The following is a 99,607-nucleotide window of genomic DNA, read 5'->3' on the forward strand; positions in this document are numbered from 1 at the left end:
GGTGACCTCACAAAAAGGAAACCTTCTTTACGATACCCCGAAGCGGCCCGGCCGGGAGCCAGCCACGTGCGAAGTACTACCAACTCCGAGCTGGTAGTACTTGCGGACGCCCTGACAGCCGAGGGTAAGGGGTTCGTCGTGGAGAACTGCGTGATCGCCTGATGCCTGAGGTGAGGCCTCAGGACCAACCTGGTGCCATGACCGAATGGACGCCTGAGGCGATCAAGGCAGAGATCGACTACCGCCACTCGAACGCACGGTGCAACTGGCAGCGCTCACACGGTCGCACGCCGTCGTGGATCAGCCGAGTGATCCACCGCACCTCTGGGAAACACAGCGGCACTGCCGCATGACGTGTGCGAGCATGCCACTTGTGGCGCGCCTGGGTTCTGGAATTCCGCTGGTCGCGCGCGACCGCGAGCTGACCCGGTTGCGCGCCGCTCTGGCACAGGCAGGTGAGGGCAAAGCAGGAGCGGTTCTCCTGGCCGGTGACGCCGGCGTGGGCAAGACCAGGCTGATGGACGAGCTGGCCGCCGGCGCCGACGACACGATCGTCCTCATGGGACGGTGTCTCGACGCCGGCGAGACCGGTCTGCCCTACCTGCCGTTCGCGGAAGCCCTCAGCACCCTCAAAGACGTCGCGAACCGGCCCGCGCTCGCGATGCTGCTGCCCCAGCTGGCACTTCCGGCCGAACGCGAGCCCGGTACCGAGGGCATGATCGCCCCCAGCCTCGTCCCGGGGCGCAGGCCCGAGCAGGACGTCGGTCAGCTCCAGCTGTTCGACGCCGTGCTGGGCCTGCTGACCGACCTCTCCGAGCGTCAGCGCGTGCTGTTCGTCGTGGAGGACCTGCACTGGGCGGACGCGTCCACGCGGTACCTGCTGTCGTTCCTGTTGTCCCGCTTGCGTTCCCAGCGGATCCTCATCGTCTGCACCTACCGCGCGGACGACCTGCACCGCAGCCATCCGTTGCGCCCCTTGCTGTCCGAGCTGGTCCGGCTGCCCGCCGTCGACCGCCTGGACCTCACGCCGTTCAACGCCGCGGATGCCCGCAGGTTCGTGGACGCCCTGAGCGACGATCTCCCGGAAGACGTCATCCAGCAGGTGGCTGAACGCTCCGAGGGCAACGCGTTCTTCGCGGAAGAACTCATCGCGGTCGCCACCTGCGACGACCGGACGCTCCCGTCGGCGCTCGCGGACGTGCTGCTGAGCCGGGTGGAACTCCTCAGCCCCGAAGCTCAGCACGTGGTCCGCGTGGCCTCTGTGTGGGGGCGCCGGGTGCGGCACTACCGGCTGCACGAGGTCACGGGCATGGCGGACCTCGCGTTCGACACGGCGTTGCGCGAGCTGGTCCAGCACCACCTGCTGGTCGTGAACGACGACGAGGTCTACTCGTTCCGCCACGCCCTCGTCCGGGAGGCCGTCTACGGCGACCTGCTGCCCGGCGAACGGGTGCGGCTGCACGCGGCCTACGCCCGGCACCTGGCCCAGCGGCTGGACGAGCGCGGTTCCCCGGCCGCGCTGGCCCACCACGCCTTCGAGAGCCACGACCTGCCGCAGGCGTTGAAGGCCTCGATCCAGGCTTCGAAGGAAGCCGAACGCGCCGGTGCGCCCGCGGAGTCGTTGCGGTACCTGGAAAAGGCCCTCAACCTGTGGAACGCCGTCGCCGAGAGCGACCGTCCGTCCGATGTGGATGAATCGGTGCTGTTGCGGCGAGCCTCCTGGGTGGCGGGCACGGCAGGGCAGCCCGAGCGCGCGGTCGCCTTCGCCCGCAGCGCCACCAAGGCGATCAGCTCCGCGCAGACGCCGGAGGAGGCCGCCGAGATCTGGCTGAGGCTGTCCTACGCGCTCGCGATCCTCGACGGCAACGAGGTGGAGCACTTCCAGGTCCTCGGCAAGGCGTTCGACCTCGTGGTCGACCGCGACCCGAGCCCTACCCGTGCCCGTGTGCTGGCCGGCAAGGCGTCGTCCCTGCGTCAGCAACGCGACGACGACGCCGCCCGGGAAACGGCCGAGCTGGCCATCGCGGACGGGCAGGCGGCCAACGCGCCGGGTGCGGTCGCGGATGCGCTCGGCACCCTCGCGATCCTCGACGACCACGCGGAACGGCACGACAAGGCCAAGGTCAGCTTCGAGCGCGCGATCAAGGCCTCGCGCGAGGTCGGCGCGTTCAACAGCGAGCTGAGGGCTTGGTACTACTACGGCCTGATGCACTACGACCAGGGCGAACTGGCCGAGGCCGCGCGGGTCTTCAACGAGGCGGGCGACCGGGCCAAGGAGACCGGCCTGACGTGGAGCGTGTTCGGGCTGGAGATCCGCATCCTGCAGGTGCTCGTGCACTACTACATCGGCGACTGGGACTACGCGGCGTGGGCGAGCGAACCGCCCGGCATGTCCGTGTCGTCGACCGTCCTGGCGCGGCTGGCGTCGGCGAGCACGCACCTCACGGTCTCGCGCGGCGACCTGGCCGAGTCCGAGCGGATGATCACGAAGCTGCGCAGCGACTGGCACCGCGACATCCAGATCGCCCTGATCAACGGCGGTACCGGCGCGGAGCTCGCGCTGTGGCGAGGCCGTCCGGAACTGGCGGTCGAACGCGTCACGGACGCGCTGGCGTGGGCGCACAAGCTCGGCGGGCCGTGGATGCTCGCGGGCATCAGGATCGGCGCGATCGGCATCGCGGCACACGCGGAGATCGCCGCGAAGGCACGCCGCAAGCGCGACGCCGAAGCTGAGAAGAACGCGGTCGAAGAAGGCCACAAGCTCGCCGAGCACGTTCGTTTGACCGCGGAGAACGGCAAGCCCCGGGCCGGCGTCCTCGGCCCGGAAGGACGTGCCTGGCTGGCCCGTGCGCTCGCCGAGGAGTCCCGGCTGGGCGGCTCGGGAGACCCCGCGCTCTGGCAACAGGCCGTCGACGAGTTCGCGTACGGGGTCGTGTTCGAGCAGGCGCTGTGCCGGTGGCGGCTGGCGGAGGCGTTGCTGGGCGCGGATCGCCGGGAAGAAGCCGCCGAACAGCTGCGGCAGGCCGACGAGGTGGCCACCAGGCTCAAGGCCATTCCTCTGCTGGAGGCGGTGGCGGCGTGCGCCAAGAGGGCTCGCATCACCCTGAGGGCCGACGAACCAGCACGGGAGCACGTCGACCTCTTCACCCCTCGCGAACGCGACGTGCTCGCGCTGGTCGCCGCCGGACGGACGAACCGCGAGGTCGGAGAGGAGTTGTACATCAGCGAGAAGACCGTTTCCGTGCACCTCTCCCGGATCATGGCCAAGCTGGGGGCGTCCCGGCGGGCGGAAGCGGTGGCCATCGCGTACGACCGGGGTCTGCTGGAATAGCGCCGGTTGTCATACCTCAGGCTGATGTGCAACGCGTCGCGGAGTTGATGTCCGCGCACTCAGGGAACTCATAGCTTCTTCCTCATCAAGGAACATCCCCTGTGAGGAAGGCACGAGACATGTCTGCACTGGTGTCCGAGGTCGGCACCCGGACCGCCGCGGCGGCCCACAACCTGGTGAAGGTCTACGGCAAGGGTGACACCGCGGTGCGGGCGCTCGACGGCATCAACGTCGCGTTCGAGGCCGGCCGGTTCACCGCGATCATGGGCCCGTCCGGCTCCGGCAAGTCCACGCTGATGCACTGCCTCGCGGGACTGGACACGGTGGACGGTGGCTCGATCCACATCGGACAGACCGAGATCACCAAGCTGAACGACAAGGACCTGACCAAGCTGCGCCGCGACCGCGTCGGCTTCGTGTTCCAGGCCTTCAACCTGCTGCCGACGCTGACCGCCCAGCAGAACATCCTGCTCGGGCTCGAGCTCGCCGGCCGCAAGCCCGACCAGCAGTGGTTCGACACGATCGTCAACGTGCTCGGCCTGCGCGACCGCCTGCACCACCGTCCGACCGAGCTGTCCGGTGGCCAGCAGCAGCGCGTGGCCTGTGCCCGTGCCCTGGTCGCCCGTCCCGAGGTCATCTTCGCCGACGAGCCGACCGGCAACCTGGACTCCCGCAGCGGTGCCGAGGTGCTCGACTTCCTGCGCATGTCGGTCCGCAAGCTGGGCCAGACCGTGATCATGGTGACGCACGACCCGGTGGCCGCGAGCTACGCGGACCGCGTGGTGCTGCTCGCCGACGGCCGGCTCGCGGGCGAGATCCACCAGCCCACCACCGAGTCCGTCGTCAACGCTCTCACGCATTTGGGGGCGTGAGTCAAAGATGCTGAAGACGATCCTTGCGGGCCTGCGCGCCCGCACGGCGAGGCTGGTGCTGTCCAGCATCGCCATCGCGCTCGGCGTCGCGTTCGTGACGGGCACCCTGGTGCTCGGCGACGCGGTCGGCGAGCAGACCAGGGACAACTTCGCCCGCAGTGCTCGCAACGTCGACGCCGCGGTGCACCTGGACGAGAACAACCGGCAGGAGAACGGCATCCCCGCCGACCTCCTGCAGAAGATCCGGTCCACGCAGGGTGTCGCGGGCGCCGACTCACGCGAGTTCGGCAGCGCGGCCCTGCTGGGCGGTGACGGCAAGGCGCGCAACGCTCTGGTGCAGCCGTTGCCGACCACGGAGAAGCTGCGCGACTTCAACCTCAAGGACGGCAAGTTCCCCGCCAAGGCCGACGAGGCCGCGATCGACGTCAAGACGGCGCAGGTCGCGAAGCTCAAGGTGGGAGACAAGCTCAAGCTGCTCGACAGGGACAACGCCGAGCACTCGTTCACGATCGTCGGCACCTACCAGCAGGGCGCGAGCAGCATCTCGATGTCCGGCAGCGATCACGTGATCGTCTCGCCGGAGGGTCTGCGCACGGTGATCCCCGACCAGCGGATCTACGAGATCGTCGCCGTCGCCGCTCCGGGCGTGTCCCAGCAGCAGCTGGTGGACAAGATCAAGACCGTCGTCGGTTCCGGCTACCAGGTGCAGACCGGTGAGCAGCTGACCCAGGAGACGCTGGCGCAGGTCGGTGACGCCGCGAGCGAGATCAAGACGTTTCTCCTCGCGTTCGCTGCCATCTCGCTCATCGTCGCCGGCATGGTCATCTACAACACCTTCACGATCCTCGTCGCCCAGCGCACCAAGGAGCTCGCGCTGCTGCGCTGCGTCGGCGCGGACCGCAGCCAGGTCTTCCGCAGTGTGCTCGCAGAAGCGCTTTTCATGGGTCTTGCGGCGTCCGTGCTGGGCATTCTCGGGGGCCTCGGTGTCTCGGCGGGCCTGCAGGCCTTCATCAGCACGGTGGGCGGCCCCGGCGGCGAGGACTCCCCGATCCGCCTGCCGATCTCGTGGGTGACCATCGCGGCCGGCTTCGGCGTCGGAGTGGTCGTGACCGTGCTGTCAGCCGTGCTGCCGGCCCGTCGCGCCACGAAGGTCGCCCCCGTGGCGGCTCTTCGCTCGCAGCCGGACAGCCACGACGACGTCGCCCGCACCGGCAAGGTCCGGATCATCGTCGCCACCCTGATCGCGCTGATCGGTGGCGCCGGTGTCTACTTCGGACTGCAGCAGGAGAAGGAAGAACCCGCGCTGTTCATCACCGGCGGCGCCACGATGGTGTTGCTGCTCGCGGTGCTGCTCGTCGGGCCTTTGTACGTGCCGCTGGTGAACCGCCTGTTCGGCACGGCGCTGCGGGGTGTCCCGGCCAAGCTGGCCTCGGCCAACGCCGGCCGCAACCCCAAGCGCACGGCCGCGACCACGGCGGCGCTGATGATCGGCGTGACCATCGTCGCGATGGTGACCGTCGTGGCCGGCAGTGGCCGCGAGACGATGAACCAGCAGGTCGACAAACGGTTCCCGGCCGACTACGAGGTCAGCTCGAACGTCTACAGCCAGCCGCTGACGGCGAAGTTCGCCGACGAGATCGCCAAGGTGCGCAACGTTGCCAAGGTCGCGCCTGAGCTCCGTTCGTACGGCGAGTCGCCCAAACTCCAGTACGCCGCCGTCGTCGGCTACCCGGCCGACGCGATCGGTTCCCTGGTGCGCCCCGAGGTCGCCAGCGGCACGCTGACCGGTCTCAAGGACAACGAGCTCGCCATGCGGGAGAAGGACGCCAAGGAAGCGGGCGTCGCGGTCGGCTCCGTCGTCCCGATCAGCGGCAAGGACTTCAAGGTCGTCGCCCTGATCAAGGACAACAGCTACGGCACCGGCATCGTCACGCTGAAGTCGGCGGAGTCGATCCTCAAGGAAGCCCCGAAGGGCTACGAGAAGCTGCTGGTCAAGCTCGCCCCCGGCACCGACATCGCGGTGGCGCGGGCAGACCTGGAGCGGGTCGTCGCGACCTCGCCGGTGGCGGTGCTGAACACCGCCGCCGAGACCAAGGCGGAGCTGAACGGTCAGATCGACCAGGTGCTGTTGTTCATCTGGGCCCTCGTCGGCCTGGCGCTGATCATCGCCCTGTTCGGCATCGCGAACACGCTGACGCTGTCGGTGCTGGAGCGGACCCGCGAGTCGGCGCTGCTGCGGGCCCTCGGCCTCACGCGGGGCCAGCTGCGGCAGATGCTGGTGGTCGAGTCGATCCTGATGGCGCTGATCGGCGCGGTCGTGGGTGTCGTGCTCGGAGCCGGGTTCGGGTGGCTGCTGGTCGAGGCGATCTCCAACTCGGAGTTCCAGATCAGCTTCTCCATCCCGTTCGGCCAGATCGGGATCATGCTCGGCCTGGCGGTGATCGCGGCGGTGATCGCGGCCGCGCTGCCTGCTCGCCGGGCGGCTCGCAACTCCGTGGTCGCGGGGATGGCCGAGGCGTAGGACACCCCGCCTGGCTCCGGCTGTCGGGGGCCTGGGTCAGGCGGGTTCGAGCGGGCGGAACAGGGGCCGCGCGCTCGGGGGATCGGTGGAGGTCCGGTGCTGTCGGGCACCGGGCCTCCACTGCACTTCCACATCCCGGAATTGTTGAAGGGAACGCGGGGGCCCCGCGTTCCCTTCTGGCGCACGCGGGGCCCCCCGCGTACCCGTTCAGGGAGGGTTCAACCGGAAGTTCGCGAAAAAACTTCCGGAGCGCGCGTCACTTTCGGCCAGCAACCCCCTCTACCTGGGGTGAGGGACGACCGGAGCGAGGGCCCGGTCGTCCCTCTTTCGTGTTTCCGATGAGTACGCGGGGACCTTTCGTACTCTTCTGGCGTACGCGGGGGCCCCGCGTACCACCCGAATGGACACGCTCGGCGTTCCGGTACAGGTTTTTGTTGCCTACCCCTACAAAGTTACGGAACGATGTCGACCGCTTGACACCCGCGCCTCTCCGGTTGAGTGTGAGAGCGCTCTCATCAAGGTTGAGCGCCGGTCACGGCGTCGTCGAGGAGGACGGATGAGCAGAAGGCTGGTCGGCAGCGTCGCTGCGACCCTCGTGATGGTTCTGGCCGCTGGATGCGGCGGGAGTTCCGGGGCTGACGGCAAGGTTGAGCTGTCGCTGGGCCTGTTCTCCGACTTCGGGTACGACAAACTGATCGAGGAGTACCAGGCCGCGCACCCGAACATCAAGATCGAGCAGCGCAAGGTCAAGATGGAGCAGCACAACACGCAGCTCGCGACGCAGCTCGCGGGTGGTCGTGGGGCGGCGGACATCGTGGCGCTGGAAGAAGGCGTGGTCTCCCAGTTCCGGGCGTCCAAGGACAAGTTCGTGAACCTCGCGGACTACGGCGCCAAGGACCTCAAGGACCAGTGGGCCGGCTGGAAGTGGAACCAGGGCACCGCGGACAACGGTGAGTTCGTGCTGGGGCTGGGCACGGACATGGGCAGCCTGGGCCTCTGCTACCGGCGCGACCTGTTCGAGGCGGCCGGGCTGCCGACGGACCGCGAGGCCGTCGCGAAGCTGTGGCCGACGTGGGCTGACTACGCCAAGACGGCCGACCAGTTCACGGCCAAGACGCCGAACGTGAAGTTCGTCGACACCGGCCGCAACGTCTACAAGGCCATCCTCGACCAGACCGAGGAGGGTTACTTCAAGAAGGACGACAGCTACTTCGCGGACAAGAACCCCGCGGTCAAGACGGCGTTCGACACGGCGGCGGCGCTCGGCACCAAGCAGCAGACCGGTGCCCTCGAACCGTTCAGCCAGGACTGGAACGTGGCGCTGAAGCAGGGTTCGTTCGCCACCACGACGTGCCCGGCCTGGGCGATGGCGCTCATCAAGGCGGGTGCCGGTGACGGTGCGGCCGGCAAGTGGGACGTCACGACGGCGCCCGGTGGCGGTGGCAACTGGGGTGGCTCGTTCCTCGCGATCCCGAAGCAGGGCAAGCACCCCAAGGAAGCCTACGAACTGGCCAAGTGGCTGACCTCCCCGGAGCAGCAGAAACGGATCTTCAAGGAGACCGGCAACCTGCCGAGCCAGCCGAAGGTCTACAAGGACTCCGAGGTGACGGCCACGGTCAACGAGTACTTCAACAAGGCGCCGGTCGGGCAGATCTTCGGCAACTCCGCCGAGTCGCTGAAGCCGACCTACCGCGGCACGAAGGACTCGAAGGTCACGCCCATCTTCAACAGCGCGCTGCAGCGGGTCGAGCAGGGCAAACAGCCCACCGCGGACGCATGGACGCAGGCGTTGAAGGAAGCGCAGGACGCCGTCAAGTGACGGCGGTCAGCACGAAGACCGAGGCGGCTCCGGCCGCCTCGGTTCCTTCTTCTGAAGAACCGAAGCGCTTCCGGTTCAGCAACTGGGACGCCAGGTACACGCCGTACCTGATCATCGCGCCGTTCTTCCTGGTGTTCGGGATCTTCGGGCTCTACCCGCTGGTGTACACGGCGTGGGTGTCGCTGCACGACTGGCAGCTGATCGACGGCAACCAGGGATTCGTCGGTCTCGCCAACTACGTCGAGCTCTTCGGCGACGCCAAGTTCTGGAACGCGCTGTTCAACACGCTCAGCCTGTTCGTGCTCTCGACCGTGCCGCAGCTGCTGGCCGCGCTGGGGCTCGCGGCGCTGCTCGATCGCGGGCTCAGGGGTAGCGCGTTCTGGCGCGCGGGTGTGCTGCTGCCCAACGTCATCTCGGTCGCCGCGGTGGCGCTGGTGTTCGCGCAGTTCTTCGGCCGCGACTTCGGCATCGTCAACTTCCTGCTCGGGTTCGTCGGCATCGACCCGATCGACTGGCGTGCCGAGACGTGGGCCTCGCACCTCGCGGTGTCCACAATGGTCATGTGGCGGTGGACGGGCTACAACTCGCTGTTGTACCTGGCGGCCATGCAGTCGGTGCCGAAGGACATGTACGAGTCGGCCACTTTGGACGGTGCGTCGCGCTGGCGGATGTTCTGGTCGATCACCGTGCCGTCGATCCGGCCGACGATCCTGTTCACCGTGGTGACGTCGACGATCGGCGGTCTGCAGCTGTTCGCCGAACCCGCGCTGTTCGATCCCGGGTTCGCCGCCAACAACTCCAGTGGCGGCTCCGACCGGCAGTTCCAGACGCTGGTGATGTACATGTACGAGAAGGGCTTCCGGTTGTTCGACGCCGGGTACGCGGCCACTGTCGCATGGATGCTGTTCGTGGTCGTCCTGCTCGTCGCCCTCGTCAACTTCACGCTGACGCGGCGCATCGCGGGCAAGGGGTGATCGGGAGATGAAGAACGCCAAGGCAGGCCCTCTGCTGTACGGGTTCCTCGTCGCCGTGCTCGCGGCGTCGGTGTTCCCGCTGTACTACTCGTTCATCGTGGCGTCGAAGGACAACTCGGTCCTCGGCGAGAAGGTGCCGCCGCTGGTGCCGGGCGGGAACCTGGTCGAGAACATCAGCCGCGTCTTCGACACCGTCGACTTCTGGCTCGCCATGCAGAACTCGTTCATCGTGGCGGCGACCGTGGCGATCTCGAACGTCGTGCTGGGCACGCTCGCCGGGTTCGCGTTCGCGCGGCTGCGGTTCAAGGGGCGGGACTCGCTGTTCATCGTCGTGCTCGGCACCGCGATGGTCCCGACGCAGCTCGGCGTGATCCCGCTGTACATGCTGATGTCCGACCTCGACTGGTACGGCACGCTGCAGGCCGTGATCGTGCCGGCGCTGATCGGGTCGTTCGCGGTGTTCTGGATGCGCCAGGCGTGCGAGGAGACGGTGCCGTACGAGCTGATCGAGGCGGCGCGCGTCGACGGCTGCTCGGTGCTGCGGACGTTCTGGCACGTCGGCTTCCCCGCGGTGCGGCCACAAGCCGCGGTGCTGGGCATGTTCACGTTCATGACGGCGTGGAACGACTTCTTCTGGCCGTTGATCGTGCTGGACCCCAACGACAGCCCGACGGTGCAGGTCGCGTTGTCGGCGCTGGCCAGCGGGTACTACACCGACTACTCGTTGATGCTCGCCGGTGCCTCGCTCGCGGTGCTGCCGGTGATCGCGATCTTCGTCCTGCTGTCGCGCCAGATCGTGGGCGGCATCATGCAGGGCGCGGTGAAGGGATGACGTTGCTAGGGGTGAGTGAATGACGACCGACTCGGACGTCGAGGTCGGGCGGGAGGTGCTGACCTTCCCGCCGGACTTCCTGTGGGGCGCGGCGACCGCGGCGTTCCAGATCGAGGGCGCGACCACAGTGGACGGTCGTGGCGCCTCGATCTGGGACACGTTCGCGGCGACGCCCGGCAAGGTGCTGGCCGGTGACACGGGTGACCCGGCCTGCGACCACTACCACCGGTACGAGTCCGATGTGGACTTGATGAAGTCGCTGGGCCTGGCTTCCTACCGGTTCTCCATCGCGTGGCCCCGGATCCAGCCCAGCGGCAGCGGGTTCGTGGAGACGCGCGGGCTCGCGTTCTACGACCGGCTGGTGGACTCGTTGCTGGAGAAGGACATCCAGCCGCTGGTCACGCTGTACCACTGGGACCTGCCGCAGGTCCTGGAGGACTTCGGCGGCTGGCGCAACCGCGACACCGCCTACCGCTTCGCCGACTACGCCGCCCTCGTGCACGACCGGCTGGGCGACCGGGTGCAGGCGTGGACGACGCTCAACGAGCCGTGGGTGTCGGCGTTCCTGGGCTACGGCAACGGAATCCACGCGCCGGGCATCACGGACGCGGTGGCGTCGCTCGAAGCGGCGCACCACCTGCTGCTGGCCCACGGGCTCGCCACCCAGGCGTTGCGCGCGCAGGCACCGGAGTCGCACCGGCTGTCGATCGTGCTCAACTTCAGCACCATCTGGGGCGACGACGCCGAGGCCGTGCGGAAGGTCGACGGGCTGCAGAACCGCATCCTGCTCGACCCGATCTGCGGCCGCGGGTACCCCTTGGACGTCCTTCAAGACACCACCTGGCTGGGTGACTGGACGAACGTGGTGCGCGACGGGGACATGGAGACCATCGCGACCCCGGTCGACTGGATCGGTGTCAACTACTACAACCCGACCAGGGTGGCGCCGGCCGATCCCGACTTCGTGCCCGCAGGGCCCCACGCGGGCCTGCGCGGAGTGGCGCTGCAGCCGCCGCAGGGCGAGCTGACCGGGTTCGGGTGGGAGCAGAACGCCGACGCGTTCACGGAACTGCTGGTCCGGCTCTCCCGCGACGCCGGCGGGGTGCCGCTGGTGGTCACGGAGAACGGGTCCGCGTTCCCGGACGTCGTGGACCCCGCTGGTCGCGTGTACGACGTCGAGCGGACGAAGTACCTGGTGGACCACGTGCGCGCGGTGCACCGGGCGATCTCCGAAGGCGCCGACATCCGCGGCTACCTGGCGTGGTCGCTGCTCGACAACTTCGAGTGGGCCGCCGGGTACTCGCAGCGGTTCGGGATCGTGCACGTCGACTTCGAGACGCAGCGGCGTACGGTCAAGGAAAGCGCGGTCACGCTCTCCCGGATCATCGGGCAGAACGGGCTTCCCGCGCACGGCTACGCGGTGTAGTTCGACTGCCGGCTGGGACAAGACGGGCCGAGGGGGCCTTAGGTGCTCTCACCTGCGGATACTGCTGTGCCGCAGGTGAGAGCGCTCTCTTGTTTCGAGGCTGGTCAGTGCCTGCGCAGGACCCTCGGGTCGGCGTGCAGGTTGTCCGCGAGCCTGATGGTGATGAACTCGTTGTTGTCCGGCTTGCCCGGAGTGCGGCCCGACGACGACGGGAAGTTGTTGTCGTTGAGGATCGCGATCGTGCGGTCGTCGAGGATCGTGACGTCCTCGATCGTGACGAACGGGAACCGGAACGGGTCCGCGTTGCCACCGACGTGCTTCGGGTTCGCGAGGTTCAGCAGGTCGGCGACGAGCGTCTTGTCGAGCTTGCCGTCCCTGTTCCGGTCGCGCTTGTCGGCGAGGAAGACCTTCTTGTGCTTGGCGGCGTCGCCCTGGCCGCCGTCCCGCTCGATGATCAGCAGGCGGTTGCTGTCGACCGCGATCGCGTCACCGATGGCGTAGGCGGGGTCGTCCAGCTGGTAGAGCCACTTCTTGCCAGTGAAGGAGTTGACCGCGATGTCGAACTCGTTGAGCCGCAGCGTGCCCGGCTCGTCACCGGCGACCGTGCCCTCCAGCAGCGCGTCGAGCGTCTTGCCGTCCGGCGACTGGGTGATGCCCTCGAAGCCCTTGCTGCTGGGCAGGTTCGGGTTGCCCTCCGGGTTCTCGGGAGCGCGCACCCCGGGCAGCGGGACCGGCGCGGCGAGGAGACGTCCGGCGCGGTCGAAGTGCAGCAGGTACGGGCCGAACTCGTCGCCCATCCAGTAGGTGCCGTCGGAGCCCCTGGTGACCGACTCGATGTCGATGTCCGCGCCGGTGATCACGCGATCCGGCCTGGTCAGCGGGAACGGGATGTGACCGGACGGATCGGTGAGCGTGATGCCGCCGACGACGTCGACCGCGCTGGTCTTGAAGTTCGGCGCGATGCGGTTGATGCGCAGCAGCCAGTCCGCGCTGTTGGCCTTGGTGCCGTAGCCGTTGTCGGAGATGACGTCGAACGTGCCGTCGCTGTTGCGGACCAGGCCGCTGAAGCCCTGGATCGGCTGGTCGGCGAACGGCGGCGTGACGCCGTTGATCGGGGCCGTGCCCAGCGCGGCGCCACTCGGCTCGCTGCCGGGCAGGTAGGTCTCTGCGGGCAGTGACGCGAAGTTCGTCAACGTTGCTCGGCGCGGTGCCCCGGAAGGTGCGGCGGTGGTGGGCGTGGCCAGCGCGGTGACGGTGAGCAGGGTGAGGCCTACAGCCAGTGTTCTCCTCATGCCGCGAACCCTATGTCGCTCGTTTTACCCGTGGTTCGTCTCGAGGCAACAAGCTCGGTGAACTCTTGACGCATGACGACGACCTGGCGCATGCGCTTCGAACTCAGCGACAGCCCCGGCGCGCTCGCCCGCGTCACCATCCGGCTGGCCGCGGCCGACTGCAACGTGCTCGCGCTGCACGTGATCCCCGTTCCCGGCGGAGTGCTGGACGAGATCGTCGTGACGGCGGGAGAAGGCGTGCTGCCCGCGGATCTGGTGGAGGCGGTGCGCAGCGAGGGCGGCAAGTGCGTCGGGATCACCGGAGCCGATCTCCGGGACCTGGTGGACGAACCGACCGCGGTGCTGCGAGCCGCCAGGATGGCACTGTCCGAGCCGGACAGGACCGCCGAGGCGCTGCGCCAGGTGCTGGGCGCCGATTCGGTGACCCACGGCGAGGCGAGCGAGGGTCAGGTTCAGCTGGGCGACCTGGTGGTGCGCCGCGGCTGGAGCCGGCTGACCCAGGTGGAGATCGCGCGAGCACAGGCGTTGCTCGACCTCCTGGACACGTCGGCACCCGCGATGCGAGGAATGCTCAGCGACGACGGGGTGGCACTGGTGCTGCGCCCCGGCACGGCCGAGGACGAGGACGCGGTCGCCGAGCTGCACACCCGCTGTTCCATGACGACGTTGTTCAACCGCTACCACTCAGGCATGCGCACGGTGCCCCGCCGCTGGCTGCACCGCCTGCTCAGCCCGCCGCGCGGCACCACGATCGTCGCCCAGTGCGCGGACCAGGTCGTGGCGCTCGGTCAGCTCATCCTCACCGGCACACCGGACTGCGCGGAGGTGTCGTTGCTGGTCGAGGACGCGTGGCAGCACCGAGGCGTCGGCACGGCGATGCTCGGCGCACTGGCCTCCGACGCCCGCGCCGCCGGGTACCGCGAGCTCGTCGCGTGGTGCCTGCCGTCGGAAAGCGCTCTCGTGCGGACGGCCGCTCGTGCCGGTCTACCAGCCACGACACGCCGGGAGGACGGCCTGCTCAGGGTCTCGATCGGGCCGCGCGGGCGTGCGGTTATGACCCCAATTGCGACGGCCATGGCTGAAAAAACACGATGAACAGCGCGGAAACCCTCCTCGGAGATCGCTTGCGGCTAAGCTGACCGGCGGCTCAAAGGTTTTCATCGAGGAGTGGTGGTGCACGTGTCCAACCACGCGCGTCCGACGTTGGAGGACGTGGCCGCGAGGGCTGGGGTCAGCCGCGCCACGGCGTCACGAGTGCTGAACGCGTCGCCGCGGGTCAGCCCCGAAGCGCTGGAGGCTGTCAACGCCGCCGTGCAGGCTCTGGGCTACCAGCCGAACCGCGCCGCTCGGGCGTTGGTCACGCGTCGCACGGGTGCGGTCGCGGTGGTGTTCTCCGAGCCGGAGCCCAAGATCTTCGACGACCCGCACTTCGCCCGGCTGATCCGGGCCGGGGCGCGTGCTCTCGCGGACGTCGACGTGCAGATGGTGCTGATGCTGGTGCACTCGCCTGACGATCAGGCGCGCGCGCATCGGTTCCTCGCTGGTGGGCACGTGGACGGGGCGCTGGTGTTCGCGCCGCACCGCAACGACGAGCTCGTCTCGATCGTGAAGAAGCTGCCGTTGCCGGTGGTGTACGCCGGAAAGCCCTGGGGGTCGTTGCGGGGGATGCACCTCGTGGACAACGACAACGAGGGTGGTGCCGTGCTGGCCACCGAGCACCTGAAGTCGCTCGGGCGCAAGAAGATCGTGCACGTTTCCGGGCCGTTGGACGAGTTGTCCGCCATTGACCGGTTGAACGGGTTCAAGGCTGCTCTGTCGCTGGACGACAAGGGGGCCGCGAAGCTCACCGAGGACGGCGGGTTCACGCGTGAGGGCGGGCGGAAGGCCATGTCCGCGTTGCTGGCGAAGATGCCGGCTTTGGACGCTGTGTTCGTGGCTTCCGACTTGATGGCCGCCGGGGCGTTGGAGACGCTGCACGAGGCTGGGCGGCGGGTGCCTGAGGATGTCGCCGTGGTCGGGTTTGACGACCACGTGGCCATTGCCGAGCACACGGCTCCGCCGTTGACTTCGGTGCGGCAGGATTCGGATGAGCAGGTCAAGCACATGGTTGAGCATCTGATGAAGCTGCTTCGGGATGAGACGGTCAAGACGAAGAAGCAGATGCTGCCCACTGTGCTGGTGCGGCGCGAGTCGGCCTGACGCTCGGGGCCCGTCCCGCCGGCTCTCACAACTCCGCTTGTCGATCACGATGAACGGCGCTTTCGTCCACCTGGGGTGGGCAAAAGCGCCGTTCATCGCATGAGCATCAAGATCAAGGCGGTGTTGGTCGTCTGCGCGCCCTGACTACCGCTACTGGCCGTTTTCGAAGTTCTTGCAGGTGGGTGGGGGCAGCGGGTTCAGGGGGCTGCACGGCCAACCCGAAGGCTGTTGGGGCGGGGTGGTGGTGGCCGCTGGGGGCGGCGGGGCCGGGTTCGTCACGGCTGGGGGTGGGGTGGTGGTCTTCTTCGGAGTGGCTTGGGTGCTCGGGGACGAGCTGTCGGTGCTCGACGACGGGGCGCTCGCGGAGGTTGAGGTCTCGGTCGAGCTGGATGACGGGTTCGGGGTCGAGGTGATCCAGCTGGAGGCCGGCGGTCTGTTCGGCGGGGCTTCTTCGGCCACGCCGTGGATCGCCATGCCCACTAGAACGCCTAGCAACGCGGACCCGAGCACGGCGGAGCCACCTGCGGCCCACAGTGCGCGCACAGCAGTCCCTCCCTTTTGGATGCTCACGGGGTGAAGTCGGACGATCACGCTCCTGGCACAGTACCGGCTGGGCCGGTTGCAGGAGAACGCTCGCCTGCTTGCCTTATCGGCTCCTTGATGGCCCCGGTTGAGTGATCGCTGTCACTGATCTGTGATCCGGGCGAGTACCAGACTGGCCCCGGAAAGGCCTGCCACCAGCACGGTTCCGGTCAGATGCCACGTTGGAGCGTCACCCGTGCAGGTGAACACCTCGGTGAAGCGTTCTGAGGAGCAGGTGACGAACGGGACCGAGCTGAGGGCAATGGAGGCCGCTGCCACGCCGCCCAGGAGGGCGGAGCCGAAGGTGCGCATCAAGGGGAAGGCGGCGTTCGCGGTGCCGACTGCGGCGATGGCGAAGAGGAGGGGGACGGGCTTGGGGAAGAGGCCCGTCAGCGCGCAGCCGACCATCAGGACACCGAGCACGGCCTGGCCGATCCTCGCCTGCGTCGCCACGGGGAGGACCCTAACAACTCCGTAAGCTCTTTTCGGCCCGGTTTGGGCCAGTATTTTCGGTATGCCGCAACGTCGAATTCTGGTTCCTGTCGCAGTCGTGCTGGTTGTTGCGCTCGGAGTCGGGTTGTACCTGTTCCAGCCGTGGCGGCTGCTGACGGTTCGCGAAACGCACGAAGCGCTGCTCGTGCCCACCTCGACGCCAACTCGGACCGCGACGCAGACGGCGGCGCAGGTGCCGGAATCGCCCAAGGAGGTTGCGGTAGGCGAGTGGCGCTCGCTTGAGCACGCGACCACCGGTAAGGCGAGCCTTATCAAGCGGGCGGGCAACGCGTACTCGGTGCAGTTCGCTGCGCTGGACACGAGTGATGGGCCTGACCTGCACGTTTATCTCTCGCCGCACGCGTCGGACTCGCCGGAGAAAACGTTTGGTGAGGGATTCACGAGCCTTGGCAAGTTGAAGGGAAATCGTGGCGACCAGGTGTATGAAATTCCCGCCGGGGTGGACGTGTCCGCCATTCGGAGTGTCGTGATCTGGTGTCAGCGCTTCTCGGCTGGGTTCGCGGTGGCACCGCTGGAACAAGTCTGAAACATCAACCGGGACTTGCTCTGTTCACACTATTGACTTTCCTGGTCTAGACCACATAGCGTTAACAACAGGACACAACATCGTCCCTTGCCGATGGGCGTGCGGAAGCCCCATTGGCGAGGAGTACGGCTCACTGGGTGGGCCCTCGCCGGCGGTGACGCGGCTCCAACTCTCCCCGGAGCCGCGTCACCGCCGGTGGCGTTTTACTGTTGTTCGTGCACACCCGGACCGTGGCGATCCACTACGTGCGCGCGGCACTGCGCGCATGCCCGTCGCCGGCCGAGGTCATGGCGGGAGCCGGGATTCCGCCGAGCCTGCTCGCGGACGACCGGGCACGGGTCACGCCCGCTCAGTACACGAAGCTGATCCAGACGTTGTGGGAAGTGCTCGACGACGAGTTCATGGGTTTCGGGCCGCGGCCGTCGAAGCGCGGCACGTTCGCGATGATGTGCCTGCTGGCGGTGCACTGCCCGGATCTCGAGTCGGCGCTGCGGCGGGGGCTCGCGTTCTACGCGCTGTTCGACGAGCCGCTCGACCTGTCGCTGAACGCGGGACGCTTCGAGCTGCACGTGCCCGGCGACCCGGACCACTTCCTCACGGAGTCGCTGCTGGTGCTGTGGCACCGCTTCTCGTCGTGGCTGATCGGGCGGCGCATTCCGCTGCAGGAAGCCGGGTTCGCCTACCCGGAGCCGGTGCACGCCGCCGAGTACCACCTGATCTTCGGGTGCCCGCTGACGTTCGACGCGCGGGCCACGGCCATCTCGTTCGACCCGAAGTTCCTGCGCATGCCGGTGGTGCAGGACGAGGCGGCGTTGCGGAGGTTCCTGCGCCACTCGCCGGCGGAGCTGTTGTCGCGCCGGGACCACGGGGCCGACACGGCGGGGCACGTGCGGCGGCTGCTCGGGCGCGGGATGGCCGGGCTGGAGGCCGTGGCGGCGCAGCTCGGGGTGTCGGCGCCGACGTTGCGACGGCGGCTGGCTGCCGAGGGGACGTCGTTCCGCGAGGTGCGCGAGCAGTTGCTGCGCGACCAGGCGGTGGCCTCGCTGGTGCGGGGCGGGGAGTCGGTGGAGGAGCTGGCGCTGCGCCTCGGGTTCTCCGAGGCGAGCGCCTTCCACCGGGCTTTCAAGCGGTGGACCGGGTCGTCGCCCGGTTCCTACCGCGCCTGACTCACCAGTCCCAGGCGTCGCCGACGTCCGACGCCTGGACGGAGCCGGTCTGGGGCAGGAGCGTGTCGATGGAGGCCGGGCCGGCCAGGGCCAGCATCGCGGCGGCAGCGGACACGATCGCGGTGAAAATCTTCTTCATGCACAGAGCTTGCGGCCGCCCTGAGGACGGCCGCAAGCACCCCAAAACCTCGCCAAAACCTCAGAGGTCGTCCCGCGGCGGCTGCGGAATGGCCGGAGGAACCGGGATCGGGTCGCTCAGCGCGAACGCCGGGATCGGCGAGGGCTGTCCGGCCGGAATCGGCGTTGGGCCGGCCGCCGGGATCGGGAACGGTACGGCCGCCGGGATCGGGAACGGCGTGAACGCCGGAATCGGCTGCGGCGTGAACGCCGGGATCGGGTGCGGGCTGACCGGCGGCACCGGCACCGGCTGGTCGGCCAGCGCCGCACCACCGAAGGCCAGCATCGCGATACCGGTGATCGCGATTGTTGCGAGTGTTTTCCTCACGAGGAGTCCCCCTCCATCGAAGTTGATCGACGAAAGGATCATGCGGCCGCCACTGGGACGGCCGCATGAGCATCCCCATGCTCAAAAACCTCAAAAACGTTCGCGCTCCCGCAGCGAGGCCGGCGGGCGGAACCGCTCCCCGTAGGTGTCCGCGAGGTAGTCCGCGCGCTCAACGAACGCCTGCACGCCGTAGGAGTTGATGAACTGCAGCGTGCCACCGCTCCACGGCGCGAACCCGAACCCGAAGATCGAGCCGATGTTCGCGTCGGCCACGGACGTCAGCACGCCCTCGTCCAGGCACCGCACGGTTTCCAGCGACTGCACGAACAGCAGCCGGTCCCGCACGTCCTGCTCGGACACGCCCGCGTCGGCCTTCACGTACCGAGTCGTGAGCTCGGGCCAGAGGAACTTCTTCGAGCCGTCCGACGGGTACTCGTAGAAGCCAGCACCGGTGGACTTTCCGCTGCGCCCCAAGCCGACCATCTCGCGGATCAGGTCGTAGGCCGAACTGTCCGACACCAGCGACGGGTCATCGGCGAGCGTCTGGTCGTGGATCTTCAGCTGCAACGACAGCGTCACCTCGTCCGACACCGCCAGCGGGCCGACCGCCATGCCGGCCTTCTTCGCGACGTTCTCGATCAACGCCGGCGCCACGCCCTCGGACAGCATCGTGATCGCCTCGATCACGTACGTCGCGAACGTCCGCGAGGTGTAGAAGCCGCGCGAGTCGTTGACCACGATGGGCGTCTTGCCGATCTGCCGCACGTAGTCCAGTGCCCGCTGCAAGGTCTCCGCGGACGTCTGCTCGCCGCGGATGATCTCGACCAGCCGCATCTTCGGCACCGGCGAGAAGAAGTGCAGGCCGATGAACCGTTCGGCGTCCGGTACCGCCGTGGCGAGACCGGTGATCGGCAGCGTCGAGGTGTTGGACGCGATCACCGCGTCCGGCAGCGCCTGTGCTTCCGCGGCACCGAGAACCTTGTTCTTCAGCTCGCGGTTCTCGAACACCGCCTCGATGATCAGGTCGCAGCCGGCCAGATCCTCGTCGGAGTCGGTCGCCTTGATGCCTTCCAGGCCCCCAGCGCCCTTCTGAGCCGCTTCGAGCGTCACGTCCTTCAGGACGACCTCGATACCGGCCTTCGCGGACACCTCGGCGATTCCAGCGCCCATCATGCCCGCGCCCAGCACGCCGAGCTTGGTCACCCGCTTGCCGGAGGACGACGCGCGGCCGTTGACCTCGTTGAGGTTGAACCAGAACGCGGTGATCATGTTCTTGGAAACCTGACCTGAAGCCAGTTCCACGAAGTAGCGGCCCTCGATCTTCAGCGCCGTGTCGAAGTCGACGTAGGCACCCTCGACCGCCGTCGCCATGATCTTCTCCGGCGCCGGGTACGCGCCGTGCGACTTCTTGCGCAGCACGGCAGGCGCCGCACCCAGCAGCCCATAACTGTTGGGGTCACCGAACTTCAGGTCCGGCACACCGGCACCTGGCACGTCCCACGGCTGCGTCGGTGCCGGGTTGGCGAGGATCCACGCGCGGGCCTCGGAGATCAGCTCCTCGCGCGTCTCCACGACCTGGTGCACGATTCCGGCCTGCAGCGCGCGTTCCGGACGGAGCTGCTTGCCCTCCATGAGCAACGGCAACGCCTTCTGCACGCCGAGCAGCCGCACCATGCGCGTCACGCCACCGCCACCGGGCAGCAGGCCCAGCGTGGCTTCTGGCAGGCCGACGCGGATGCTGTTGTCGTTCACCACGATCCGGCGGTGCGACGCCAGCGCGATCTCGAACCCGCCACCCAGCGCGGAACCGTTGATCGCGGCGACGACCGGCTTGCCGAGTTTCTCCAGGCGGCGCAGCTGGGACTTGAGCTCCTCAACACCTTCCAGCGCCTGCGAGGCGTTCTCCGGCGTGATCGCGATCAGCACGTTCAAGTCGCCGCCCGCGAAGAACGTCTTCTTGGCGGAGGTGATGATCACACCGGTGATCTCGTCGCCTTCGAGCTTGGTGACGGCATCGCCCATCAGGTTCCGGTACTCGTCGTTCATGACGTTGGCGGAACCGGACATGTCCATCGTCAGGGTGACGATGCCGTCGGAGTCCTTCTCGTAGTGGAACGGCATGTCAGACCCTCTCGATGATCGTCGCGATGCCCATGCCGCCACCCACGCACAACGTGGCCAGCCCGCGCCGCAGGTCCCGGCGCTCCAGCTCGTCCAGCAGCGTGCTCAGGATCATGCAGCCGGTCGCGCCGAGCGGGTGGCCCAGAGCGATCGCGCCGCCGTTGACGTTGACCTTGTCCTCGGAGATGCCCATGTCCCGCACGAACTTCAGCACCACGGACGAGAACGCCTCGTTGACCTCGAACAGGTCGATGTCCTCCACCGAGAGCCCGGCCTTGTCCAGCGCCTTGCGCGCGGAGGGCGCCGGTCCGGTCAGCATGATCGTCGGCTCGGTGCCCACCACGGCAACGGAAACGATCCGGGCACGCGGCGTCAGACCCAAAGCCCGTCCGGCCGAAGCAGACCCGATCAGCATCGCCGCGGCGCCGTCGACGATCTGCGACGAGTTGCCCGGCGTGTGCACGTGGTTGATGCGCTCGACGGTGGGGTAGCGGTCGATCGCCACCGTGTCGTAGCCGAGGTCGCCGTGGAACTGGAAGCTGGGCTTCAACCGGCCCAGGGACTCCACAGTGGACTCAGGCCGGATCGTCTCGTCCTCCTTGAGCACCACGGTGCCGTTCTGGTCGACGACCGGCACGACCGAGCGCTCGAAGAAGCCGTTCTTCTGCGCCTCGAAGGCGAGCGCGTGCGAGCGGGCCGCCCACGCGTCGACGTCCGTGCGCGAGAAGCCTTCCAGCGTCGCGATCAGGTCGGCCGACACGCCCTGCGGCACGAACGACAGGTCGAAGTTCGTGCCGGGGTCGATCGCCCACGCGCCGCCGTCGGACCCCATCGGCACGCGCGACATCGACTCGACGCCACCCGCGACCACCAGGTCCTCGAACCCGGACGCGACCTTCGCGGCCGCGAGGTTCACCGACTCCAGGCCGGACGCGCAGAAGCGGTTGAGCTGCACACCCGCCGGCCGCTGGTCCCAGCCCGCGGCCAGCACGGCGGTGCGGGCGATGTCCCCGCCCTGCTCGCCGAGCGGGGACACCACGCCGAACACGACGTCGTCCACCGCGGAGGTGTCGAGGGAGTTGCGTTCGGACAGCGCGCGCAGCACCCCGGCGGCCAGCGCGACGGGCTTGACGCTGTGCAGCGACCCGCGCTTCCCCTTGCCGCGCGGCGTGCGCACCGCGTCGAAGATCAAGGCTTCGCTCATGGCACCCACGCTAGGCCCGGCCTCTCAAGCTCGCCATGACCGTGCGGGGTGACCGATTAGCTCACCCGGAACTCCATGTGCTCCGGCTCGTCGGAGTCCACGAACCCGAGCCGCTTGTAGAGTCGCCGCGCAGGCAGGTTGTCGTCGTAGACCTGCAGCCGCACGAGCTTCCAGCCGTGTTCGGCCGCCCACGCCAGCACGGCCCTGACCAGCGCCTCCCCGATGCCGCGGCCGCGGTGGGAGGACCGCACCCACATCGAGTACAGGTACAGGCCGGTCGGCTTGCCGAACGCGCCGACGAGGCCGGCGGGGTCCGGATCGAGCGCGACGAGCCGCACGCCGTTCTCCAAGGTGCCGCGCCAGTCGGTCTCGGTGTACGCCTCCTCGCGGGCGAACGTCGACCCGAACCCGCCGGGGTCGCTGGCCAGCGCCTCCAGCCGGACCTCCCGCCAGAGCTCCCAGTCGTCCGGCGTGACCTGGTGGATCTGCATACGGAGCAGTCTGGACGACGAGGGTGGGAATTTCGCTCACTTTTTCGGGCGACGGCCTGGCGCGCCGGTCATGGCGTGGATCACGGCCGGGTGGTTTCGTGGAACGCATGGCAGAGCGTCGATCGCGGTGGATGGACAGCGACCTGGACCAGTTGCGCCAGCTCGCCCGCACGTTCATGGAGAAGGAGGTCGCGCCGCACCAGGAGCGCTTCGCCGAGCAGAAGCAGGTCGACCGCGACCTGTGGCGCCGCGCCGGGGAGGTCGGCCTGCTGTGCCTGAGCATTCCCGAGGAGTACGGGGGCGGCGGCGGCACGTTCGCGCACGAGGCCGTGTTGCTGGAGGAACAGGCACGCGCCGGTGACAGCGCCTGGGGCAACAGCGTGCACAGCGGGATCGTCGCTCACTACCTCAACTCCTACGGGTCGGAAGAGCAGAAGCGGCGCTGGCTGCCCAAGCTCGCGTCCGGCGAGTACGTCGGCGCGATCGCGATGACCGAACCCGGCGCGGGCTCGGACCTGCAGGGCATCCGCACGAAGGCCGTGCGGGACGGCGACGAGTACGTCATCAACGGCTCGAAGACGTTCATCACGAACGGCGTGCACGCCGACCTGGTGATCGTGGTGGCCAAGACCGACCCCGCCCAGGGCGCGCAGGGCATCTCGCTGATCGTCGTGGAGAACGACATCCGGCGCGGCCGCGTGCTCGACAAGGTCGGCATGAAGGGACAGGACACCGCGGAGCTGTTCTTCGACGACGTCCAGGTGCCCGCCGCGAACCTCCTGGGTGCCTCCGAGGGGCTCGGCTTCATCCAGCTCATGCAGCAGCTGCCGCAGGAACGCCTGATCATCGGCGTCTGCTGCATCGCCGGCATCGAGGCGGCCGTGGACGTGACGCTGAAGTACGTGAAGGAGCGCACGGCGTTCGGCAAGGAGCTGATGAAGTTCCAGAACACCCGGTTCAAGCTCGCCGAGTGCGCCACCGAGGCGGCTGTGACCAGGGCGTTCGTCGACGAGTGCATAGAGAAGCACCTGCGCGGCGAACTGGACGTGCCGACCGCGGCGATGGCGAAGTGGTGGGCCAGCGACCGGCTGGGCAGGGTCGTCGACGAGTGCGTGCAGCTGTTCGGCGGCTACGGCTACATGAACGAGTACCCGATCGCGCGTGCCTGGTCCGACGCCCGCGTCCAGCGGATCTTCGGCGGCACGAACGAGATCATGAAGGAAATCATCGCGAGGTCCCTGTGACGGGACCTCTGGCAGGACTTCGCGTCGTCGAGCTCGCCGGTCTCGCGCCCGCGCCGTTCGGCTGCATGGTGCTCGCGGACCTGGGCGCGGACGTCATCCAGGTGCACAAGCCGGGCAGTCATCCGACGGTCCCCGGCGACTTCCTGACCCGCAACCGGCGCTCCGTCGCGATCGACACCCGCAAGCCCGAGGGCGCTGAGCTGGTGCTGAAGCTCGTCGAACAGTCGGATGTGCTGGTGGAGGGCTTCCGGCCGGGCGTGACCGAGCGGCTGGGCATCGGTCCGGCGCAGTGCCTCGCCCGCAACCCGCGCCTTATATATGGGCGCATGACCGGCTGGGGCCAGGACGGGCCCCTGTCGGACCGGGCCGGGCACGACATCAACTACATTGCCGTCGCGGGTGCGCTGGAGCCGCTCGGACGGGCCGGCGGGCCGCCGTCGTTCCCGATCAACCTGCTCGGCGACTTCGGCGGGGGAGGGCTGCTGCTGGCCGTCGGCGTGCTCGCCGCGCTGTACGAACGGGAGCGCTCCGGACGTGGCCAGGTTGTGGATGCCGCGATGGTCGACGGGGCGGCGTTGCTGACGACGTTCCTGCACGGGATGCGCAGCGCCGGGATGTGGCAGGGCGGGCGCGGCGAGAACATGCTCGACGGCGGCATCCCGTTCTACGACGTCTACGAGGCCGCGGACGGGAGGTACGTGGCCATCGGCGCACTGGAGGAGAAGTTCTACGCCGACCTCGTGCGCGTGCTGGGCCTGGAGGACGCACCGACGCGCAACGACCCGGCGAACTGGCCTGAGCTGCGGGAACGCATCGCGGCGGCGGTGAAGACGCGGACGCGGGACGAGTGGGCTGACCTCGCGCGGGACACCGATGCGTGCCTGGCGCCGGTGCTGACTCCGGCCGAGGCGACCCGGCATCCGGTCAACGCGGCGAGGGCGACGTTCGTGGACGTCTCCGGGTCGCTGCACCCGGCGCCGGCTCCTCGGTTCGACCGGACTCCGACGTCGGTTCCGACCCCTCCGGTTTCGGCCGGGGTGAACACCGCGGAAGTGCTTGCCGACATGGGTGTGGCGGATGCCCAAATTATGGAACTGCGGCGGTCAGGAGTTATTGGATGAATGCTCGCGCGCGCATTAATAGAGACACGATGGGGTGACGGAGCGTGATGCCGACCGTTCGGCATCCGGGTGAGGCTCGGTTCAACAGTGTCTGGTCCAAGCTGTGGGATGCGAGGGAGCCCGTGTTCACCTCGTGCCCAGGACATCGGCGCTGTTGAGGACCCTCTTTAGCCGCCAATCGGGTGACATTCCCCGTCGCGCAGGCGTGCGTGGCTGGTGGATCCTGGGGACAGATCGGTGTGGTCGTTGTTCATCAGCCGGGTGAATGAGGGACCATGACGGGTGACACGGGCGGTCAGCCGCCTGACCTGTGAGCGACATGGACGGAGAGGTACCTGTGAACCTCAAGAAGGTGCTAGTGCTGGCGGGCGTCGCGCTGGTGCTGTTCCTCCTGATCACCCAGCCCGAGCAGTCCGCTGCCGCGGTCCAGCAGGTTCTGGGCTGGCTGCGTCAGGGCGCGGAGTCGATCATCACCTTCATCAGGAGCCTCTTCGGGACAGCGACCCCCACCCGGTAGTGACTCTCGGTGAGACACGACCGTTCGGGTTGAGCCGGATGGGTGGAATGCGGCCAATCACGCACTGGTAACGGGTGTTCTGGGGATTCAGGGTCTGGCGATTGTCAGACCTACCGAATACCTTCCGCTGCAATGGCCGATCCCCGACCGACGAGGAGGCACATATGGTCGAGGACTCCGGGGTCCACGAGCTGTTGCAGCAGTGGGCGGCTGAACGGTCTGATGACGCAGAGATGCAGGAGGTGAACCGGATCAAGAACGCGTGGCTCGCTGAGGCACCCCCCTCGGCGCCAGGCATCCCCGTGCAGCGGGGAGGCAGGGGCGGGTCGTCGCGTGGCTTGGTCAAGGTCGACTCGGCGGATCCGGCCTACGTGGCCGCGATGCGCAAGCGGGCGCCGGAGGCACCCGAGGCGTTGCTCGCTGCCGCAGCGAGCTACTGGCAGCTGGTTGGCGATGTCGCCGAGGCCGAGCAGTGGTGGGACGCGGGCATCAGCCCGTTGGACCAGCGCGCGCTCGACTACCGCGCGGCGGGCCTGACTCCTGCCGACCTCGGACGGCGCTTGGGTCCGATGACGGTTCTCCAGCACCTTCGCCGCGGTTCTGCCGCAGCCTGGTGCGTCGCACGTCTGCAGAGGCAGCGCCGGGACGGTGTGGCGTAAGTAGTGGAACGGGCTGTCGGAGGCGGCAGCCCTGTACCCACTCACAAGCGGGCTCGCGGAGTGCGCTCGCCAAAGCTTCTTCGTTCTGTGCTTTCTCCGGGGGCGGCCCCCGGACCCCCTGAAAGACCTGTTCCAAGTAGTGTGGAGGCCGTGCGCGGCCTCCTTACTCCCCAGCGAGTGTTGATCGGGTTTGCCTGTCTGGTGGCCCTGATCGCCTGTTGCGGGCTCGCGTACTGGCAGTGGCAGCGCTTCGAGTCCGCCAGCGGCACGTTCCAGAACCTCGGTTACGTGCTCCAGTGGCCGCTCTTCGGCCTCTTCCCGGCTTTCATGGTGTGGCGCTTCCGCCGCTTGGCGCGCCGGCATCGTGACGAGCCTCTCTCCGCACCGGAGCCGGTTGCACCCACCGCGAAGCCGGTGACTACCGTTGACGCCGTCAAACCCGCGCCTGTCGAGCACTTCGACGATCCGGAAGACGCGGAGCTCGCGGCCTACAACCGCATGCTCGCGGACCTCAACGCGCGGGACGGTCGTTGAGCGAAGGCGGGCAGATGAAGGGTGCGTTGACCCGGTTCCGGGTCATGGCTTACGTGGTCGGTGTCTTCCTGCTGCTGCTGTGCGTGGCCATGGTGCTCAAGTACGCCGCGGACATGGGCCAGTTCATGAAGATCGTCGGCCCGATCCACGGCTTCCTCTACGCCATCTACCTGGTGATTTCGGTCGACCTGGCGCTGAAGCTGCGCTGGTCGATCAAGGGCACCGCTCTCGTGCTGCTCGCCGGGACGATTCCGTTCCTGTCGTTCTGGGCCGAGCGCAAGGTGGTCGAGAAGACTGCGCTGGGCGTGCCGCTGTGACGTTTGGCCTGCTAGCGTCTGGGGCTACCAACTGAACACGGCCGTCGATGTCGCGCGGGAGAGCTCACTTGAGTGTGGGCGCCGAAGGAGCAACTCCTCCCCGGAATCTCTCAGGTACAGGTACCGCACGACGAAGGCAACTCTGAAAAGCAGGCGGTTTCGCCTCGCCCACGGTGCAAGTCGCGCTCTGCGCGGCGAAGCTCTCAGGCTCATGACAGAGGGGGAGGCTCGCTCTAGTGAGGAGTCTCCGATGGACCGTGTCATTCTTCTGTTGCCTCAGCCGGCCCCCTCCGGCTCTTCGGCGCACCCTGGAGGAGCGTTCTGATGTCCCGCCTCACGCCTCTGAACGCCGAGCACGAGCAGCTCGGCGCGATGTTCACCGACTTCGCGGGCTGGCGGATGCCGCTGCGCTACTCGTCCGAGCTGGCCGAGCACCACGCGGTGCGCACCAGCGCGGGCCTCTTCGACCTCACGCACATGGGTGAGATCGTGCTGACCGGACCGCAGGCGGGCGAGGCGCTCGACTACGCGCTGGTCGGCCACATCTCCGCGCTGGCGGTCGGCAAGGCTCGCTACACGATGATCACGCAGGCCGACGGCGGCGTGATCGATGACCTGATCGTGTACAGGTTGGGCGACGAGGAGTTCATGGTCGTCGCCAACGCCTCGAACGCTCAGGTCGTCGCGGATGGTCTCGTCGAGCGCGCCGCCGGGTTCGACACCGTCGTAACGGACTCCTCGACCGAGTACGCGCTGATCGCGATCCAGGGCCCGAAGTCGGTCGAGATCCTCTCCGGACTCACCGACACCGACCTGTCGACGGTGAAGTACTACGCGTCCTACCCGTCCACGGTGGCCGGTGTCGACGCGCTGCTGGCGCGCACCGGGTACACGGGCGAGGAGGGCTTCGAGCTGTTCCTCGCGCCCGCCGACGCTCCTGCCGTGTGGGCGGCGTTGCTCTCCGCGGGTGAGGCGCACGAGCTCAAGCCGTGCGGTCTCGGCTGCCGCGACACGTTGCGTCTCGAAGCCGGAATGCCCTTGTACGGCAACGAACTCACGACCTCTCTCACGCCGTACCACGCGAACCTCGGCCGGGTCGTGAAGCTCGACAAGCCGGGCGACTTCGTGGGCCGCGACGCCTTGACGAAGGTCTCGGAGTCCGGTGTGGACTCGGTCCTGGTCGGACTGAAGACCCCCGAGCGCCGCGCCCCGCGGCACGGCTACGCGGTGCTGAACGGCGAGGAGGTCGTCGGCGAGGTCACCTCGGGTGCCCTGTCGCCGACGCTCGGCTACTCGGTCGCGATGGCCTACGTGTCGAAGGCGAGTGCCGAGCCCGGCACCCAACTGCTGGTGGACGTCCGCGGCAAGAAGCAGCCGGTCGAGGTCGTCGCACTTCCGTTCTACAAGCGCGCCAAGTAGGGAGATCTTCCAGATGTCCGACCAGTTCAACGCCTCCCTCGCGGAGTACGACCCCGAGGTCGCCGAGGCCGTTGCCGCCGAGCTGGCGCGCCAGCAGGGCACCCTCGAGATGATCGCCTCGGAGAACTTCACGCCCGTCTCGGTGCTGCAGGCGCAGGGTTCGGTGCTGACGAACAAGTACGCCGAGGGCTACCCCGGCCGCCGCTACTACGGCGGCTGTGAGCACGTCGACGTCGTCGAGCGCCTGGCCATCGAGCGCATCAAGTCCTTGTTCGGCGCCGGTTTCGCCAACGTCCAGCCGCACTCGGGCGCCCAGGCCAACGCCGCCGCGATGTTCGCGCTGCTGCAGCCGGGCGACACGATCCTCGGGCTGGACCTCGCGCACGGCGGTCACCTGACGCACGGCATGCGCATCAACTTCTCCGGCAAGCTCTACAACGTCGTGCCGTACCACGTCGCCGACTCCGATGGCCGCGTCGACATGGCCGAGGTCGAGCGGCTGGCTCAGGAGCACCGGCCGAAGCTGATCGTCGCCGGCTGGTCCGCATACCCCCGCCAGCTGGACTTCGCCGAGTTCCGCCGGATCGCGGACTCGGTCGAGGCCTACCTGATGGTCGACATGGCGCACTTCGCCGGCCTCGTCGCCGCCGGTCTGCACCCGTCGCCGGTGCCGCACGCGCACGTCACGACGACCACGACGCACAAGACCCTGGGCGGGCCTCGCGGTGGCGTGATCCTGTCGAACGAGGCGGACATCGCCAAGAAGATCAACTCCGCGGTCTTCCCGGGCCAGCAGGGTGGTCCGCTGGAGCACGTGATCGCGGCCAAGGCCGTGGCGTTCAAGCACGCCGCCTCGCCGGAGTTCGCCGACCGCCAGCGCCGCACGCTGGAAGGCTCGAAGATCCTGGCCGAGCGGCTGTCCCAGCCGGACGTCGCGGCCGCGGGCGTGAAGGTGCTGACCGGCGGCACGGACGTTCACCTGGTCCTCGTCGACCTGGTGAACTCCGAGCTCGACGGCAAGCAGGCCGAGGACGTGCTGCACCAGATCGGCATCACGGTCAACCGCAACGCCGTCCCGAACGACCCGCGCCCGCCGATGGTCACCTCGGGCCTGCGCATCGGCACGCCGGCGCTCGCGACCCGCGGCTTCGGTGAGGTGGACTTCATCGAGGTCGCCGACGTGATCGCCGAGGCCCTGAAGCCGGGTGCCGCGATCGAAGAGCTGCGTGCTCGCGTCGAGGTGCTGGCCGCGAAGCACCCGCTGTACAGCACTCTCTGATCAGGGCACGAGTTCGACCGGGCGACCGGCCTGCACCGACCACACCTGGCCGGTGCGCCGGTCGCCCAGCACTGTCTCGGCGGCGATGGCGACCTCGTCCGGTGACGCGAGCGTCAGTCCCGCCGCCACCAGCTTTGACCGGTACGCCGCCACTGCCCGCGTGTCGACCAAGCCGGGGCACAGCGCGTTGATCCGATAACCCGGTGCGGTCTGCGAAATCGACCGCACCAACCCGATCTGCGCGTGTTTCGCCGTTGCGTAGTACACGTCGGGCGAGCCGGTCAGCCCGGCGATGCTCGCCATCACGAGCGCCGAGCCGCTCAGCACCCCGGAGCACGCGGCCATGCCGTAGACGACCGCGTCGAGGTTGATCCGCATGGCGTCGCGGTAGCCGGAAACGCTGAAGGAGCGCGGTCCGGCGGCACCGGCGTTGAACACCGCGATGTCGAGGCGCCCGAACCGTCCGACAGCAGCGGCCACGACCCGTTCGTTGTCCTCGTACGAGCGCACATCGGTCCGCACGAACAAGCTGCCGCGCTCCCCGTCCGGATCGACGTCGGCGACCACGACGTCGTCGCCCCTGCCGACCAGTCGCCTGACCAGCGCCGCGCCGATGCCGTGCGCGCCACCGGTGACCAGGGCGATCATGCCTGGCTGACGTGCACGCCGTTGATGCGCAGACCGGCCCGGCGCATGACCGTCCGCGAGTACACCCGTTGCACCACAACGAGAACTACGAGCAGAACCACCAGGAGCACGTCGTCGAGCACCGGCACCAGGTCGATCGGCAACGTCAGCGCCATGCCGACCCGGATCGCGGTGTCGGCCAGGAAGATCACGCCCCAGATGGCGGTGCAGCCGCGCAGCGCGTGCCGGATCGCAGGGTACCTCTCCCAGTTCTCCGTCCACACCTGCTTCTTGTCCTCGGCCAGCACGAGCATCGCCATCGAGTGGAGCAGCGGCCGCTTGAAGAACAGGCTCACCAGCATCACCACGCCGAACGCCGCCGTGCCCCATGCCGCGCGCACGAGCAGCACGCGTGGTTCCCCGGTCACGAACGACATCGCGAAGCCGAGCACCACCGCACCGAGCACGAACGCGTTGAGGCCGCTGACCTTCCGTTCGGTGATCACGGACCAGAGAGCTCGCGCCGCGGGCACCACGCCGCTCAACACCAGTGCCCAGAGCTGGGACAGGCCCGCGGCCCTCGCGCCGTAGTAGATGCCCGTGGGCACGAGCAGGTCGATCGCTAGTTTCCGGAACATTCGTCCCCCAGACGAACTGCGAGGCCGATCGCGGTGATCACCTCGGTGGTGTAGGTGTCCAGGTCCACGTCGGACCCGTCGCGCACGCGTTGCGCGGCCGCGTCGACGGCCGCGCGGATCAGCACGGCCATCGAGCGGGTGTCGAACTCTCGGAACTCCCCGGCTGTCTGGCCGGCTTCGAGCAGTTCGGCCAGGCCGGTGACGCTGAAGTCCTGGCTGGTCGTGCTCGTGTAGCCCTCCCCGGACGGCGTGCGCAGGTGCGGGCCGATCTCGGTGAGCGCGACGATCTCCTTCGGGTGCTCGCGCAGGAACATCAGGTTCGACGTGAGATACGCGCGCAGCTTGCCGTTCCAGGTGGCTTCCGCGACCATCGCGGGTCCCATGACCTGGGCCGCGGCCGTGAAGACGTCGATCACCACCTGCCGCAGCAGGTCGTTCTTGTCCGCGAAGTGGTACGAGATCATCCGCGGGCTGCTCAGCCCGGCTCGTTCGGTGATGCGGGCGAATGTCGCCTGGTCGTAGCCCAGTTCCGCGATGGTCTCGATCGCCGCGCGCACGATCTGCGTCCGCCGCGCCGCCGTTCTGCCGGTGTGCTCCACGCGGTTCCCCCAAAATTTATCTGGCTGGATAAAAACGCTACCAGACGAACGCAAGAGGGGCCCGCCTGAACCAGGCGAGCCCCTCTTTGCGGAGCGAGAGCGAAACGACGGGAACCCCGGCCCCTTCCCCAGGGCCGGGGTCTGTCCGTTCAGACTGCTGTGTGTCTCAGGTGGACCGTCCTAACGGGATGCTGTGGGGTTACGCAGCGGGAGCCGTGACACCAGGGGGCAGGCATTCCACGTTGCGCTTGCCGTCGGGCTGGATCACGAACCAGGTGCCGCCGACACCCTGACCCTTCCACTTACCGGGACCGGGGTCCTGCGAGTAGCGGTAGATCGGCCAGTTGCCGATCGCGACCTGCTTCTTGCCGTCCGCGCGGGTGATCAGCTTCACCAGGGCCGGGTCGATGCCCTCGAGCTGGGGAACCGTTTCCGACAGGAACGGCGGCCAGGTCACGGAGCACTGGTTGTTGCAGTTCGACTTCGTCTCCGGCTGCGGGGTGTCCTTGTCGAAGCGGTACATCGTGTTGCCGTCGCTGTCCTGGACGACCATGCCCATCTTGTCGACCACCTTGCCGACCAGCTTCAACGAGCTGACCGGAGCGGCGGCCGGCGGCTGCGCGGCGGGAGGCTGCGCTGCCGGGGTCGGGGTTTCCGGTGCTGCCTGCTGGGCAGGGGTTGCGGGTGCCTGAGCGGGCTCCTGGAGTACCGGGGTTTGACCCGAGTCGCCGTAGTCGCCGAGGATCCCCAGGTCGGTTTCCGTCTGTGCCACCGGCTTCGAGTTCGTGCCACTGCCGGTGGCACTCCAGACACCCAGACCCAGCACAACTGCCAGTCCCGCGGCGAGCCCGATGGCAATGCGGTTACGTCGGATCACACTCATGTCCTCCTTGTTCCGTCGTCGCTCTATCGAGGCCATACGGGCGTGGTTGCGTCTCGGTTCAGAAACGAACCGAACCTCTTCGTGTCCCGAACGTCTGGCGGAGCCAGGTTGAGCGGGAGGTGCAGGGTGGTCGTCGCTGGTCAGCTGGCAGGAATGGCCGAGCGGGTGCTGGGTTCGGCGTTGCCGATCGGAATTCGGGCGTGGGACGGGAGCGTGGCCGGGCCGCAGGACGGGACGGTGCTCGTGATCCGCAGCCGTGATGCGCTGCGGCGGCTCGTGTGGAGTCCGAACGAGCTCGGCCTCGCGCGTGCGTACGTGAGCGGGGAGCTCGACGTGGAGGGTGATCTCGCGGACGGGCTCGCGCAGGTCTGGGGGCTCGTGCGGCGCGGGGTCACGCGGCGGCCTCGGGTGGCGGAGGTCGTGAAACTTGCATTGCAACTGAAAGTGCTGGGTCCCAACCCGTCGGCGCCTCGCGAGGAGGCGCGGTTGCGCGGGGCTCTGCACACCAAGGCGCGCGACCGGGACGCCATTTCGCACCACTACGATCTGAGCAACGCGTTCTACCAGCTCGTGCTCGATCCGAGCATGGCTTACTCGTGCGGGTACTTCACGTCCGCCGAGGACTCATTGGCCCAGGCGCAGCACAACAAGCTGGATCTGGTGTGCCGCAAGCTCGACCTGCGGCCGGGGATGAGGTTGCTGGACGTCGGCTGCGGCTGGGGGTCGATGATCATCCACGCGGCCCGGGACTACGGCGTGCACGCCGTCGGCGTCACGATCTCCGCGCAGCAACGTGAGCACATCCTCGGACGCGTTGCCGCGGAAGGCTTGCAGGACCGGGTCGAGGTGCGGTTGCAGGACTACCGAGAGGTGCTCGACGAACCGTTCGACGCGATCTCCACCATCGAGATGGGCGAGCACGTCGGTGAGAGCAACTACCCGACGTACGCCGCGACGTTGTACCGGTTGCTGAAGCCCGAGGGACGGTTGCTGTTGCAGCAGATGTCGCGTGGCCACAACGCGCCCGGCGGTGGTGCGTTCATCGAGTCGTACGTGGCGCCGGACATGCACATGCGACCGGTCAGTGCCACGACAGGATTTCTCGAAGGTGCGGGGTTGGAGATCCGGGACGTGCACGCGTTGCGGGAGCACTACGTCTGGACCGTGCGGGCGTGGGCGCAGACACTGGAAGATCGGTGGGACGAGGTCGTCGCGCTGGTCGGCGAGGGGCAAGCGCGCGTGTGGCGGCTGTACCTCGCGGGTGGTGCGCTGACCTTCGAGGAAGGGCGGATGGGCGTGGACCAGATCCTGGCGGTGCGCAGGAGCGAACATGGGCGCAGCGGCATGCCGCGGGTGCGTCGTGAGCTGGTGGCGCGATGAGCTACCTGATCAGCTTCCTGGTCGTGTTCGTGCTGCTCAGCGGCCTTTTCCTGTACGCGGACGCACGCAAGCGCTACGACCTGATCGACTCGGCGTGGGGCCCGGGTTTCGCGGTGATCGCGGTGGTCACGCTGCTGTTCGCGGAGGGCGAACCAAGTCGGCAGTGGGTGGTCGCCGGGCTCACCGCGGTGTGGGGCGTACGCCTGGGAGTGCACATCTTCGTGCGCAACTCCGGCAAGGACGAAGACCCGCGATATCAGGACATCTTGAGGCGTGCCAAGGGAAATCCGCGCCTGCGGATGTACCGCGTCTACCTGATCCAGGCCGTGCTGATGTGGATCGTGTCGCTGCCGGTGCAGGCCGCGCAGCATCTTTCGGCCCCGTTCGGAGTGCTGGATTGGGTGGGCACTGGCGTGTGGATGGTCGGCTTCGCCTTCGAGGCCGTAGGCGACTGGCAGCTCTCCCGGTTCCGGGCGGACCCGGCGAACTCCGGCGCCGTGATGGATCGCGGACTTTGGCACTACACAAGGCATCCGAACTACTTCGGCGACGCTGTCGTGTGGTGGGGCCTGTACCTGTTCGCGCTGCACTCGTGGCTGTCCGCGCTCACGATCGTCGGCCCGGTGATCATGACGCTGCTGCTCGCCAAGGGCACGGGCAAACCGTTGCTGGAGAAGGACATCGTGTCGCGCCGCCCCGGCTACGCCGAGTACGTCCGGCGTACGAGCGGGTTCGTGCCGCTTCCGCCGCGCAAGGTGGCGAGGCGGTAGCGGGCGTCGGCAACCCCCGTCTGGTCTGCACCTGGGCCTGCCTGTGTGTTTTGCGATGCTGGTTGCGAGCTGAGCGTGCGGGGTGTCGGGTTGTGGTGCCGTGGATGCATCAGGCTTGTGGGCGCACCGCGCCAGGATCGTCGGTGCGTGGTGCGTGGTGCGTGGTGCGTGGTGCGTGGTGCGTGGTGCGTGGTGCGTGGTGCGTGGTGCGTGGTGCGTGGTGCGTGGTGCGTGGTGCGCGGAGTGGGCGTGGTGCGCGGCGCGGGGTGCAGTGTCGCCGGGTGGTTCGCAACCCCCGCCTGGTCTGTATCGCGCCAGCCCGCGTGCCTCGCCGCACCGGTCGTGAGCAGGGCCTCGGGTTAGTGTGGGCGGGTGGGCAACGACATCTCCTTCCCGCGCCAACAGGCGCGCACCCAGCGGTTCACCGTAGGCGCACCCAGGACCTTCGCGGTGTCGTCAGACGGGGCACGTGTCTTCTTCCTGCGCCCGGCCACGGCCACGAGCCGTGCGAACGGGCTGTGGGAGCTGGACGTGGCCACCGGCGTCGAACGGCTGCTGGCCGACCCGGCCCAGCTGCTGACCGACCCGGAGGACCTGCCTGCCGAGGAGAAGGCCCGCCGTGAGCGCACGCGGGAGTCCGGCGCGGGCATCGTCGGGTACGCGCTGTCGAAGGACGCGACGGTCGCGTCGTTCGCCCTGTCCGGCCGCCTGTTCGTGGCCGACCTGGTGAAAGGTGCCGTCCGCGAGCTGCCGACCCGGGGCGGGGTCATCGACCCGCGCGTCGACCCGACGGGCGCGCGTGTGGCCTATGTCACGCGCGGCACGCTCCGGGTCGTCGAACTGGAGTCGGGCGACGACTTCGCCGTGGCCGTGCCCGACGGCGAGGACGTCACGTTCGGCCTGGCCGAGTTCATCGCGGCCGAGGAGATGTCGCGCTACCGCGGCTACTGGTGGGAGCCGGACGGCACCCGCCTCATCGCCGCGCGCGTGAACAACGCCCCGGTCCAGCGCTGGTACATCGCCGACCCGGCGAACCCGGCCACGGCCGCCACCGAGATCGCCTACCCGGCCGCCGGCACCGCTAACGCGAACGTGTCGCTGCACGTGGTGTCGCTGGACGGCACGTTCGTCCCGGTGCTGCTCGAGTTCGACTACCTCAACGACGTGCACTGGTCGTCCGGTGGGGCGCCGCTGATCACCACGCAGAGCCGTGACCAGCGGACTCGCCGGATCTACTCGCTGGCGCCCGAGACCGGTTCGGTGTCCGAGCTCGCTGTCGAGACCGACCCGGTGTGGGTCGAGGTCACCGGCGGGGCTCCGGCCTGGACCCCGGACGGCCGGCTGGTGCGGATCGTGGCGTCCGGCGACGAGTACGCGCTTCAGGTCGGCGACGACGTGGTGACGTCCGGGATTCAGGTCCGCCGGGTGCTCGACATCTCCGACGAGTCGATTCTGGTCGCCGCTTCTGGTGACGACCCGACGCAGACTCACGTCTACTCGGTTGGCGCCGAGGTGGAGCGACTGTCCGCTGAGGACGGCGTGCACACCGCGATTCGGGGCGGCGACACGGTTGTGCTCGCATCGGCCACTTTGGACCGTTTTGGCGTGCGCGCCACCGTCGGCGACCACGAGATCGAGTCGTGGGCCGACACCCCGGTGCTCAAGGCCGCCCCGCGCCTGCTGACGCTGGGGGAGCGGGGGCTTCGGGCTGCCCTCCTGCTGCCGCGCGACCACCGGCCGGGCACCAAGCTCCCGGTCCTGATGGACCCGTACGGCGGGCCGCACGCTCAGCGGGTGGTGTCTTCGCAGAACGCGTTCCTGGCCTCGCAGTGGCTGGCGGACCAGGGTTTCGCGGTGATCGTCGCCGATGGGCGGGGGACGCCGGGGCGCGGGCTAGCCTGGGAACGCGCGATCGCCTACGACTTCGCCGGCGCCACGTTGGAGGACCAGGTCGACGCCCTGCAGGCCGCCGCGGCTGTGGAGCCTGATCTCGACCTGACGCGCGTGGCGATCCGCGGCTGGTCCTACGGTGGGTATCTGTCGGCGCTGGCTGTGCTGCGTCGGCCTGATGTGTTCCACGCCGGGATCGCCGGGGCGCCGGTCACCGACTGGCGGTTGTACGACACGCACTACACGGAGCGGTACCTCGGGCATCCAGAGGAGAAGCCTGAAGTTTACGACTCGAACTCGCTCATCGACGACGCGGACAAGCTGTCGCGGCCGTTGATGATCATTCACGGGTTGGCTGACGACAACGTGGTGGCTGCTCACACGTTGCGGTTGTCGAACGCGTTGCTGGCGGCTGGGCGGCCGCACACCGTGCTGCCGTTGTCCGGGGTCACGCACATGACGCCGCAGGAGCAGGTTGCTGAGAATCTGTTGCTGTTGCAGGTGGACTTCCTCAGGCAGGCGCTCAGCTGAGGGTGGGGTAGAGCCGGCCCAGGCGATCCACGTCGCCAGCCCTCGCCTGGAACCGCGTTTCCAGTCCGGCCGGGTTCCGGCTCAACACGGTCGTGCTGGGTGTCGTCGACGTGGCGCTCAAAAAATAGCGAAGGGGCGCTTTCCCAGGTGGAAAGCGCCCCTTCAGTGCCGAACCTAGGCCAGTGACTGACGGACCCGGTACGGCGGAATGCTGTTGCCGAGCAGGGCCAGGTCGTCGATCGACTCCGGCTGGTAGCCCGCGGTCTTCAGGCGCTCCACCATCAGCGCGGTCGGGTCCTCGACCACGTCCGCGCGGCCGAACAGGTAGGCCCACTCGTGCTCGTCCGAGCCGTAGTAGGCGACCGTGTCGAACACCTCGTTGAAGCGCTGCCAGGAGCGGATCAGGGTGGTGTTGCGCCACATGGTCTGGCAGCCCGACTGGTTGACCACCACGCCGCCGGGGCGGAGCAGGGCCTTGCACATGCGCAGGAAGTCGGCGCCGTACAAGCGGTTGTGCTGGGCTTCCTCCTCGCGCTCGTCGGGGAGGTCCACCAGCACGATGTCGTACTTCTCGGACGTCGTGCGGATGTACTCGAAGCCGTCGATGTACTGCACGCGGATCGGGCCGGAGCCCTCTTCCGCCGCAGCCAGCTCCTCCGCCGTGTAGCCGTAGGGGAGGTGCTCGGCGCAGAGCTTCACGGCCTGCTCGTCGATGTCGATGTGGTCGACGACGGTCGCGCCGTGCTGGACGGCCATCTGGCAGACGACGCCTTCGGAGGAGCCGATGACCAGCACGCGGTCCACCTGGTCGGCCAGCAGGAGCGCTGGGACCATGAGGGCCTCGTGGTAGGTCAGCTGGCTGAACTCCGTGGACTGGCGGTCGTTGTCGCAGAACAGGGAGATGCCCTGGGCCGTGCGGGCGATCACCAGGTGCTGGAAGTCGGTTTTGGTGTCGACCAGCACCTCGTCCACTTGCCAGTGGCGGGTCATGCCGTCGGCGAGCGGTTCGTTGATCGTGTTCACGCGGCGTGCTCCTTGAGGCCTCGAGTGACGAGGTCCGTGCTCACGTGAGCGGCGCCCAGGGCGTCAGCGAGTAGCTGGACGGCCAGCGCGGGCTTGGCACGCGTACCGCAGGTGAACACGTCGACGAACACCGACCCCACTTCGGGATACGTGTGGATCGACGCATGGGACTCCGACAGCAGAGCCAGCACGGTGACTCCTTGAGGATCGAACTTCTTGGAGATCACCTCCAGCACCGTTGCGTCGGCCTGCGTGAGAACCTCACCAAGGGCGTGTCGGAGGAACTGCTCGTCGTCGAGCAGATCCGCGCTCACACCCGAGAGCTCTGCAAGTACGTGCTGTCCCGCGAACAAACCGACGGTTTCCTCGGTCTGACAGGGCGCTTCGGACATCAATCACTCCAAACTATGTGAATTGCGAACGGGCTTATACGCAGTACGTGGCTAGCGGCGGGAAGCCGTTGAAGCACACGGACGAATATGAGGAGGTGTAGGCGCCCGCGCAGAGGATGTCCACGTGGTCGCCGGCCGCGAGGTCCAGCGGCAGGTCGTAGCGGGTGTGCTGGTAGATCACGTCGTCCGCGTCGCAGGTCGGGCCGGCCAGCACGATCGGGCCGGTTTCGCCGCCGTCGCGCGAGGTTCGCAGCGCGTAGGCGATCGCCTCGCCCTCGGTCTCGGCGAGTCCCTGGTAGCGGCCGATGTCGAGGTACACCCAGCGCCGTTCGTCCGAATAGGACTTCCGGGAGACGAGGACGACGGACGAGCGGATCATCCCGGCCTGGGCGGAGATCGCGCGGCCGGGTTCGATCATCACTCGCGGGCGTGTTTCACCGAAGTGTCGCGCGAGTGAAGCCTCGATGGCGGCGGCGAAAGCCTCCAGCGTCGGCGTGTCTTCTTGATACACCGCGGGAAGGCCGCCGCCCAAGTTCACGGTGGTGGTCTCGATGCCTTCCGCACGCAACTTTGACGCGATCAAAGCGGCGTCGGCGATGCCGGAGTCCCAGCCGGAGACCGAGAGCTGTTGCGAACCGGCGTGGAACGCGACGCCAAGAGGAACGAGTCCCAACTCGTGCGCCAGCCGCAAGAGGTCCGTCGCCATCTCGGGATCGCAACCGAACTTGTTGCCGAACGGGTACGTGGAACCCTTGCTGTGTACAAGGATTCGCACGAGCACGGACGAACCGGGCGCGTGCTCGGCCACGAAACGCACGTCCTGTTCGCTGTCCGACACGAACAGTCGCACCCCGCGCGAGAAGGCATACGCGATGTCAGCGGCCTTCTTGATGGGGTTGCTGTACGAGATCGACGCGGGCGAAGCGCCCTGCGCCAAGCACAAGTCGATCTCCGCGGGCGATGCCACGTCGAACTGCGCACCCTCGGCGACGAGCGTGCCGACCACGGCCGACTCCGGGTTGGACTTGACGGCGTAGAAGATGTCGACGGACGGCAGTGCCGCGTGAATTGCCTGGTAGCGCGCACGTATCGTCTCGAGGTCGATCACCAGACACGGTGTCGACGGGTTCTCCTGGTCCAGGAAACGCCGAATACGAGCCTCTGCCTCGTTGCGCCGATCAACGGCGAAGCTCTCGGTCATTTCCCCAGGAGTCCCCCTTCATCCGCCTCGCGGTCCGTACGCGGGCACGGCCGTCCACTCTACGGCCTCCACACCGCAATCGCGCAATCCAGTCCGCGCGAGTGTGATTTAGCCAGCAGAACGAAGCTCGATCATCGTGATGTCGGGAGGAGCGCCCACGCGCACCGGAGGACCCCAGAAACCCGCGCCACGACTGACGTAGAGCCACGTGTCGTCCACCTTCGACAGCCCCGCGACACCGGGTTGCTGCAGCGGCACGACGAAGTTGAACGGCACCATCTGTCCACCGTGTGTATGACCGGACAACTGGAGGTCGACGCCGTGTGAAGACGCGTCGGCCACCTGCACCGGCTGGTGCGCCAGCAGGACGAGCGGGTTGTTCTTGTCGCGGCCCGCGAGAGCGCGTTCGAAGTCCGGTGCGTCGCCGTAGGATTTCCCGGTCACGTCGTTCACACCGGCGAGCTCCAGTCCACCGGCCACGGTCAAACCCTCGTTGCGCAACGGGTTCACGCCGAGCTTCTCGACCTCGGAGATCCACTGCTCGTGGCCGGAGAAGTACTCGTGGTTGCCCGTCACGAAGTAGCTGCCGTGCTTGGACACCAGGTCCCGCAACGGCGCCGCGGCCTCGCCCAGTTCGGCGACCGTGCCGTCCACCAGGTCGCCGACGATCGCGACGAGGTCGGCCTCCTGCTCGTTGATCATCCGCACGATCCGCTCGGTGTGCGCACGGCCGAGCAGCGGCCCGAGGTGAATGTCGCTCACGACCGCGATCCGGAAGCCCGACATGGACTTCTGGAGTTTGTTCAGCGTGACGGGGACCTGCAGCAGCTGCGGTGCCCCCAACGCCTGCGTCATGCCGTAGCCGACGACACTGCCCGCCGCGATGCCGGAACCGATGGCGACCGACCGCGAGATGAACAGCCTGCGACCGGGATCCGGCACGACCTCGACCGGTTCGACGGGGTCAGGACCGGCGCCAACGGCAACGGGAGCGAGAGTGGCCCGCTTCAGCAGGATTCGCCGCGGGATCTCCGCGATGCCGAGCGCGATGGCCAGGTAGAAGAGCACCGCGAGCCACACGAACCCCGGCCAGGCGAAGAACTTCCCGAACTCCGGCGGCACCCGTCGCGTCACCACCAGTGTGCTCATCAGCAGCACGAACGCCCCGACGATGGCCGACGTGCCGACGCGGCGTCCGAGCGTGCGGGGGCGCGTCGTGTCCACGACCAGCCGGCGCCACAGGTACAGGTGGCCCAGCGCGACCGGGACTCCGAGGAGCAACAGGAAGATCACGACATCAAGTATGCGTTTCCCACCTGAAGGCTTGATCGCCGGAGCCGCGCGCTCACCTTCGGCACGCGAGCCGTCACCGCCGGTGGCACCCTGACCTTGCCCGATCGCCGAAAAAACTCCCCCAGGTCATGCAACCCGGCGGCGCACACGTGGCGTGAGTAACCCGGTACCCGCAGACAGGGGGAGATCTGATGAGTGACCGGGACGCCGCGTTCCAGGAGTACTTCGCGGCCCGTTCCGACGCCATGCGCGGCACGGCGTACCTGCTGTGCGGCGACTGGCATCGCGCGGAAGATCTCGTGCAGCAGGCGTTCACGAAGCTCTATCTGGCGTGGCGCCGCATTGAGCGGCACGAGGCGTTGGACGCCTACACCAGGCAGATCCTGGTGCGGACGTTCCTGTCCGAGCGACGGCGCGGGTGGTTCCGGTTCGAGTCGACGGCCGAGGAGCCGGCCGACTCGGCGGCTCCGTCAGCCCCCCACCCCGAGGACCGAATGGTGTTGCTGGAGGCGCTGGCGAAGGTGCCTCCGAAGCAGCGCGCGTGCCTCGTCCTGCGGTACTGGGAGGACATGTCGGTCGAACAGACGGCAGTCGTCCTCAAATGTTCGGAAGGAACGGTCAAGAGCCAGGCCGCGCGGGGGCTGCAGACGCTGCGCGGCCTGCTCTCACAGCAGGAGAGGGTTCGATGAACGAACAGGACCTCAGGAACGCTTTCGAGCACGTGCTGGTGGCGAGCAGCCCGCCGCCGCCGATGGACCCCGGCCAGGCTCTCGGCGTGGCGCACCGGGCCAGGTCGAAGCGCAGGGCCTCCCTGGTGGGTGCTGCCGTCGCGGTGCTCGTCGTGGGGCTCGGTGTGGGGACGGCTCTGGCGGTGAACCCCGGTCTGCGCCGGGACGTCGTGGCGGGTGCCGGCAAGATCCTGCCGACTTCGGTGTGGGGCCCGAAGTGGCCCGCCGGCCAGACCGATCGCACCGCCACCAGCGGGCCGCAGGCGGACCGGGCGCAGAAGCTGCTCGAAGAGCTGAAAGGCGTTGTGCCGCCGGGGTACGAGGCCGTCCAGCTGAAGTCCGCCGGCGGGCGCGACATGCAGACCACCCAGGGGCAGGTGGCGTCCGACCGCGGTGAGACCCCCGAGGTCTGGGAGTACACGGCCCAGACACCGATGCGCAAGGACGGCAAGGTGGGCTGGCTGCTCGCCGAGGTGTCCACGCCCAACCCGGCGTTGCCCGACGAACCGTGCGAGCTGGCCAAGACGTTCTGGGGCATGGGCGGCGAGTGCCAGGTGCTGGACGTCGGCGGCCTGCGGGTCGGAGTCGTGCGGCACAACACGAGCGACCGCGACCAGTTCGACAAGTGGGCGACCTATCGCGCGCTGGACGGCACGGTCGTGACGATCGCGCAGGACGACAAGTACAACGGCGGTGAATATCCGGAACTCGACGTGCCGGTTTTCACCGAGCAACAGCTGGCCGGGCTGGCGACCGACCCGCGGTTCCGCGTCGGCGGCTGAGTGGTCTGTTGTGCTGAGAGCGGTCACGTTTGTGGCCGCTCTCTCTCGTTGCTCTATTCGGGTGTTTTGGCAGGTAGAGTGCCGTCCTGCAATGCGCACCCTTCTCATCGACAACTACGACTCGTTCACGTTCAACCTCTTTCAGCACATCGCCGAGGTGAACGGAGCCGAGCCCGTGGTCGTCCACAACGACGACCCGCGCTTCCGGCTTGCCTCACTGCGGTCGTTCGACAACGTGGTGATCTCGCCCGGACCGGGCCGGCCTGGTAATCCCGCCGACTTCGGCATCTGCCGCGCGGTGATCGACCACGCCGAGATTCCGTTGCTCGGCGTGTGTTTGGGGCATCAGGGGCTATGCCTTTCCTATGGCGCCGTGGTGGGCCCTGCGCCCGTACCGCGCCACGGGATCGTCTCGCCTGTCACACACACGGGCTTCGACGTGTTCGCCGGGCTGCCGTCGCCGTTGGACGTCGTGCGCTACCACTCGTTGGCGGTCACGGACCTGCCTTCCTCGTTGGAAGCCATCGCGTGGAGCGACGACTCCGTGCTGATGGGTGTGCGCGCTCTCGACAGGCCCGCGTGGGGAGTGCAGTTCCACCCGGAGTCGATCTGCACTGACTTCGGACGCGAGATGCTCGCGAACTTCGCCGCGCTGACGCCCACTCGAACCGCTGCCGTAGCCGAACCAGCGCAGGTTCGTCCAGCGCCTCAGAAGCGCCCTGTGCACGTCCGGCGCCTCGACCTGGCCGTCGATGCGGAAGCGGCGTTCGCAGCGCTCTACCGGGCTTCTGAGACGTCGTTCTGGCTGGACAGCGGGTCCGGTGGGCGGTTCTCGTTCATGGGGGACGCTTCCGGGCCTCTCGCGCGCGTTGCGCAGTACTCCGTGCCGGACCAGGTGCTCACTCTCGACGGTGCGCACGTACCGTGTCCGTCCTTCTTCTCGTGGATGGACGACGACATCGCGGCGTGGGGAGTTGAACAACCCGATGTGCCGTTCGACTTCGCACTTGGGTGGGTCGGATACCTCGGCTACGAGCTGAAGGCGCAGTGCGGCGGCGACTACGCCCACCGTGCGGAACAACCTGACGCGTCGTTCGTGTTCGCGGACCGTGCGGTGGTCATCGATCACGTTGATGAGTGCGTCTATTTGATGTCGCTGACCGATGACACGTGGTTCGGCGAGGTTTCGGCCGTTCTGGCGGATCTGCGGCCGTTGGAGGAGCCTTCCCGGCCCGTCGTGTCCGCGGTGACGCTGCGGCATCCGCGCGCGCACTACCTGAAGCTGATCAGCGCGTGCCAGGAAGCGATCACGGCGGGGGAGACGTACGAGGCGTGCCTGACGAACATGATGTCGTGGCGGGCGTCGCTGGACACTTGGGACACTTATCGGCTGCTTCGCGCCGCTAATCCCGTTCCGTTCGGTGCGTTGCTGCGTTTCGGTGAACTGTCCGTGCTCAGCACGTCACCCGAACGATTTATCAAGGTCGACCGGCACGGTGTCGTGGAGTCATCGCCGATCAAGGGCACACGGCCGCGTGGTGTTGATGCGGCGGACGACGAGATGTTGCGCACAACGTTGGCCCGTTCGGTCAAGGACCGGGCGGAGAACCTGATGATCGTGGACCTGGTCCGCAACGATCTCGGCACGTGCGCGGAAGTGGGTTCGGTCGAGGTGACGCGGTTGTTCGACGTCGAGACCTACGCGACCGTACACCAATTGGTGAGCACCGTGCGGGCGAGACTTCGACCGGACAGTTCTGCCGTCCGATGTGTTCGAGCCGCGTTTCCCGGTGGTTCGATGACCGGTGCCCCGAAGATCCGGACCATGCAGATCCTTGATGGGTTGGAAGCCGGTCCACGCGGGGTGTACTCGGGAGCCCTCGGTTACTTCTCGCTCAACGGCGCCGCCGACTTCAGCATCGTCATCCGAACGCTCGTGACGAACGGCGACCAGGTCAGTTTCGGCGTGGGCGGAGCTGTCATCTCGCTGTCGGACCCCGACGAGGAATTCGAGGAGACAGCGGTCAAGGCGACTGCGGTGTTACGCCTGTTCGGAGCGCACTTTCCCGGTCGTTGATCCCACGTTCCGGGGATAGTGTGAACAGACCGGACTGTGTTCGTGCCTGATGGTTTAACACGTCGGCCGGCGGCCCGGCCGACGTGTGGAAACCTCGCGTGTTTGCGCAGGTCAGGAGGCGTGCGCTTCCTGGAACTGCACAACCAGGTTCTGCGGAATGCGGCCGCGGTCCGAGATCTGGTGCCCCTGTGCCCGGGCCCAGTCACGAATGCGCTGCGCCTCAGCCTTGTCGGTGGCCTTCACCGTGGACTTGCCGGTGCCCTTGCGCTGCTTGCGGCCACCCGCACGACGCGCCTTGGCGACGAAGTCCGCCAGCGACTCGCGAAGCCGCTCCGCATTTCCCTTCGACAGGTCGATGGCGTACTCGACACCGTCAAGTGCGAAGGTCACGGTCTCGTCGGCTTCTCCGCCGTCGAGGTCGTCGATGAGTTGGACGACGGTCTGCTGTGCCACTGTTCCTCCGTTGGGTACTCACATAGCACGCGGATCCTCGACGTAACCACGTGCTCCGGCAACACCATAGTCCAGATGAGGAAAAACGGCGAACCTTTCGCCGCTAAAATGTGACCCAACCGCCCAGTCGGGTCATTTACCCCGGGAAACCGGAGGGGTGTTATGGGTCCAAAATGTGCAGCTAGTCGTCTCACTTCGACCTGTTGCTGGGCTTGCTGGCCGCTTCACCATTCCCGCTGACGGAGCAGCGTCGCACTTAACGCACCCCCATCCGGTGCGGGTATCCTCGACATACCCGCCAGGGGTAGGGAAGGTCAGGGGCCGATGCACGGGTACACCGCGGACAAGGACGCATACCTCAAGCGACTGCGCCGCATCGAGGGACAGATCCGCGGCCTCCAGCGCATGGTCGAGAACGACGAATACTGCATCGACGTGCTGACCCAGATCTCCGCCGCCACGAAGGCGCTGCAGGCGGTCTCGCTGGGGTTGCTCGACGAGCACCTGAAGCATTGTGTGGCGCAGGCCGCCGCGGAAGGTGGCCCGGTCGCCGAGGCCAAGCTGGCGGAAGCGTCAGCGGCCATCGGACGTCTCGTAAAGTCGTAGAGCCCCCGCGCGAAAGTTGCTGGCGTGATCCGCTAGAGTTCACACAGCTACGCCCCCGTAGCCCAATCGGCAGAGGCAGCGGACTCAAAATCCGTCCAGTGTGCGTTCGAGTCGCACCGGGGGCATCGTTCGACCGGGCGGTCTCTGTTCGCGGAAAGCGCGAACCGGAGGCCGCCCGAGTGTTTTCTGGGGGTACAACCCCCAGACCCCGTCCGGCGGGCTACGCCCCCGGACCCCCGACGGGTGCGTGTGGATGTTGTCCGAGCCCCGCTTCTGGTATCCACTTTGGACATATCGTGGGTGTATTGGAATTCGGATACGTGCTGGCGACGCCGTGTTTCGTTGACTTGCTCCGACCTTGGCTCTACTGGGGAGGAGCGGGACATTGGCCGGAGACTGGGATCGGCGTTCGGTGCTGCGTGCGGCGGCGGTGCTGGCCGCTGGGGCGCCGCTGCTGGGCGGGACGGCTCTCGCGCAGGCCGGGGGCGACGCGGACGCGTTGTTCAAGGCCGGGAAGTTCGAGCAGGCAGGCCGTGCGTACGAGGAAATTCTCAAGCGCGACCCGCAGAACGTGCACGCCGCCAGTCAGCGCGGGTATGTGGCGCTGTTGAGCAACAGGTTCTCGGAGGCCGAGGAGTACCTGGGTGCGGCTGTCGCGCTGGCGCCTGCGGACAAGGCGATCAACCGCGTGCTGGCCGACTGCTTCACCCGGCAGGACAAGCTCGGCCAGGCCGCTCCGCACTTGCGCGCGGCCGGTGCGGAGGCCGAGGCCGAGTGGTGCGAGGCGTTTCGCGGGCAGCCGTACGAGATCCGCGGTGACACCGCGCGGTTGCCGTGGCTGCAGATGGACCCGATTCCGCAGGTGGAGGGTTCGCTCAACGGCGGACCGCCCAAGCGCCTCTCCTTCTACACGCGCGTGGGTCCGTTGAACGTGTCCGCGCGGGTCGCCGAGGAGGCGGGGATCCAGGTGGTTGCCAAGGAGAAGGTCGAGTACCTGGACAAGTGGTTCTACTACGGGATCCTGGACTCGTTCCGCCTGGGCGAGATCGAGCTGCGCAACATTCCCGTGCACTGGTCGGACGGTGAGCCGAGTGCCGACTCGGACGGCATCTTCGGCACGTCGATCTTCTACCACCTCCTGACGACCGTCGACTACGCCGGCCGTCAGCTGATCCTGCGCCGCCGCACGCCGGAGAACTCCCGGCAGGCACGCATTGCCGCCGAACGCGCGGGTGCCGAGCCGTTGCCGCTGTGGCTCGTCCGCGACCACCTGATCTTGAGCAGGGGCAGCTTCGCCGACTCCGGGCCGCGCGTGGCGGGACTGCACATCGGAGGCACCGGCAGCAACGTCGCGGGCGTGTTCCGAGGCACTGCCGAGGAGTTGGGCATCCGGATCGACCACGAGCGGCCGGAGGAGTCGGCGGCGGGCGGTCTGCCGATCACCGTGTACCCGTGTTATCCGAAGGAAGTGCGGCTCGGCAACGCCTTCGCCAAGGGTGCGTACAGCGTCACGAGTGAGCGGAACCTGCACGACGGGCACGGGTTCGACGTGCTGGGGGACTTCGCGCACAGCTTCTACAAGCCTTACAACGTCACGCTCGACTTCACCGCCATGAAGGTCTACCTCGCACGTGGCCCGGCCTGATGGACCGCGAGGGACGTCCGGAGTGGACCCCGTCGCATCGTCCCCTGAGGACATTCAACATCGCTTTGCCCACAACGAACTTTGGTCTGAACCACACGGGACTCCCTTTCGCGTAGTTGATCAACTCCGAACGGCGGAGTGCACGGCGCCTGCTGACCGATACGGTCGTCAAAGTTTCAACGACCGCGTCGGGAGCCCTTGGTGGTGCGGAAGTTCTTGTCATTTCTCATGGTTCTCCTCACCTGCGCGTGCGCGGAGAGCCCGGCACCACCTCCGGTCACCCGCGTGCCGTCGCGGCAGCCGACGTTGATCACGGAGGCGCGGCAGAACGTGCCGCGGTTCGTGCGCGAGATCGTCGACGGGCGCACTGTCGAGCTGGACGACGGGCAACGCGTCCGGATCTCGTTGCTCGCGGAGCCGGCTGTGTGCTGGGCGGCCGCGGCGATCGCGTTCGCCACCAAGACGTTGCTGGTGCGGCCTGTCCGGGTCACGACGGTGGAGCCCGGCGAGGTGAACCTGGAGCTCGACGACGGGACCGACTACGCGTTGCTCGCGGTCCGGGAAGGTGTGTTGCGGGCGCAGGGTGCGGCCGGTGAGATCGCGGAAGCGGAACAGCGTGCGGCGCGCGAGAATCGTGGCCTGTGGGGATTGCCCTGCAACGGAATGGATGCCACGCCGACAACGACCGCGGTGCCCTCGGCGACGACGCCTCCCAAGCGAATCCAGCCGCAACCGACCACGACTGCGCCGCCGCCTCCGCCTCCTCCGGTTGTGACGACTCCGCCGCCGCCTCCCGCGCCGCCGTGCAAGGTGTCGTACCGGATCGAGGGGCAGTGGCCGGGCGGGTTCAAGGGCGGCGTGACGATCAAGAACACCGGCCGCACGGCGATCAACGGGTGGGCGCTCGGATGGTCGTTCAGCGACGGGCAGACCGTCCAGCAGATGTGGAACGCGTCGGCGTCGCAGCGGGGTGCGGCCGTCAGCGCGACCAACGCGTCCTACGTGGCGACGATCGCGCCCGGTGGTGAGGTGTCGCTCGGGTTCCTCGGGTCGATGCGCGACCGGAACACGGCTCCGCGGTCGTTCACGCTCAACGGAACGGCCTGCGCGACGGGCTGAGGTGTTGGTCTCGGCGATCGAACGTGGCAAGATAAATTACTAATTAACCACGTACTCGATCATGTCAGGGACTAACCGTGCAGGTCACAATGGCTGTGCCGCTGTACGTCGAGGTCGACAACGGGCTCGGCGGGCGCTGGACGTCGCTGCGCACCGCCCGCCGTGAGTGGCTCTGGCACCGGCCTGACCCGGCCCGCGCGGGCGTGCGACCAGGCGATCCGTTCGTCGATGCGGGCGGCCTGGAGGAGTGCGTGCCGACCGTGCGCGGCCTTCCCGATCACGGGGACGCGTGGAGCAGGCCGTGGGATGAGAGCGGTGTCCGCTGCCCGGAGTTCCAGCTCCGCCGCCGCATCGACACCGAGGACGGCGCGGTCATCGTCGGCTACGAGCTCACCGCCGAGCCCGGCTACCGGTTCGTGTGGGCCGCGCACGCGTTGCTCGACGTCAGCGCCGAAGCTCGTCTCGTCGCGCCCGAAAGCCCTGTCCTGATCACCGACCCGGCGCCGGTCCTGAAGCGGTGGCCGGCCGGACTGGACACCCTCGGCCCGGACGACGGCACGGCGGTCGGTGCGGTGCTGGAGAGCGATCGGATCCGTGTGGTGGATGGAGATCACCAACTCGACATGCACGTCGAATGCGCGGATCAACCGGTGTCGATCGCGTTGTGGCGAAATCTGAAGGGCTGGCCGGACATATACCCGTACCGCAGCGTCGGCGTGGAACCGATGCTCGGCAGGACGTTCGACCGCGAGGACACGACGAGACCCGTGGCGATCGTGCCCGCGAGCGGAATCGTGCGGTGGCGCCTGACCCTCACCGCCTTCGAGGAAGGAACCGCATGACCGACGTGCTGACCCTGGGCGAGACCATGGGTGCGTTCCGGGCCACCGGGCCGTTCCGCCTCGGTGGCACCGCGGAACTGACGATCGCGGGCGCGGAGTCCAACGTGGCCATCGGCGTCGCCCGGCTCGGCCACGCCGTGCGGTGGGTCGGGGTGACGGGTGAGGACGAGATCGGCGAGCTCGTCCGGCGCACGTTGTTCGCCGAGCAGGTCGAGGTCAGCGGCCGAACCGCGCAGGCCAGGACCGGCTTGATCCTCTTCGAACCGCGCACCGCCGACATCACCAGGGTTCTCTACTACCGCAGCGGATCCGCCGGGTCGCAACTGTCCACGAAGGACGTCACGAGAGCGTTCGACGTCAGCGTGCCCAAGATCGTGCACGTCACCGGCATCACCTGCGCGTTGAGCGAGTCGGCACGAGCAGCGGTCACCGAGGCCGTCAACCTCGGCCGGGAAGCGGGCAGCACGGTGAGCCTCGACGTGAACTTCCGCTCCAAGCTGTGGTCGGCGGACGAGGTGGCCAGGGCGATCCGTCCACTTCTGACACGCGTGGACCTGTTGATCGCCTCCGACGACGAGCTGGCGATCGCAGGTGATGATCACAACATCGGACAAGTGGTGGTCAAACACGGCGCGGACGGCGCTACCGCACGTACGTCAGAAGGTGAGTGGACAGCGCCGGCCCACCGGGTCACCGCCGTCGACACCACGGGCGCGGGAGACGCGTTCGTGGCCGGATATCTGTCCGGCCTCCTCGACGGCCTGAGCCCGGAACACCGCCTGCACCGCGGCACCGCCGTCGCCGCGTTCGCCGTCGCCACGCCCGGCGACTGGCAGGGCCTGCCCACCCGCACCGACCTCGCCCTTCTGGACCTGCAATCAGGGAGCACCGTCCGATGACGTTGACGCAGTGGAACTTCGAGCAACTGGAACTCGGCGAAGGCGCTCGCTGGATCAACGGGAAACTCGTCGTCGTCGATCTCCTGGCCGGACGCGTGCTGGAGACCCGCGGCGACGTTCCCGCGCCGTTCCAGGAGATCGCGAAGCTCGACGTCCCGGTCGGCGCCGTCGCCCCGTCCGAGCAGGGACTCATGGCGGCCAAGGGAGCCGGTGCCGGACTCCTCGACGGCCCGACGCTGGAGTCCTTCGCCGGCGAGGGCATGCGCGTGAACGACGCTGTGGCCGACCCGGCAGGCCGCTTCTGGGTCACGACGATGGCGTACGACACCGAACCCGGCACCGGCGCACTGCACCGCCTCGGCACGCCGTCTCCGGTCCTCAAAGGACTCACGATCCCGAACGGACCGGCGTTCTCCCACGACGGCACGCTGATGTACCTGGCGGACAGCGCCCGCGGCATCGTGCACCGGTTCGACGTCGACACCGACGGCGAGCTGAGCGGCCGCCGCGTCTTCCTGCACGCCCCGCACCACACCCCGGACGGCATGACCACGGACGTCGCGGGCAACGTGTGGATCGCGTTCTGGGGCGCGAGTGTCGTGCGCCGCTACCGCCCGGACGGCTGGCTGGACCACGAGATCCGCCTCCCCGCGAAGCAACCGACGAGCGTCTGCCTCGGCGGCAAGGACCTGGGCAGGCTCTTCATCACCACCGCGAAGCACGGCCTGCGCCGCCCGACCCTGCACGACGGCGCGCTGTTCGCCGTCGACGTCGACATCCCCGGCCGACCGGCGAACGCCTACGTGCCTGCTGTGGGCTGATCTGCCCACAGCAGAGAAAGCGGCGCGGAACCAGACCTGCCCGGCATCGTCAAGCACATGACGAACAACGAGAGGCTCTTCAGCTCTGGGCTGCGGGAACGGTTCTTCGCTCAGCGGGTGCTGATTCTCGACGGCGCGCTCGACGACGACAACGGCACGGTGCTGGCGACCCAGATGCTGTCGCTGGCGAGCGAGGATCCACGGCAGGACATCGCGCTGTGGATCCACTCGCCGGGTGGTTCGGTGCCCGCGATGCTGGCGATCCGCGACGTCATGCGGCTGGTGCCGTGCGACGTCGCGACGCTGGCGCTCGGGCTCGCGTGCAGTGCCGGGCAGTTCCTGCTCTCCGCCGGTACCAAGGGAAAGCGGTTCGCCCTGCCGCACGCGCGGATCCTGATGCACCAGGGCAGTGCGGGCATCGGTGGTTCGGCCGTCGAGGTCGAGGTGCAGGCGGACGACCTGCGCCACACCAGGGACACCGTGCTCGGCCTGATCGCCGAGGACACCGGCCAGCCGTTCGACCGGATCTTCACCGACTCGCTGCACGACAGGTGGTTCACCACCGCGCAGGCCAGTGAGTACGGGTTCATCGACCACGTCGTCAGCGATCTCGGACAGGTCGTCCCCGTCCGCACGCATCAGCTGGGACTGCACGCGGGAGCTGTCGCATGAGCACCTACACCATTCCCAACGTCATCACGCGGGACTCGCGCGGCGAGCGCGTCATGGACGTCTACTCGCACCTCCTCTCCGAACGGATCGTCTACCTCGGCACCGGGATCGACTCCGGCGTGGCCAACGCGTTGATCGCCCAGCTGCTGCACCTGGAGGCGGACAACCCGGACCTGGAGATCAACCTCTACATCAACTGCGAGGGCGGCGACCCGTCCGCGATGCTCGCGCTCTACGACACCATGCGCTACATCAACGCGCCGGTGGCGACGACGTGCGTCGGGCAAGCGGTTGCGGCAGGCGCGGTGCTGCTCGCCGCTGGCGCGGAGGGGCGCCGGGTCGTCCTCCCGCACTCCAGGGTCGTACTGCACCAGCCCGCGGCGCAGGGGCGTGGCGCGATCCCGGACCTGATCCTCGCGGCGGACGAGGTGGTGCGGGTGCGCACGCAGCTGGAGGACATCCTGTCCCGCCACACCGGCCGGAGCGTGGCCGAACTGCGCCACGACACCGACCGCGACCGCGTGTTCGACGCGCCGAGCGCCATCGAGTACGGGCTCGCGGACAGGGTGATCGAGCAGCGTTAGGCCACAGCCATGAGCACCGGCCCGGACGGACGGCCGACCGGTCGCGAAGTCATGAACTGCTGACTGCGCACGACGTACTGGGAGCGGACCTGGCCGGCGACACCGATCAACAGGTCGGCCAGGTCAATACCTAAAGCACCGGTGACCGCCGCGATCATCTCGCTCGACGGCTCCTTGCGGCCGCGTTCGATCTCGGACAGGTACTGCACCGAGATGCCCGCGCGTTCGGCCACGTCGACCAGCCGGTCGCCGCGAGCCTCCCTGGTCTCACGCAGCTTGCGGCCCAAGGCCTCACGCCACAACGGCTCGGGTGCGCGCTTGAAGTCCAGGATCTCCGCCATTTCCTCATGGTGACAGCACTCCGACCACGGCAAAGGGGCGTTCTGCTGTCAGCCGAAAGACCGCCCTAAAACCACTCAAAGGTGGCTGAAAGACCTCTGAGCAGGCTCCTCCCGGCACAACAAGACACCACCAAAGGGGAGAAACCAGCATGAGAATGCTCATCGGTCTGGGCGCCGCCACCCTCGCCGCGATCGCGATGCCCGCGGTCGCCCACGCCACGCCGCACACCACGGTGTACGTGAACAACCACCAGCTGGTCGTCGAGGGCGAGGCCGGCAAGACCAACAACATCGTGGTCGCGCTGGACACCGCGAGCCACAACCTCACCATCACCGACTCCGGTGACCTGCTGGCCGTGGGCGCCGGATGTGCGCTCACCAACGACATCGTGCGGTGCGCTTACGAGTCGGGCACCACGAAGCTGATCACGTCGGTGCGGGTCAACGCGGGTGACCTGAACGACCGCATCGCGATCAACTACGACAACACCAACGCCGACGCGATGCCCGCCTACGTCTACGGCGAAGAGGGCAACGACGTCATCGAGACCCGCGCCAAGGGCACGATCAGCGGCGGCGACGGCATCGACACGCTGCGCCCGAAGCGTGGCGGCGTGTCCGTGTACGGCGGTGCGGGCGTGGACCGCGTCGACTACAACAGCGGCAGTGCGCTGCACCCGAACTCGGGTGTCTCAGCGACCATCGGCTCGGGCACCGACGACGGCTACGACACGTTGGCGCTCAAGGACTACGTGGCGAGCGACGTGGAGAACCTGACCGGCACCAACTTCGTCGACCACCTGGTCGGCAGCCCGGTGGCCAACAACATCCTCGCGCTGGGCGGCAACGACCTCATCTGGGGTCTGGCCGGCAACGACACGCTCAACGGCGGTCTCGGCGTGGACACCTGCCTCGACGCCGAGGACGGCGACGTTCTCGTCAGCTGCCCCTGATTTGGGAGAACGCCGACTTTAAGGCGGCCTTAATCGAGCGCGGCATCCTTCGGGTCCGCGGGCTGACCAGGCCCGCGGACCCGAAGGGGGATGGACGTGAAGGTGATGAGCACGGCCCTGCTCGTACTGGGTCTGACCAGTCCGGCGGTCGCGCACGCGGCGACTGACGACGTGGTGGCGGTGCAGGCCGTCAGTCCCGAGTCGTCGTCGGCCAAGTCCGTGTCGGTCAGCTGCCCGAGCGGCACGAAGGTCGTCGGGGTCGGCGGTTCGGTCACGGGTGAGCGCACGACGATCACTCGCGTGCGGCCGAGCGACGACCTGAGCAGCGTCGAGGTCACGGCGGTCGAGCACGGTGCGGGGACCGTGCAGCAGTGGACGGTCAAGGCGCGGGCGAAGTGCGCGCCGGGCGAGGTCACCCTGGTGGCCAAGAGCGGCACGAAGAACGCCGAGGCCCAGTGCCCCGGCCAGCAGAAAGCGCTCGGCGTCGGCGGGGAGATCGCGGACAACGGCGTGCACTTCACGAAGATGGCGCCCAAGAGCAACCTCAAGAGCGCCGTGATCGAGACGTCCGGTGACGCGGACGTGACGGCGTACGCGATCTGCGGTACCAGGCCCGGCCTGGTCCTGCGCGGCGGCACCACGTCGGTCGTGATGACCAAGACCGGGACGAAAGGCGTTGCCTGTCAGGGTGACGAGCAGGTGATCAGCGCCGGCGGTGCGGTCGGCAGCAGCGCGATCATCTCCGACGTCGAACCGGTCGGGCCCGGCGCGACCGTCACGGGTGAGGCGGCGGACGCGCAGGGCCAGGCCATCCGCTGGTCGATCACGCCCTACGCGGTGTGCTCGCAGTAAAAGGCCGCGGGTCGACCTCGATCTCGCGCATCCGCGTGACGTAGGTCTGGTAACACCTCCTCGCCTCCCCGTGACTCCCTCCGGCGGCGAGGACGCGCACCAGCATCAGGTGCGCAGGCTCGTCGTACGGGTCGCGTTCCAGTACGCGCAGGCAATACCTGCTGGCCAGCGCGTACTCCCCACCGGACTCGGCCCGTGCGGCGAGCACCGCCACGACCTGCAGGTAGATCAACCGGGCTTCCTCCCGCAGCCGCCCGGCCCAGTCCTCGTACGGGTCTTCCTCCAGGAAGTCACCGTGATACGCGGACTCCGCGGCTGCCAGCAGTGACTGAGCTTCCGACGAGTTGCGTTGTGCCGCAGCGAGTCCAGCGCGTGCGTCGGCCAGGAACGCCACCACGTCGACGGGCAGCACGTCCGGGTCGAGCCGGATCGCGTCGCCCTCCGCCACGATTCCCGTGCCGGCCCTCAGCACACTGCGAGCCGTGGACAACGCGACCGCGAGCCGGTTCGCGACCTTCTCCGGTTCCTCGTCCGGCCACAACAGGTTTCCGAGCGCCTCCCGGGTGATCGGCCGTCCGCGCCGGGCGATGAGGATCTTCACCAGGTCCCTGGCCTTGCGCGACTGCCAGGCGGCGGGCGGCAGCGGGTCGCCGTCGCGCAGCACCCGGAACCCGCCCAGCGTCTGGATGAACAGCTCCGGCCTGCTCTCCTTCCGGCACGTCTCGGCAACGCTCGCCGCGGCCTCCGCGAGCACCCGCGCACCAAGATCCGCGGCTTGTCGTCTTGCCTCCGAAGCGAGTTGTTCGCCCGCGGCACCACCGATCAGCATCGCCTGCGCCGTGCGCACCCTGACCTCGCCGAGCGGGTTGCCGATCTCCCGCCACAACGCGAGCGCCTGGTCCAGCAGCACCGGGTCGCGTTCCAGCACTCCGCGCAGCCGCAACGCCCGCGCGAACCCGGCCCGGTCACCGCGCCGGGTCGCGATCTCCGCCGCCTCCTGGCACCGGGCCTTGTCGTGGTCGAGCCACCCCAGCACGAGCAGCGCCGCCACGCTCTCGCCCAGCTCCAACGCTTTGCGGGCGTGCTCACGCGCCAGATCGGGGTCGTCGTCCGAGAACAGCTCGGCCAGTCCGACGTGCGCCAGAATCATGTGCGGCACGGTGTTCTTGGCCGACGCGAGCCGCAACGCCTCGTGCAGCGCGTATCCCGCCAACGCCCGGTCGCCCCGCTTCCGGTGCACCTCGCCCAGATACACCAACGGCGCTGCCGCGAGCCAGCTCCCCGCCGACTCGAAAACCTTTTGCGCCGCATGGAAATCCGCAGCCGCCTCGTCCAGCCGGCCGAGCCCGAGCAACGCCTCGCCGCGGTTGTGCAGCCCGATCGCCCGGTACGTCGCGAACCCGGTGACGTCCGCGAGCGGCAGCATCTCCTCGATCTCCCGCAACGCGGCCCGGTGCTCACCCGCCTCGACGTGGTGCGACGCCCGGTTCGACCGGATGCGGATGACGCCGAGCACGTCGCCGGCCTTCTGCGCGTGGTCCAGCGCGATGTCGTAGTGCTCGGTCAGCTCGTCGCGCTTTCCTTGTGCCGCGGCGACCATCGCGAGCACGGTGTGCGCGGTGCCGATCGCGCAGTCGGTGGTGGCCGTCTCCAACGCCTGAGTCGCCTTGGCCTCCGCCGCTTCCAGGTCGCCCAACGCCCAGTGCGCGCTCGCCGCGGTGCTGAGCAGCATCGGGTCCGAGCTGTCCGCGCAGTCGTCGCAGATCTTCAACGCGTCCTCGGGCCCGCCGCGCAGGTGCTGGATCCACGCCATCCGCCAGGCCAGCTCCGCGGTCAGCCCGTCCTCGGTGGCTTTCGTGAACCGGTCCGCCGCCTGCCGCCACTCGCCGCGCAGCTGATGAGCGACACCTTCGAGCTGCCACACCTCGGCGGTGCGCTGGTCGTCCGGCACCAGCCCGGTCGCCGCGAGCACCGCGTCCGCGCCTTTGGTTCGCAACACGTCGTCGAGCAGCGCGGTGATCCCGGGCCAGTCCTCCAGCGCGGCCAAGGAATCCACCGCCCGCACGTACTCACCACGTGACGTGAACCAACGAGCCGCCGTCCGGTGCACGCCGATCGCCGGTTCCACGTACTCGCGCGCCAGCGGCACCAGCGTGAACCAGCCGGGTTCGGCGCGGACGTGCTCGACGAACAGCCCGCGTCGCGCGAGGTCGGGCAGGATCGCCGGAGCGCCGGAATGCCCAAGCTCCACAAGCAGATCTGTGGTGAATCGATCGAACGCGGCCGCTGTCCTCAACAAGGAGCGTGTCTGTTCCGGTTCTCTGCCGACCACTTCATCGACGAGGTCGGCGAGCTCCTCGACCGTGCCCGTCTCCGCGACGAGCCGTACCGCGATCGGCCACCCGCCGGTCCTCTCGTGCACGTCGTGACCAGCGACCACGGTGGTCTCCTCCACGCTGAACGCCAGCTGGGACGCGGTGATCTCGGTCAGCTCCCCGTCCACCTTCAGGCGCCGCAACGAGAACGGCGGCAGCGCGCGTCCGGACAGGACCAGCCGGGCGCTCGCGGGCAGCTGCAGGCACAACGCCTCCAGCAGCTGAACGGCCGAATCTCCTTGTCTCAGCACCTGGATGTCGTCCAGCACGACCAGCACATCCGACGGCCAGGCGTCGATCAGCAGCCCGGCGACGGCGTGCGCTCGTCCGGCCTCGTCCTCACCGGACACCGCCGGCACGCTGGTCCGGTCGGCCGCCAACGCCAAGGCCATCGGCTGCAACAGCCGATGGCCTTCCTGGCAGGTGTGCCACACCACCGGACGGTCGGTGTGCGCCTGGGTCAGCAGTGTCGTCTTGCCGTAACCGGCTGGTGCGACGAGAGTCGTGAGCCTCGTCGCGCAGAGCAGCCCCTCTAGCCGGGGCCGCCGGATCACCGTTGTCCTCCCACGCCCCAAGATCGTCGCTCGGGCCGAAGCGTTACACGGTCACCTCGGTCTTCTTGCGCCGCAACCGCATCACCGCGGCCACCACCAGAATCACGGCCAGGATGCCGTAGGCGATGGCGGCGAACGGGCTCGCGACCAGCGCGGTGAGCGAGCCTTCGCTGATCTGCAACGTGCGGCGCAGCTGTTCCTCCGCCATCGGCCCGAGGATCATGCCCACGACCAGGGGCGCGACCGGATAACCGTGCCGCCGCATGAAGAACCCGGCCACCCCGATCACCAGCAGCACGATCAGGTCGTCCACCACGAAGTTGACCGCATAGGTGCCCAGTGCGGCGAACAACAGGATTCCCGCGTAGAGGTACGGCCGCGGGATCTGCAGCACCTTCACCCAGATCTTCACCAGCGGCAGGTTCAGCACGAGCAGCATCACGTTGCCGATGTACAGCGACGCGATCAACGCCCACACCATCGCCGAGTTGTTGGTGAACAGCAACGGTCCAGGCTGGATCCCATAGCTCTGGAACGCCGCCACGATCACCGCGGCTGTCGCGGTCGTCGGCAACCCGAGCGTCAGCAACGGCACCAGAACGCCTGCCGCAGCAGCATTGTTGGCCGCCTCCGGGCCCGCCACACCCTCGATCGCCCCGTGTCCGAACTCCTCCGGCCGCTTCGAGAGCTTCTTCTCGGCCGCGTACGACAGGAAGGTCGAGACGTCGGCACCACCGGCGGGCACGGTTCCGATCGGGAAGCCGATCGCAGTGCCGCGCAGCCACGGTTTCCACGACCGCGCCCAGAACTCGCGGGTCATCCACTTGCCGCCCACCGGCACGACCTCGATCGGCCCGTGCCGCAGCCTCGACGCCACGTACAGCGCCTCACCGACCGCGAACACCCCGACCGCCACCACGACCACGTCGATGCCGTCGGCCAGCGTCGCCACGCCCAGCGTGAACCGCTGCTGCCCGCTCAGCGTGTCCGTGCCGACCAGGCCGATGAACAGCCCGAGCCCCAGCGACGCCAGTCCGCGCACCGGCGACGAGCCGAGCAGCGCCGCCACGGTCGTGAACGCCACCACCATCAAAGCCACGTAGTCCGCGGGCCCGAGCGTCACCGCGATGTCCGCAATGGACGGTGCCAGCAACGTCAGCAGCACGGTCGCGATCGTGCCCGCCACGAACGACCCGATCGCGGCGGTGGCCAACGCGGCCGCGCCACGTCCGGCGCGGGCCATCTTGTTGCCTTCCAAGGCGGTCACGATGGAGGCCGACTCGCCGGGTGTGTTCAGCAGGATCGACGTGGTGGATCCGCCGTACATGCCGCCGTAGTAGATGCCCGCGAAGATGATCAGCGCCGCGGTCGGGTCGAGCGTGTAGGTCAGCGGCAGCAGCAACGCCACCGTCATCGCCGGTCCGATGCCCGGCAGCACGCCGACCGCGGTGCCGAGCGTGACGCCCAGCAACGCGTACAGCAGGTACACGGGTTGCGCGGCGGTCGCGAACCCTTCCAGGAGAGCGTTGAGGTCACCCATCGAGGAACGGCACCCCTTCGAAGATCCCGGCGGGCAACGACAGGCCCAGTCCGTACGAGAACACCACCTGCACGACCAACGCGAGCACCACCGCGATCGGCAGCGCGCGCCACCACACCGCGCCGAGCGTCCAGGCCGCGCCGAAGAACAGCACCGCCGCCGCGACCGGCCAGCCGACCAGTCCGATCAGCACCAGATGTGCGATGAGCACCGCGGCCAGCTTGGCGACGGTGACCCAGTCGGTGTGGACGTCGGCGTCGACGTCCTCGCCTTCCTCCGCCTGGCCGAGCTTGCCCCGAGCGGTGGCGATGATCGCCGCGATCCCCGTGGCGACGAGCAGAGCCCCTACAGCGTAAGGGAAAGCGCGCGGGCCGACCGCGTTGTCGTCACGTGCGACGATCGTGGTCGCGTCGACCAGGGTGAAGACCCCGATCGCCGCGACCAGACCACCGAACGCGTACTGCTCGACTTTTGCCGCAATCACTTCACGAGCCCGATGTTCTGCAGCGCCGGGCGGATGCGGCCGACCTCCTTGTTGAGGAACGTCGAGAACTCGCTGCCGCTGAGGAACGTGTCGGTCCAGCCCTTCTTCTTGAGCTCCTCCTGCCACTGCGGGCTCGCGTGCATGTCGGTGACGAGCTTCGTGAGCCTTTCCTTGGCCTCCGGCTTGATCCCGCCCGGCGCCACGACCCCGCGCCAGTTCGTCAGCTCGACGCCCAGGTTGAGCTCCTTGAACGTCGGCACCTTCAGCGTCGGGTCCTGGTTGGGCCCGGACGTGCCGAGCGCGCGCAGCTTGCCCGCCTTGATCTGCTCGCGGTACTCGCCGATGCCCGAGATGCCGGCGTCGACCTTCTTGCCGAGCAACGCGGCCAGCGACTCGCCACCGCCGGAGTACGGGATGTAGTTGAGCTTCGCCGGGTCGATGTCCTTCGCCTTGAGCAGCATCCCGGCGAGGATGTGGTCGGTGCCGCCCGCCGAGCCGCCGGTGATCGACACGCCCTTGCCCTTCTCGGCGATCGCGGCCAACAGGTCCTCGACGTCCTGGTACGGCGAGTCGGCGGGCACGACGAGCACCTCGTCCTCGGCGGTCAGCCGGGCGATCGGGGTCGTCTCCTCCATGCGCGCCGCCGAGTTGTTCGTCTCGACCGCGCCGACCATGACCAGGCCGGTGATCATCAGGAACGACTCGGACCGCTCGTTGGCGAGCTTTTGCAGGCCGACCGTGCCACCGGCGCCGCCGACATTGGTGACCTGCACGGATCCGGCGAGCTTGGCCCCGGACACCGCGGTCTGCATGGCTCGCGCGGTCTGGTCCCAGCCACCGCCGGGGTCGGCCGGAGCCATGATCTCCAGCTTGCCGATGCTGTCGCCGCCGCCGGAGGTCTTCTTCGCCGCCTGACCGCATCCCGCGAGCACCAGTCCGACAGCCGCGACCGCGGCCGCACGTCTCCAGCCTGCACTCATCGAGCACTCCTCCGCCTCGTTGCGAACGTTGGGCGGGAACGCTAGGTACCTGCGGGTCTCAAACCGGTGCATAGGTCGTAAGGGACGTATTGGTCGTTAAGTTCGTGACCCAGTTCACACGTGGTGCGTAAGAATGCCCCTCATGTTCCGCAGGTCGGTCTCGCTGGGCGTCTCGCTGCTGGTGTTGCAGGTGGTCATCGTGCTGATGACGACCTGTGCCGCCGGGCTGCTCGCGGCCAAGCTGCAGAGCGACCGCATCCGCGAGGCGTACAAGGACCGGATGCTGTCGGTGGCGGAGAGCGTGGCGCGGCTGCCGACGGTGGTGCAGGCGTTCGACTCGCCGGATCCGGCCACGACGATCCAGCCGCTGGCGGAGCTGATCCGCAAGGCGTCGCAGGTGACGTACGTGGTCGTGACCGATCGCAACGGGGTCAGGTATGCCCACCCCGATCCCAAGCGCATCGGCGAACGCGTGTCCACCGATCCGACGGCCGCGTTGTCCGGTGAGGTGTTCGTCGGCACCGAGACGGGCACGCTCGGGACGTCGTTGCGCGCCAAGGTTCCGGTGCGCGCGGCCGACGGGCGGATCATCGGCATGGCGTCGGTCGGCATCCTGGAGAGCCAGCTCGCGGACGACCTCGCCGAAGACCTGCCGGAGCTGATCGGCTGGCTCGCCGCCGCCGCGCTGGTCGGCGTGCTCGGAGCCGCGATGGTCACGCAACTGGTGCGGCGCCGCACGTTCCGGCTCGAACCCGCCGAGATCGCGCAGCTGCTGGAAACGCGGGACGCGATGCTGCACGGCATCCGCGAGGGTGTGGTGGCAGTTGATGATCGCGAACGGCTGGCGCTCGTGAACGACGAGGCGTTGCGGTTGCTGGGGTTGTCGGAGAACCCGACCGGGTTGCCTGCCGCGGACGTGCTCGACGAAGGACTGCTCGAACTGGCGCGGGCCGAGGACGACCTGGCGGACCGCCTGGTGCTGGCCGGGGAACGGGTGCTGGTCGCGAACCGGATGACGGCCAAGACGCACGATCGGGCAGTCGGTGTCGTGCTGACCTTGCGCGATCGAACCGAGCTCCACGACGCCTTGCGCGAGTTGGACGGCCAGCGCACCGTTACTGAGGTGTTGCGCGCGCAAGCCCACGAGTTCTCCAACCACCTCCACGTCATCGGTGGCCTGCTGGAGCTGGATCGGAGAACCGACGCCGTCACCTACATCGAACGCGTTGGCGGGGCCGGATCGATCACCGCGGACATCATCGACGGTGCCAACGCCGATCCGGCGCTGGCGGCGTTGCTGCTGGCCAAGTCCTCCACCGCGCACGAACGCGGGGTGGAGCTGAGGCTGGACCCGGACAGCGCGGTGGACATCCGGGCGGGCGACGACGCGTTGACCGTGCTGGGCAACCTCGTGGACAACGCCGTGGACGCCGCGGAGACAGGTGGCACCGTGCGGGTGCTTGTTCGCTCGTCGGCACAAGGAGTGCGGATGGTCGTGGACGACGACGGATCCGGGGTGGCCGAGTCGCAACGCGGCCGGATCTTCGACCTGGGCGTGAGCTCCAAGGGCGCCGACCGGGGGATTGGACTCGCACTGGTGTCGAGGGTCGTGACCCGGCGCAGCGGCCACGTGGCGATCACCGACTCGGAGCTGGGCGGCGCGTCGTTCGACGTGTGGCTGCCGGAGACGGGGAACCGATGAGCGTGCGGACCCTGGTCGTGGACGACGACTTCGCCGTGGCCGCCATTCACCGCGGGTTCCTGGAGGCGATGCCGGGGTTCGAGGTGGTCGGTGAGGCGCACGGCGGCGGTGAGGCGTTGCGTGCGGTCGAAGCGTTGCGGCCGGACCTCGTGCTGCTCGACATCCACCTGCCGGACATGTCCGGGCTGGAGGTGCTGGCGCGGTTGCGTGCCCGCAGCGGTCCACCCGTGGACGTCATCGCGGTGACTGCCGCGCGCGAACGGGAAACCGTGCGGCAGGCGATGTCGCGCGGAGTCGACAACTATCTCGTGAAACCGTTCACGCGCACGGCTTTCCTCGATCGGATGCGCGAGTACCTGGCCCAGCGGACCGAGGTGCAGCGGCTCGGTCAGGTGCTGGACCAGGCCGACGTCGACCAGCTGATGCACCACCGCCCGCGGGTGGTGCTGCCCAAGGGACTTTCCGCCGTGACGCTGCGGCTGGTGACGGATGCGTTGAAGGACAGCGAGGCCGACCTGTCGGCGCAGGAGGTCGGTGACCGGGCCGGGTTGTCGCGGGTCAGTGCGCGGCGGTACCTGGAGCACCTGGTGACCATCGGGATGGCGGAGGTGCAGCCGCGGTACGGCATGGCGAACCGGCCCGCGCACGGTTACCGGCTGACCTGAGCGAGCAGCCGGCCCACCAGCTGATCGGTGACGATCAGTCCGGCGATGGCCGCGCCGAGTGCGATCGGCCCGAAGCGGTTCAGGCCGAAGGCGGCGATCACGGCGAACGTCAGCGTCGCCGGCGCGGACCGCAAGGCGCCGCGCACCAGGGTCTCCGCGGCGGGGAAGCCCGAGCGGTGGTGGGTCGACGACGCGAGGATCGTCAGCACCACAGGGATGCACGAGAGCAGACCTGCCAGTTGCGGCCCGAGAAACCGTGCCACCACAGCAAGTCCGGCCAGCACGGTCACCGTGACGAGCACTCGTACCGGTGCGTCCCAGCGCGGTGCGGGTGAGGGCTCGGCGGGTCCTGGTGCCGGCCATGTCACGAGTCCCGCGATCACCGCCGCCAGTGCGACCACTGCCGCTGTCCACGGGGAACTGTCGGCCGCGAACGAGAACGCCGCCGCGGCGACGACCAGCGCGACCACGACAGCGGCCGGCGGGGTGCGCACCCAACGGCCGAGCCTCCCGTACCCGAGGCAGAACGCGACGAACACGAGTTGTCCGGCGACGACCCCGCGTGCCGCGTGTGCTGCGGCTTCCGCGCCGTCGAGCATCAGCAGTGCCAGCAGCAACGGCAGGGTGGTCGTCGGGAAACCGGCCAGCCGCCCGCCCAGGCGGTGCCCGAACCTGCGTTGGACGACGGTGAGCATCGGGATCGTGAACACGGGCAGGACCAGCGGAAACAGCAGAACCTCCATGGTCAGAACATTTCCACGGAGCGCGGCGAAATTGGCTCGGAAATCCGCCTCATCTGGTGAGATTGGCCGAGTTTTCCTCGTCACTTGCGTTGTGCTGCCGAGTTCTTCACGATGAGGCGGTGGACGCGATCGACCGCGAGCTGGTGCGACTGCTGGAACGGGACGCCCGAGCCTCCTACAACGAGCTGAGCACGCAGGTCCGCCTGTCCGCCAACACCGTGGCGGACCGGGTGCGCCGCCTGCGTGCCTCCGGTGTGATCAGCGGGTTCCGGGCCGAGATCGACCCGGCCGCGCTGGGCAGGGGCCTGAACATGGTCAGCGACATCCGCCTGCGCGAGGACGCCGACCGCGGCCTGTTCGAACGGGCGCTCCAGCGCCTGCCGCAGGTGGTGTCCGGCGCCAGGATGACGGGGGAGTACGACTACCAGATCCGGATGGCCTGCGTGGATCCCGCGGAGTTCGAGACCGTGGTCAACCAGCTCAGGCAGGACCACGGGGTGCGGGAGATCCGCAGCCGGCTGGTGTTGCGCGACATCGCCGTCAACACCAGCGATCTGCTCGACCTCAGCTGACCTTCACGTCCCAGTCGATGCGGTAGTTCTGGTCCTTGGTGAAAGCCTTGGCCCCGAAGGTCTTCATGACGAGCGGCATGAGCAGGCGGGTGATCGGGCCCATGCCTCGCTTGTCGCTGTTGGTCTTGGCCGCGCGTGCCGCAATGCGTTCGACCCGCGGCCTGCGCAGTTGTTCGTAGGTCGCGAAAGCCGTTGGCAGGTCGGGGATGTCACGCAGGCAGCGGGCGAGCTGGAGCGCGGACTCGGCGGCGAGCGAGGCGCCCTGGCCGGAGCTGGCGCTCGGGGCGTGGGCGGAGTCGCCGACCAGGACCATGCGGTCGCGGTACCAGTGCGGCACGCTCGGCATGATCTCCAGCGGGCCGGCCGCGACAGCCTCCGTGCTGTGTGCCAGAAGTTGTTTCGCGGGCATGTCGTCGCCGTACGCCTCGCGCAGCCGGTCCAGCCACGGCACTTCGGTCTTCTCGTCCGGGTTCTCGACCGCGAGGTTGTTGAACCAGGCCACGGTGCCGTCCGGCAGTTCCCAATAGCCGAGGAACGAGTTGCCGAACACGAAGTACATCGTCTCCGGGTCGCCGTGCACGCCGCTGTTCACAGCGTACGAACCGAAGCCGAGCAGACCGACGTACTCCGGTCGCGGGGCTTGGGGGTCGATGATCGTGCGCACTCTCGAACGGATGCCGTCTGCGCCGATCAGCACGTCGCCCGTCTCGGCGCTGCCGTCCGAGAACGTCGCGGTGACACCGTTCTCGTGGTTCTCGACGTCCACGAGCCGCTTGCCGTACTCGACCTTGATCTGGTGCGCCGTTGTGAGTTCGCGCAGCCGTTTGTAGAGCTCGGCCCGCGTCACGACCCGGCTGACGTCTCCGGTGATGCGACCGAGTGTGCGGCCCTTGGCATCGGCCATCACCATGTGGCGCAACGGTTCGCCGAAGTCCGGTTCGAGCCCGACCAGCTGCAGCGCGGCGAGTCCGTTGGGCGCGACGGTGAGCATGCCGCCGACGCCGTCCGCGGTCGTGTCGTACGCCTCGAAGACCGCTGATTCGATGCCGGCCTTCTGCAGGGCGAGCGCGGTGACCGGTCCCGCGATGCCGCCCCCGATGACTAACGCCTTCATTGTTCCCTCCCGAAGAATTGCCGCCACCGGTGCTGGTAGTCGGCCTTCGCCAGTTCCCCCGTGAGCTTGTCGACCAGCTTGAGTTCGGCTTCCAGCACCGCGACCCGGTAGTCCTCCTCGACGAGGAAGATCCACTCGACGCCGTCGCCCGTTGCTTTGGCGACCAGCGCGTGCGTCTCGTCGATGTCCTTCTTCAGTGCGGCGGCGCGGGATTGGAGCAGCTCCACCGCTTCCGCCGGGTCGAGCACGGAGATCAACGACAGCGCCACGCCGAACTGCGGGTACTCGTGCACCGGGTCGCGGACCAGTTCCCGCATCCAGTCGTGGAGCTCCGCGCGGCCCTCGTCGGTGAGCGCGTAGACCGTGCGCTCCGGCCGTTGGGTGTCCTTGACGGTCTCCTGCTCGGCGACGAACCCGGCCTTCCTGAGCTGCTCGACGACCATGTAGAGCGAGCCGCGATTGAACTTGATGTTGCGGTCCTTGCCCGTGTCCTTGAGCTGTTTGCCCAGCTCGTAGGGGTGCATGGGGCCCATCACGAGAAACGCCAGCACGGCCAGGGCCAGCGGGTTCGACACCTTGCGACGCACGTTCCGACCTCCTTGGTCAGTCTCAACTATCCGACTCTGACTAGTCGATGTCAACTATTGCCTGAATTGGTCTATACCTCGTATTGACCGGGACAGTTCCCGGTTCCAGACTTGGCTCTACAGGCCGCCTCCCTGCACCGGAGGTTCGGCATGCGCAGAAACCTCTCCAGAAAGATCCTTCCCCTCCTCGCCGCTCTCGTGACCACCGCCGGACTCGTCGTGGTCGCGCTCGTGCACCCGTCACCGTCCGCAGCCGCCGGGAACGAGGACTGTCGTCCGGACGGCCTCTACCGCACGCCTGGCGTCGACACCCCGTACTGCACCGTCTACGACACGGCCGGCCGCGAGAAGATGGGCGACAAGTCCCGTCGCGTGATCGGGTACTTCACCAGCTGGCGCACCGGGAAGAACGGCGCACCCGCGTACCTGGCGAGCAACATCCCGTGGACCAAGGTTACGCACCTCAACTACGCGTTCGCGAACATCGGCACGGACAACAAGATCTCGGTCGGGCCCGCGGGGGCGAACAACGCGTCGACCGGCATGGAGTGGCCGGGCGTGCCGGGTGCCGAGATGGATCCTTCGTTGTCCTACAAGGGGCATTTCAACCTGCTGACCAAGTACAAGAAGCAGTACCCGAACGTGAAGACACTGATCTCGATCGGTGGCTGGGCCGAGACGGGCGGGATCCTGAACCCGGACGGCACCCGCAACGCCACGGGTGGCTTCTACAAACTCGCGCAGTCGCAGACGTCGATCAACACGTTCGCCGATTCAGTCGTGGCCTTCTTGCGGCAGTACGGGTTCAACGGCGCGGACATCGACTACGAGTACGCGACGTCGAACAACTACGCCGGAAACCCCGACGACTTCTGGATCTCCAACGCGAACCGCGGCACGTTGTGGACCGGCTACGAGAACCTGATGAGGACGTTGCGCGACAAGCTGGACCGCGCGGGCGCGGCTGATGGCAAGCACTACCTGCTGACGGCGGCGGTTCCGGCGTCCGGCTGGTTGTTGCGCGGCCAGGAGGTCTACGGCGTCACCCGTTACCTCGACTACGTCAACATCATGAGCTACGACCTGCACGGCGCGTGGAACCACTTCGTGGGCCCGAACGCCGCGTTGTACGACAACGGTCAGGACGCCGAGCTCGCGCACTGGCAGGTGTACACGACACCGCAGTACGACGGGCAGGGCTATCTCAACACGGACTGGGTCTACCACTACTTCCGCGGTGCCATGCAGGCCGGGCGGATCAACATCGGCGTCGGCTTCTACACGCGTGGCTGGAGAGGCGTGACCGGTGGTACGAACGGGCTGTGGGGTACCGCCGCCTTGCCCAACCAGGCGCAGTGCCCGCCCGGTACCGGCGGAACCGTCGGGTCGACCGTCCCCTGCGGCAACGGCGCGATCGGCATCGACAACCTGTGGCACGACGAGCTCAACGGCATGGAGGTGCCGTCGGGCGTGAACCCCATGTGGCACGCCATGAACCTGCAGAACGGCATCACGCCGGACTACCTCACCAAGTACGGCCTCGACCCGGTCAACGACCCGAACGACCGGCTCACCGGCACCTACGCCCGCAACTACAACAGCACGCTCGTCTCGCCGTGGTTGTGGAACAGCACCAAGGGCGTCTATCTGTCCACTGAGGACGACACGTCGATCGCTGCCAAGGCCAGCTATGTGGCCAGCAAGGGCATCGGCGGCGTCATGATCTGGGAGCTGGCGGGCGACTACGCCTACGACAGCGCCAAGTCGCAGTACTACATCGGTGACACGCTGGTCTCGAAGATCAACGACGGTCTGCGTGGTGCGGCGCCCTACGGTGCGTCGAAGGCCGGTCGCACGATGCCTTCGACCGTGTTGAACGCCAGCGTCAGCCTGAGCGGTTTCGCGTTGGGCGACAACAACTACCCGATCAACCCGACCATGCGGATCACGAACAGCTCGACTGTCACGATCCCTGGTGGCACGCGCATCGAGTTCGACTACGGCACGAGTGCGCCGGGCAGCATGACCGACCAGTCCGGGTTCGGGCTGGCGGTTTCCACGCGTGGTCACAGCGGGCCGAACGTCGGCGGGCTGCGCGGCGACTTCCAGCACGTCGTCGTGACGCTGCCGTCGTGGCAGACCATCGCGCCGAACGCGTCTGTGGACGTCCGGCTGAACTACTACATGCCGATCTCGTCGCCGTCGAACTTCACGTTCACCTTTGGCGGCACCAGCTACGTCATCTCGGGTGACCAGCCGCGTGGCAGTGGCACCCCACCGACGTCGACGACAACCTCCACCACCACATCGACAACTACAACTACGACAACCACGACTACCACGACGACGAACCCCGGTGGCAGCGCGTGGGCACCGAACACCTACTACGCCACCGGCGCACAGGTGACGTACGGCGGTGCGACCTACCGCTGTCGTCAGGCGCACACGTCGCTGACGGGCTGGGAACCTCCGAACGTCCCGGCGCTGTGGGAACGAGTCTGAGTACCTGTTCCGTTCTTCGGGTCTGCTGCATCGAGTAGCCCGTCGCAGGGAGCGCCCCCTTGCTAGCTTCGGCGGGCAAGGGGGCGTCTTATGCGCGAATCAACGGAGTTCGTCGAGGCAGCGGCCGCGTTGAGGCCAGTGCTGGCACGGGAGCAGGCAGCCGGTGACCGCGACCGGCGGCTGACCGGCGAGGCGATGGCGGCGATGCGGGACGCCGGGATGTTCCGGATGTTCGTGCCCGAGTCGCGGGGTGGCCTGGAACTGGGGCTGCGGACCTCCGTGGACGCACTGGCGGCGCTGGCGCACGGCGATCCGTCGGCCAGCTGGGTCGTGATGATCCTGGGCGCGGCCGATCTGGTGGTTGCCCAGATGTCCGCCGAGGCGCAGCAGGAGATCTACGCGGACGGCCCGGACACGCACGTCTGCGTCGTTCTCACTCCACATGCGACAGCCGAGCGCGTCGACGGCGGCTGGCGGATGTCCGGTGAGTGGTTCCCGGCTTCCGGCTGCCTGCACTCGTCGTGGGGCGTGTTCGGATTTCCCGTCGCGGAAGGGGATGCCGGTGTGGCCGCGATTCCGTTCAGCGAGCTGCGGATCAAGGACACCTGGCACACCGTCGGCATGCGCGCCACCGGCAGCAATCTCGTGGTGGGCCAGGACGTCTTCGTGCCCGACCACCGCGTGCTGCGGCTGCGCGACGCGATCACGGGTCCGTTGGGATCGGGTGCCCGGTTCCGGTCGGCACTGCTGCCGACCGTGCTCACGTACATGATCGGCACGTACCTCGGGATGGCCGAGGCCGCGCTGGACCACGTGATGTCCAAGGCGGACAAGCGTCCCGTCTCGTTCACGACCTACCAGCGGCAGAGCGACTCGCCGGCGTTCCAGATCGCGATCGCCGAAGCGTCCGCCAAGATCGACGTCGCCCGGCTGCTCGCCCACTCGTGTGCCTCGGTGATCGACGATCACGCGTTGGCCGACGACTTCCCGGACTACACGACGCGCGCACGGCACCGCCTGCACGTCACCCACGCAGTGCGGCAATGCGGTGAGGCGCTGGAGATGCTGGTCTCCGCACACGGCGCGGCGGCTGTGGCGGAGTCCAGTCCTCTCAGCGTTCTGCTGCGCGACATGCAAACGGGGCTGCGGCACGCGATGATCAACCCGTCGTGGAACATGGAGGCGTGCGGCCGCGCGTTGCTGGGCGTGGAACCGAACATCACGCCCCTCTTGTGAAGGTTTTCGGCCACTTGTGAAGGTTTTCCCGCACCTGGTCGTCGCCGTGCCATGATCGGTCTCATGAGAATTGGGGGCAGGATTTTCGTTGTGGTTGCTGCGCTTGCGGGCCTGGTGGGCTGTGGAGCGCGTCCTGAGGCGGCACCCGTGCCGCAGCCGGTCGCGTTGAGCACGCCGACCACGGGCGAACCGTCGTGCGACACCGGGCTGCAGTTCAGGATGACCACCGGCGACTCGGCGATGGGTCTGCGCATCCGTGGCATCGAGGTGCTCAACTGCGGCACGGAACCGCTGGAGCTCAACGGATACCCGCAGGTGAAGCTGTTCGACGAGGACCGGCAGCAGTTGGACGTCCAGGTCCTCGACGGCTCCGGCGGCATCTCCAGGGTCGACGGTTTCGACGACCCGCCGCAGCCGATCGTGGTGCAGCCGGGCGAGAGCGCGAAGAGCGCGTTCATGTGGAAGAACACCAACACCTCCATCGACCCGCCGCAACTCGCCAGGCACGCCGACTTCGCGGCGGCGCCGGGCGGCACGTTCCAGCCGCTGCTGACCTCGGACGGCAGGGACCTCTACATCGACCTGGGCAGCACCGGACGCATCGGCGTCCGCGCCTGGTACCGGTAGTGGCCGAGCTGCGGCGCGCGACCCCGGCGGACGCTCCGGCGGTCGCCAGGATCTGGTATCCGGGCTGGTGCGACGCGCACCTGGGCAACGTGCCGCAGCAACTGATCGACGCGCGCCCTCGTGAGTCGTTCGAGCCACGCGCGTTGGAGCACGTCCACCACACCACGGTCGCGACGGTGAACGGCGAGGTCGCCGGGTTCGTGATGGTCGTCGGAGACGAGGTCGAGCAGGTCTACGTCTCCGCCGACCATCGCGGCTCCGGCGTCGCCTCCGCTCTTCTCGCCGCCGCCGAACAGGCCGTGGTGGCCAACGGACATTCGGTCGCGTGGCTGGCAGTCGTCGCGGGAAACACGCGAGCACGGCACTTCTACGAGCGGCAGGGCTGGACCGACGAGGGTCTGTTCGACCACCAGGCACCCCATCCGGACGGTCCCATCCCGGTCCCGGCCCACCGCTACACCAAGCTGTGTCGGCCGTGTTAATTCTTCATGCGCGCCAGCGTTTCCGTGTTCTGATGGCGACATGTCGACCGCCGCACTCCTGAGCTTCACGCTCGTCGCGCTGCTCACCGTCATCACGCCGGGCCTGGAAACCCTGCTGGTGCTGCGCACGGCGGTCCTGGTGGGCCGCCGAGCCGCGATGGCCGTGGTGCTCGGCAGCACCCTGGGCTGCCTGGTCTGGGCGACCGCGGGCCTGATCGGTCTCACCGCCCTGCTGCAGGCATCCGAACTGGCCTACGACATCGTCCGCTGGCTCGGCGCCGCGTACCTGATCTACCTGGGCGCCAAGGCGTTGTGGACCTCCCGCCGTCCGGCGCCGATCGACGAGCCCGCACCTGTGCCGTCCGCACGCGCGGCGATCCGGGTAGGACTCCTCACCAACCTGCTCAACCCGAAGCCGGGCGTCTTCTACATCTCGCTGCTCCCGCAGTTCCTCCCGGTGGGCCGACCGGAGTGGGGCGCCGTCCTGGTGGCGATCCACCTGGGAATCGGCCTCCTGTGGTTCCCGATCCTCATCACCGCGGCCGGCCGCGCCCGTGCTTTCCTGCTCCGCCAGCGAACTCTGCTCGACCGCCTCTCGGCCAGCGCCTTGATCGCGTTCGGCCTCAAAACGGCAGCAGACGCCCGCTAGCCAAAAACTGTCAGACCCACCCGCTATTGTTGATATTGGGGGAACCCGGCCTGGCTCGTGTGTGTGGTTGCGTGCCACGGGCGTGATGCGCGATTTCGCCGATGCGTCCGAATCAGGTTGATGGCGTCAGCCCAGCTCACCGCGTGCCGGTGTCAGTGGCCGACTGGTGCCAGGCGGCCAGCGCCCCCCGGTTCGGCAGGCCCAGCTTCGCGCGGATGTTGACCACGTGCCGGTCCGCCGTCCGCGGCGAGATGAAGAGCCGCGCTCCGATCTGCGTCGAGGTGAGCCCCTCCGCGACGAGCCCGGCGATGGTGAACTCCTGCTTGGTCAGCCCACCGGGCAACGTGGGCTTGACCGGCTTGCGCTCGGAGTCCGGCACCGGCTCGAGCGCGAACTCCATCGCCTGCTCCTGCCGCAGGTCCGCGCCCAGCGTCATGATCACCTGATAGTCGTCGCCCAACGCGCGGCGCACGGTCCGGTCGGCCCGTTCCAGCATCTTCTGGAACGGCTTCATGCTCCCGAACGAGATCCGCGAAACCCGTTCCTGCGACCGCAGCGCGCCCAGCAACCGCGCCGCGCGGTCGTGCGCGCCCAACTCCGCGCACGTGCAGGCGAGCAACCACAGGCTGTACGCGGGACCCCAGGTGTCACCGAGCACCAGCTGGATGCGCAACGCCTCGACCGCCAGCGGGTGCACCAGCGCCGGATCGCCGTGCAGCAACTCGTAAAGCGCCTGAAGCCACAGCCCCCACGCGTGCGACCAGCCGACGCCGTTGCCCTCCGCCAGCCTGATCAACCCGGTCGTGGCCTTGTCCGCGGCCTCCGCGTCCATCAGGAAACACGTCGCCATCGCGTGCATCAGCTCGGTGATGTACGTGTCTCCCGGCGATGCGTACTCACGGGACAGTTCGACAGCGCGCGCGTACAGCGGCACACAGTCCGATGAGCCCTCCACGTAGAAGAGGTTCGTGGCCTCGACGAACACCAGATGCACGTCGGTCATCCGCATCCGCGGCAACGCGCGCGCCTCGTCCAGCAACGGAATCGCTGCCGACATGTCTCCTTGCGCCTGCGCCAGGTACGCGCAGTGCGCCAGCAACGACGTTCGCAACGGCGGCTCGGTGATCACCTTGCGCGCCAACGCGAGCAGGTCGCACGCCTGCCCGAGAATGCCGGCGAACGACGTGAAACGGCTCCGCTGCACGTTCATCGCCATCACGGTGCCGGTCTCGGCGAGGTCGGCAGTGCCGAGCGCGTACCCGACGGCGGCGCGGATGTTCGGCCACTCCTCCCGCAGCCGCGCCATCCACAGCGCCTCGTCCGGCGAGAACCACGAGCGCGCCGCCTCGTCCACGAACTCGCCGTAGTGCAACACGTGCCGCCGCAACGGTTCGTGCTCCTCCGCGAGCAGACGCGCACCGAACTGCGACACGGTGTCCAACAACCGGTAGCGCGTCCGTCGCGTGACCGGACTCGTCGTCGCCACCACGATCGACTTCCGCACCAGCGCCGACAACGACGCCGGCACGTCCCCGCCCGCCACCGCCTCCGCCGCGGCCAGATCGAAGTCCGCCGGGAACACCGACAGCGTCGCCCACAGCCGCCGCTCCTCGTCCGTGCACTGCCGCGCCGCCCACTCGAACGCCCGCTCCAGCGTGACGCGGTGCGTGCCCCCGGCCAGCTGCTCCAGCACGTCCGTCAACGACATCTCGGCCACGCGCGCCGCCGCCAGTTCGATCGCGAGCGGCAGCCCGTCCAACGCCCGGCACAACGCACCGGCGTCAGGCAGATCAACGTCGCTCAACACCGCCCCGGCCGTCTCCGCGCGCTCCAGGAACAGCTGCACCGCGTCCTCGCCCAACGACGGCACCCACAGCAGATGCTCGCCGTACATGCCGAGCTGCTCCCGCGACGTCGTGAGGATCGTCAGCCCCTCGCAGTCGCGCAACAAGTGGTGCACCAGGCGCCGCACCGGCTCCAGCAGATGCTCGCAGTTGTCCAGCACGAGCATCAAATGCTTGTCGTACAACGACTCCACGAGCCGCCCGAGTCCCGCGTCAGGCGAGTTGTCGACGATCCGCAACTCCGCCGCGACCGTCCGCGCCAGCAACGCCGGATCCTTGAGGTCCGCGAGCGGCACCACCCACACCCCGTGCTGGAACACCCCAGCCCGTGCCACGGCCCGCCCGGTCTCCACGGCGATGCGCGTCTTGCCGACACCGCCCGCACCGACCAGCGTGACCAGCCTGGCTTTGCCGAGGAGCGCCTCGGTTTCGGCGAGCACCGCCCGGCGTCCGATGAACGTCGTGGTCTGGGCAGGCAGATTGCCCCGCACGGTCATCGGCGCATCTTCGCTCAGCGACGGTCAGCCGTGACCACGAGGATCACGTCACCACCCTTTCGGCCTAGCGGGTTCGACCGTGCGTGGTCGCGCGCCCATGGCCGATCAGGACGGGGACGCAGGGGCTGGCGCCGGCATGTCCGGGTGTGCGTGCCGCTGTGCTCGTCGGCCACCCGGCGAGACCCCAGGTCCGACACCGATTCTCCCCTGGAAGGCAAAGGCGGATGACGAGGTCCTCCGCTCGTGAGTGCGCGCTCGCGTCGATCAGGACGTGGATGTGGAGCTGGCGTCAGCGGTCACCGGTCGAAGCCCAGGCTGACGCCACGATCCACCCACCGCTGACGCGCCCGCAACCTCAGCGCGTGCTCACGCGCTCCCGAGTCCGAATGATCATCTTGCTCGCGAGCCGGATTCCCTGACGCGCGTTGAGATGCGGCAGGTAGGCGCGGCTCACCGCGTTCGCGATGCGGGGCAGCGCGGCCGAGTCCGGGTAGGCCATGAACATCGGGCGGTAGGACGGCTGGAACTTCGCCTTGAACGCGAACAGCGAGCGGAAGCCGTACACCGGCTCCAGCACCTGGCCGGTGAAGTCGAGGACGCGTTGCAGCGCCCTGGGGCGTTCGCCGCGGTCCAGGCGGGCCAGTGGCGCGCCGGACAGGCTCAGGAACCGGGCACCCTCGGTCTGAAGTTGTTGTGCGGCAGAGGCGATCAGGAACTCCATCGAGCCGCGGAAGCCGTTCGCGCGGCGGCGCATGAAGTCGAGCGTGTACCCGATGACCTCGCCGTCGGCGTACACCGGCAGCCAGCTGGTGATGCCGTGCACGGTGCGGTCGCCGTCGACCGCCAGCAGGCAGCGGACACCGTCGCCGGCCAGCTCCTCCAGGCCGCCCAGCGTGAAGCCCATCTCCGGCAGGCCCTTCTCGGCCACCCACTCCGCCGAGATCGAGCGGATCTGGTCCGTGATCGCGTATGGCGCGTCAGCGTACGTGCACCACTCGGCCGTGATGCCGGCCTTCGCGGCCTTGTTCAGGGCCGTGCGCACGTCCTGCCACTTCTTGCCGGTGAACGCCAGTGTGTCCAGTTCGATCACGGTGTCCTCGGCGACCTGCACCGCCGACCACCCGAGACCTTCCACCGCCTCCCTCGTCTCCGCGCCCACGCTGTACAGGCACGGCGTCCACCCGTTGCGGGCGCAGAACTCCGCGAACCCGCGCACGGCGTCGACCCGCGCCGGGCCGATCGGGTCGCCGACCGTCAGCGCGATCGTCGCCACCACCCGGTACGCGATGGCGTTCTCCCCGTCCGGGGTGAACCAGTACTGGTTGCCGCGCCACGTCGTCATGTACGACAACGACGAACCGCCGTAGCGCCGCATCAGGTCGCGAGCGTGCGCCGCCTCCTTCTCGCACGACGACGGCCACGAACGCCACGACGCCATCAGCAGACCGGCCAGCACGATCAGCCAGAACACCACGCCCGTGTACTCGAACAGCAGCGTCCCGACGAACCCCTCCGCGGAGAACTGCAGCGGCACCAGGCCGGGCAGGTAGCCCGGCGGCAGGAACCGCGTAGGCAGGTCCGCGAGCAGCTCGGCGAAACCCGGCTCCGGCGAGAACTGGTCGCGGACCAGGTATCCACCGAAGACGTACAGCGCCGACAGCAACGCCACGCTGCCCAGCGTGAACCGCCAGAACTTCCGGACGGCATGCCGAGGCAGACGCACGGCGAAGTGCCTGCGCGTCAGCAACAACACCACGGTGATCGCGAGCGGTGCGAGCATCGGGACGCTGTAGGAGAACACGACCTCCAGCGCGCCGATGTCCGGGATCCGCGCGGCGTCCACGACGTACCACCCGATGAACGCGGAGTACGCCACGTTGCACACCAGCGCCGACCACCACGCGAACCGCCGGCCCCGCCGCAGCCCCTCCGCCAGCACGAGGAGCAGCAACGCCGGCAGCAGTGACATCACGAACGCGGGGAACCTGCCGTACGACAACTGGATCATCATCGTCCGGCACAGCTCGACCGTGTCCGAACCGCCGCACACCGCGTCGACGTCCTCCTGCGAGGGCTGCACGACCGCCACGACGTCCGCGAACCACCACAGGGGGCCGTTGGGGAACGGCGACATCATCGACACCACCGGCCCGAGAGCCGACGCCGCGAGCAGCAACGCCACCAGCACGCGGGTCTCCTGGAACGAGCGCTGAACGCGTTCAGCGCCGCGCTTCAGGAACAACGCCCCGATCAGCAGTCCGGCCACGCCACCGGACAGCCGGAGCACGTCTTCCAGCCAACCCGAGTACAGCGTAAGGACCAGCACCGACAAGATCATCAACAGCCGGACGCGGCGCCTCCACAACGGCGGCAGCCGGAAGGTCAGCGCGAGCGCCAGGCCCACCCCGCCGATCGACGGCCCCGCCGCGACCTCGCCCACCAGCGACTCGAGCCACGACCAGTGCACGTCCCGCCCGAGCAGCACCACGCCGAGCCCGAAGAACGAGCCCAGCACGTGCGACGTCAGGAAGATCGCCGCCGTCCGCAGCGTGCCGAACGACCGCTCCGCCAGCGGCCCGAAGACCAGCAGCAGCACCGTCGTCGCCACGTACCCCAGCAGGTCCATCGACCACAGCGCCGAGCTGAGCACCGTCCACAGCGGAGCGTCGGTGCCGAACCCGACCAGCCCGAGCAGCTCGTCGCTCGCACCGCCGACCGCACCGGTGAACGCCCCGACGGTCCAGAAGACGATCAGGAACGTGCACGTCAGAGGTGCGCTGCGGAACAACCTGCCGATCAACTGGCCAGCCCTGCTCGTCGCGCGAGCCGCGGCAGAGACCCGTAAAAGCCCTCCCGTGCCATGTTCCAGTCGTGACCCGACGGCGTTTCTTTCCACTGCATGTCCATTCCAGCCTTGCGGCAGGCCTCGTACACCTCGGCGTCCGCTTTGCGGTACGTGGCGTCGTCGCGGCCCGCGACGATGGTGCCCGCGGTCTGCGGGAAGCGTTGGCGCGCGAGGATGTCCATCGGGTTGACCCGGTGGAACGCGGCCTCGTCGCCGCCGAAAGCCGCCTTCACGGTCTCCTGGCGATTGCTGAGCGACGGCTCAGGTTGAGGAGCGAGGGCGATGAAGTTTCCGTACACGTCCGGCGCGCGCACGGCGAGCTGCACCGAGCACGTGGCGCCGTGGGAGAAGCCCGCGATGGTCCACGCCTCGCGGCGCTCGTCGACGGTCAGCCGTTGCTTGAGCCACGTCGGCACGTCGCGTGCCAGGTACGTCTCCGACTGCCCCAGCGGGGAGTCGACGCACAGCGGGTTCGCCGTCGCCGCACCGAGCTGGTCGGCGACCACGACGATCGGCGCGAGACCCGCGTGATCGCGCGCGTAGGCGTCCATGTTGTCCGTGATCCGGCCGCCGTCGAACCAGTCGCGCGGGTTGCCGGGCTGACCGGCCAGCAGCACGATGACGGGCAGCTTCGGCCGCGGCGTCGCGTGGTAGGCGGGCGGCAGGTAGATCCAGGCCGGACGCGCCGGAAAACCACCGGGGATGGCGGTCTCGGACACCGTGCCCTTGTCCGGCAGGTCCGCGGGTTTCTTCCACACGTCCATGAGCGTCTTGCCGGGAGGCACCTCGATCACGCCGGACGGGGGAGGCGAGGCCTCGTGCAGGTCGACCCGGTCGTTCCTGAAGACGTCCAGCACCGCGCGCGCGGTCGGGTACTGGCCGAAGTGCGCGTTGGTGGCGACCATGGCGCTCGCGGTGACGCCCAGCGCCAGCACCACGTTCAGCACGCTGACGTACCACCTCGCCGAACGCAGCCGGACGGCCGCCAGCGACAATGCGGTCAGGGCGGCCCCGGCCCAGATCGTGAGGATCACCGGCAACGGTTCCGGCCAGGGCTTCCACACGTGGTCGACCACGTAGCTCAGCGCGAACACGACCACGACGCACGCCAGCACCACGATCGGGAGAACCCTGGTCCACCAGGTCCGGTTCTTCCTGATCGCGAGGTATGTCAACGCGCCAACAGCGGCAACGGTCGCGGCGGTCGGGATCGGCCCGTGTAGCAGGGTCAGATCCAGGGGGTTGAGCATGCCTCTATTTCATCAGCAGATCTTCAGGTCCACATCGGAGTTTGGTTGTGATTCACAGCTGTGAACATCAGCCTTAAGAATGACAACCACTCAGCCGGTTGGCGCGTCTCGCCATGCCTTCGTCAGCACCCGCAACGCGTCGGGGTGCTCGGCGATCTCCGCGGCCCGGGGCAAATCGGACTCCGCCATCCCCAGTTCCCGCAGTGACGTGACTGCTCCGAACCTGGTGGCGGTGTCGTGGATGCGTCCGGCCAGGTCGGCGGGCGCCGTGTGGGAGAGCAACGCCGCGTGCGTCGCCGCATGGGGTAAACCGAACGAACCGCCCAGAACGTGCGCGAGCTTGTGGTGCAGCCCCATCGGAACGCCGGCGAGACAGGTGCCCGCGAGCCAGGCCGACTGGAGCAGCTCGGTCCGCGCATCCACAGTGGACGGATTTCCGCCCAAAGCGTGCAAAATGCCGTCGATCGCCTTGGTCGCGATCGCGTCGATCAGCGGGTTCTCGTTGCCCCTCGCGGTGACGGCGTGCGCGAGAGCGTTGAGCGCGCTTGTCACCGTGACGTCCAACGGCAGGTCCAGCGTGAGGTCGACGTCGTAGATCACCGTGTCCGGCTGGACCGCCGCGTCGCGCCGCGTCTTCTTCAGCCCCGACGCCGTCTCGCCGAGCACCGGCGTGACCTCGGAACCCGCGTAGGTGGTCGGGATGATGATCTGCGGCACGCCCGCGCGCACTGAGAGCGCCTTCGCGAGCCCGGTGCTCGACCCGCCGCCGACCGACACCACGCAGTCCGCGCCGTGCTCGCGCAACAACGCGAGCGCGCGCTCCGTGACCTCGACCGGGGTGTGCATCGTCGCGCCGGTGAACCGGGCGGCGAGCAGCGGACCGAGCTCGGCCGCGACCTTGTCACCGCCGTGCCGGGCGATCAGCAGCACTCGCGTGGCGCCGAGCCGCTGACACTCGTCGCGCACGGAGGCGGCGGTGCCGCGCCCGAAGACGACACGGGTGCGCGCCGGTTCGAAGGTGAAGCTCACGAAGGTCGAATATTCGCCACCGGGCGTAGTGGCCGCAACCGCTGAGGGTCAATCCTTTCGGCTCTGACGGGTGGCATCGTCACTCCTTAGCGTGAAACTCTATGAAGCGTGTTCGTGTTGTAGTGGCGTTAGCAGGGGCCCTGACCCTGACGCCAATCCCTGCCACAGCGGCGACACCGGCGTTCTCCCTGTCCGGCGGCGTGTCCGCGCCGATCCACTCGATGGCCGACGCGGTCCGCGAGACCGTCTACGTCGACACCGGCCTCGATCTGGACGGCGACGGCACTCCCGACCGGGTGACCGCGGACATCATCAGACCCTCCACGACCGGGCGCGTGCCCGTGATCATGGAGGCCAGCCCGTACTACCAGAGCACGGGTCGCGGGAACGAGTCCGAGATCAAGACCTACGACTCCGCCGGCGTGCCGGTGAAGTTCCCGCTCTTCTACGACAACTACTTCGTGCCGCGCGGCTATGCCGTCGTGCTGGTCGACTTCCTCGGCACGAACCGGTCGCGCGGCTGCGTCGACGTCGGCGGCCAGTCGGAGATCACCTCCGGCACCGCCGTGATCGACTGGCTGAACGGCCGGCGCACCGGCTACACCACCCAGACCGGCTCGACGACGAAGACCGCCTCCTGGTCGACCGGCGCCGTCGGCATGATCGGCAAGTCCTGGGACGGCTCGGTCGCGAACGGCGTGGCGGCCACCGGGGTCGACGGGCTGAAGACGATCGTGCCGATCGCGGGCATCAGCTCCTGGTACGACTGGTTCCGCTCGGACGGCGTCTCGTTCACCGGCTTCGGCACGCCGACCAGCCTGGGATCGGGGTTCGAGAACTCCAATGCGCGCTCACGGTGTGGTGCGGTGCGCACGCAGATGACGAACGGCGCTCCGTCCAACGGCGACTACACGGCGATGTGGCAGGCACGTGACTTCGTGCGCAACGCCTCGCGCGTGAAGGCGTCGATCTTCGCGATCCACGGGCAGAACGATCTCAACGTCAAGACGGTGCAGTTCGGCCAGTTCTGGGACGCGGTGCCCGCGTCGGTGCCGAAGAAGCTGTGGTTCTCGCAGACCGCGCACGTCGACCCGTTCGACTTCCGGCGTGGTGAGTGGGTCTCGACGCTGCACCGGTGGTTCGACCGCTGGCTGCTGAACGTGCCGAACGGCATCGAGAACGAGCCTCAGGTGTCCGCAGAGCGCGCGCCGGACCAGTGGGCGGACGACCAGACGTGGCCGCCCGCGGGGACCGTCAGCACCGTGCTGCGCCCCTCTTCTTCGGGTCTCGGCACGGCACCTGGCACCGGTACGACCGCGTTCACCGACAACGGCAGCGGCACCCCGTCGAACTGGCTGTCCGGCTCGAACACCGGCCGGGCGATCTACTCGACGGCGGCGCTGACGTCGGACCTGCGCATCGCGGGCACGTCGTCGATCACGGTGGGCGTGTCGTCGTCGACGCCGACCGCGCACCTGACGGCATACCTCGTCGACTACGGCCCGGCTCGGGTGCGGACCGGTGAGGGCATCCGGACCCTGACCACCGAGTCGTGCTGGGGTGAGAGCCGTACCGGCGATGACGCCTGCTACCGCAACACGGAGGCAACGGCCGGCGACGTCGACGCGCAGGTCATCGCACGCGGATGGGCAGATCTCGCGAACTACGCGTCTCTCTCCACCCCGCGCACGATCACGCCGGGAACCAAGTACCGCATGACGTTCCGACTGTCCACAACGGACCATCTGCTCCCTGCAGGACACCGGCTGGGTCTGCTGATCGCCGGAACGGACTCGAGTGCGACCGCCAAACCGAGCCAGCTGCCGAGGCTGACCTACGACCTGGCGGACACGTCGGTGCGGATCCCGATGCGGGGCTCGGTGCCGTCGGCATCCGCTGACGCGCTCACCGCGTTCAGCGTTTCCGCAGGTACGAAGGGCGAGCTGGGCTAGCGACCCGGACTGTCGGTGCTGCTCGCTAGCATCGGCGGCATGGGTTCAACAGGCGGTGTTGCTCTCGGAGACGCGCTGCAGGTTCTGCAGCGCGTCTTCGGGTACCCCGAGTTCCGCGGCGACCAGGCCGACATCGTCGAGCACGTGATCGCGGGCGGCGACGCGCTCGTGCTGATGCCGACCGGCGGCGGCAAGTCGTTGTGCTATCAGGTCCCCGCCTTGGTCCGCCGGGGCACCGGCGTGGTGATCTCGCCGCTCATCGCCCTGATGCAGGACCAGGTCGAGGCCCTGCGCGCCGTCGGCGTGCGCGCGGGCTTCCTGAACTCCTCGCTGTCGTGGGACGAGCGGCGCATGGTCGAGGCCGAGTTCGTCAACGGCGAGCTCGACCTGCTCTACCTGGCTCCGGAACGCTTCACGTCCGAGGCCACCCTGCGGCTGCTCGACCAGGGCGAGATCGCCCTGTTCGCGATCGACGAGGCGCACTGCGTCTCCCAGTGGGGCCACGACTTCCGCCCGGACTACCTCTCCCTGGCCCAGCTGCACGAGCGCTGGCCCAAGGTCCCGCGCATCGCCCTCACCGCCACCGCGACGGACGCCACGCGCAAGGAAATCCTCACGCGCCTCGACCTGGGCGAGGGTCGCCAGTTCGTTTCGAGCTTCGACCGCCCGAACATCCAGTACCGCATCGTCGCGAAGAAGGAACCCAAGAAGCAGCTCCTGGACCTGCTTCGCACCGAGCACGACGGCGACGCCGGCATCGTCTACTGCCTCTCCCGCGCCTCCGTCGAGAAGACCGCCGAGTTCCTGGTGGCCAACGGCATCAAAGCCCTCCCGTACCACGCGGGCCTCGACGCCCAGACCCGCCAGCGCAACCAGGCCCGCTTCCTCCGCGAGGACGGCCTGATCATGGTCGCCACCATCGCCTTCGGCATGGGCATCGACAAACCGGACGTCCGCTTCGTCGCCCACCTCGACCTCCCCAAGTCGGTCGAGGGCTACTACCAGGAAACGGGCCGAGCGGGCCGCGACGGCCTCCCGTCCACCGCCTGGCTCGCCTACGGCCTCAGCGACGTCGTGCAGCAGCGCAAGATGATCGAGTCGTCAGAAGGCGACCTGGCCTTCCGCCGCCGCTCCCAGGCTCACCTCGACGCGATGCTCGCCCTCTGCGAAACCATCACGTGCCGCCGCACGATGCTGCTCGACTACTTCGGCCAGACCGGCGTCCCCTGCAACAACTGCGACACCTGCCTGACCCCACCGGAGTCCTGGGACGGCACGGTCGCAGCCCAGAAGATGCTCTCCACGGTCTGGCGCCTGCGCAAGGAACGCAACCAGAAGTTCGGCGCGGGCCAGTCCATCGACATCCTCCTGGGCCGCAAGACCGCCAAGGTCATCCAGTTCGACCACGACCAGCTCAGCACCTTCGGCCTCGGCGAGGACCTGAACGAAAGCGAGTGGCGAGGCGTGGTCCGCCAACTCCTGGCCCATGGCCTCCTGGCCGTGGAAGGCGAGTACTCCACCCTCGTCCTCACCGAAGCAAGCTCGGAAGTCCTGAGCCGCAAACGCGAGGTCCACCTCCGCAAGGACCCGGCCCCGACCCGCTCGACCACCCGAGCAGCCGCCTCAGGCGCCGCCGCCAAGCAAAAGGTCGACCTCACCCCGGAGGCCACCCCGCTCTACGAGACCCTGCGCGAATGGCGAGCCCAGCAATCTCGCGAACAAGGCGTCCCGGCCTACGTCATCTTCCACGACGCCACCCTGAAGTCCATCGCCGCCAGCCGCCCCTCGTCGCTGTCCGCTCTGGGCGCCGTGAGCGGTGTGGGCCAAGCAAAACTCGCCAAGTACGGCGACCAGATCCTCGAAGTCGTAGCAGGCGGCACCCCCACCTCAACCGCGCCACCCGCCACCACCGAAGAGCCTTCAAAACCCAAGTCCAGGCCCAAATCCACCCCACAGGGCGCCGCAGCCTGGGGCTCCACCACCGCCGACGAAGACGAGTGGCCGACCCCAGAAGAACCAGACGAGCCAATGGACTGGTAACCCCGCCCGCCCCCCGCCCCCGCACGCGCTAGATCTCGCGAGGCCGCAGGCGAGCGGTGATGACCGACGTGTTCGGCGTCAACGTGCCCATGCTGCAAAGCGATTGGGCTTGACTCCGGGCGCCCCGGCAAGCCGACCATCGCACGGCGCGCAAGCGGCCACCCCGGCTCAGGTCACCTTTTCAATCTGCGCCCTCTTGATCAGATTCTTCCCCGACTCCCCAACCGCCCCGAAAGCCGCGCTGTTCAACACCACACACGCAGACCCAACTCCGACAATCCGAAAGATCGCCTGCTTCCCGTTGTCCAAGTTGGTGACCCGCACCGAAGTCCCCACCGGCAACGAAGACGAAAAGGCCCCAGGCGCCCCACCAACAGCCGACAACCCCACAGTCGCCCCATCGCAAACAACCTGCCCGACCACTCCCGTAGGCCGAACCCGCGACGACGAGGACAAAGCAGGAGCACGAACCGGCGCAGGAGCATTCCCCACGATCTCCACCCGAACCCGCCGGAGAACGCTTTCCGCCCCACCCCGCGCGGACTCCGGCGTCTGCAGCAAATCGAACGCCGCCGTGTTCAGCGCGGCACATCCGCGAGAAACCCCAGCGACCGCAATGGTCGCAGCCCGCCCGTTGGCGAGATTCGTGATTCGCAAGGACGTCCCGACCGGCAACTGATCCGACAACACCCCGGCAGCACCAGCCGAGTCGACCAGCGTCAGCCGCTGCCCTCCGCAGACCTCTTTACCTGCCACCCCCGACTGCGAAACCGAAGCTCCCGATCCGGCAAGGGCGAAGGCCGCTCCTCCGATGGCCGCGACTACCGAGAACACCCCGGCACCCGCGATCCACCCCTTCGACCAGCGCATGCGCAACACCCGACCTTTCTGTCAGGCCGTACGGCCCGCAGATCGGGAAGGTTCAACGACGCGTGGCGCGAACCAGCGCGGTTGGGTCACATTTCGCTAAATGGTCCCGCAGCGCCACATGGGCGAAGCGGTACTCGCCGTCGACGCGGGTGAGCAGCAGCCGGTCCTGGGCGAGGTGCAGCAAAGCCTTGCGCCGGAACGACAACTCGCCCAGCGACAGCGGCCGCGTGAGTCCCTCCGCAGCCACCTCGGCCAGCGCGTCGAACGGCCAGACGTAGTCGCGAGCGGCGGTCGGTGTCACCAACAGCCCGAGCGCCACACCCAGTGCGGTGCCCCAAGATCCAAAGCCGCCGAGCCCGCCCAGCACCCCGGCCAGTCCGAGGACCGGGACGACCGGCTGAATCCACCACGGGCGTCCGAGGCGCATGCGTTGCTGTTGTCCCGGGCGCACCGTGCGCCACACACGTCCCACCGCCGCGGCGAACACTCCGCCCGCCACGCCCGCCGAGAAACCGATTCCCATGCCCGCCAGCACCGCGTACGGGCCGGTCCAGATCATCGACACACCGGGCGCGGCCGCGATCAGCACCGCCCACGGCACAGGTGCGTCGCCCGGCACAAAACCCAAAGCCAGGAAAATGGTCGCCACCACGACGAACACATATGCCACGGCGTAAGGCCACGGCGTGCCGATGCCACCGAGCCACAATCCCGCCAGGGCAACCAGGAAACCGGCGAACACGCCTGCCACGAATCCCAGGGCGGCGGTGATGATCCCGTGGGCGCGTCCGGGCGGGTGAAAGACCCGCGGCAACTTGTTGACCAGGATCAGCAACAAAGAAGCTGAGACCGCGAACACCAATGCCGGCCACATTCCGAGCTGCAGCCCGGTAATGAACGCCACGGCGCACACACCACCGGCATATGCGGCAGGCACCGCGCGCACGAACAACAACCACAACGGGCGGGTCGGCAGCAGCGGGAGCCACGCACGGCGGTGCGGCATGTGCACGGGCGCACCGAGGTCTGGCCGGTCCAACCGCGCGAGGAACTTCAACGCGCGGATGGTCGGCCCCGCGGCACGTTGGGCGGAAAGCCTTTCCACCACGAAGGAGCCCACGAAGTCGGTGCCGATCGTGTCGACCTGACGATCGAGGTGCGTCAGCGCCACCAGGTTCAGCGCCAGCGGCGAGTCCAGCCGTTCCCAGATCGCCGGCGTCAGGGCTGACTCCAGGCTGTCGAGCCGAGGGCTGACCGACGCGATGTACTCCAGCACCTGTCCGCGCGACAACGGTTCGACGTACACCGACGGCAGGTTCTCGATCGGCTCGGTCGAGCACACCACGGACGCGAACGGCGCGAGCTCGGCCTCGCAGAGCGCGCGGTCGACCCGCGGTACCTCGTCGAGGCCGTCGATGAGCACGACGACCCGCTCGCGGCGCAGCCAGATCGTGCCCGCCGAGCGGCTGATGCCGTAGCGGCGGTTCATCTCGCGCAGCAGCCACGCGGTGAACTCCGTCGGCTTGCGGGTGCCGTACGCGCGCCACGTCGCCAAGTCCACGACAACGGGAATCGGCGCGTCCGGGTCGTTGCGCGCACGTTCGACCAGCACCAGGCAAAGCTCGCGCAACAACGTGGACCGCCCGCTGCCGACCGGTCCGACGAGGACCATGGTGTGGCCGAGGCGGTCGTAAACGGCTTCCAGGTCCGCAGAGGAGATCTCCTCGCCCTCGGCGCGCACCGAGAGCTGCGGCTGCCGCAGCACGCCGAGCTTGATCTGGGTCTGCGCGGCCAGCGACGAGGCCAGCAACGACTTCACCCGCGCCTCGACGCGGTCCAGGGCGGCGGTGCGGTTGCTGGTCTCGTGACCGCGCACACGTTCCCAGACCGCGAGACCGATCGCGACGAGCACCATCACGCCGACGGCGGGCCACAGCCACCGGCCGAACTCGCCGAGGAACGCGGGCACCGCCCCGCCGGTGCTCACGCTGATGGCCGCGGGCAGCAGCAAAACGACGGTGACCAGGCACAACGCGGCTAACGCGGTCAGCCGTGCAGCTCTCGTCACCCCGCTCGGATCCACCTTCACCTCCGCGACCCCGGCGAACGACGGTAACCGTGCCGCCGGGATCGCGGAAGTGACTCAGAGACGCTGCCAGAGCGAGGCCGCGTTCGGCGGTTCCCAGCTCGTGATCGACGTGTGCGCCTGGAGGCACTGATAGTCCAATCCGGCGTAACTCACACGCGAACCAACCGCATAGGCAGTCCCAGACGCCCACGCTGGGTATGTCCCGCCGCCAGGAGGTTCCGTCGATGTGGTGGTTGGCTGTGATCCACACGTGCCGAAGACCTCGAACTCCCAGAACGAGAACCCGTAGACGGTGCCGCGGTTCATGCCGTTGAACCTCACATATCGTGCGCTACCGGAAATTCCGATGTCCTCCACACCGCCCGAGCCGGTGAACGTGGAATAGGCCTCACGCCACGAGCTCCCGTTGTCGGACAGCTGGATCGAGTACGCACGCCCGTACGCGGCCTCCCAGTTGATCCGCACGCGCGACAAGGCCTTCGACGACCCGAGGTCGACCTGCCACCAATGCGGTTCGCTGTGCGCGGAAGACCAGCGCGTCGACATCGACCCGTCGACCGCGAACGCCGCCGCCTGGTTCCCGCTCTCCACGCTCGATGCCGACGTCGGCCGGTTCCGCGACAGCAGTGGCCCGCACGTCGGCGGGGGAGTGGTGGTGGTCGTGGGCCCGCCGCCGGTGCCGCGCGTCCACACGCCCACGTAGTCGATGACCATCGGCACGCCCGGCACGATCCCCGGTCCTGGTGTGTGAGTGCCGGAGTAGTTGTCCGGGAACTCGCCGCCGATCGCGACGTTCAGGATGATGAAGTACCCGGCGTGCCCGGTCATCTGGTTCCACGTGTCCGCGGGCAGCTGGTTCTGGTTGACCTGGTGGAACAGCTCGCCGTCCACGTACCAGCGGAACTGTTGCGGCGAGACCGAGGCGTCCCATTCGAAACGGTACGTGTGGAATCCGCCCTGGCACGAGGCGCCGGGGCACGGCCGGCTGTTCGCGATGCCGTTCTTCTCGTTGCACGGCCCGCCGGGCGAGACGCCGCAGTGCAGCACGCCCCACACGCGGTTGACGCCGTTGACGTTCTCCATCATGTCGAACTCGCCGACGCCGGGCCAGTTCCACCAGTTCCCGCGGTACGGCGACCCCAGCGCCCAGAACGCGGGCCAGTACCCCAGCGCAGCGGCACCGGAGACGTTCGGCATCTGGATCCGCGCTTCCATCCGCAGCACGCCACCGGTGGGCGCCTTGAAGTTCTGCGCGTTGGTCTCGATGCGCGCTGACGTCCAGTTGCCCGCGCCGTCACGACGTGGCGTGATGCGCAGGTTCCCGCCGCCGTCCAACGAGACGTTGGCCGGGTTGTTGGTGTGCGCGGCGATCTCGCCGGTGCCCCAGTTCCCCGGCCCTCCCGGATAGCCGTGGCCCAGGGAGAACCGCCAGTTTCCGGTGTTGGGCAACGAGTTCGCGGGTCCGGTGAAGTCGTCGCCGAACACCTGCGTCCACCCGGCGGGGGGAGGTGGAAGCGCGGCGCTGGTCTGCTGGGCGACAGCGACCAGCGCACTCACGGTGAGCACGCTGGCCGCTGCCAAGGCGATGGATGTTCTTTGTCGAGCAAGCCTCATTGCCAACCCTCCGAACGAGCGCGTGAGAGCGCTCCCACGAACGATGGTGGCAGGCTTGTCAACGGTGAGGGGACATCACTTTCGCCGGTACCGGTTTCGAGCGATCACTGCTGCTGACCGCCGAAATTCCGGAGCCCTTCCTTGAGCTTGTCCTCACCCTTGTCGATGTGCTCAGTGTGCTTGCCGCCGGTCTTCTCGTCGGCGAACTGCCCTGCGCGCTCGACACCCTCGTCGACCTTGTCTCCGTGCTGGCCGATCAGGTCCTTCGCCTTGTCCTTGAGTTCATCGAAACCCATGACTGCATCACCTCCCGATGCAGTTCGGGTACCCGGTCTGGTATCCCGTACACCTCACTGGATCGAGTGAAGTGCCGCCACCGGGCTCACCCGCGCCGCACGCCGGGCAGGCAGCAGCCCCGCGCCTGCCGTGAGCGCGGCCAGAATCAGCACCACCGATCCGACGGCCACGACGGGCACCTGCAACGGCCAGTCCACGCCCAAAGCGATGATCGCGAGCCACGCGTAGGGAATCCCGATGGCGAGCCCGATCAGGGCACCGATCACCCCGTACAGCCCGGCTTCGGCCGTGACCATGCGGCTGAGTTCCTTGCGCGTCAACCCGATCGCGCGCAACAGCCCGGATTCACGAGTTCGTTCGACCACCGACAACGCCGTGGTCGAGCCTACACCCACGACGGCGATCAGAATCGTGAGGAACAGCAGCCCCAGCGCAACCGCGACCAATGTGGCGAACCAGTTCTCCTTGGCAGCACGGCGGTCCGCGAGCGACTCGAACTCGATCCCGGCAGGCACCCGAGCCTTGTCGCCGTTCGCCAACGCGCCCGCGACAGGTCCATCCACATCGGACGAATGGATCAGCGCACTCCCAAGCGGAACACCCCCGTACACGACGGCCGCGACGGTGGTCTCCTTGCCGTTGACCAGGATGTGCGCGCCGGCGGAGATCCCGATCAACCCGGCGGTGTACGTGGACAGGATGATCTTGCCGGGACCCATGTCCGCGACCGACCCGCTCTCCATCACGAAGTCGTCGAGGTCGCGCACCTTGCTCAGATCGAGGTCGGTGCCCTCCATGGTCCACCGGTCGATCTTGAGCTCGGTGCGCCGGTACGTGAGGACGTCGGTCAGCCCGGCGTCGCGCAGCTGCTGGACATCGACGGGTCCGGTGAACTCCAGGTCGGCCGGGTAGGCGCTCGCCATCTCGGCCTTTCCGAGGCCGGACAACGTGTTCCCGCCGGTCACCGTCGCGATGATCAGGCTGACGCCCAGCGCGACGATCGCGGTGACCGACGCGGCCCGGCGTGGCGCGCCACCGACCCCGCTGACCGCGAGCGACCCGATCGTGCTGCGCCGCAACGGAATCCCGACCAGGCGCAGCACCGGCGGCATCAGTGCGGGCCCGAGCAGGATCAGCGCGACGAACGCCAGCGTGCCGCTGATCGTCGTCTTCAGCAGCAGGTCCTCGGTCATCCCGGCCGGCCGCCTGTCCGTCGCCAGCCCCTCGATCGCGACGTTCACCAGCAGCAGAACCGCCCCGAGCGCCGGCACCAAGCCGGAAGCCCAGCGCAGGAACCCGATCCGGCTCTCCGCGTCCTGCGTGGCAGACGTCCGCAGAGCTTCCAGCGGCGACACCTTGGCCGCCGACCACGCGGGTGCCAGCACGGCGAGCGTCGTCAGCACGAACGACCCGCCGACCACGACCAGCGCCGGTGTCAGCGGAAATCCGGGCGCCGGCAGTCCGGCCAGCGGCACGAGCCGGCCGGCTCCGGCCGCCAGTGCGACGCCCGCGATCGACGCGAGCAACCCGACCAGGGCTCCCTCGACGACCAGTCCGCGTGCCAGGCGACCTCGGGTAGCACCGATGGCCCGCAACAACGCCAGCTCACGCATCCGTTGCGCGAACACGATCCGGAACGTCGACGTCGACACCAGCGCCGCCACGATCATCGCGACCGTCACGAACGCGCCGAGCAGCGCGAACACCTCGACCAGCTGAGCGGCCTTGACGGCCAGCGAGCGCTCGGTGATGTCCTTCGCGAGCACCGTCGAGTAGGCGAAGAACGCCGCGATCATGATTGACAGCACGGGCAGGAACTTCCTCATGCCGCGACCGCCTGCACAACGCGTCCGTCGGCCATTCTCACGACGTGGTCGGCGTACGAGGCCGCACGGTCGTCGTGCGTGACCATCACGATCGTCTGCCCGAAGTCCCGCACCGCCTGCCGCAACAGGTTCAGCACGTCCGCGGACGACGTGGAGTCGAGGTTGCCGGTCGGCTCGTCCGCGAAGATGACGTCAGGCCGTGTGACCAGAGCGCGCGCCAACGCCACGCGCTGCTGCTGCCCGCCCGACAACTCCGATGGCCGGTGCGCGAGCCGCGACGACAGCCCCAGCGCATTCACGAGCTGCGTGAACCAGGCCCGGTCGGCGCGGCGGCCGGCCAGGGTCAGCGGGAGCAGGACGTTCTGTTCGGCGGTCAGCGTCGGCAGCAGGTTGAACGCCTGGAAGACGAACCCGATCCGGTCACGCCGCACCTTGGTCAGCGCGTTGTCCGAGAGCCGCGTGAGGTCCTTGCCGCCCAGCAACGCCGCGCCGGACGTGGCCGTGTCGAGCCCGGCCAGGCAGTGCATCAGGGTCGACTTGCCCGACCCGGACGGCCCCATGATCGCGCTGAAGGCCGCAGGCGGGAACCCGACAGTCACCCCGTCGAGTGCTCGAACCGCGGTGTCGCCGGAGCCGTACACCTTCACGAGGTCGACCGCGGCGGAAGCGAAGTTGTTCACATGACCAAGAAAACGGCAAATGACGAGCCCCAACCTCCCTCCTGCGCACGGCCCGCCTCTGTCTTTCGGCCGATCTGCGGGACACCCACAAGTGCATAAGGTCATCCGCATGCTCTGGAAGTCCGGCGCGCTCGCGGGCCTGGTCGCGCTGTTGGTCGTGGACCAGTGGTACCGCGTGTTCAAGACACCCGGCCTCTACCCGTGGATCGGCTGGGCGGCGCTGGTCTGCGTCGTGCTGCCCACGCTCGCCTGGTTGCGGCCCAACCGCGTGCTCGCTGCTGTCGCAGCCACTGCGTCGTTGACGTTCACGCTGGTCAACCCGGTCGAAGAGGGCGACTGGGGGTTGGCGGAGACCGCGTCGCTGCTGATCGTCCTGGTGATCACCACCTACCGTGCGAAGACCTGGTGGGACGCCCCGCTGATCGCCTGGATCGTCGCCGCGGTGGTCACCCAGCCGTTGCAGAACGGCACGGCCCAGGGCGACTGGATCCAGGTGATGGGCCTGCTGATCGTGGCCACCACGGTGATCACGGCCGTCGGCTACGTCCGGCTGACCACCAGCGCCAGGGAGAAGCAGGTCGCGGCCGTCAAAGCCGAGCAGAAGGCCGAGTTCGCGCGGGACCTGCACGACTTCGTGGGCCACCACATCACCGGCATGGTCGTGCTGGCCCAGGGCGCGAGCCGGATCGTCGAACGGAACCCCGAGCAGGCCAGACAGGCCCTCGAACGAATCGAGGAAGCCGGCGGCGAGGCCATGACGGCGATGCGCCGCATGGTCGGCATGCTCCGCGACGACGTCCCCGTGGCGCCGGTCGCGGGCATGGTCGACATCGAGCCGTTGGTCGAGGCCGAACCACGAGCATCCCTCGAAATCCACGGCGACACGGCGGATCTGCCGTTGGAGGTCGCGAGCTCTGTGCACCGCGTGGTCATGGAGTCGTTGACCAACATCAGGAAACACGCGCATGAAGCGACCAAAGTGGACGTACAGATCCAGACCTCACCGGACTGGGTGACCGTCCGGGTAGCCAACGACGGCAAACCCGCGAGGCCGGGAAACGGTTTCGGCCTCATCGGACTCACCGAACGCGTTCAGTCGCTCGGTGGCAGGATCAAGGCGGGGCCTGGCATCGACGGCGGCTGGGTCGTCGACGCCGCACTCCCGACCGGAAAGGCGACCGCGTGATCAGGGTTCTCGTCGCGGACGACCAGGCGATGGTGCGCACGGGCTTCGGCATGATTCTCGGTGCCGAGCCCGACATCGAAGTCGTGGCGGAGGCGCGGGACGGCGTCGAAGCCGTGGCCGAGGCGCGCCGCACCAAGCCGGACGTCGCGCTGATGGACATCCGCATGCCCCGCATGGACGGGCTCGAAGCGCTCAAACAGATCGCGAACGACGTGCACGTAGTTGTGTGCACGACGTTCGACCACGACGAGTACGTGCACACAGCGCTCAAGAACGGCGCGTGCGGGTTCCTCCTGAAAGACGCGGGCCCCAACCTGCTCATCGAAGCCGTGCGCGCTGCTGTCACCGGTGATGCGCTCATCAGCCCGTCGGTCACCGTCAGGCTGTTGCAGCACATGAACACGCCTCCGTCCCAACAGTCGCACAACCTCTCCGCGCGCGAGCTCGACGTCGTGAGGTTGGCCGCTATCGGCAAGACGAACGCGGAGATCGCGCAGGAGCTGTTCATCTCCATCGGCACGGTGAAGACGCACCTGGCGAGCGTTCAGGCCAAACTGGACGCTCGCAACCGCGTCGAGATCGCCGCCTGGGCCTGGGAATCCCGCTTGGTCGGCCAAAAGTAGGACCCACAACCCGTCCGCGGACAGAAGCACCGGCGCGAGCCGATCACCAGAATTCGAGTCATGAAGAAACTCCTCCTGCTCATTCCCGTGCTGGCGCTCGCGGCCTGTGGCCAGAAGAGCTACACGTACGAGGCGTTCTACGACGTCGAGGGCACCGGCAAGGCCGAGGTCTCCGTCAGCGTCCCCAACGGCAGCTCCTACACCGAAACCGTTGACCTGCCGGTGAAGAACCGCGCGATGCTCGCCAACGCGCTCGGCAAGGTCACCCTGAAGGTCAAGTCGGACAACCAGGTCACCTGCAAGCTCCGCGTCGAGAAGGAGAAGGAGATCTCGAACGCGGGGAAGGAGGCGTCCTGCGAGTACGACATCACCGAGGACACCGACAACTGAGTGATTGGTCAAACCTTGCCGGGACACCGTCAGTTCCACTAGGAATCGCGCATGAGGCGAATCGCAGCTGGTCTGGCAGTGGCGGCACTGGCCGCCGGGTTCATCACGCCCGGAGCCGCGTCCGCGGAGCCGCAAGCACGGCCCGACTGCGGTTACACGGTGACGCCGGACGAACCTCCCGCTCGTCCGGTGTCCGTTCCGCACGACCCGTGGTTCACCAAGGGCAAGGTCCTGGTCAAGGTCAAGACGAACCAGGGCGACATCCCGCTGCTGCTCGACCGCACCAAGGCGCCGTGCACCACGCACAGCTTCATCCACCTCGCACAGCGCGGTTTCTACAACCAGACCGACTGCCACCGTCTCACCGCGTACCCGACGCTGAAGGTGCTGCAGTGCGGCGACCCGTCCAGCACGGGCGAGGGCGGCCCCGGTTACAAGTACAAGGACGAACTGCCGACCGACCTGAAGCCCGCGCCGAACGACCCGACCGGCGTGCGCCGCATCTACCCGCGCGGCACGCTCGCGATGGCCAACGCCGGTCCGGACACGAACGGCTCGCAGTTCTTCCTGGTGCAGAGCGACAGCATCCTGCGCCCGAACTACGCGGTGTTCGGCCAGATCCTGCCCGAGGGCCTCAAGACCCTGGACAAGATCGCGGCCGGTGGCATCGCGGGGGAGAACCCGCTGGACGGCCGTCCGAACATCAAGTCCGAACTGAGGTGGGTGCTTCCCCTCGGGATCTGACCGAGGCGCGCCAAACCCGCGGTGAGCTGCCACAGGCATGCGTGAACGCGCGGCTGAACGCCGCTTCGGAGTACCCGGCGCCTGCTGCGATCCGTCCGACCGGTTCGGTCGTGGTGAGCAGCAGGCGTGCCGCGTGTTCGAGGCGGTGCCGCAGCACGTAGGCGCCGGGCGACTGGCCCAGCACCTCGGCGAACCGGGTGGCGAACGCCGAACGCGAGAGGGCGGCGAGCTTCGCCAGTTCGTCCACCTGCCAGTCCCGTCCGGGAGCGCGGTGAATCGCGGAGAGCACCGGGCTGAGCACGGGGTCCAGTGCGGCCGTCAGTCAGCCGGGATCGGCCTGCCGGCCGGACGCCGCCCAGAACCGCAACGCGCGGATGAACAGCAGATCGAGCAACCGGGCGACCATCACTCGTGAGCCCGGCTGCGGTTCGGTCACCTCGGCCCGCATCAGGCCGAGGCTCAGCGGCAGCCACGTGCAGAACCCGTTGACGTCGCTCGCGGACGACGCCGCGCGCACTCGTCAGATGATCAACCAGGTCGCCGGGCCGGTGCTGCTGGTCGGTCACTCCTACGGCGGCGCACGACAGCATCGCGCCGGACTCGGACGGCCAACTGTGGATCGCGCAGGAGAAGTTCCAGCAGAGCTTCTGCCAGGATCTGCCGGAGGACGAGGCGCTGGTCATGGCGGTCACGCAGAAGGCGCCGCTCGGTGTGACGTTCGCGGCGCGACCCGCCTGGCGCGCCAAGCCGTCGTGGTACCAGGTGTCCACCGAGGACCGGATGATCGATCCGGACAACCAGCGCCGCATGGCCGCGCGGATGAACCCGCGCAGGACGATCGAGCTCGCGTCCAGCCACGCCTCGCTCGCCTCACACCCAGTGGAGATCGTCGATCTCATCGAAGAGGCCTCACGCGCCTGAGAACGCCCACCCCCGCAACGCTCCGTAGAACGCGTCCGAGAGCCGCCGGACCACCTGCTCGTCAGGGAGTCCGGCGGTTTTCGTGAGGTCGATGATCTCCCTCGGGTCGAACATCGCCTGGTGCAGGAACTGGGCAACGGTCAGCAACGCGTCCGGAAGCGCGAGGTCCGTCAGCACCCCGCGCAGCGCCCGGTTCCAGGCTTGCGACGACAACGTTGTCATGACGTCGGCCGACTGCATGCGCTCCAGGAAGCCGCGCTGGGACCAGAACCGCACGATCACGGGACCGTGCACGTTCTGCATCTTCACCCAGCGCGCCACCTGGTGCTCGAACAGCTCCTTGCCGTCTTTCCGCGACCGTTCGCCGTGTTCGGCCAGGGACGCCATGACGTCCTCGTGGTAGGCCTTGACGAGCGCTTCCACGGACGGGAAGTGGCGGTACGCCGTCGCTTGCGACAGCGCGGCCCTGCGCGCGATCGACTGCATCGTCGCGGTGGCTGGTTCGGCCCGCAGGACGTGCGTGGCCGCGTCCAGCAGTCGTTTCCGGTTGCGGCGCGCGTCACTGCGGCTGCTTGTCTCTTCCGGCAGAACGTCCTCCAACCCGCGTACGACGGCGAGTGCAGGATAAGACGAACTATCCGCGGAACGCGGCGATTCCGGTCAACGCGTGGCCGATGGATAGCAGATGGATGTCGGAAGTGCCTTCGTAAGTGAGGACGGATTCCAGATTGTTGGCGTGCCGCAGGGGTGAGTACTCGAGCGAGATGCCATTCGCACCCAGGATCGTCCGGCTTTCCCTGGCGATCGCGATGGCCGACTCCACGTTGTTGTATTTGCCCATGCTGATCTGCTCGGGCTTCAACGTGCCGGCCTCCTTGAGCTTCGCGAGATGCAACGCCAGCAGCATCGCGTTGCTGACCTGCACGGACATGCTCGCGAGCTTGCGCTGCGTCAGCTGGAACGCGGCGATCGGCTTGTCGAACTGGATGCGCGTCCCGGAGTAGGCCAGTGCGGCCTGCAAACTGTCGCGCGCGGCACCGACCGCACCGAACACGATCCCGAAACGCGCCTCGTTCAGGCACGAAAGAGGAGCGCGCAGGGAAGTCGCGAGGGGCAGTCGAGCGCTTTCCGGGAGCCGTGCGTCTTCGAGAATCAGTTCGGAGGTGACGGACGCTCGCATTGACAACTTGTGCTTGATGTCCTGCGTCGTGAATCCGGGCGTCCCGCGGGGAACGAGGAATCCCCGAATTCCCTCCTCGGTCTGCGCCCAGACGGTCGCGACGTCGGCCAGGCCGCCGTTGGTGATCCACATCTTGGTGCCGTTCAGCACCCAGTCCGACCCGTCCCGGACGGCCCGCGTGCGCATGCCGGAGGGGTTCGAGCCGAAGTCCGGCTCGGTCAGCCCGAAGCAGCCGATCGCCTCACCGGCGGCGAGGCGCGGCAGCCACTCCTGCTTCTGCTCCTCCGACCCGTACTTCCAGATCGAGTACATCGACAGCGAGCCCTGCACGGACACGAAGCTGCGGATGCCGCTGTCGACGGCCTCCAGCTCCAGGCACGCGAGCCCGTACGCCAGCGCCGACGTGCCCGCGCACCCGTAGCCCTCCAGGTGCATGCCCAGCACGCCGAGCTTGCCGAGCTCCCGAGCCAGCTCTCGCGGCAGGATCCCCTCCTCGAACCAGGTCCCGATGCGCGGCCGCACGTGGTCGGTCAGGTACGCCGCGACGGTGGCCTGGATGTCGCGCTCCTCGTCGCTCAGCAACGACGGGATGTCCAGCAACTGCAACGGGTCCTGCACTTCACTGCTCCAGCTTCGGCGGGCGCAGCCGGTAGGTCACCGGCGTGCGCGACAGGCGGATGGGGTTCGCGACGAGCGTCATGTCGTCGATCGTCGCGGTGGGGTTGAGGTCGAGTGACTCGGCCAGCGCGAACGCGTGCGCGATGTCGTTCACCGGACCGCACGGGACACCGAGCGGCGTCAGGGTCTCGAACCAGTGCTGCGCCGGCCGCGTGCGCAACCGTGCCTGGAGCACCTCGAACAGCTCGTCGACGTGCTCGACCCGGTCGGCGTTCGTCACGAACCGCTCGTCGGTGGCCAGCTCCGGCACGTCCAGCACCGAGCACAGCCGGCGGAACTGCCGGTCGTTGCCCACCGCGAGCACGATCGGCTGGTCGGCCGTCGGGAACACCTCGTACGGCGCGATCGACGGATGCCGGTTGCCCATCGGCTTCGGCACCGAGCCCGCGAGCGTGAAGCCCGCGCTCTGGTTCACCATGCTGGACAACAGCACCGACAACAGGTCCAGCTCGACCAGCTGTCCCTGCCCGGTCGCCTCCCGGTGCCGCAACGCCGCCAGGATGCCGACGCACGCGTGCAACCCGGTCAGCACGTCGACCAGCGCCACCCCGGTCTTGACCGGCTCGTACGGCCCTGGCCCGGTCACGCTCATCAACCCGCCCACGGCCTGCACCAGCAGGTCGTAGCCGGGCAGGTCCGCGCCCTTGCCCGAACCGAACCCGGAGATCGAGCAGTAGACGAGGTCGTCCCGCCCCAGCGACTCGTAGTCCAGCCCGAACTTCTTCATGGTGCCCGGCTTGAAGTTCTCGACCACCACGTCCGCCCGCGCGATGAGCTCGCGCGCCTGCTCCCGGCCTGCCTGCGTGGACAGGTCGAGCAGCACCGACGTCTTGTTCCTGTTGACCGACAGGAAGTACGTCGCCTCGTCCTCGTAGTGCGGCGGACCCCACGTGCGGGTCTCGTCGCCCCTGCCCGGCTGCTCGACCTTGATCACCTCGGCGCCGAGGTCGCCCAGCATCATCGTCGCGTACGGCGCGGCCAGCACCCGGCTGAAGTCCGCGATGACCACACCTTCGAGCGAGCTCATGCGTCCCACCTCCGGAGGTTGGTCGCGCCGGGCGAACTGTGGTGTGGTGGTTCGTGGTTGGCCATGTGGGTTGTGGTGCCTCGGTTTTGTCGTCCTGTGGTGAGCTGGCCGGCGTTGATCCGTGCCTCAGCGAGCGCCGCGCGCACGTCACCTGCCGACGCGATCATGACGCCGTTCGCCTTCAGCGCAGTCGATGCTGTTCCCGCGCCGAATGCAGCCGCGATGACCACACCTTCGAGCGAGCTCATGCGACCCGCCCCCGCAGCTTCATCGCGGCCAGCACGCGTTCCTGCGCCAGCTCGCGCGCAGCCACATGCGTTGTGGTGCCACGGTTTCTCGCCTCGACGATGACGTTCGCCGCGTTCGCCCTCAGCTTCACCGACACGGCGTCCAGCACCGTCGCGGGATTCACCGGGAACGGCGAGTACCGCGCGTCCATGCCGAACGCCGCCGCGACCACGCCACCGGCGTTCGCGATGAAGTCAGGTACGACCGTGATGCCGCGAGCAGCCAGAACCTCCTGCGCCGCAGCGGAAGTCGGCAGGTTGGCGCCCTCGACCACCAGGGTGGTGTCGAGCTCGCCCGCGAGGTCCGCGTCGATCACGTCCTGCATCGCGGCCGGCACCAGCACGTCGCACGACGCGCGGAGCTCGGCACCCAGCGCCTGCACCGGGCCGTACTCCTTGACCGCGAGATCGCCGGACGACGCTCGCAAGTCCAGCAGCCGGGCCACGTCCAGGCCGTCGGGATCCACCAACGCGCCGTGCACCGACGACACCGCAACCACGACCGCGCCGAGTTCGATGAACCGCTTGGCGGCCGCGGCACCTACCGCGCCGAAACCCTGAATCGCGATGCGCTTGCCGTGCAAGGACATCAGTTCGTCCGCCACCTCGGCCACGCCGAACCCGGTGACGCCCAGCTCGTCGTACGGAAGACCGCCGAGTTGAGCCGGTGCACCCATCATAGCGCCGCGGTCCGACAGTTCGTCCTGGACGATCGCGGCGTCCCGTTCGGTGAGGCCCATGTCGAGTCCGAGCACGTACTCTCGCGGCACCTCGTTGGACAGCTTGCGCGCGAACGCCCGCAGCGCCGCTTCCTTGCCAGGGGAAGAAGGATCGAACACGATCCCCGCCTTGGCGCCACCGAAGAACAGGTCGACTCCCGCCCACTTCCACGTCATCACGCGCGCGAGCCGGGCGATCTCGGCGACCGTGACGGCCGGGCTCATCCGCGTGCCGCCCTTGCCCATGCCGCGCGCGGTGTTGTCGATGACGAGCACACCCTTCATGCCGGTGCGCCGGTCGGACACGCAGACGACCTTCTCAGGCCCCCACTCGTCCATGAGCTGGAGAACGTCCATCAGCATTCCCTCACACGCAGTTGAGTTCGGGCCGCGCCTGGTCGGCGGCGAAGCGGGAGGCGTCCAAACTGGACACGTCGACGAAGGGCTCGCGGTCCAGCACGAGGTCGCGCACGACCTCCCCGACCGCAGGGCCCTGCAGGAACCCGTGCCCGGAAAACCCGGTGGCGTAGAAGAAGCGGCCCACCGAGCCGATCAGCGCGTTGTGGTCCGGCGTCACCTCGTACAGGCCGGCCCACCCGTTGCGCACGCCCACGTCCAGCAACTTCGGTGCACGCCTTCGGATCGCTTCGGTGAGGCGGGGCAGCCACGCGTCGGACATGGAGAGCTTGAACCCCGGCGTCTCCTCGGGATCGGACATGCCGAACAGCAGTCCGCGGCCCTCGCGGTGGAAGTAGAAGGTGCTGCCGAAGTCGATGGTGAAGGGCGTCACCCGATCGTGTAGCTCGGGCATGGGCTCGGTGAACATGACCTGGCGGCGCAGAGGGGAAACCGGCAGGTCAACGCCCACCATCTCGCCGATCGACCTTGACCAGGCACCCGCCGCGCAGACCAGATTCGGCGTGGAAACCTCGCCGCGGTCGGTCTGCACGCGAAAAGTGTCAGACCCCGACCCTACGATCGATCTCACGGTGGTTCTGGTGTGGAAACGGACACCAAGCCGGCGGGCCGCGGTGGCATAACCGAGGACTACGGACTCAGGCGTGCAGTGTCCGTCGTCCGGCGAGTAGGTCGCCGCGAGCAGGCCGTCCGTCTCGATCAACGGCGACATCCGCCGTGCTTCCTCGACAGTCAGCATCCGACTGCGCACGCCGAGGGAGTTCTGGAGGTCGACGTTGCGCTCGAACGCCGTGACGTGTTCCCGAGAAGAAAGGAGGAACAGATAGCCGACCTGGTGCAGATCGATCTCCTGCCCAGGACGCTGCGGAAAGCGCTGGAACGCTTCGAGTGATCGGGCACCGAGCCTGATGTTCAGCTCGTCGGAGAACTGGGCGCGCACCCCACCCGCCGCTTTGCAGGTGGAGCCGGAACCCAGCTCGTCACGCTCCACGACAACGACATCCCGGGCACCTGCCTCGGCGAGGTGAAAGGCAACGGACGTGCCGATCACCCCGCCGCCGATGACGACGACCTCGGCCTGCCCTGGCAGGTCAGCCGAGCCGGAAGTCAAGGTTCGCCCCGATCTCGAGCGTGTCCATCTGCGCCTTCTGCAGCTTCCCGGAGTAGTCCCAGTTCATGGACTGCCAGCGGGTGAACTGGTCGAGCACCCACACGCCCGACTGCCGGGAGCCGTTGCCGCTCTTGCCGTTTCCGCCGAACGGCAGGTGCGCCTCGGCCCCGGACGTCGAGTTGTTGACGCTCACCATGCCGGCGGAGATGCCGGCGCGGAACCGGAAGGCCTTGTTCGGGTCCGTGGTGTAGATCGAGCACGACAGGCCGTAACCCGGCTTGTTGCCCAGCTCGATCGCCTCGTCCAGGTCCGAGTACTTCATGACGCCGACGATCGGGCCGAACGTCTCCTGCAGGAACAGCTCGTCGTCGGCACGCACACCGGAAACGATTGCGGGGTGGTAGAAGAAGCCGTTCGCGCCAGTGAAACCGTTGCGCGGGCTGGAGTCCGTGATGCGGCCGGTCGGGCCGTGCACCGTGTGGTGCTCGCCGATCCAGCCGACGTACTTCTCGTACGCCAGCGCGAACTTCTCGTCCAGCAGCGGTCCATAAAGGACATCGCCGGTCGGGTCGCCCACCGTGGCGGCGGCGACGGCGTCGACGAACCGCGTGAGG

At 68.2% G+C, this 99,607-nt stretch carries 92 protein-coding genes, 1 tRNA gene and 2 riboswitches; of the genes, 52 read left to right on the plus strand and 41 right to left on the minus strand.

Annotated features, from left to right (window positions below; translation table 11 throughout):
* The first annotated feature begins 364 nt into the window (after positions 1 to 364).
* From ABZX92_RS07750 to ABZX92_RS07780, 7 genes are all read left to right on the plus strand, one after another.
* Positions 365 to 3,331 (plus strand): AAA family ATPase, encoded by a 2,967-nt coding sequence (locus ABZX92_RS07750; RefSeq protein WP_355555177.1) that lies wholly within the window; start codon positions 365 to 367, stop codon positions 3,329 to 3,331.
* 119 nt (positions 3,332 to 3,450) lie between these two features.
* Entirely contained in the window at positions 3,451 to 4,203 is a 753-nt protein-coding gene (locus tag ABZX92_RS07755; RefSeq protein ID WP_045312316.1) for an ABC transporter ATP-binding protein, read from the plus strand.
* Between the two features lie 7 nt (positions 4,204 to 4,210).
* Positions 4,211 to 6,724, plus strand: a complete 2,514-nt coding sequence (locus ABZX92_RS07760; RefSeq protein ID WP_355555179.1) for an FtsX-like permease family protein — start codon at positions 4,211 to 4,213, stop codon at positions 6,722 to 6,724.
* 556 nt (positions 6,725 to 7,280) lie between these two features.
* Entirely contained in the window at positions 7,281 to 8,543 is a 1,263-nt protein-coding gene (locus tag ABZX92_RS07765) for an extracellular solute-binding protein (RefSeq protein WP_355555181.1), read from the plus strand.
* 107 nt (positions 8,544 to 8,650) lie between these two features.
* On the plus strand, positions 8,651 to 9,517 hold the full coding sequence (locus ABZX92_RS07770; RefSeq protein ID WP_355555332.1) for a sugar ABC transporter permease: 867 nt from the start codon (positions 8,651 to 8,653) through the stop codon (positions 9,515 to 9,517).
* Between the two features lie 7 nt (positions 9,518 to 9,524).
* Positions 9,525 to 10,349 (plus strand): carbohydrate ABC transporter permease, encoded by an 825-nt coding sequence (locus ABZX92_RS07775; protein WP_355555183.1) that lies wholly within the window; start codon positions 9,525 to 9,527, stop codon positions 10,347 to 10,349.
* 19 nt (positions 10,350 to 10,368) lie between these two features.
* Complete coding sequence (locus tag ABZX92_RS07780) at positions 10,369 to 11,775, plus strand: GH1 family beta-glucosidase (RefSeq protein WP_355555185.1); 1,407 nt, start codon at positions 10,369 to 10,371, stop codon at positions 11,773 to 11,775.
* Positions 11,776 to 11,879: 104 nt separating this feature from the next.
* Here the strand turns inward: ABZX92_RS07780 and ABZX92_RS07785 are convergent, their stop codons facing one another.
* Positions 11,880 to 13,067: an esterase-like activity of phytase family protein gene (locus tag ABZX92_RS07785; RefSeq protein WP_355555187.1), complete on the minus strand. Its 1,188-nt coding sequence runs from the start codon at positions 13,065 to 13,067 to the stop codon at positions 11,880 to 11,882.
* A 72-nt stretch (positions 13,068 to 13,139) separates the two neighbouring features.
* On the opposite strand from ABZX92_RS07785, the gene ABZX92_RS07790 reads away from it, so the two are divergent.
* The 3 genes from ABZX92_RS07790 (at position 13,140) to ABZX92_RS07800 (ending at position 15,843) form a co-directional block, all read left to right on the plus strand.
* Positions 13,140 to 14,162 (plus strand): GNAT family N-acetyltransferase, encoded by a 1,023-nt coding sequence (locus ABZX92_RS07790; RefSeq protein WP_355555189.1) that lies wholly within the window; start codon positions 13,140 to 13,142, stop codon positions 14,160 to 14,162.
* A gap of 78 nt (positions 14,163 to 14,240) precedes the next feature.
* On the plus strand, positions 14,241 to 15,266 hold the full coding sequence (locus tag ABZX92_RS07795) for a LacI family DNA-binding transcriptional regulator (protein ID WP_355555190.1): 1,026 nt from the start codon (positions 14,241 to 14,243) through the stop codon (positions 15,264 to 15,266).
* A gap of 295 nt (positions 15,267 to 15,561) precedes the next feature.
* A complete protein-coding gene (locus ABZX92_RS07800; protein ID WP_355555191.1) occupies positions 15,562 to 15,843 on the plus strand; it encodes a hypothetical protein in 282 nt (93 codons plus the stop codon).
* A gap of 107 nt (positions 15,844 to 15,950) precedes the next feature.
* On the opposite strand, the gene ABZX92_RS07805 is transcribed toward ABZX92_RS07800, so the two are convergent.
* Positions 15,951 to 16,301, minus strand: coding sequence for a hypothetical protein (locus ABZX92_RS07805; protein ID WP_355555193.1), 351 nt, complete (start codon positions 16,299 to 16,301; stop codon positions 15,951 to 15,953).
* 61 nt (positions 16,302 to 16,362) lie between these two features.
* Between ABZX92_RS07805 and ABZX92_RS07810 the strand changes: the two genes are divergently transcribed.
* Complete coding sequence (locus ABZX92_RS07810; RefSeq protein ID WP_355555195.1) at positions 16,363 to 16,887, plus strand: DM13 domain-containing protein; 525 nt, start codon at positions 16,363 to 16,365, stop codon at positions 16,885 to 16,887.
* 215 nt (positions 16,888 to 17,102) lie between these two features.
* Positions 17,103 to 18,053, plus strand: a complete 951-nt coding sequence (locus ABZX92_RS07815; RefSeq protein ID WP_355555196.1) for an AraC family transcriptional regulator — start codon at positions 17,103 to 17,105, stop codon at positions 18,051 to 18,053.
* A gap of 1 nt (position 18,054) precedes the next feature.
* Here the strand turns inward: ABZX92_RS07815 and ABZX92_RS07820 are convergent, their stop codons facing one another.
* The 5 genes from ABZX92_RS07820 to ABZX92_RS07840 all read right to left on the minus strand — a co-directional run bounded on the left by ABZX92_RS07820 (position 18,055) and on the right by ABZX92_RS07840 (position 22,374).
* Entirely contained in the window at positions 18,055 to 18,192 is a 138-nt protein-coding gene (locus tag ABZX92_RS07820; RefSeq protein WP_355555197.1) for a hypothetical protein, read from the minus strand.
* 60 nt (positions 18,193 to 18,252) lie between these two features.
* On the minus strand, positions 18,253 to 18,558 hold the full coding sequence (locus ABZX92_RS07825) for a hypothetical protein (protein ID WP_355555199.1): 306 nt from the start codon (positions 18,556 to 18,558) through the stop codon (positions 18,253 to 18,255).
* A gap of 90 nt (positions 18,559 to 18,648) precedes the next feature.
* Complete coding sequence (locus tag ABZX92_RS07830; RefSeq protein ID WP_355555200.1) at positions 18,649 to 20,679, minus strand: 3-hydroxyacyl-CoA dehydrogenase NAD-binding domain-containing protein; 2,031 nt, start codon at positions 20,677 to 20,679, stop codon at positions 18,649 to 18,651.
* A 1-nt stretch (position 20,680) separates the two neighbouring features.
* Complete coding sequence (locus tag ABZX92_RS07835; RefSeq protein ID WP_355555202.1) at positions 20,681 to 21,883, minus strand: acetyl-CoA C-acetyltransferase; 1,203 nt, start codon at positions 21,881 to 21,883, stop codon at positions 20,681 to 20,683.
* A gap of 56 nt (positions 21,884 to 21,939) precedes the next feature.
* Positions 21,940 to 22,374: a GNAT family N-acetyltransferase gene (locus ABZX92_RS07840; RefSeq protein WP_355555204.1), complete on the minus strand. Its 435-nt coding sequence runs from the start codon at positions 22,372 to 22,374 to the stop codon at positions 21,940 to 21,942.
* Positions 22,375 to 22,481: 107 nt separating this feature from the next.
* On the opposite strand from ABZX92_RS07840, the gene ABZX92_RS07845 reads away from it, so the two are divergent.
* The 8 genes from ABZX92_RS07845 (at position 22,482) to glyA (ending at position 29,464) form a co-directional block, all read left to right on the plus strand.
* On the plus strand, positions 22,482 to 23,618 hold the full coding sequence (locus ABZX92_RS07845) for an acyl-CoA dehydrogenase family protein (RefSeq protein WP_355555206.1): 1,137 nt from the start codon (positions 22,482 to 22,484) through the stop codon (positions 23,616 to 23,618).
* Positions 23,615 to 24,739: a CaiB/BaiF CoA-transferase family protein gene (locus tag ABZX92_RS07850; protein WP_355555208.1), complete on the plus strand. Its 1,125-nt coding sequence runs from the start codon at positions 23,615 to 23,617 to the stop codon at positions 24,737 to 24,739. The genes ABZX92_RS07845 and ABZX92_RS07850 overlap by 4 nt, the downstream gene beginning before the upstream one ends.
* Before the next feature lie 319 nt (positions 24,740 to 25,058).
* On the plus strand, positions 25,059 to 25,256 hold the full coding sequence (locus ABZX92_RS07855) for a hypothetical protein (protein ID WP_355555210.1): 198 nt from the start codon (positions 25,059 to 25,061) through the stop codon (positions 25,254 to 25,256).
* 164 nt (positions 25,257 to 25,420) lie between these two features.
* Positions 25,421 to 25,915: a hypothetical protein gene (locus ABZX92_RS07860; protein WP_045318190.1), complete on the plus strand. Its 495-nt coding sequence runs from the start codon at positions 25,421 to 25,423 to the stop codon at positions 25,913 to 25,915.
* Positions 25,916 to 26,065: 150 nt separating this feature from the next.
* Positions 26,066 to 26,449, plus strand: a complete 384-nt coding sequence (locus tag ABZX92_RS07865) for a hypothetical protein (protein ID WP_355555212.1) — start codon at positions 26,066 to 26,068, stop codon at positions 26,447 to 26,449.
* 14 nt (positions 26,450 to 26,463) lie between these two features.
* A complete protein-coding gene (locus ABZX92_RS07870; RefSeq protein ID WP_355555214.1) occupies positions 26,464 to 26,766 on the plus strand; it encodes a DUF3817 domain-containing protein in 303 nt (100 codons plus the stop codon).
* Positions 26,767 to 26,811: 45 nt separating this feature from the next.
* A riboswitch (glycine riboswitch) is annotated at positions 26,812 to 26,902 on the plus strand.
* A riboswitch (glycine riboswitch) is annotated at positions 26,903 to 26,994 on the plus strand.
* A 96-nt stretch (positions 26,995 to 27,090) separates the two neighbouring features.
* Positions 27,091 to 28,185 carry a glycine cleavage system aminomethyltransferase GcvT gene (gcvT, locus tag ABZX92_RS07875; RefSeq protein WP_355555215.1) on the plus strand — a complete coding sequence of 365 codons (1,095 nt, stop codon included), beginning with the start codon at positions 27,091 to 27,093 and terminating at the stop codon, positions 28,183 to 28,185.
* 13 nt (positions 28,186 to 28,198) lie between these two features.
* Positions 28,199 to 29,464, plus strand: coding sequence for a serine hydroxymethyltransferase (gene glyA / locus ABZX92_RS07880; protein WP_355555216.1), 1,266 nt, complete (start codon positions 28,199 to 28,201; stop codon positions 29,462 to 29,464).
* Here the strand turns inward: glyA and ABZX92_RS07885 are convergent, their stop codons facing one another.
* The 4 genes from ABZX92_RS07885 to ABZX92_RS07900 all read right to left on the minus strand — a co-directional run bounded on the left by ABZX92_RS07885 (position 29,465) and on the right by ABZX92_RS07900 (position 32,205).
* Positions 29,465 to 30,112, minus strand: coding sequence for an SDR family oxidoreductase (locus ABZX92_RS07885; protein ID WP_355555218.1), 648 nt, complete (start codon positions 30,110 to 30,112; stop codon positions 29,465 to 29,467). It lies immediately after the preceding gene.
* Positions 30,109 to 30,729, minus strand: coding sequence for a VC0807 family protein (locus ABZX92_RS07890; RefSeq protein ID WP_355555220.1), 621 nt, complete (start codon positions 30,727 to 30,729; stop codon positions 30,109 to 30,111). The genes ABZX92_RS07885 and ABZX92_RS07890 overlap by 4 nt, the downstream gene beginning before the upstream one ends.
* Positions 30,714 to 31,328 (minus strand): TetR/AcrR family transcriptional regulator, encoded by a 615-nt coding sequence (locus ABZX92_RS07895; RefSeq protein ID WP_355555222.1) that lies wholly within the window; start codon positions 31,326 to 31,328, stop codon positions 30,714 to 30,716. The genes ABZX92_RS07890 and ABZX92_RS07895 overlap by 16 nt, the downstream gene beginning before the upstream one ends.
* Positions 31,329 to 31,527: 199 nt before the next feature.
* Positions 31,528 to 32,205 carry a hypothetical protein gene (locus ABZX92_RS07900; protein ID WP_355555224.1) on the minus strand — a complete coding sequence of 226 codons (678 nt, stop codon included), beginning with the start codon at positions 32,203 to 32,205 and terminating at the stop codon, positions 31,528 to 31,530.
* A 159-nt stretch (positions 32,206 to 32,364) separates the two neighbouring features.
* On the opposite strand from ABZX92_RS07900, the gene ABZX92_RS07905 reads away from it, so the two are divergent.
* The 3 genes from ABZX92_RS07905 (at position 32,365) to ABZX92_RS07915 (ending at position 36,782) form a co-directional block, all read left to right on the plus strand.
* Positions 32,365 to 33,591 (plus strand): cyclopropane-fatty-acyl-phospholipid synthase family protein, encoded by a 1,227-nt coding sequence (locus ABZX92_RS07905; RefSeq protein WP_355555334.1) that lies wholly within the window; start codon positions 32,365 to 32,367, stop codon positions 33,589 to 33,591.
* Entirely contained in the window at positions 33,588 to 34,361 is a 774-nt protein-coding gene (locus ABZX92_RS07910) for a DUF1295 domain-containing protein (protein ID WP_355555226.1), read from the plus strand. The genes ABZX92_RS07905 and ABZX92_RS07910 overlap by 4 nt, the downstream gene beginning before the upstream one ends.
* Before the next feature lie 372 nt (positions 34,362 to 34,733).
* Positions 34,734 to 36,782, plus strand: a complete 2,049-nt coding sequence (locus ABZX92_RS07915; protein ID WP_355555228.1) for a prolyl oligopeptidase family serine peptidase — start codon at positions 34,734 to 34,736, stop codon at positions 36,780 to 36,782.
* A gap of 174 nt (positions 36,783 to 36,956) precedes the next feature.
* On the opposite strand, the gene ABZX92_RS07920 is transcribed toward ABZX92_RS07915, so the two are convergent.
* The 4 genes from ABZX92_RS07920 to ABZX92_RS07935 form a co-directional block, all read right to left on the minus strand.
* Entirely contained in the window at positions 36,957 to 37,772 is an 816-nt protein-coding gene (locus tag ABZX92_RS07920) for a spermidine synthase (RefSeq protein ID WP_355555336.1), read from the minus strand.
* Between the two features lie 29 nt (positions 37,773 to 37,801).
* Positions 37,802 to 38,197 (minus strand): adenosylmethionine decarboxylase, encoded by a 396-nt coding sequence (gene speD, locus ABZX92_RS07925; RefSeq protein WP_045314466.1) that lies wholly within the window; start codon positions 38,195 to 38,197, stop codon positions 37,802 to 37,804.
* 34 nt (positions 38,198 to 38,231) lie between these two features.
* Positions 38,232 to 39,398: a type III PLP-dependent enzyme gene (locus ABZX92_RS07930; protein ID WP_355555230.1), complete on the minus strand. Its 1,167-nt coding sequence runs from the start codon at positions 39,396 to 39,398 to the stop codon at positions 38,232 to 38,234.
* A 108-nt stretch (positions 39,399 to 39,506) separates the two neighbouring features.
* Positions 39,507 to 40,691 carry a metallophosphoesterase gene (locus ABZX92_RS07935; protein WP_355555232.1) on the minus strand — a complete coding sequence of 395 codons (1,185 nt, stop codon included), beginning with the start codon at positions 40,689 to 40,691 and terminating at the stop codon, positions 39,507 to 39,509.
* Between the two features lie 191 nt (positions 40,692 to 40,882).
* Here ABZX92_RS07935 and ABZX92_RS07940 point away from each other — a divergent pair, with 191 nt between their 5' ends.
* The 3 genes from ABZX92_RS07940 to pabB all read left to right on the plus strand — a co-directional run bounded on the left by ABZX92_RS07940 (position 40,883) and on the right by pabB (position 44,278).
* A complete protein-coding gene (locus ABZX92_RS07940; RefSeq protein ID WP_355555234.1) occupies positions 40,883 to 41,380 on the plus strand; it encodes a SigE family RNA polymerase sigma factor in 498 nt (165 codons plus the stop codon).
* Positions 41,377 to 42,201, plus strand: coding sequence for a hypothetical protein (locus ABZX92_RS07945; RefSeq protein ID WP_355555236.1), 825 nt, complete (start codon positions 41,377 to 41,379; stop codon positions 42,199 to 42,201). Before ABZX92_RS07940 ends, ABZX92_RS07945 begins: the two co-directional genes overlap by 4 nt.
* Before the next feature lie 91 nt (positions 42,202 to 42,292).
* Positions 42,293 to 44,278, plus strand: coding sequence for an aminodeoxychorismate synthase component I (pabB, locus tag ABZX92_RS07950; RefSeq protein ID WP_355555238.1), 1,986 nt, complete (start codon positions 42,293 to 42,295; stop codon positions 44,276 to 44,278).
* A gap of 111 nt (positions 44,279 to 44,389) precedes the next feature.
* On the opposite strand, the gene ABZX92_RS07955 is transcribed toward pabB, so the two are convergent.
* The gene (locus ABZX92_RS07955; RefSeq protein ID WP_053737894.1) at positions 44,390 to 44,731 is read right to left on the minus strand and encodes an Lsr2 family protein; all 342 of its coding nucleotides are present in this window, start codon (positions 44,729 to 44,731) and stop codon (positions 44,390 to 44,392) included.
* A 324-nt stretch (positions 44,732 to 45,055) separates the two neighbouring features.
* Here ABZX92_RS07955 and ABZX92_RS07960 point away from each other — a divergent pair, with 324 nt between their 5' ends.
* The 9 genes from ABZX92_RS07960 (at position 45,056) to ABZX92_RS08000 (ending at position 51,919) form a co-directional block, all read left to right on the plus strand.
* Positions 45,056 to 45,337: a metal-sensitive transcriptional regulator gene (locus ABZX92_RS07960; RefSeq protein ID WP_045314461.1), complete on the plus strand. Its 282-nt coding sequence runs from the start codon at positions 45,056 to 45,058 to the stop codon at positions 45,335 to 45,337.
* 51 nt (positions 45,338 to 45,388) lie between these two features.
* Positions 45,389 to 45,462, plus strand: a tRNA-Leu gene (locus ABZX92_RS07965).
* A gap of 260 nt (positions 45,463 to 45,722) precedes the next feature.
* Positions 45,723 to 46,982 carry a tetratricopeptide repeat protein gene (locus ABZX92_RS07970; protein ID WP_355555240.1) on the plus strand — a complete coding sequence of 420 codons (1,260 nt, stop codon included), beginning with the start codon at positions 45,723 to 45,725 and terminating at the stop codon, positions 46,980 to 46,982.
* Positions 46,983 to 47,210: 228 nt separating this feature from the next.
* On the plus strand, positions 47,211 to 48,101 hold the full coding sequence (locus ABZX92_RS07975) for a cellulose-binding domain-containing protein (RefSeq protein WP_355555242.1): 891 nt from the start codon (positions 47,211 to 47,213) through the stop codon (positions 48,099 to 48,101).
* Positions 48,102 to 48,190: 89 nt separating this feature from the next.
* Positions 48,191 to 48,943: a hypothetical protein gene (locus ABZX92_RS07980; RefSeq protein ID WP_355555244.1), complete on the plus strand. Its 753-nt coding sequence runs from the start codon at positions 48,191 to 48,193 to the stop codon at positions 48,941 to 48,943.
* Complete coding sequence (locus ABZX92_RS07985; RefSeq protein ID WP_355555245.1) at positions 48,940 to 49,842, plus strand: sugar kinase; 903 nt, start codon at positions 48,940 to 48,942, stop codon at positions 49,840 to 49,842. The genes ABZX92_RS07980 and ABZX92_RS07985 overlap by 4 nt, the downstream gene beginning before the upstream one ends.
* Complete coding sequence (locus ABZX92_RS07990; RefSeq protein WP_355555246.1) at positions 49,839 to 50,663, plus strand: SMP-30/gluconolactonase/LRE family protein; 825 nt, start codon at positions 49,839 to 49,841, stop codon at positions 50,661 to 50,663. Before ABZX92_RS07985 ends, ABZX92_RS07990 begins: the two co-directional genes overlap by 4 nt.
* Before the next feature lie 57 nt (positions 50,664 to 50,720).
* Positions 50,721 to 51,335, plus strand: coding sequence for an ATP-dependent Clp protease proteolytic subunit (locus ABZX92_RS07995; protein ID WP_045314452.1), 615 nt, complete (start codon positions 50,721 to 50,723; stop codon positions 51,333 to 51,335).
* A complete protein-coding gene (locus ABZX92_RS08000; protein WP_355555248.1) occupies positions 51,332 to 51,919 on the plus strand; it encodes an ATP-dependent Clp protease proteolytic subunit in 588 nt (195 codons plus the stop codon). The genes ABZX92_RS07995 and ABZX92_RS08000 overlap by 4 nt, the downstream gene beginning before the upstream one ends.
* Here ABZX92_RS08000 and ABZX92_RS08005 read toward each other — a convergent pair.
* On the minus strand, positions 51,916 to 52,260 hold the full coding sequence (locus tag ABZX92_RS08005) for a helix-turn-helix transcriptional regulator (protein ID WP_355555250.1): 345 nt from the start codon (positions 52,258 to 52,260) through the stop codon (positions 51,916 to 51,918). The genes ABZX92_RS08000 and ABZX92_RS08005 overlap by 4 nt on opposite strands.
* A 149-nt stretch (positions 52,261 to 52,409) precedes the next feature.
* Here ABZX92_RS08005 and ABZX92_RS08010 point away from each other — a divergent pair, with 149 nt between their 5' ends.
* A complete protein-coding gene (locus ABZX92_RS08010; protein ID WP_355555252.1) occupies positions 52,410 to 53,213 on the plus strand; it encodes a hypothetical protein in 804 nt (267 codons plus the stop codon).
* 105 nt (positions 53,214 to 53,318) lie between these two features.
* On the plus strand, positions 53,319 to 54,065 hold the full coding sequence (locus ABZX92_RS08015) for a hypothetical protein (RefSeq protein ID WP_355555254.1): 747 nt from the start codon (positions 53,319 to 53,321) through the stop codon (positions 54,063 to 54,065).
* On the opposite strand, the gene ABZX92_RS08020 is transcribed toward ABZX92_RS08015, so the two are convergent.
* From ABZX92_RS08020 to ABZX92_RS08035, 4 genes are read right to left on the minus strand one after another with little or no spacing between them, the layout of a single operon-like run.
* Complete coding sequence (locus tag ABZX92_RS08020; protein WP_355555256.1) at positions 54,037 to 56,994, minus strand: BTAD domain-containing putative transcriptional regulator; 2,958 nt, start codon at positions 56,992 to 56,994, stop codon at positions 54,037 to 54,039. The two genes, ABZX92_RS08015 and ABZX92_RS08020, sit on opposite strands and share 29 nt — an antisense overlap.
* Positions 56,995 to 57,037: 43 nt before the next feature.
* Positions 57,038 to 58,534 (minus strand): tripartite tricarboxylate transporter permease, encoded by a 1,497-nt coding sequence (locus ABZX92_RS08025; protein ID WP_355555258.1) that lies wholly within the window; start codon positions 58,532 to 58,534, stop codon positions 57,038 to 57,040.
* Positions 58,527 to 59,018 (minus strand): tripartite tricarboxylate transporter TctB family protein, encoded by a 492-nt coding sequence (locus ABZX92_RS08030; RefSeq protein ID WP_355555260.1) that lies wholly within the window; start codon positions 59,016 to 59,018, stop codon positions 58,527 to 58,529. The genes ABZX92_RS08025 and ABZX92_RS08030 overlap by 8 nt, the downstream gene beginning before the upstream one ends.
* Positions 59,015 to 59,998 carry a tripartite tricarboxylate transporter substrate binding protein gene (locus ABZX92_RS08035; protein ID WP_355555262.1) on the minus strand — a complete coding sequence of 328 codons (984 nt, stop codon included), beginning with the start codon at positions 59,996 to 59,998 and terminating at the stop codon, positions 59,015 to 59,017. The genes ABZX92_RS08030 and ABZX92_RS08035 overlap by 4 nt, the downstream gene beginning before the upstream one ends.
* Before the next feature lie 142 nt (positions 59,999 to 60,140).
* Between ABZX92_RS08035 and ABZX92_RS08040 the strand changes: the two genes are divergently transcribed.
* Together ABZX92_RS08040 and ABZX92_RS08045 are read left to right on the plus strand one after the other, a co-directional pair.
* Positions 60,141 to 61,700, plus strand: coding sequence for a sensor histidine kinase (locus tag ABZX92_RS08040; protein ID WP_355555264.1), 1,560 nt, complete (start codon positions 60,141 to 60,143; stop codon positions 61,698 to 61,700).
* Positions 61,697 to 62,365: a response regulator gene (locus ABZX92_RS08045; protein WP_355555266.1), complete on the plus strand. Its 669-nt coding sequence runs from the start codon at positions 61,697 to 61,699 to the stop codon at positions 62,363 to 62,365. Before ABZX92_RS08040 ends, ABZX92_RS08045 begins: the two co-directional genes overlap by 4 nt.
* On the opposite strand, the gene ABZX92_RS08050 is transcribed toward ABZX92_RS08045, so the two are convergent.
* Positions 62,350 to 63,108, minus strand: a complete 759-nt coding sequence (locus ABZX92_RS08050; RefSeq protein WP_355555268.1) for a hypothetical protein — start codon at positions 63,106 to 63,108, stop codon at positions 62,350 to 62,352. The genes ABZX92_RS08045 and ABZX92_RS08050 overlap by 16 nt on opposite strands.
* A 119-nt stretch (positions 63,109 to 63,227) precedes the next feature.
* Here ABZX92_RS08050 and ABZX92_RS08055 point away from each other — a divergent pair, with 119 nt between their 5' ends.
* Positions 63,228 to 63,680: an Lrp/AsnC family transcriptional regulator gene (locus tag ABZX92_RS08055; protein WP_355555270.1), complete on the plus strand. Its 453-nt coding sequence runs from the start codon at positions 63,228 to 63,230 to the stop codon at positions 63,678 to 63,680.
* Here the strand turns inward: ABZX92_RS08055 and ABZX92_RS08060 are convergent.
* Both ABZX92_RS08060 and ABZX92_RS08065 read right to left on the minus strand, forming a co-directional pair.
* Positions 63,673 to 64,794 carry an NAD(P)/FAD-dependent oxidoreductase gene (locus ABZX92_RS08060; RefSeq protein ID WP_355555272.1) on the minus strand — a complete coding sequence of 374 codons (1,122 nt, stop codon included), beginning with the start codon at positions 64,792 to 64,794 and terminating at the stop codon, positions 63,673 to 63,675. The two genes, ABZX92_RS08055 and ABZX92_RS08060, sit on opposite strands and share 8 nt — an antisense overlap.
* Positions 64,791 to 65,381, minus strand: a complete 591-nt coding sequence (locus ABZX92_RS08065) for a PadR family transcriptional regulator (RefSeq protein WP_355555274.1) — start codon at positions 65,379 to 65,381, stop codon at positions 64,791 to 64,793. Before ABZX92_RS08065 ends, ABZX92_RS08060 begins: the two co-directional genes overlap by 4 nt.
* A gap of 150 nt (positions 65,382 to 65,531) precedes the next feature.
* Here ABZX92_RS08065 and ABZX92_RS08070 point away from each other — a divergent pair, with 150 nt between their 5' ends.
* The 5 genes from ABZX92_RS08070 (at position 65,532) to ABZX92_RS08090 (ending at position 70,877) form a co-directional block, all read left to right on the plus strand.
* Positions 65,532 to 67,883: a glycosyl hydrolase family 18 protein gene (locus ABZX92_RS08070; protein ID WP_355555276.1), complete on the plus strand. Its 2,352-nt coding sequence runs from the start codon at positions 65,532 to 65,534 to the stop codon at positions 67,881 to 67,883.
* 90 nt (positions 67,884 to 67,973) lie between these two features.
* On the plus strand, positions 67,974 to 69,119 hold the full coding sequence (locus tag ABZX92_RS08075) for an acyl-CoA dehydrogenase family protein (protein WP_355555278.1): 1,146 nt from the start codon (positions 67,974 to 67,976) through the stop codon (positions 69,117 to 69,119).
* 90 nt (positions 69,120 to 69,209) lie between these two features.
* Entirely contained in the window at positions 69,210 to 69,746 is a 537-nt protein-coding gene (locus tag ABZX92_RS08080) for a DUF4232 domain-containing protein (RefSeq protein ID WP_355555280.1), read from the plus strand.
* Positions 69,746 to 70,228 (plus strand): GNAT family N-acetyltransferase, encoded by a 483-nt coding sequence (locus ABZX92_RS08085; RefSeq protein ID WP_355555282.1) that lies wholly within the window; start codon positions 69,746 to 69,748, stop codon positions 70,226 to 70,228. Before ABZX92_RS08080 ends, ABZX92_RS08085 begins: the two co-directional genes overlap by 1 nt.
* A 40-nt stretch (positions 70,229 to 70,268) precedes the next feature.
* Entirely contained in the window at positions 70,269 to 70,877 is a 609-nt protein-coding gene (locus ABZX92_RS08090; protein WP_355555284.1) for a LysE family translocator, read from the plus strand.
* Between the two features lie 136 nt (positions 70,878 to 71,013).
* On the opposite strand, the gene ABZX92_RS08095 is transcribed toward ABZX92_RS08090, so the two are convergent.
* From ABZX92_RS08095 to ABZX92_RS08110, 4 genes are all read right to left on the minus strand, one after another.
* Positions 71,014 to 73,218, minus strand: coding sequence for a LuxR C-terminal-related transcriptional regulator (locus ABZX92_RS08095; protein WP_355555286.1), 2,205 nt, complete (start codon positions 73,216 to 73,218; stop codon positions 71,014 to 71,016).
* A gap of 355 nt (positions 73,219 to 73,573) precedes the next feature.
* Positions 73,574 to 76,018 carry a rhomboid family intramembrane serine protease gene (locus tag ABZX92_RS08100; RefSeq protein WP_355555288.1) on the minus strand — a complete coding sequence of 815 codons (2,445 nt, stop codon included), beginning with the start codon at positions 76,016 to 76,018 and terminating at the stop codon, positions 73,574 to 73,576.
* Positions 76,015 to 77,313, minus strand: coding sequence for an alpha/beta hydrolase-fold protein (locus tag ABZX92_RS08105; protein ID WP_355555290.1), 1,299 nt, complete (start codon positions 77,311 to 77,313; stop codon positions 76,015 to 76,017). Before ABZX92_RS08105 ends, ABZX92_RS08100 begins: the two co-directional genes overlap by 4 nt.
* A gap of 90 nt (positions 77,314 to 77,403) precedes the next feature.
* Positions 77,404 to 78,342, minus strand: a complete 939-nt coding sequence (locus ABZX92_RS08110; RefSeq protein ID WP_355555292.1) for a maleylacetate reductase — start codon at positions 78,340 to 78,342, stop codon at positions 77,404 to 77,406.
* Between the two features lie 101 nt (positions 78,343 to 78,443).
* Between ABZX92_RS08110 and ABZX92_RS08115 the strand changes: the two genes are divergently transcribed.
* Both ABZX92_RS08115 and recQ read left to right on the plus strand, forming a co-directional pair.
* Positions 78,444 to 80,294: a Xaa-Pro dipeptidyl-peptidase gene (locus ABZX92_RS08115; protein ID WP_355555294.1), complete on the plus strand. Its 1,851-nt coding sequence runs from the start codon at positions 78,444 to 78,446 to the stop codon at positions 80,292 to 80,294.
* Positions 80,295 to 80,333: 39 nt separating this feature from the next.
* Complete coding sequence (gene recQ / locus ABZX92_RS08120; protein WP_355555296.1) at positions 80,334 to 82,334, plus strand: DNA helicase RecQ; 2,001 nt, start codon at positions 80,334 to 80,336, stop codon at positions 82,332 to 82,334.
* A 922-nt stretch (positions 82,335 to 83,256) separates the two neighbouring features.
* Here recQ and ABZX92_RS08125 read toward each other — a convergent pair.
* The 5 genes from ABZX92_RS08125 to ABZX92_RS08145 all read right to left on the minus strand — a co-directional run bounded on the left by ABZX92_RS08125 (position 83,257) and on the right by ABZX92_RS08145 (position 89,710).
* Positions 83,257 to 85,293, minus strand: a complete 2,037-nt coding sequence (locus ABZX92_RS08125; protein ID WP_355555298.1) for an NACHT domain-containing protein — start codon at positions 85,291 to 85,293, stop codon at positions 83,257 to 83,259.
* 54 nt (positions 85,294 to 85,347) lie between these two features.
* On the minus strand, positions 85,348 to 86,850 hold the full coding sequence (locus ABZX92_RS08130; protein ID WP_355555300.1) for a discoidin domain-containing protein: 1,503 nt from the start codon (positions 86,848 to 86,850) through the stop codon (positions 85,348 to 85,350).
* Positions 86,851 to 87,011: 161 nt separating this feature from the next.
* Complete coding sequence (locus ABZX92_RS08135) at positions 87,012 to 87,203, minus strand: antitoxin (RefSeq protein ID WP_355555302.1); 192 nt, start codon at positions 87,201 to 87,203, stop codon at positions 87,012 to 87,014.
* Between the two features lie 54 nt (positions 87,204 to 87,257).
* The gene (locus ABZX92_RS08140; protein ID WP_355555304.1) at positions 87,258 to 89,030 is read right to left on the minus strand and encodes an FtsX-like permease family protein; all 1,773 of its coding nucleotides are present in this window, start codon (positions 89,028 to 89,030) and stop codon (positions 87,258 to 87,260) included.
* Positions 89,027 to 89,710: an ABC transporter ATP-binding protein gene (locus tag ABZX92_RS08145; protein WP_355555306.1), complete on the minus strand. Its 684-nt coding sequence runs from the start codon at positions 89,708 to 89,710 to the stop codon at positions 89,027 to 89,029. Before ABZX92_RS08145 ends, ABZX92_RS08140 begins: the two co-directional genes overlap by 4 nt.
* Before the next feature lie 109 nt (positions 89,711 to 89,819).
* Here ABZX92_RS08145 and ABZX92_RS08150 point away from each other — a divergent pair, with 109 nt between their 5' ends.
* The 4 genes from ABZX92_RS08150 to ABZX92_RS08165 are packed head-to-tail and all read left to right on the plus strand — an operon-like array spanning position 89,820 to position 92,653.
* Positions 89,820 to 90,896, plus strand: a complete 1,077-nt coding sequence (locus ABZX92_RS08150; RefSeq protein WP_355555308.1) for a histidine kinase — start codon at positions 89,820 to 89,822, stop codon at positions 90,894 to 90,896.
* Positions 90,893 to 91,519, plus strand: coding sequence for a response regulator transcription factor (locus tag ABZX92_RS08155; protein WP_355555310.1), 627 nt, complete (start codon positions 90,893 to 90,895; stop codon positions 91,517 to 91,519). The genes ABZX92_RS08150 and ABZX92_RS08155 overlap by 4 nt, the downstream gene beginning before the upstream one ends.
* Before the next feature lie 60 nt (positions 91,520 to 91,579).
* Positions 91,580 to 91,909: a lipoprotein gene (locus ABZX92_RS08160; protein WP_355555312.1), complete on the plus strand. Its 330-nt coding sequence runs from the start codon at positions 91,580 to 91,582 to the stop codon at positions 91,907 to 91,909.
* Positions 91,910 to 91,960: 51 nt separating this feature from the next.
* The gene (locus ABZX92_RS08165; protein ID WP_355555314.1) at positions 91,961 to 92,653 is read left to right on the plus strand and encodes a peptidylprolyl isomerase; all 693 of its coding nucleotides are present in this window, start codon (positions 91,961 to 91,963) and stop codon (positions 92,651 to 92,653) included.
* Here ABZX92_RS08165 and ABZX92_RS08170 read toward each other — a convergent pair.
* Positions 92,613 to 92,954: an AraC family transcriptional regulator gene (locus ABZX92_RS08170; RefSeq protein ID WP_355555316.1), complete on the minus strand. Its 342-nt coding sequence runs from the start codon at positions 92,952 to 92,954 to the stop codon at positions 92,613 to 92,615. The genes ABZX92_RS08165 and ABZX92_RS08170 overlap by 41 nt on opposite strands.
* Before the next feature lie 21 nt (positions 92,955 to 92,975).
* A complete protein-coding gene (locus ABZX92_RS08175) occupies positions 92,976 to 93,170 on the minus strand; it encodes a cupin domain-containing protein (RefSeq protein ID WP_355555318.1) in 195 nt (64 codons plus the stop codon).
* Positions 93,171 to 93,241: 71 nt separating this feature from the next.
* On the opposite strand from ABZX92_RS08175, the gene ABZX92_RS08180 reads away from it, so the two are divergent.
* Positions 93,242 to 93,574 (plus strand): alpha/beta hydrolase, encoded by a 333-nt coding sequence (locus ABZX92_RS08180; RefSeq protein WP_355555338.1) that lies wholly within the window; start codon positions 93,242 to 93,244, stop codon positions 93,572 to 93,574.
* Here the strand turns inward: ABZX92_RS08180 and ABZX92_RS08185 are convergent.
* From ABZX92_RS08185 to ABZX92_RS08210, 6 genes are all read right to left on the minus strand, one after another.
* Entirely contained in the window at positions 93,563 to 94,174 is a 612-nt protein-coding gene (locus tag ABZX92_RS08185; protein WP_355555320.1) for a TetR/AcrR family transcriptional regulator, read from the minus strand. The genes ABZX92_RS08180 and ABZX92_RS08185 overlap by 12 nt on opposite strands.
* A gap of 34 nt (positions 94,175 to 94,208) precedes the next feature.
* Positions 94,209 to 95,372, minus strand: coding sequence for an acyl-CoA dehydrogenase family protein (locus ABZX92_RS08190; RefSeq protein ID WP_355555322.1), 1,164 nt, complete (start codon positions 95,370 to 95,372; stop codon positions 94,209 to 94,211).
* A 1-nt stretch (position 95,373) separates the two neighbouring features.
* Entirely contained in the window at positions 95,374 to 96,459 is a 1,086-nt protein-coding gene (locus ABZX92_RS08195; protein WP_355555324.1) for a CoA transferase, read from the minus strand.
* Positions 96,460 to 96,703: 244 nt separating this feature from the next.
* Complete coding sequence (locus ABZX92_RS08200; RefSeq protein WP_355555326.1) at positions 96,704 to 97,822, minus strand: Glu/Leu/Phe/Val dehydrogenase dimerization domain-containing protein; 1,119 nt, start codon at positions 97,820 to 97,822, stop codon at positions 96,704 to 96,706.
* 10 nt (positions 97,823 to 97,832) lie between these two features.
* Positions 97,833 to 98,993, minus strand: a complete 1,161-nt coding sequence (locus ABZX92_RS08205) for an FAD-binding oxidoreductase (RefSeq protein WP_355555328.1) — start codon at positions 98,991 to 98,993, stop codon at positions 97,833 to 97,835.
* A partial coding sequence (locus ABZX92_RS08210) for an aldehyde dehydrogenase family protein (protein ID WP_355555330.1) occupies positions 98,974 to 99,607 on the minus strand: 634 nt, incomplete at its 5' end. The genes ABZX92_RS08205 and ABZX92_RS08210, both read right to left, overlap by 20 nt.

The organism is Lentzea sp. NPDC006480 (assembly GCF_040611995.1).
Taxonomy (GTDB): Bacteria; Actinomycetota; Actinomycetes; order Mycobacteriales; family Pseudonocardiaceae; genus Lentzea.

Excerpts from the sequence above, each read along its gene's own strand:
- ABZX92_RS07750 (WP_355555177.1), top strand. The coding sequence starts at position 365 with ATGCCACTTGTGGCGCGCCTGGGTTCTGGAATTCCGCTGGTCGCGCGC.
- ABZX92_RS07755 (WP_045312316.1), top strand. The coding sequence starts at position 3,451 with ATGTCTGCACTGGTGTCCGAGGTCGGCACCCGGACCGCCGCGGCGGCC.
- ABZX92_RS07760 (WP_355555179.1), top strand. The coding sequence starts at position 4,211 with ATGCTGAAGACGATCCTTGCGGGCCTGCGCGCCCGCACGGCGAGGCTG.
- ABZX92_RS07765 (WP_355555181.1), top strand. The coding sequence starts at position 7,281 with ATGAGCAGAAGGCTGGTCGGCAGCGTCGCTGCGACCCTCGTGATGGTT.
- ABZX92_RS07775 (WP_355555183.1), top strand. The coding sequence starts at position 9,525 with ATGAAGAACGCCAAGGCAGGCCCTCTGCTGTACGGGTTCCTCGTCGCC.
- ABZX92_RS07780 (WP_355555185.1), top strand. The coding sequence starts at position 10,369 with ATGACGACCGACTCGGACGTCGAGGTCGGGCGGGAGGTGCTGACCTTC.
- ABZX92_RS07785 (WP_355555187.1), bottom strand. The coding sequence starts at position 13,067 with ATGAGGAGAACACTGGCTGTAGGCCTCACCCTGCTCACCGTCACCGCG.
- ABZX92_RS07790 (WP_355555189.1), top strand. The coding sequence starts at position 13,140 with ATGACGACGACCTGGCGCATGCGCTTCGAACTCAGCGACAGCCCCGGC.
- ABZX92_RS07810 (WP_355555195.1), top strand. The coding sequence starts at position 16,363 with ATGCCGCAACGTCGAATTCTGGTTCCTGTCGCAGTCGTGCTGGTTGTT.
- ABZX92_RS07820 (WP_355555197.1), bottom strand. The coding sequence starts at position 18,192 with ATGAAGAAGATTTTCACCGCGATCGTGTCCGCTGCCGCCGCGATGCTG.
- ABZX92_RS07830 (WP_355555200.1), bottom strand. The coding sequence starts at position 20,679 with ATGCCGTTCCACTACGAGAAGGACTCCGACGGCATCGTCACCCTGACG.
- ABZX92_RS07835 (WP_355555202.1), bottom strand. The coding sequence starts at position 21,883 with ATGAGCGAAGCCTTGATCTTCGACGCGGTGCGCACGCCGCGCGGCAAG.
- ABZX92_RS07840 (WP_355555204.1), bottom strand. The coding sequence starts at position 22,374 with ATGCAGATCCACCAGGTCACGCCGGACGACTGGGAGCTCTGGCGGGAG.
- ABZX92_RS07845 (WP_355555206.1), top strand. The coding sequence starts at position 22,482 with ATGGCAGAGCGTCGATCGCGGTGGATGGACAGCGACCTGGACCAGTTG.
- ABZX92_RS07855 (WP_355555210.1), top strand. The coding sequence starts at position 25,059 with ATGGACGGAGAGGTACCTGTGAACCTCAAGAAGGTGCTAGTGCTGGCG.
- ABZX92_RS07860 (WP_045318190.1), top strand. The coding sequence starts at position 25,421 with ATGGTCGAGGACTCCGGGGTCCACGAGCTGTTGCAGCAGTGGGCGGCT.
- ABZX92_RS07870 (WP_355555214.1), top strand. The coding sequence starts at position 26,464 with ATGAAGGGTGCGTTGACCCGGTTCCGGGTCATGGCTTACGTGGTCGGT.
- gcvT (WP_355555215.1), top strand. The coding sequence starts at position 27,091 with ATGTCCCGCCTCACGCCTCTGAACGCCGAGCACGAGCAGCTCGGCGCG.
- glyA (WP_355555216.1), top strand. The coding sequence starts at position 28,199 with ATGTCCGACCAGTTCAACGCCTCCCTCGCGGAGTACGACCCCGAGGTC.
- ABZX92_RS07885 (WP_355555218.1), bottom strand. The coding sequence starts at position 30,112 with ATGATCGCCCTGGTCACCGGTGGCGCGCACGGCATCGGCGCGGCGCTG.
- ABZX92_RS07890 (WP_355555220.1), bottom strand. The coding sequence starts at position 30,729 with ATGTTCCGGAAACTAGCGATCGACCTGCTCGTGCCCACGGGCATCTAC.
- ABZX92_RS07905 (WP_355555334.1), top strand. The coding sequence starts at position 32,365 with ATGGCCGAGCGGGTGCTGGGTTCGGCGTTGCCGATCGGAATTCGGGCG.
- ABZX92_RS07910 (WP_355555226.1), top strand. The coding sequence starts at position 33,588 with ATGAGCTACCTGATCAGCTTCCTGGTCGTGTTCGTGCTGCTCAGCGGC.
- ABZX92_RS07920 (WP_355555336.1), bottom strand. The coding sequence starts at position 37,772 with ATGACCCGCCACTGGCAAGTGGACGAGGTGCTGGTCGACACCAAAACC.
- speD (WP_045314466.1), bottom strand. The coding sequence starts at position 38,197 with ATGTCCGAAGCGCCCTGTCAGACCGAGGAAACCGTCGGTTTGTTCGCG.
- ABZX92_RS07930 (WP_355555230.1), bottom strand. The coding sequence starts at position 39,398 with ATGACCGAGAGCTTCGCCGTTGATCGGCGCAACGAGGCAGAGGCTCGT.
- ABZX92_RS07940 (WP_355555234.1), top strand. The coding sequence starts at position 40,883 with ATGAGTGACCGGGACGCCGCGTTCCAGGAGTACTTCGCGGCCCGTTCC.
- ABZX92_RS07945 (WP_355555236.1), top strand. The coding sequence starts at position 41,377 with ATGAACGAACAGGACCTCAGGAACGCTTTCGAGCACGTGCTGGTGGCG.
- pabB (WP_355555238.1), top strand. The coding sequence starts at position 42,293 with ATGCGCACCCTTCTCATCGACAACTACGACTCGTTCACGTTCAACCTC.
- ABZX92_RS07960 (WP_045314461.1), top strand. The coding sequence starts at position 45,056 with ATGCACGGGTACACCGCGGACAAGGACGCATACCTCAAGCGACTGCGC.
- ABZX92_RS07975 (WP_355555242.1), top strand. The coding sequence starts at position 47,211 with ATGGTTCTCCTCACCTGCGCGTGCGCGGAGAGCCCGGCACCACCTCCG.
- ABZX92_RS07980 (WP_355555244.1), top strand. The coding sequence starts at position 48,191 with ATGGCTGTGCCGCTGTACGTCGAGGTCGACAACGGGCTCGGCGGGCGC.
- ABZX92_RS07985 (WP_355555245.1), top strand. The coding sequence starts at position 48,940 with ATGACCGACGTGCTGACCCTGGGCGAGACCATGGGTGCGTTCCGGGCC.
- ABZX92_RS07990 (WP_355555246.1), top strand. The coding sequence starts at position 49,839 with ATGACGTTGACGCAGTGGAACTTCGAGCAACTGGAACTCGGCGAAGGC.
- ABZX92_RS07995 (WP_045314452.1), top strand. The coding sequence starts at position 50,721 with ATGACGAACAACGAGAGGCTCTTCAGCTCTGGGCTGCGGGAACGGTTC.
- ABZX92_RS08000 (WP_355555248.1), top strand. The coding sequence starts at position 51,332 with ATGAGCACCTACACCATTCCCAACGTCATCACGCGGGACTCGCGCGGC.
- ABZX92_RS08005 (WP_355555250.1), bottom strand. The coding sequence starts at position 52,260 with ATGGCGGAGATCCTGGACTTCAAGCGCGCACCCGAGCCGTTGTGGCGT.
- ABZX92_RS08010 (WP_355555252.1), top strand. The coding sequence starts at position 52,410 with ATGAGAATGCTCATCGGTCTGGGCGCCGCCACCCTCGCCGCGATCGCG.
- ABZX92_RS08015 (WP_355555254.1), top strand. The coding sequence starts at position 53,319 with ATGAGCACGGCCCTGCTCGTACTGGGTCTGACCAGTCCGGCGGTCGCG.
- ABZX92_RS08025 (WP_355555258.1), bottom strand. The coding sequence starts at position 58,534 with ATGGGTGACCTCAACGCTCTCCTGGAAGGGTTCGCGACCGCCGCGCAA.
- ABZX92_RS08035 (WP_355555262.1), bottom strand. The coding sequence starts at position 59,998 with ATGAGTGCAGGCTGGAGACGTGCGGCCGCGGTCGCGGCTGTCGGACTG.
- ABZX92_RS08040 (WP_355555264.1), top strand. The coding sequence starts at position 60,141 with ATGTTCCGCAGGTCGGTCTCGCTGGGCGTCTCGCTGCTGGTGTTGCAG.
- ABZX92_RS08045 (WP_355555266.1), top strand. The coding sequence starts at position 61,697 with ATGAGCGTGCGGACCCTGGTCGTGGACGACGACTTCGCCGTGGCCGCC.
- ABZX92_RS08050 (WP_355555268.1), bottom strand. The coding sequence starts at position 63,108 with ATGGAGGTTCTGCTGTTTCCGCTGGTCCTGCCCGTGTTCACGATCCCG.
- ABZX92_RS08060 (WP_355555272.1), bottom strand. The coding sequence starts at position 64,794 with ATGAAGGCGTTAGTCATCGGGGGCGGCATCGCGGGACCGGTCACCGCG.
- ABZX92_RS08070 (WP_355555276.1), top strand. The coding sequence starts at position 65,532 with ATGCGCAGAAACCTCTCCAGAAAGATCCTTCCCCTCCTCGCCGCTCTC.
- ABZX92_RS08075 (WP_355555278.1), top strand. The coding sequence starts at position 67,974 with ATGCGCGAATCAACGGAGTTCGTCGAGGCAGCGGCCGCGTTGAGGCCA.
- ABZX92_RS08090 (WP_355555284.1), top strand. The coding sequence starts at position 70,269 with ATGTCGACCGCCGCACTCCTGAGCTTCACGCTCGTCGCGCTGCTCACC.
- ABZX92_RS08095 (WP_355555286.1), bottom strand. The coding sequence starts at position 73,218 with ATGACCGTGCGGGGCAATCTGCCTGCCCAGACCACGACGTTCATCGGA.
- ABZX92_RS08105 (WP_355555290.1), bottom strand. The coding sequence starts at position 77,313 with ATGCTCAACCCCCTGGATCTGACCCTGCTACACGGGCCGATCCCGACC.
- ABZX92_RS08115 (WP_355555294.1), top strand. The coding sequence starts at position 78,444 with ATGAAGCGTGTTCGTGTTGTAGTGGCGTTAGCAGGGGCCCTGACCCTG.
- recQ (WP_355555296.1), top strand. The coding sequence starts at position 80,334 with ATGGGTTCAACAGGCGGTGTTGCTCTCGGAGACGCGCTGCAGGTTCTG.
- ABZX92_RS08135 (WP_355555302.1), bottom strand. The coding sequence starts at position 87,203 with ATGGGTTTCGATGAACTCAAGGACAAGGCGAAGGACCTGATCGGCCAG.
- ABZX92_RS08140 (WP_355555304.1), bottom strand. The coding sequence starts at position 89,030 with ATGAGGAAGTTCCTGCCCGTGCTGTCAATCATGATCGCGGCGTTCTTC.
- ABZX92_RS08150 (WP_355555308.1), top strand. The coding sequence starts at position 89,820 with ATGCTCTGGAAGTCCGGCGCGCTCGCGGGCCTGGTCGCGCTGTTGGTC.
- ABZX92_RS08160 (WP_355555312.1), top strand. The coding sequence starts at position 91,580 with ATGAAGAAACTCCTCCTGCTCATTCCCGTGCTGGCGCTCGCGGCCTGT.
- ABZX92_RS08165 (WP_355555314.1), top strand. The coding sequence starts at position 91,961 with ATGAGGCGAATCGCAGCTGGTCTGGCAGTGGCGGCACTGGCCGCCGGG.
- ABZX92_RS08195 (WP_355555324.1), bottom strand. The coding sequence starts at position 96,459 with ATGAGCTCGCTCGAAGGTGTGGTCATCGCGGACTTCAGCCGGGTGCTG.
- ABZX92_RS08200 (WP_355555326.1), bottom strand. The coding sequence starts at position 97,822 with ATGGACGTTCTCCAGCTCATGGACGAGTGGGGGCCTGAGAAGGTCGTC.